The organism is Deferrivibrio sp., assembly GCF_055117995.1.
Genome location: NZ_JBSQOT010000004.1, coordinates 1 through 94,863, shown reverse-complemented (window position 1 = coordinate 94,863; position 94,863 = coordinate 1). Strand labels below are relative to the sequence as shown.

Sequence of the window (94,863 nt, the reverse complement as noted above, 5' to 3'; positions counted from 1 at the left end):
CCATCAAGGTATTTTTTCATCTTTTCCTGAGCAGGTCTCATGAGTGAGCAATGAAATGGGGCACTAACAGGAAGCTTAACAGCCCTTTTTGCGCCAGTTTCTTTTACATTTTCTATAAAACTGTCAACTGCTTCAGTATGCCCTGCCACTACAATCTGTCCGTTACAGTTGTAATTTGCAGGTTCGACCACTTTTCCATTTGTTGATAATTTGTTGCACAGCTCTTCAATTTTTGTGGTTTCCCCGCCCAAAACAGCAGCCATAGCTCCTGTACCAACGGGAACAGCCTCCTGCATAAATTTTCCTCTATTATGAACAGCTTTTACAGCATCCACAAAAGACAACCCTTCAGCTGCAACAAGGGCAGTATACTCACCAAGAGAATGCCCAGCGAAAGCATCAGGCTTTATTTTTTCTTTAATCACTTCCCATATTGCAATACTTCCTGCAAGAAGCGCAGGCTGGGTGTTAAAAGTAAGCTTCAGTTCTTCTTCCGGTCCTTCAAACATTATTTTTTTTAAATCAAACCCGAGGGCAGTTACAGCTTCATCAATAATATTCCTGGAAGTTTCATATTTCTCGTAAAAATCTTTTGCCATTCCCACATACTGAGACCCCTGTCCGGGGAAAATAACAGCCAATCCCATAATACACCTACATTGTAAAGAATATTGATGCCCAGGTTAGTCCACCGCCAAACGCAGCAGACACAACATTGTCACCCTTTTTTATCTTTCCTGATTTTACAGATATATCAAGAGCAGTAGGAATTGTTGCTGCTGAAGTGTTACCAAATTTATCAAGGGTAATAATTACCTTGTCATGTTCAAGTTTCAGCCTTTTGGCCGCAGCATCAATGATCCTTACATTTGCCTGGTGCGGAATAAAATAATCCACATCTTCAAGAGCAAGACCACTTTTTTCTACCGCCTCAACAGCAATTTCAGCCATTGACCTGACCGCTATTTTGAATACCTCATTGCCTTTCATAAAGAAAAGATTTTCTTTGATATTAAAATTGTCTCTGTCATAAAGAGCATTGCTGCCACCAGCCCTACAGGTTAGTATCTCCGCATATTCACCATCAGCCTGCATACAAATGGAGCGGATGCCAGGTTCACTGCTTGCAGACAAAACAGCAGCACCAGCTCCATCACCAAGCAAAATACAGGTATTTCTGTCAGTCCAATCAATGATAGAACTAAGCCTTTCTGCACCAACAACAAGTATATTCTTACCAAGACCATTTTTTATCAAAGAGTCCGCTACTCCAAGAGCATATATAAATCCCGAGCAGGCAGCATTTATGTCAAAAGCATATGGAGTTTTAAGATTTAGCTTGGCAGCAAGCAGACAGGCAGATGATGGAATCAGATAATCAGGTGTACATGTTGCAAGTATTACACCATCTATATCTTTTGACTCCAGTCCAGCACTATTTATAGCTTCAAGTGAAGCCTTAAAAGCCATATCACTTGTGGTTTCGTTTTCTGAAATACGCCTTTCCTTAATACCTGTCCTGGAAGTTATCCATTCATCGGAAGTATCAACAATCTTTTCCAGGTCGGCATTAGTTAGCACCTTATCAGGGAAATAAGAGCCAGTACCAGTTATTTTTGAATACATTCCATCACCTTCTATTAATCTTCGCTCTTACTGATTTTAATCAGTTTTTCCTTGATATTGTTCCAGAAACTTTCACCTTTGTCAACTTTCATTGCTGAATAGCCATCTCTAATATTTTTTTCAATAACAGCAGTAAGTTTTTGCTCGGCAAGTTCATGAGCAACCCTAATTCCATTCTTAACAGCGTTTGAATTTGAGCTACCATGACCTATAATAACCACACCGTTTACCCCAAGAAGGGGTGCACCACCGTATTCTGTATAATCGGCACGTTTTTTTATTCTATCAAAAGCTCCTTTTGCCAGGAGCGCACCTATTTTGGAAACAAAATTCCTTGTCAACTCCTCTTTTAAAAGTTTTGAAATGTATCCTGCAGCAGATTCGCTTGCCTTTAAAGCAATGTTGCCAGCAAAACCATCGCACACAATTACATCACAAACACCTTTAAAAATCTCCTTACCTTCAACATTTCCTCTAAAATTTATACCTTCAGAATTTTGTAAAAGTTTGAAAACTGATTTTGTAAGCTCATTCCCTTTTACGTCTTCTTCACCGATACTAAGCAATTTTACAGTCGGGTCATCAATATTAAGTACTATTTTTGCATAAGCAGAACCCATAATTGCAAACTGGAGAAAATGTATCGGTTTGCAATCCACATTTGCCCCAACATCGAGCATTACAGTATGCCCTTTCGTTGTAGGAAGGACTGCCCCTATTGCCGGCCTATCGACCCCTTCAATAGTTCGTAAAAAAAGCTTGGAGATAGCCATAATGGCGCCGGTGTTGCCGGCACTGAAAAAACCTGAGGCTTCCCCATTTTTAAGCATCTTTAACGCTATGTGAATGGATGAGTTTCTCTTTCCTCTGACTACCTGCGAAGGGCTGTCTTCCATGGTCACAGCCTCTTCAGTATGAACAACAAATATCTTGTCCCTATCTGATTTTGAGTATTTAGACAACTCTTTATTTATAAGCCTTTCATCACCTACGAGTACAATATTGTACCCGTACTGCCTTATGGATTCAACGGCTCCGCTAATCACTTCAGTGGGGGCAAAATCGCCCCCCATTGCATCAACAACAATTCTCATTCAGATTAAATTTCTTCTGTTTTTAAAACTTGTTTTTTAGAATAGTGTCCACATGATGGGCAAACCCTGTGAGTAAGCTTCAACTCACCACAATTATCACATTTTGCAAACCCCATCACTGTAGCCTTGATATGGCTTCTTCTTGCGCCTCTTTTTGATCTTGAACTTTTTCCCTTTGGATTTGGCATATTTCTCTCCTTTTTATACTACTTGTTTTTATCTTTCTGCATAAAATCAGCCAGAGCTTTCCATCTATCATCTACATCCGGCTTACATTTACAGGTTTCAACATTCAAATTCGCACCACATCCCGAGCATATCCCTCTGCACTCTTCACTGCATACCCTTTTGAAAGGTCTCAAAAGCACTGATTCCTGCATCAGAATATGATCAAGATCCACTGCACTTTCTTCAACAATATAAAAACCTACATCCTCATCTGTCAACTCTACACTCTCTTCAGCCTCGTTATCTCTCTTTACTATTTCAACTGTAACCCTTTCCTCAAAAGCTTCCTCAAACCTTTCAAGACATCTATCGCAGTTATCATTTATTCTTAATTTTAGCTTTGCATCCAGCAAAAAGCCTTCACCAGCCGGATAAATCAAACCTTCAAAAACATCTACAATATATTCGGTATCATCCACACTAAAACTCTTGGATAAGCTAAATTTCTTACCATCTTCGGTAATCTGTTCAAAATATATGCGCATTACACCACCTTAGAAAAAAGTGCGAAGTACTATAATTAATCGAGGTATAATTGTCAATAACGTATTTTTCAAAAATATGCAACTTTTCTGTTGACTAAAAGTTTCAATGCTGTTATATGACTTTTTCCCTAAGATTGTGCTTAAATTGGAGGTCAAGCGATGTTTGCAATAGTTAAAACCGGAGGAAAACAGTTTACTGTTAAACCTGGAGATATTATCACTGTGGAAAAAATTGATGCTGAAAAAGGTGCTGCTGTTAAATTTGAAAACATACTCGCTGTTTCAAAAGACGGTGAATTAACAGTTGGAAGTCCTGTTGTTCAAGGTGCTTTGGTAGAAGCTGAGGTTCTTGAGCAAACAAGAGGAGAAAAGATAATTGTTTTTAAAAGAAAAAGAAGAAAAGATTACAAAAAGAAGCAAGGGCACAGGCAGTATCTTACAAAAGTCAGAATTAAAGATATAAAAGTTGGTTAGGAGGATATAGATGGCTCACAAGAAAGCTGGTGGTAGTACCAGAAACGGCAGAGACAGTCAAAGTAAAAGACTTGGTGTAAAAAAGTTTGAAGGCCAGGTTGTCAGAGCTGGCAACATCCTCGTCAGACAGAGAGGAACGCAGTTTAAACCAGGTAATAATGTTGGCTGCGGTAAGGATTACACCCTTTTTGCACTCACAGATGGATTGGTAAAATTTGAAGATAAGGGCAGAAAAGGTAAATTCATATCAGTTTACTCTGAAGCTGCTAACTAATTTATACAAAAAATAACTAAAGATTAATGGCCCCTCTTTTCAAAAGAGGGGCTTTTTGTTATAATGTTATTATGAAATTCATTGATGAAATCAAAATTAAAGTAAAAGCTGGAGATGGTGGAAATGGGTGTGTAAGTTTCCGCAGGGAAAAATATGTCCCAAGAGGCGGCCCCGATGGCGGACATGGCGGGGACGGCGGAAATATAATCTTTGAGGGGGACAATTCAAAGCACACACTTTTTGACCTCAACTATCTGCACATTTATAAAGCAGAAAGAGGTGAGCATGGTCGGGGTAAAGACCAAAATGGCAAAAATGGTCAGGATTTAATAATTAAAGTACCGCTTGGGACTGTAATAAAAAATGCCGACAATGATGAGATACTTGCTGATATTATCGCTCATGGCCAAAAAGAGATAGTTGCAAGGGGTGGAAAAGGTGGAAGGGGGAATATGGCTTTTGTAACTCCAACCAAGAGAGCCCCAAGATATGCTGAAGACGGGCAAAAAGGGGAAGAATTCAATTTGCTCCTTGAGCTTAAACTTATAGCTGACGTAGGGATTATAGGCTTTCCAAATGCCGGTAAATCGACATTTATCTCGGTAGTTTCTGCCGCAAAACCAAAAGTGGCTGATTACCCTTTTACTACATTGCATCCAAATCTCGGAGTGGTTAAAGGCAAAAAAATACATTCATTTGTTATCGCAGATATGCCGGGACTTATTGAAGGTGCGCACGAAGGTGTAGGGCTTGGCATAAGGTTTTTAAAACATATGGAAAGAACAAAACTGCTTGTCCATTTTATCGATTGCTCTGAAGATAGTTCGATGATTGAAAGGTACAATATTATTAGAAATGAAATAAAAAAATACTCGATGGAGCTTTTTGAAAAAAAAGAAATAATCGTATCCACCAAAATTGACGCCGCCAACGAAAAGGAACTTAACCTTTTTAGAAAATTTATCGAAAATAATAAGTTAAGCGGCAATTATGTTGAAATTTCCTCCATTACAAGAAAAAACACTGAAAAATTAATTGAACTTATTGAGGAAAAACTATTAGCATACAATAATGAAAAAGCTATCTGATTTTTTTGAAAAAAACCTTTCTAAAAGTCTTCGTTCCATCATTCAAATAAATGCTGTCTGGAAAAAAGTCGTTGGTGACCAGATATCCAGAGTAACTCTCCCTGTCAGGATAAATAAAAATGTTTTGAATGTTCTGGTTTTTGATCCGATATGGCAACACGAATTAAGCTTTTTAAAAGAAGATATCCTCCAGAAATTGCCAACACATTTTAAAATCAGTGATATTAAATTTTTTGTCAATTATAAAAAATTTGAATCTGAAGAGGTTGCTTTCAGACAGATAACCGAAAAAGAGAAAAAAATTATTGAAAGACTCACAAAGAACATAAATGATAAAGAATTGCAGGTAAAAGTCAAATCTGCTATGGAAGGGTATTTCAGGAATTATTCTTACGAAGACAGTTTATTTCTTGAATAATTCTAATTTGCATATATTATGTTTAAAACGGAGGCAAAAATGATACTTGAGATAAAAACTTTTCCGGATGAAGTATTGAGAAAAAAGAGTACACCTGTTGAGACAGTTGACGATAATATAAAAGAACTTTTGGATAATATGGCAGAAACAATGTACAACGCACCGGGGATTGGTCTGGCTGCACCCCAGGTAGGCGTAAACAAAAGGGTGATTGTTATTGATATCACCGGTCCTGAAGAAAAAAGCGGACTTATGAAAATAGTAAACCCCGAAATACTGGAAATGGATGGTGAAGTAGTTGGCGAAGAAGGGTGCCTGAGTGTTCCGGAAGAATATGCGGAAGTGAAAAGGGCAGAAAAAATTAAAGTAAAGTTTCTTGATGAAAATTCAGTTGAGCATATCATTGAAGCAGACGGCCTTCTTGCAAGAGCTTTCCAACATGAAATTGATCATCTTGACGGAGTACTTTTTATCGATAAAATAAGCCCTTTAAAGAGGGAATTTATAAAAAAGAGAGTAAGAAAAAAACTAAAATTTCAGAAACAAAACAGCTAATCCAAGAGAGGGTAAAATGAAAATCAAATTTACAGAAAAAACCACTTTTGAAAAATCCAATTATGTATTTATCAGCATTATTGAAAACACAGATATACTGAAAAGATATTTTAACAAAAAAGAATTTGAAACAATCGTAAAACTTTTGGGTGAAACAAAAGAAGATATTGAAGAGCCAAAATTACAAGAAATATCATTTGTAAAAAACAATAATGCGGTTAAAATCATTATAGGATTTATCCCCAGATTATTTGGCGTTCAGGATCTTCTGAAATTGGGGTTTTTATATGGTGAATACATCAAAGCCAGGAAAATAAATAAACCTGTCATTGTAATACCGGAAGATACTTTTGGTAAAAGAAATTATGCTGAATACACAAAACTTGTTTTAAACGGTGTGATTAACGGAATCTATGTTTTTGATAAGTTTAAAACCACCAAAGATTTTGACTGTAGAAACCTTGAAATAGCACTATACTCAAGGTTCAAAACAGACACTGCAAAATTCGACAATGTATTTATAGAAATAGAAAAATTTGCTGATGCAAGCTTTTTGGTAAAAGACCTGGTAAATCTTCCGGCAAATGAGCTTACCCCTGAAAGGTTTTGCAATATTGCAAAAAAGGAGCTTGAATCTAAAAAGTGTAAAATTGTTGCCATTTCAGGTGAAGATTTGAAAAAAGAAGGGCTTAATCTAATTTATACAGTTGGTTCAGGAAGTGAGAACAAACCAGCACTATTGAAAATTTATTACAAAGGGGATCCCAACTCTGATAAACATATTGCTGTAGTTGGTAAAGGGGTAACCTTTGACTCAGGTGGTACCAACTTAAAACCCACAGGCCACATAGAAACTATGAAGACAGATATGGCAGGGGGAGCTACCGCACTTGGAATTGCAAAGCTTATTGCTTCACTTAATGAAAAAATAAATGTCAATTTTTATATACCTCTGGTAGAAAACACTATTGGACAAACTGCTTACAGACCATCTGACATAATAAAGTCAAAATCAGGAAAAACTGTGGAAATATTAAATACCGACGCTGAAGGGAGATTGATTCTTGCTGATGCCATTGCAACTGCCGTCGAGGAAAAGTCAGACAAAATTATCGATCTTGCAACACTCACCGGTGCATGTGTGGTTGCACTTGGCAGTTTTTGTGCCGCATTTTTCTCAAACAGCGATGAACTTGCCGAAGCAGTCTTCGATTCCTCAGAATACACCGGGGAGGATGTGTGGATGCTACCTCTATACAAAGAATACAAAAAGAGGATAAAAAGCAAAGTTGCCGATATTCAAAATATTGCTACAAAAAAAGGGGAAGCAGGCACAATTATAGGTGCTTTGTTTTTGAACGAATTTGTATCAAATACACCATGGATACATTTTGATATCGCAGGGACTGCATATATTGAAGAAAAACACCCATTTTACGGGGAAGGTGCTTCAGGTTTTGGGCTGAGGCTACTTCACGACTTAATAAGAAATATAAAATAGCAATCTGGCTGGTCATTTTTTATATCACGGCCAGCCAAATACTTTATATTATGTTTAAAATTAAACTCACAACTCAATTATTGATTTTTTCAATAATATAATATATCCTTCATTTAAAAGGGGGCATTTATGGATTTTAAACAGATTGAAGCCTTTGTGTATGTAGCAAAATATAAATCTTTTTCCAAAGCGGCTGAAAAACTGCTTTTGAGTCAGCCTACCATATCAACTCATATTAATACCCTTGAAGAAGAATTGAATGTAAAGCTATTTGACAGACTTTCCAAAGAAGTTGTTCTTACCGAAGTTGGGCAGGTACTTTTTCCATATGCAGTTGATATGATAGATTTAAGAGAAAGGTCTCATGAGGCTGTAAAAGAATTTTTAAATGAAGTAAGCGGAAGTCTCAGAATAGGTTCAAGTACTATTATCTCAGAAATAGTTATCCCTAAGCTATTAAGTGAGTTTAAAAAAGAGTTTCCAAAAACATACTTTAACTTTGATGTTGGAAACTCACAAACAATGGTTCAAAGGGTTGCAGATGGTGTCCTTGACCTTGCCCTTGTAACAAGAAAAATTCCTAAAAAAGACCTGGATTACAGATTATTTATTAAAGATAAAATTGTTCTTGGTGTTTATCAGGGGCATCCCTTTTATACCCGCGACAGTATTTTTCTGGATGAAATAATGAATGAGCCGTTTATTGTAAGGGATATCGGCTCTGGTACACGGGCTGCAGTTGAGCTTGCTTTGAAGCAAAAAGGGTATGATTTTGAAAGCCTAAACTCTGTAGCAACCTTCAGGACTACTCATGCAGTGATACAGGGGATCAAAAGTAAACTCGGAATAGGTTTTATAAGTGAAATGGCTATACAAAAAGAGGTGTGCTCAGGCGAAATAAAAGGGGTAACCATCACCGACCTCATGGTGGAAAAAGACATTTTCCTGGTATATAGTAAGAAAAAGTCCAACAAAAAGCTTCTAAAACAGTTTATAGACTTTGCATTTAAAGAACGAATTTAATGGGAATTAAAGGTAACTTGACAATAGAAGAAGTAATTGAAGCTGGGATCGAAAATTTTAGTATTATTGATGTAAGATCCCCTTCGGAATACATTCAAGACCATATACCATCTGCTGTTAACATACCATTACTGGATGACCGGGAAAGAAAAGAAATTGGAATTATTTATAAACATGAAGGACCCGAAAAGGCAAAACTTAGAGGGGTTGATATTGTTTCCCCAAAACTGCCCCAATTTATCAGGCAAATACAACAAGTGTACGAAAAAAGAAAACCTGTAATAATATATTGCTGGAGGGGCGGATTAAGAAGTGAAGCTTCCGTAAGCTTTGCAAGACTTGCGGGAATTACCGCATCGAAATTGAACGGCGGATACAAGTCATATCGAAAATATGTAATAAACTACCTTGAACATATTGATAAAAATATAAAATTTATAACATTATTCGGACCTACCTGCTCAGGCAAAACCGAGCTTCTTGAACTGCTAAGACAAAAAGGTCTTCCGGTATTAAACCTGGAAAAATATGCAAGGCACAAAGGCTCTGTATTTGGACACATAGGTGAGGCAGAATATCCTCAGATTACTCAAAAAAAGTTTGAAAGTGAGCTTTTTTTTGATATTTATAAAGGGAAAAGCAATATTTATTTTACTGAAGGGGAAAGTAGTAAGATAGGTAAAATAACAGTACCAAAAACCATTTTTCAAAAAATAAAAAGTTCAATTAAAATATTGATTGATGCAGACATTGATTTCAGAATTGATTTTGCAATAAAATCCTACAAACCGGAGCTTTATGAAAATGAAATCCTAAGCTGTCTTGAAAATATAAAACATTATGTCAGCAAAGACTTTTTTGAGAATTTGAGATATCTTTTACATAAAAAGAATTTCCGGGAATTTACCAGGCAAATAATGCTTTATTATTATGACCCTTTATATAAAAAGGGGTTGGGCGATGGATTTGATTATAATATCACTTTAAAAAGTTTAGAGGATACTGTGGATGAACTTATCAAAATTTATAAAAGCATTTCTACTCCTGTTTCTTCTGCTTAACATTTTTGCTTGTGGGACAAAATTACAAAAAGTGCCCCCCAAAAGCTCATATTCTGAAGCAGTATATGGAAAGCCATATATCATTAGGGGTATAAAATATTATCCGCTTAAAAGTGTTAAAGAATTTGAGCAGTATGGTCTTGCGTCATGGTATGGCAAGGAAGAGCATGGAAAATTAACAGCTACAGGAGAAAAATTTGATATGTTTGACCTCACAGCGGCACACAAAACCTTGCCACTTGGTTCAATGGTATTGGTAAAAAATCTTGAAAATGGAAAAGAAGTTGTAGTCAGGATAAATGACAGAGGACCTTTTGTAAAAGGGAGAATTATCGATTTATCATACAAGGGGGCTGAAGAATTAGGCTTTGCAGGTAAAGGGCTTGCAAAAGTGAAAATTGAACTGCTCAGTGAAAACCCTGAGACTTACGTTTACCACGGAAAGTCTATAAATCTTGACAATGGCAATTTTTACATTCAGATAGGCTCTTTCAAAAATTATGAATACGCTATTAGGGCTAAAAACAATTTTGATAGTGCAATCATAAAAAAAGTATTTGTAAAAAATGACTATTTTTACAGAGTTTGGGTTGGAAAGTTCGAAAGCAGAAAGAAAGCTGAGGACACTTTAAGAAAAATTTCTTACAAGTATCCTCAAGCATTTATCGTTGCCGACTAAAGACTTTTAAACCAGTCGCAAATCTTTTCGGTTGCAATAAGTACTTTTTCACAATTTCTTTCGAGAAATTCGATGTCAAGCTCCTTATCCTTTGCCATAACTTCTGCAGAAGCTATCGCCCTGGCTCCATCAAAATCCACGTAGGCAAGTCGTGCAGTAAATTCATCAGTAGGTCTACCAAAAGCTGAACCAGGCAGAATAGCCACTCCGGTCTCTTCAAGTATTGTTGTACACATTTTGGCGCTTGTATCAATAGATTTTGACAGTAATTTATCTCTAAAATTTTTAAAACTTGGAAACATATAAAAAGCACCTTCCGGCCTATCAACAGATATACCGGTCTCAACAAACTTTTCATACATATAGTTACCAAGTGCCTTTAAAATCCTTCTTGAGTTCCACAAATATCTTTCAATTTCAATACCTCCCTGAAACGCTCTAACCGCTGCGTATTGAATAGGCGCTGATGTTGAAGTAAATGTTTCGCTTGCCACCACGGCCATTGCATCAAGAAGCCATCTTAAATTTTTTGGAAATGCAAACGTACCAAGACGCCACCCACCGGCGCCACACCATTTACTGAGTCCCGTGCTTATAATTGTGCCTTCAGGGTAAAACTTTGCGATGGAGTAATGATTGCCATCATGATGCGTCTCGCCATAGATCTCATCTGAGAGGATAATAAGGTTATACTTTTTGGCGACATCCGCAATTGACTTAAGTTCATCCTTTGTATAAGTAAGCCCGGTGGGATTATTGGGATAATTTAAAATCAGAAGCCTTGGTCTTGTGGGGTCATCCTTGCAAAATCTATCTAATTCTTCAGCTGTAAGGAGCCATTTATTGTCTTCTGAAGTCTTAATCCAGTATACATGCCTGCCGATAATCTCAGCCTGAGGGGCATACGAAACCCAGCTCGGTGTTGGTATCAAGAGGTCGCCGTAATATACAAGCTGAATAATAAACATAAGTTCTTTTGAACCAGGCCCAACAATTATGTCCTCGCCAGAAAAATTCAAATTGTGACTTTTGTTTAGATAAGATGCTATCGCATCCCTTAGCGGTTGAAAACCTCTCACGGGTAGGTAGTCTTTCTGATGAGCATTGTTTCTAAGTTCATTTACAACTACCTGAGGAACGGGAAATGGTGATTGACCCAGACCAAATTTATAAATCTGCTTCCCTTCTGCCAAGAGTCTATTACTCTTTTCATTGATATCAAGAGTTGCCGATACTGGCAAACCTCTTACATTTAAATTAAGATTGATGTTTGATAGCCCCATTGTAATCTCCTTTCAAATTGTCGATTGTCGACATTTACTCATTTTGAGAAAAAAGTCAATGATAAATAGTGTGCAGTTATTTAATTTTGTTTAGATCAGTCAACTGAAAGCAAGCATTTATTTTTGATTAAAGAGATAAAGATATTCTCCATAACCTTCTTTTTCCATATCTTCAACCGGTATAAATCTTAATGCTGCAGAATTTATACAATACCTTAAGCCAGTTGGCTCTGGACCATCAGTAAATACATGCCCCAAATGGGAATCGGCTTTTTTACTTCTAACTTCATTTCTTACCATAAAAAAGCTTATATCTTCTTTTGTATAGACTGCATCATCAGTAATAGGCTTAGTAAAGCTTGGCCAACCTGTGCCTGAGTCAAACTTATCGGTCGAACTAAAAAGGGGTTCACCTGAAACTACGTCAACATAAATACCGGCTTTTTTATTGTTCCAATATTCATTATTAAACGGAGGCTCAGTGCTATTTTCCTGGGTTACTTTATATTGCAATGGAGTCAATCTCTTTTTAAGCTCTTCCTTTTTCTCTTTGTCATTTTTCCACACTTTATTTAAATATGTCATCCTGCCTGAATTAAGCTTATACATTTTGTAGTTGAATTTATCTTTTTTATAATAATCCTGGTGATAATCTTCAGCTTTATAAAACTTTTTTGCTTCAAGTATCTGGGTTGCTATCGGTTTGTCAAATCTACCGGAATTTGCAATTCTGTTCTTTGATTCTTCTGCAAGTCTTTTTTGAGTATCGTTATGATAAAATATTGCAGTATGATATTGACTACCTCTGTCTACAAATTGACCGCCGTCATCCGTAGGATCTACATTTTGCCAAAATACATTCAATAAGTCTTCATAACTAACTTTTAGAGGGTCATACGTAACTTCGACTGCCTCAAAATGACCGGTGTATCCACTTGACACATCTCTATATGTAGGATTTTCAACATGCCCACCCGTATAACCTGAAACTGCCTCGATTACTCCATCAATTTTTTCAAATGCCTCTTCAATACACCAAAAACAACCACCTGCAAAAGTAGCCTTTTCATAAACTTTAGCCATAGCCAACCCCGAAAATATAAAAATTGTTATTGTCAAAAATATTATCTTTTTCATACTGCCAAGATATGGTTTATTTAGAAAACTTCAAGGTTAAATCATATTTTTGTAATAATTGTAAAGTTTGAAATGTTTTTTACAAAAATACCTTTTAATTATCAGGCACAATTTTTGCGTATTATTTTAAAAAAAGGGGGAAAATATGAAGCTTTTGTTATTTTTTGTGGCATTTACCATTTCTTTGACCAGTTTTGCAGAAACAGTAAAAATTTATATTGCCGGAAGTATGAAAAACTCGTTTAAGTTAATATTGGACGAATATAAAAAAAACAACAAAAATATCGAGATTCAAGCGATATACGGCAGTTCCGGCAAAGGTTTTTTTCAGCTGTTAAATGGCGCAAAATATGATATTTTTATATCTGCTGATGAAAAATACCCTGAAGAAGTTTATAAAAACAGACTTTCCAAAAGGTCAGGTGAGATTTACGCTGAAGGTGCATTAGCACTACTTTTTAAAAGTGAACATAACAAATCAATAGATTATCTCCTGAAAGCAAAAACCATTGCAATAGCAAACCCAAAGCTTGCCCCATACGGTATTGCAGCAATGGAATATATGAAAAATACCGGTTTGTATGATAATATTAAAGATAAAATTGTTACCGGCCAGGATCTGATTCAGGTAGTACAGTATATAAAAACAGAAAACGCTGATGTGGCGTTTGTGGCATACCCTCTTGTGGCAAACGAACCGGAATTTAAAAATAAATTACTTAAATTGGACAAAAATCATTATTCGCCAATAAAACAGGCAATGATTTTAACAATTTACGGCGAAGAAAACCTCGAAGCAAAAAAAATATATGACTTTATAAAATCCGGCAAAGTAAAAAAAATTCTTGTTTCTCAGGGTTTTGATGTAAATGGGGGTTAAACAATGGAAAGTGAATTTATTAGCACACTAACTGTTACTTTTAAGCTTGCGTTTTATACCACATCAATACTTCTTGTTATAGGATTAATAATAGTTTACATCTTATCAAATGATTGCCAGGAAAACAAAACATTTAAAAAATTAAAGCCATTGATAGAAACACTGGTTACTCTACCAATAGTTTTGCCACCTTCGGTGATAGGATTTTATCTGCTGATTATTTTCAGCCCAAGAAGTAAATTAGGCAAACTCTTAAATGAAACTTTCGACTTCAGTCTCGCTTTTACTTTTGAAGGGATTGTACTTGCTTCGGTATTTTTCTCTTTGCCTTTTATGATCAATCCAATATACAATGCTATCAATCTGTTGCCTGCTTCTCTCAAAGAAGCTTCCTATTCACTTGGCAAAAGCAGACTTACAACATTTTTGAAGGTTCAGATACCATGTATCAAAAACAATATTATCTCTGCATCTGCAATAACATTTGCACATACGATAGGTGAGTTTGGTATCGTACTGATGGTTGGCGGAAATATCCCCAATGAGACAAAGGTGGCAAGTATCGCAATTTACGATGAATTTGAATCTCTTAATTTTACTATGGCCCACAAATATTCTATCACCCTATTTTTATTATCATTTGCATTATTATTAACAATATATTTTATAAACAGAAGAATTAGCAGGATTTGAAAATGATAAAAATATCTGTAACAAAGCATTATACACAAAAATTGAGAAATTTTATACTTGATGTTGATCTGGAGCTCGACAAACACGATTTTACCGCTATTTATGGCCCAAGCGGTTCAGGAAAAACAACACTACTTAGAATAATTGCGGGGCTAACAACACCCGACAAAGGGTTTATCTCAGTAAAAGGTGATGTATGGTTTGATAGCAAGCGTAATATTAATATTCCCATACAAAAGAGAAACATTGGGTTTGTTTTTCAGGACTATGCACTTTTTCCAAATATGACAGTCAAAGAAAATATCAAATATGCTATTGGAAAAAATTACGATGAAAAATTGATAGATTACTTTCTGGATATGGTAAATTTGAAAAACCTTAAAAACTCATACCCGGATAATTTAAGTGGAGGCCAAAAACAAAGAGTGGCAATTGTAAGAGCTATTGTTAGAAAACCTAAAATTTTATTACTGGATGAACCATTTAGCGCACTTGATAAAAATATAGGCGAAAAAATTCAGGATGAATTGTTGCAAATACATAAGCTACTTAAACTAAAAACATTTATTGTATCCCACGATGTCAGACAAATTTTTAAACTTTGTAACAAATGTATTATTATTGACGAAGGGAAGATTAAAAGTCATGGCAAACCATCTGAAACTTTTAATCTTGAACCTTCTAAGTTGATTGCTACAGACGACAATAAAAAAATTTTTTTAGAAAATACTATCATTTCTCATGATAATCTGGAGCAGATAGACGAAAATACATTTATTGCCAGGATAGTCATAAAAAAATGAACCTGTTACAACTTTTTCGCATCAAAAGTTTTCGGGAAAACAACAGTTTCATTTTGAGGCTCAATATAAACTGTCATCCCATTTTCAAGATATAATTTACCGCCAAACAAACCTTCTTTTTCAATCTTTACAACATTCGCCTCTATATCTTTTTTGGGAACATATACACTATACTGACCTTCTTTAAAATTAACTATAACCTTCATATTTAATACCCCCAATATTATTAACGGGGGGATTGCCCCCCGGTTTACCTTACTATGTCAAAATTGGAAGAATCTTTTGTTTTATTGTCTATATCTTCAAGTATACCATTAACTATCCAGTTTAAAAGGTTTATCCCTCCTTGATAACCAATCACCGGATATCTATGTAAGTGGTGTCTATCAAAAATCGGAAAACCTATTCTTATAAGAGGCGTATCCGTATCTCTGGCTACAAGTTTAGTAAATGTATTGCCAATAAGATAATCTACCGGTTCAACAAACATTAATGATCTCAGATGCCACATGTCCTTTTCTGGATAAACTTTACATGAATCCTCTTTTGAAAATTCTTCGAGAAGTTTATTCATCTCTTTTGTAAATTTCTTATTTGCATTGGTAACCAAAATATGAACAGGCTCACCACCAAGCTCAAGGATAAATCTTGTAAGACCATATGCAATATCAGGATCGCCTGTGACTGCAAACCTTTTACCATAAACGTGATAGTAAGAATCGGTTATAGCGTCCACAAACTTACCTCTTTCAGACTTTAATTCTTCCGGAATTTCCTTACCTGTAAGCTCGGAAATAGCCACCAAAAGGTCATCAAAACCTTTAAGTCCTATTGGATTTATTATTCTTGCAACCTGTCCCCATTGATTTTTTACGTGCTGAATAGTCTTTGACATTGAATAGGTTTGCAAAAATATTGCTCCTTTTGCACCAGGGGCTTTTTTCAGCTCTTCTATTTTTGTACCCCCACGAAACATTTTATAATTCCCATCTGCAGGAGAATTTAGCATCTCAGAAGGGTCAGAGATAATAGTATATTCCACACCAAATAGGGAAAATATTCTTTTAATCTCCGTAAAATCTCCTACGTAAGTGTCAAAACCTAAGAATACGTTTATCTTTTCATGCTTTGCCGAAAGTTCATCTCCAAAATATTTGATAAACTCGTAAAGCATATTATCATATCCAGTAATATGGGAACCTACAAACGAAGGTGTATGTGCAGTTACAACATCAACGTCTTTAGGGATATCACCCTGTGACTTTGCATTATTTACAAATGATGATATGTCATCCCCTATTACTTCAGCCATACAGGATGTGCACATACCTATTATTTCAGGCTTATAAAGTTTGTAACTATTTTTGAGCCCCTCATATATATTTTTATGACCTCCGAAAACTGCTGCATCTTCAGTCATTGAATCTGATACCGCTGGAAACGGTTCTTTGAAATGTCTTGAAAAGTGCGAGCGGAAATATGCCGCACACCCCTGAGAACCATGCAAATATGGAAGGGTATTTTCAAAACCTATAGCAGCATAGAATGCTCCAAGGGGCTGGCAGGCTTTAAGGGGGTTTATGACGACAGCTTCCCTACTGAAATTTTTCTCCATATACTCTTTCGTTTTTGTGTATTCTAAAACACTTTTTACTTTTTTATCATCATGTCCATCTTCATAATTTTTTTTATTATTGAAGAGAGTCTTATAACTTTCTTCATTAAACATTGTTATATTGCAAATACCTTCACAACCTTTCATTTTAAGCTCCTTTCTCCCATGGAGGAGTAATTTTTTTCCAGATATAGCCGTTAATGGCCATATCTACATCTTTTGCAAAGATCTCATATCCATCAATACCATGATATGGACCGGAATAATCCCATGAATGCATCTGTCTGAATGGTACTCCTGATTTTTGTACCTGATATTTTTCTTTAATCCCCGAACCAAAAAGGTCTGGCTTAAGTTTTTTGATTGTCTTTTCAAGCTCATATTCCGTCATATCATCCACAATAATTGTTGTATCATTTAGGTACTCAAGTGTTCTCTGGTAATCATCATTGTGTGCAAACTCGTAACCTGTCATAATAACCTCAGCACCAAGATCCTGAAAGGCCGGGATAATATGTCTTGGTCTTAATCCACCTACATACAGAACAACCTTTTTCCCTTTAATTTTTGGAAAATATTTATCCGTTATCTTTTGCAGCTTAGGCCCATATACCTCATTGATCAAATACTCTGTTCGCTCTTTTATTTTTTCATCAAAATGCTCTGCAATCTTACGCATACTTTGAAAGATTTGAGTGGGCCCAAAAAAATTAAACTCAAGCCAGGGCACCTGAAATTTCTCCTCAAGATACCTTGCTACATAGTTCATAGACCTGTAACAATGAAGCAATACCAGTTTTGCTTTTTTGATATTTGCAAGCTCACTTAAAGTACTGTCGCCTGTAGATTGGGAAATTACTTTCAGTCCCATATCTTCGAGTATTTTTCTGGAACTCCACGCATCGCCACCTATATTGTAGTCTCCCATAAGCGCTACGTTATATTTACTATCTTCAACATCAGCCCCCTTAACATCCTTTTCATAAACCCAATCTCTCAATGCATCATTTGCAATATGATGGCCAAGGGACTGACTTACACCTCTAAAACCTTCACATCTCACCGGTATTATAGTTTTTTTTATCTCTTCACTCTTTTTTCTTGCAACTGCCTCAATATCATCACCTATTAGTCCTATTGGACATTCAGACTGGATTGAGATACCCTTACTTAAAGGGAACATCTCTTCCAGCTCATCAATAATTTTTGATAGTTTTTTATCACCACCAAAAACAATGTCCTTTTCCTGAAAATCTGACGTTATTTGCATCATACCGAAAGAGTTTATACCTGTAATACCATTATAATAGTTCCTTCTTGTACCCCAGGAATACTGACCACATCCTACAGGTCCGTGGCTGATGTGAACCATATCCTTCACCGGACCCCATACAACCCCTTTAGAACCGGCATAAGCGCACCCTCTGATTGTCATTACACCAGGTAAACTCTTCTTGTTGGATTTAACAGAGCAAGAGGTGTCCCCTGGCTCAATAATTGCAATATGTTTTGCCCTTTCTTTTTTGCTCTTTTCGGGATACTCTTTAAGAGTATCCTCTATGAAATCTTTATAAACAGTTGTTTTCTCTGGCATATACTACTCCTTTTTTAAGCAGTTTTACTTTTACCGATATTCTCATCATCCTCTTTCAAAATACCATATTCCATGAGAAGATCTTCCAGCTCCTGCATAGTAACCGGTGTAGGAATTACAAATAGCTGATTATTGATGATTTTGTTTGCAAGTGCCCTATATTCATCCGCCTGCTTGCAACTTGGATCATATTCAACCACTGTCATCCTTCTAAGTTCGGCATGTTGCACCACATTATCCCTTGGTACAAAATGAATCATCTGACTGGAAAGTCTTTTTGCAAGCTCGGAGACAAGCTCTCTTTCTCTGTCGGTTTTCCTCTCATTGCATATTATCCCGCCAAGCCTCACACCACCGCTGTTTGCGTACTTTAAAATACCTCTTGATATATTGTTGGCAGCATACATTGCCATCATTTCACCGGATGCTACAATATAAATTTCCTGAGCTTTGCCTTCCCGTATTGGCATTGCAAACCCTCCGCAAACAACATCACCAAGTACATCGTATGATACAAAATCAAGCTCCTCCTCATAGGCACCTTCTTCCTCAAGAAAGTTAATAGCCGTAATAACTCCTCTACCTGCACAACCTACCCCTGGCTCAGGACCACCTGCCTCTACACATTTTATTCCAAGAAAACCTTCTTTCAAAACATCATCAAGTTCGAGGTCCTCAACAGAACCAGCTTCAGCAGCAAGCTCCATAATTGTCGCCTGAGCTTTTGTGTGCAATATTAGCCTTGTGGAATCAGCTTTTGGATCACACCCAACAATCATAACTTTTTTACCCATTTCAGCCATAGCTGCTATAGTGTTTTGAGATGTTGTCGATTTGCCTATTCCACCTTTTCCGTAAAATGCTATTTGTCTTAATTTCGCCATATTAACCTCCATAAATGTTTTATGAAGGTAATTAATCAATAAATATGCCAGATAATCGGAACCATTATATATCAATTAGTTAGAAAATCGGGTTTGTTTTTTGTTTATTTGCATACCATTAAAATGTTACATTTGTAACAATCATTACATGTTCACTGTTTCTTCTCAACGAATAAAGATTAAATGAAAGTTAACTTAAATATAGCATACTCTGGTGTTGTAAAAACCTCCGATTGCGATAATCTCCGACTCACCAAAAAATTTTATCAATGGAAAAAGCTCCGGGATAAAAATTATTTTTGTATAATGGACTTCTGTTTCAATAATGTAATCACCAAATGTACATGCAATCTCTCTATCGGTGGTAAATGATGTGACATTGTTAAGCATCATAATCTTTCTGTCTTTTTCTTCAGACTTTATAAAAAATTCTTCGAGACTATTAACACCTTTATAAACTTTTATCAGCTTTTTTGAATTCTTAAAAAAGGTTTTTATTGCATATTGATTATATGTATAAAGCAGGTCAAACTGGTGTTCTATGAGATTCTTACTGGAGCTTGAACCCATTCTTTCCATCAAATAATTATAATATGCTTCATCATTGGCAGAATTAATTTTTTGTTTATGAAAGTTGGGAATAATTCCAAACCTTGACTCAACCCAGCCTTTAATAACCGCACCTTCCTTACTGTTTGAGTCAAATAACCAACCCCTTAAAACTTTCAAGTAACTATTTACATATTTTCCATTTACTTTCTCTTTCAGATGAAATAATTCATTCATATAGTTTAGAAATATTTCAGAGGCTTCTACAGGGTCACCGCAACCGGTAATTCTTTCAAAAAGGTCCGGATGATATTCGATTACCCCATCTATTAATAAACTTAAATCATCCCCTGCATTGTTATAACCCTCATCAATTAATAGATAAGGAGGTAAATTTGCCTTATTTATCTTATGGCAATAAATTTGCTTAATCATAATTTAATTTAACATAACAGAGGCTAAAATTCAAATGGAAAGCAGTTTTATGAAAAGATCGATTGCAGCATTTCTTGGTTTTGCCATTGGAGATGCATTTGGCGCTACAACAGAATTTATGACGAAAAAAGAGATAGAATTTAAATATGGAAAGCTAAAATCCATTGTGGGTGGTGGCTGGCTCCATTTGAAGCCCGGGAAAATAACAGATGATACGGAAATGAGCATTGCTCTTGCCAGTAGTATTGTTGACAATAAAGGTTTTTCCCAAAAAATTGTAGCTGACTATTTTCTAAAGTGGATGCAATCAAAACCTGTAGATATAGGCAATACAATAAGATTTTCACTAATAAATTATATGAAAACATCAAAATATGAAGCTGATTACGACGAAAACAGTGCTGGCAATGGTGCACTGATGAGGTGTATTCCGATATGTATATACGCAAAAGGAGATGTTGGTGCTCTTAAAGAAATTGCATTAAAACAGGCCCATATAACCCATAATAATAAATTAAGTGATCTGGCAATTATAAACTATTGTGAGACATTAAATATTTTACTATCAGGAGGAAGTAAAATTGAAGCACTCGAAAAAGTTTCAAAATTTATAAATGAGCACAAAATTTTCTCCTTTTCAAGATATAAAGGTGAAAATTCAGGTTATATTGTAGACACTTACAAAGCCATAATGCATTTCTACTTTGAAGGGGTTTCGTTTAAGGATACAATGATAGAGACAGTTAATAATGGTGGTGACTCCGATACAATCAGTGCGCTTGTTGGAGCTTTGTGCGGTGCAACTTATGAACTGACTTCCATTCCTAAAAAATGGATCAATAAGCTCGATAAAAATGTATATAAAGAAATCACGAAATTAGCTGTTAGTTTATGCAATCTCAGGGTAAATATCTTTTAATTTGAATAAAATTTCATCCCCGTAACCATCTATCTCATCTATACTGTTAAATCCAAATCTATGCAAATTTCTGAGATGAAATATATTTATTATCCTTTTGCCCGAATATATGACAATTTTACCAAAACCTTCCTTAGAAATATCTGCACAGACATTAATCTCAACCCCGGTATTTTTTTCTATAAAATAAGCAACAGATTCATAAAAAAGTCTTATTTTAAATATTCCCTCTTCGCTTATATCACCGAAACTTTCCTCCAAACTTACGCTTTTTTTACGAAAATATCTCATTAAAATTTCCCCGTCACTTAACCTTTTGTAAGTACCAAAAGTGTCCATTGCTTTAATTTTGTTCAATATTGACTCACTTAACTTCATTTTCTTCTCTCAGAATTTTTTTTATCCACAATGGTGGGTTTTCAAAACTTTTTTGTAACATACCTATGGCTTCCTCAATTGGAAGACCATCTCTGACATTTACCGGAAAAATCTTATTTTTTATCACCTTTGCTGCTGCAGGGCCACCAATATGTGTGAAATAAATTATTTTGCAGTCTTTTATTTTCTCGATTTTCTCATCAATTGTGTCAAGATGTTCATTATTCGGATCTGCTTTTTCAACCTTTCTTTCCTCTAAAAAATCTGAACTATGAAGATTAACATCATAGACAAATATTTTTTCTGCCCTGCCAAAGTGCTCATTGATTTTTATTCCGTCGATGCTACAAAACCCTATTTTCATGGTATTTTACCCCCTTAACATTTTTATATTGATAGCTTTTTTCCTCTTCCTGGTGCAAAAAAATATTTGCAATTTCTGTTAATAATCTCAAACTCCCCTTATAGCCCGAAAAGACTTTTAACGGATAACCTATTTCATCTTTTACAGGAAATCCTGTTCTGACAAGAGGTACACAATATTTATCGCTTAATAATGTCCCATTTGAATTAGTCATCAAGAGATCTGTATTTCTCATATATTGTTCCAGCTCAAACAAATCACCGTATTTTACAACATCTATTTCTTTTAAGTCATCCCTCATATATGTGGTAACTAAAATTGAGATTTCTATCCCGAGTTCCTCATATAAAAAACCGTAAAACCCTTTTGCCAGATCCGGCTCGACAGCAAGTGCTATTTTTTTGTTATTAAAATAAAAATGTGAATCAAGCATTGTATCTATAAGCTGTCCTCTGACTTTTATAATGCTCTTTGAAGGCGTTTTGTTTGAAAATTCACTTAAAAAATCAATAAAATCATCTGTCTGTTTTAAGCCGATCAGGAAAGGAAAAAGTTTTACTTTTATCCCCTTATCTTTCAAAATATTCAATCCCTTCTCTGTGGATTTACCTATCCCGATAGCTAAAACAGGTTTTTTAAGCCTTGTCTTATATTCAAAACCGCCGGGTGTGATTTTGTAATAGTGATTAAATGACCCCCCAAGTGATTCTGAAATGTCCGGGAAAAAAATGGGGTTTAAACCAAAAGATTCCACAATATATCTTATTTCGTCTATATCTCCGCACGTCATAGAAAAATTGGTTAAAATCAACAAATCCTTATTGTCAGAACTTTTGTAAAAATCTATTCCATCTATAAATGCACAAATTGCATCTGAAAAACCTGTCTCGGCATCCCCTTCAAAGTCTGAAACACCTATAGGAATTATCTCGGTTTTTATAGATGGGTGTTTTCTGTAAAACTGTTTTACCATATATTTTAAATCATCCCCTCTGACCTGAGGTATCCCTGTAGTAATAAGCCCAATTACTTCTGGCCTGTTTTTCTCAATTACATTTGAAAGCCCCTTTACAAGTTCGTTATAGTCCCCTAATACCAGTGCAATGTTATATATTGCCGTAGTTTGCATGGGTATTATCTCTCTAAAATGTTGTGTCATAATATTTTTTATAAATGCAGTGCACCCTTGAGAACCGTGATGTACAGGTATAGTGTTTTTCAAACCAAGACTTGCAAGAGTTGCACCAAGCACAGCACTTTTTTTCAAAGGGTTTATTTGATAGCTTTTCATATTGACCTCAAAAATGATGGATTATTTTTAACCGTCTTAAATACTTTTGAATTCATTGTATGATATATATCACCGGCAAGTGTAATCATCCCTTCATACCCCGCATATGCCTTAATTCTCTCCTGGTTAACATCCAGATAAGGGATCTGCCCTTTCATTGCCACATACATATTTCTACTACCCGCTATAAACAGATCTGCTTTATTTTTTTTCAAGTATATCAAGCAATAACTGTCCATCTCCTTTTTCCATTAGTATTTTTTGCTTCCCTTCAAAATGCCTCTTTAATTTTTCTATATCCTCAGTCGAAGATTTTCTTATCCCGCTACCAATAACTTCAAATCCGAGCTCTTCAAGCTGCATAACCATAGACCAGCTTTTTACCCCACCGGAATAGATAAATACCCTCTTATTTTTAAAAAATTCTCTGAAAAATTTTAGCTTTTGTTTTACTTCTTCCTCTTTCTTTTCTACAAAGCGTTCAATCTTCTCCTTAAGAGAGCTTATATTCAGAATCTCTCCAATTTTTTTAAGGGCATTGGAAGTCTCTTTGACACCATAAAATGAGCCTTCAAAATACTCTGTGCCGTATTTTAATTTCAGTGATTTTGCAAGACTTACAAGTGCCCTGCTACATACAACCATATTACACCTGCTTCTGTGGGCATAAGCGACTTCCTCATATGTAGCATCCCCTGTAATCTTGCTCAAAACTCTTATCCCGAGTTCTTCACAATATGGCAATATCCTCCATAGTTCACCGGCAATATTATAATCCGCAATTATACAGATATCTGTGTCTGTTGTATCCTTAGGCTCCTTTGTACCTATTACATACTTGAACAAGGCTTCTCCGGCTTTTTTGTTACCGTAATTTTTGTTTCCGATAAATCCTGGTGAATCAACCGGGATAACAGGGATTTTAACTATATTTTGTGCTTTTTTAGCGGCATCTATTAAATCAAATCCTGTCATATCAGCAACACATGTAGAATACACAAATATGGCCTTAGGCTTGAAAATATCGGTACATTCCTTTATCGTTTTTATCAGCTTCTCTTCACTCCCCATAATTATATCTATTTCATTCATATCGGTTGTTATTCCGTACCTGTATAAAGCACCAATTGTTGACCTTGTTCCTCTATTATTATAACTGCAACCAATGCAGGTTGATGGGGAATGTGCAATATGAAGGGCATCGGAAATCTGTAAAAGTGTAATTTGAGCTCCATCAAAGGCACAACCACCGAGCGCACCACCAGGCTCCGGTCTGGCACATTTATTAATTTTATCACTCTTTGTTCCTTTTATCTGGCATGTATTATCTACCAATATTGTTCTTTCAGACATCTTTTTTCTCCTTAACCCTGTAAATCAAAAACAATGCCACTAAAATAACCGTAAAATTTGTAATAGATATGACAAAATTTCCGGATTTGAATACAAATCTTACAAAGATTCTTGTTAAACACACTGGCATTAATTTTGTTTAGACAATTATCAGGTTACAAAACTTAAAACAATTTAAATTTGCAAGGAGGTAAATATGCCTGAATACATTACTTACAAAACTAAGGGTGGTCTTGATTTTATTCCGGAATTTGTCATGTTTCTTGACTCAAAAAAGTGTATGGGTTGTGGTAGGTGCTATAAAGTATGCCCCCAAAATGTCATGAATCTGAAAGTGATGGAAGAAGATGATGAAGATATCGACTTTACATATATGGAGCTTATCAATGATCATTTATGTATTGGTTGCAAGGCATGCCAGAAGGCATGTCCAAAAGGATGTTTTGTTCATAAACCTTTGGAGGTAAAAAATGATCAAATTTAAACCGTGTCAAAAAGTAAAGGTCTTAAACGACATACGCAATGACGGCACATGTTCTGGATGCAGAAGGGGGAATATAATTTTGAAAGCTGGTTCAGTAGGGTTTGTAAGAGAGCTGGGAGAATTTTTGAATTTGCAGGTAATATATGTTCATTTTCTGGAAGATGATAAAATAGTTGGCTTGAGAGAGGACGAGCTGGAAATTTTAGAAGATTTTGATGAGGATACCGGAAGATGGATACCTGTATAAATACTGAAAAAGATACCTAAATTTTTTGAATATTTATATTATACTTTTTAATCCTGTAATTTAGCTGACGAACAGTAACCCCAAGCAACCTGGCCGCTTTTGCCTGAACCCAGCCGCATTTTTTCAAGGCTTCAATTATTTTTTCCCTTTCAGAATAAGTTTCAGGACTAATATCTACCTTCATATCAACATTTTTATTGTTATTATCGGACTGTTGAACATCATTTGATTCAAAAGTTCCCATCTTTGGCATTGTGATTTTACAGAGGTTACATGAAAAATCATCAAATGAGATTACACCGGAAGGGGAATTAAAATAAGCCCTTTCAATACAGTTTTCAAGTTCCCTAACATTTCCGGGGAAATCACAATTCATTAATTTTGCAAATATTTGTTTATCTATCTTCTTGTTAAGCCCATATTCATTGTTCATTTTTTTCAAAATATGTTCAACAAGATACGGTATATCTTCCTTTCTATCCCTTAAAGGTGGCAAAAATATATTAAAAACATTCAAACGATAAAACAAATCAAGTCTGAAATTCCCTTTATGAACTTCTTCAAGTAAATTTTTGTTGGTTGCAGCAATTATTCTCACATCGGTTTTTATGGTGGAAGTCCCCCCCACCCTTTCAAATTCCTTTTCCTGCAAAATTCTGAGAAGCTTGCTCTGCAAGCTAAGAGGCATATCCCCTATTTCGTCAAGAAAAAGTGTTCCACCATGAGCAAGTTCAAATTTACCTTTTTTCTGGGATACAGCGCCGGTAAAAGCACCTTTTTCATAACCAAAAATTTCACTTTCTATTAATTCAGCAGGGATTGCGGCACAATTTATAGCAACAAAAGGACCATTTTTTCTTTCACTATTATAATGAATGGTCTTTGCTACAACCTCCTTCCCGGTACCACTCTCTCCGATTATCAGTACAGGAGCTTTTGATTTAAGTAACATATGTATTTTTTCAAATACATTTTTCATTACTTTACTTTTACCCACTATCTCTTTGAACCCATATTTTGTTATAATCTGTGCAGATAGCCTTAAGTTTTTCTCCTCGAGTGATTTTATATTTTCCTCTATTTGTATTTTCTGTTTTATAAAATTGCCGAGCATGGTGCAAATCATATTTAAAAGATCAAACTCAGTTTTTACATTGACCACATCGTATGCATCTTTATCTATTGCAAGCACCCCATATTTAACATTTTCACTATCTTTGATAGTCATGGCATAGAAGGAAGTTTTCTCATAAGTGTGTTCACGTTCAATCTTACCAAGAAAATTGGGCTCTTCATTTATATCTGGAATCATCATGGAAACACCCATTGAAAAAACCCTGCCAACTATCCCCTCTTTTGGTTTGTAAAACAATTTGCTGTACTGCACACTGTCAATCCCTACCGCAGCTTTGGGAAAAAGATAGTCTGATTGTTTATCATATATCAGAATCATCCCCCTTTTTACATTCAAATGGTCGGATAAAATATTCAGGATATTTTCATATGGATTGGAGCCATAAAATGACATTGATAAAATTTTGCCAATCTGGAAAACAGTTTCAAGGGCAAGTTTATAAAATTTCAAAACATCAGAATAGGCCATAATCTATCTTTCCCTAAGTCAGGATTTTACCGGAATATTCTTCAAGTATTTTTCGATTTGATATAAATTTCGATGCAAAATACTTAAAGTCCCTGAAGATGATTACATCTTTACCTAAAAGAACACAGTAAGCCTCCCTATTTTTTTCAACCATAGCTTTTATTGCTTCTTCTGTTTTCATCATAACCGAAAAAACTATTTTACCATTTTTAGCTGTAATTCCTGTCATATATGTTCCGTAATCTATATCAACAATTTCTACCTTAAAAATACTATAATTCTTCAACATAGCTCACCTCTATATTTTATAGTCTTCATTTAATTTGCCTACTGCATCAGCCCTGCACTGTTTGCAATGCTTCATAACCCTCGAAACACTCCCAAGCTCAAGAGCAGCCCGAAATCTTGCAAATTCAATCTCTTTTGCTTCAGGCTCTCTTACTTTTGCCTTTGCAAAATAAGTTGAATTATCAGCAGGGTTTATAAGAGGGATAATGTTATGTATAAATCCACCTTCTCTTTTTATCATCCTGCTTATATCAGCGATATTAGCATCATTTATGCCAGGTATCAAAACTGTGTTTACCTTGACAATTAACCCCAGGCAAACTGCCAACCTTAAACCTTCTAACTGTTTGTCAAACAATATTTTACCTGCCTCTATACCTTTATATGTTTTTCCGTTGAATTTGATATACCTGTAGATCTTACTGCCTATTTTTTCATCAATGGTATTTATTGTAATGGTTATATGTTCAACACCCAGCTTAACAATATCTTTTATGTAGTAGGGGAGCATTAATCCATTTGTACTGATGCAAAGTCTAATATTATTTGAATAACTTCTTATAAGCTCAAATGTTTTCATGGTATTTTCGATATTGGCAAGAGGATCCCCTGGCCCTGCTATCCCCACAACGGTAAGATCATTTATTTTACTTTTTACATATTTAAAATGTTCAAATGCCTCCTCAGGACTCAAAACTTTACTGGTAACACCCGGTCTTGATTCATTTACACAATCAAATTTTCTATTGCAGTAGTTGCACTGGATATTGCACTTCGGAGCAACAGCCAGATGCATCCTCGAATACCTGGTATGTGCTTTTTCACAAAAGCAGGGGTGATCTTTTATTCTTTCTTTTATGCTATCTTTTAGTTCCGGTTTTAATTTAGTGCAGTTCATATTCGCCTCCTTGAATGAACAATTGCAACACTTATGCCACCGGTTTAAAAGGATTTTTTGTAATATTTATTACAAGATGGATAGAAATAGTCACTTTTATGACAAATCTTGCTTCAAACATTCAGGCATAAAATATGCTTATAATTTTTAAAATATATAACGAGGTGTTGTTATGAGAAAAGTATTTTTCGATGATACCACTTTAAGAGACGGTGAACAAACTCCCGGTGTAATATTTAGGATTAAGGATAAATTAAAAATTGTCAGTGTACTTGAAAAGCTTAATGTAGATGAGATCGAAGCCGGATTTCCCGCTTCCGGAAGTTATGCCATGAAATCTTTTGAAGCAATTATGAATCTAAACCCCCAGGCAAGAATTATAGCGTTTAACAGGTGTAAAATTGAAGATATTGAAAAATCTCTCTCTGCCGGAGCAAAGGCCGTAGAGATATCACTGCCTGTTTCTGATATTCACATACAGAAAAAATTAAATAAAGATAGAAACTGGATTATTGAAAATTTAAAAAGGGTTATCACATACTGTAAGGAAAAAGACCTTTACGTTTCAGTTGGGGGAGAGGATAGCTCAAGGGCTGAACCCTCGTTTTTAATTAGATATTTTAAAACTGCACAAGAGTACGGAGCTGACAGGGTAAGGTTTTGTGATACTGTAGGAATTTTAAATCCGTTCAACACTTTTTTAATGGTTTCCAAAATCAAAAAACATTTAAAAATACCTGTTGAGTTTCACGGTCATAATGATCTTGGAATGGTAACAGCTAACACCTTTGCAGCTGTAGAAGCAGGTGCAGACTATGTAAACACTACTATTTTAGGACTTGGTGAAAGAGCAGGAAATTGTCCCCTTGAAGAACTTGCGATGATTTTGTTCTTAACGAAAAAATATCATATAGACCTCATTCTGGAGCACATAATAGAAGTTTGCAATATCGTATCAGAGATATCAGGATTCAAAATTGAAAAAAACAAACCTATCGTTGGTGAAAACACTTTTTGCCATGAATCAGGGATGCACGTAGATGGGATCTTAAAAAACCCTCAGCTCTATGAGCCTTTTGACCCTGAAATATTAAAAAGAGAAAGAAAAATTACCTTCGGGCCTACAAGCGGAAGAGCTAACCTCATTTACCTTTTAGGAAAAAGCGGAGTGAACTTTTCCAAGAAAGACTTGCCTTTTTCCGTTGTTGAAAAACTAAAATATGATATTGTTTAAAAAATTTTAACATTACAGAATATATCTGCTCAGATCCTGGTTTTCTACAATCCCTTTCAACTTATCCCTGACATACTGCCTGTTTACCACCACAATTTTTTCATCAGTGTCAGGAGCTTCAAATGAAATCTCTTCTAAGACCCTTTCAATAATAGTATGGAGTCTTCTTGCTCCAATATTTTCATTTGTTTTATTTACTTCAGCAGCAATTGAAGCCATCTCCTCGATACCATCGTCGGTAAACTGCACCTGTATTTCATCGGCTTTTAATAGCTCTGTATATTGCTTTGTAAGGGAATTTTCAGGCTCCATTAAAATCCTTATAAAGTCTTCCTTGCTCAAACTATCCAGCTCTACTCTTATAGGAAATCTCCCCTGCAGCTCGGGTATTAAGTCAGACGGTTTCGATACATGAAACGCACCTGCAGCAATAAAAAGAATATGGTCAGTCTTCACCATTCCATATTTTGTCATAACGGTGGAGCCTTCTATAATAGGCAGTAAATCTCTCTGTACCCCTTCACGGGAAACATCGGGACCGCGACTGCCTGACTCCCTTGAGCAGATTTTATCAATCTCATCAAGGAAAATTATACCGGAATGTTCAGCCCTTTTAAGAGCCTCACTTTTCACCTCATCCATATCTATTAGTCTGTTTGCTTCCTGTTGCTCGAGGATTGACTTAGCCTCTTTTACTTTCATCTTTCTTCTTTTCTTCTTTTTCGGAACAAGATTTTTGAACATCTCCTGCAAACTTGAGCCAAAATCTTCCATACCAACATTTGTCAGCACCTCAATTTGAGGGCCCAATTCATCCACATCAATTTCAACTTCCCTATCGTCAAGAGTCCCTATTTCAAGCATTTTTCTGAACTTTTCCCTTGTTTCAGACTCATTTTTATCCTCGGCAAAACCTGTCGGTCTTGGAAGCAAGATATCAAGCAACCTTTCCTGGGCAAGTTTCTCAGCCTTTTGCTGAACCCTTTGCCTCATCTCCTGTTTTACCATATTGACAGAGATTTCAACCAGGTCCCTTATCATCGACTCCACATCTCTGCCCACATACCCCACTTCGGTAAATTTGCTCGCTTCAACCTTTAAAAATGGGGATTTTGTAAGTTTTGCCAACCTTCTTGCTATCTCTGTTTTCCCCACACCTGTAGGCCCAATCATAATTATATTTTTAGGAGAAATCTCTTCTTGTAAACTTTTAGGTAATTTCATCCTACGATATCTGTTTCTCAAAGCAACTGCTACGGCCTTTTTGGCATTTTTTTGACCTACAATGTATTTATCCAAAATATTTACAATCTGTTTGGGAGTTAAATTTTCCATTGAAAGTTCCATTACTCTATCACCTCTATTGTAAGTTGAGTATTTGTGTAAATACAAATATTCCCGGCAATTGTTAATGCTTTTTCCACAATGCTCTTTGAGTCTAAATCAGTATTTTCGACCAAAGCAAGTGCAGCAGCGTGAGCATATGGCCCCCCTGAGCCGATAGCAGCTATTCCATTAACAGGTTCTAACACATCCCCGTTACCTGTTAAAAGATACAAATTATCCTTATCAGCTACTATCATCATCGCCTCTAAATTTCTTAAGTATTTGTCAGTCCTCCAATCTTTTGCCAACTCAACAGCAGCACGCAAAAGCTGACCTGAATATTGCTCCAATTTCTTTTCAAATCTCTCCATAAGCGTAAATGCGTCAGCAGTTGACCCGGCAAATCCACATATGATACTACCATTCATCAGTTTTCTAATCTTCTTGGCATTTGGTTTAAGCACTGTATGCCCGAAAGTCACCTGTCCGTCAGCCCCAATTGCCACTTTACCATCACGTTTTACCGCAAGTACGGTAGTCCCTTTAAACATTTAAACACCTCTTCTTTTTAAACAGAAGACAAATATAGCTATAAATATATTTTTTTCAAGTTGTTTGCCAATTTGGCATCACACAATTTTATTAAGCTTTAAAAAGAAGTAAAAATATTTTACAAATTGGCTCTTATACTAAGACTGAGTAAATCATCTACAAAAGCATATCATAGAATCATTAGTTTATCAAAAAACAGGAATATCTTTAAATAAAATTTACCTTCTTAGTCTTCATAGCCCTCATCATAATCTGAATATTGAGAAAATGGATTACCCTTCCTACTTACGACTATTTGTTTATTCTCAACAGTACTTACCTTTTTTATACCTTTAAAATCTATTAAAAAATGCCACATGTCACCATAATCAAATATCATTAACATCCTTTTATTTGGCTCATTAAAGACTTTTTTTATCTTTGCCTTTAAACCTTTACTATTGTTTGGGAAAAAATCAAAATCTCTTTCTTCGTAAATTTCGTTAGAATTTGTATAGCTTTTCCAATTATCATAAAATCCTATAAGATGATCTCGCGTAAATCCAAATGCTTCCAATATAATATCAGCTAGCTCAGATAAGGAATAATTTTCTGGTATTGAAATTTCTATAGTGGGCATTCCTCTAATTTTTGGGTAGTCAAAGTACCTATTTTGAACAACTCTAAATAAATAAACATTTTCCATAACTAATCACTCCTATTTAATAATTATATGATATACGCTTTTTATATATCTTTTTTTTATTTACAATATTTTTTTAAAGCAAAAGTATATTTTATACTCTTACCCTGCCCTGCGCAGGGCTTATTTCTTTTAAAAAGGACAGGCATTTATTTTATCGCTAATTACAGCCTGTTTTAAACAATAAGTCTGCTTGTAAAAAGGCAGACCGATATTTAAGATACAATAACTTTGTTTTTACCTGTTTCTTTTGCTTTATATAAATTTTCGTCAGCTTTTATTATTAATGACTCAATATTGCATTTTGAAAAATCCTTAATACTTGCACCACCTATACTACAGGTAACACTAAATCCTACAAATTTTACTAAATCTTTTTCTATAAATTTCCTTAACCTGTCTAAAACAACAAATATTTCATCATCCCCTGTACCAGGTAAAATTAAAAGAAATTCTTCACCACCAAACCTGCCAAATATATCATAAGACCTTTTATGTGTGTTTATGATATCCGCAAATTTTTTCAAGACAATATCTCCGGTAGGGTGACCATATGTATCATTGATTTTTTTAAAGTTATCGATATCAAAAATTCCAATAGATAGTGGTGATTTTAATCTTTTTGACTTTAAAATCTCTGTCTCAAGAGATTGCAATAAATACCTTCTGTTGTAAATATTTGTAAGCTCATCCTTAATGGAAAGCTCAGTTATTTTTGAGTGTGTTATACAGTTATCCACGACAATTGCAACTTGAGTCAGCAGGTTATTTACTAAATCAAGATCCTCTTTGCTATGCAGTTTAATCGAACCTACAACCATTACCCCTAACAGACTATCTTTAATAGCAATAGGAAATGCTGCAATTTCTTTTGGCTTTATATTTAAAATCCCTGTATCCAAAAGGAAGTTATCCGGGGTGATATCAGTAATACAAAAATATGTTTTTGTTTTTGCTACCTCTCCCACAATTCCATCCCCCATTTTTACATCCTTTAATGAGGACTTATCGGCATTTTTTACAAAATAAGGTTCCAGTATGTCCTTGTCACGATTATAAAGGTAGACAACCGCAAGTTGTGAAGATGTATATTCTAATATTTTGTTTGTTGCTGTACTTAAAACTTCATCAACACTTAATGTAGAAGTAATAATTTGGTTTAGTTGGTTAAACCTGTTAAGAGTTGTGGTGTATTGATTAAGACTGATTGCCATGTCATTAATACTATTTGCAATATCTTCGAAGTCATCAAAAGTTTTGTAATTGAGTTTTACATCGAAATTTTTATTCCTGATTTCTTGAAGCGCTTTTTTAATTCCCCAGATAGGTCTTTTAGTATCATTATAAACCACTGCGCCTATAAAAATAATTATTATACTGCTGAAAAATATAACAATTTTTATTATTTTATTGAATTCAAAAATTAGAATGTTCAGTTTATTCATATTTGATGCAATACTTAATCCTCCAATCACTTTTTCAGATAAAGACTTCAAGGGAATTGAAGCTATAGCAATAGGTTCATTATCAATATTATAAATACCTTTTACTATTTTACCCGTATTAAGCTCATTTATAAATTCTACAGGAAGGTTTAGATTTAAAAAGAAAATATTTTTGGGAGTTGAATTCGTTGCAACAATTTTATTGCTAAAGCTTAAAGCACTAAAAAGTGCTGTGTTGTATGTAAAAGTATTGTAGAGTTTATCCATTAAGTTTCTATTGTTATTTAAAACAGTCAAATTACCAATTAGATATTTTTTACCTTCAATAGTAAATGGTAAAATGGCAAGAAAAACCACAAGCTCATTATCTGATATATTTCCAAGCCTTATAAGCTCTTCTTCACTAAATATAGATTTGTCAAATGGGATAATTTCATAACTTTTCGAAAAAGAGTTAGATAAAGTTTGAGTCTCCAGGTCGTTAAACATTCTTTCAAAGTTAAAATTTTTATTATTTGATGTAATTGTTTCTTTTGATAGATAATTGTAGATAAAAGATATATTAACCCCTTCCACCTCACTTGAAACCATAGAAAGCCTAGCAGAAAGTATCGGGTCATCTTTTTTTACCAATTCCAGAAAAGTAGGATTTTTTACTAAAAACTCAAAAATATGCCCAGGATAAAGTAATTCACTTTCAAATATTCTGTGTATAGAATTTATCTGGTTACCAACCTCATTTACGTACTCTTTAGTAAAATAGTCTTTAAATGAAACGTTTAAAAAATAATACATACCCGCTACCGGTATCATAAGTACAAAAAAGAAAGAAATGACAGTTTTTTGACCTATTGTTAACTTGATTCCTCTCCATAACCAGTTTAGCTCATGATAGAATTTTCTATTTTCCATATTTTCTACCTCTTTATTTCTTCACAGCAGTATAGTGAACTACCCCCACTTATAGAAGTGGTGGCTTCGTGGTCAATACTCCCAACGGAGCAAGTTATCCCACGCTCAAAGGGCTGTTCCATCCCCAAATATACCATTTACATGGCTAATTTTAGCAAATTCTTACTTGCATTTATATCTCTATCATGAACTGCACCACACTTTGGACATTTCCATTCTCTCAATGCTAAATTCTTTACATCAGAATTTTTATATCCACATTCACTACATATTTGACTTGATGCATAATTTTGTGGTGCTATTATTATTTCTCTGTCATACCATTTTGATTTGTATTCTAACATCCTTCTAAATTCTGCCCATGATACTTCTGTTATTGCTTTTGCTAATCTGTGGTTTTGATGCATATTCTTTACTTTCAAATCCTCCAAAACTATCACTTGGTTTTCGTGAATAATTTTAGAGGATAGTTTGTGTAAAAAATCTTTCCTTTGATTTGCTATTTTTTCGTGTAGTTTAGCAAGCTTTTGTCTTGTTCTTTCATAGTTTTTACTTTGCTTTTGCTTTCTTGATAATGATTTTTGTATAATTTTAATTCTTTTTTCTGTTTTTCTTAACCATTTTGGATTTTCTACCTTTGTTCCATCAGATAAAATAGCAAATTCTTTAATGCCTAAATCTATGCCTACTTTTCTATCTATTTTAGGTAATTCTTTAATTTCTTCTTCTACAAGTATAGAAACATAATATTTACCTGTTGGCGTTTTTGATATGGTTACGGATTTGATTTTTCCTTCAAATTGTCTGTGTTGTTTTATTTTTATTTTTGTCTTTAACTTTGGAATTTTTAGATAACCACCTTCAAGTGTTACCGTTCCATTTTGATTATTTGTAGTGTAAGACTGGTAACCTTTCTTTTTCTTGAACTTTGGAAAACCTATTTTCTTATCTCTAAAAAAGTTTTTATATGCTTTCTCTAAATTAAGCTGTGCATTAGCAAGGGCAAGGCTATCTACTTCCTTTAGAAAAGGATACTCTTTCTTATACTTTGCAGGTGTAGTTTTAAGCATTTCTCCTGTCTGTTTGTAATATTCTATTTTATCTGCAAGCATTTTATTGTAAATAAATCTTACACAGCCAAATACTTTAGAAAAATATTCTTCTTGTTCTTTTGTTGGATATATCCTGTATTTATATGCTTTTAGCAAAGTTACACCTCCTTTCCTTGTGTTTCTATATATTTTCTAATTACTTCAATTGGTGCACCACCAGTTGTAAGCAAACAATAACTTCTTGACCAAAAATATTCTTTCCAGAGTTGTTTTTTTATTTCTGGATATTCTTTTTTTATTATTCTTGATGAAGCACTTTTATATGCGTTTATAAATTTAGATAATTCACTATTTGGATGTGCTTTGAATAATATATGAACATGGTCTTTATCATGATTCCACTCTTGTAATGTAATATTATAATTACCTTGTATCTTTTCAAATATTTCTTTTAGTCTATTCGATATATTATCATCAATAACTTTTCTTCTATATTTAGTTACCAAAACAAGATGATAATACAACAAGAATACTGAATGATTATTATTGTCTAATTTCATTGATATTGCTCAACTCCTTCCTTTAATACTGATTATATCACAAAGGAAAGAATTGTCAAGCAACATTCATCGCCCACTTATAGAAGTGGGCGACTTCTGTCGTTTACTTAGTTAAACTATCATATTTGATATCGAAAAATTCACCTTCAATGCATCTTCTTATGAACTCACGGCTTTCCTCTCTTTGAGACGGTGCCAGCAATTTGACGACATCAACCCCTATTAAATCCTCAAAATACTCTGTAATGTTTTTAACATAATCATTTGCGTATTCAACTTTTTCTCTAAAGATAACAATACCTACATTTGTAACCTTTTCGACAGCATTAAAAATGCTTTTATAATCTCGATATTCAAATATTTTGTTACCAAGTGAATTTAATCGCTCCAAAAAACCAAACTCATACCCAATATCCACTACCTTATCAGAACCAAGCCTTTTTAATATACTAAGTCCAGAATCATTTAGATGCATTGTGTGTAATACATTTTTAGTTTTTTCCAAAAATTCTGGATCAGACTCTTTTGCCATAAAAGAGTGAAAAATACCCATTCCAAATTCATAAATAATTTGAAGCTGTGACTTTTCCTCTTCAGAAAATTTAATATAACTGTCCTTCCTAGTAATTCCAATGTCTATTTCACCGGAAATAACAGCACTTTTGATATCCTCTAAATTTTTATAAATCATAAAATCTATCTGGTTAATATTAAATCCTATTTGCTCCAGCTCAATAAGTGTCGAATAAATAACTCGAAGAGGTACTATTCCGACCCTATAAAAGTTTTTATCTCTAACCAGGTCTTTTTTTGAGAAATAACATACAGTATCCCACTGCTCATTAAGCCTTCCGATGGGCTTATACCCTTTTGAAAAAAGTAATTGGGCTGTCTCAGGGTTTTGAAAAGCTAAATCATATTCTTCATTTAAGAGCGCTTCTTGCTCTTCACGAAGAGATTTATAAGAAACAACAGAAAACTCTTCATTTAACTTTTCAGAAAGGTATTTTGCAAAATCATGCCATACTGTTATATCTTCTGTTGTATGATGAAAACATATATTTATCAATCTCATACTTGAAATATTCTAAATTATTATTTTATTCAAGTCAATTTTTTTAATTTATCATTCACTATTTTTTTGAAATTTTCAAAATATTATGATACCATAAAGTATGGATTTTTTTAGAACTAATATAATTGAAAGTTTCAACTTCCTGAGTGGTTCTTTTCTTATTTCATCTTTCGATCTTGCATACAATCTTTCCAAAATCGTAGATTTTGTGAATAAAAATCTGACCCAGCACCATCATAGGGTTGCTTATATTGCCACGGCCATTGCTGCTGAATATGGTCTTAATCTGAGCAGAATCAAGAATACAACATTAGCTGCCCTTCTTCATGACATAGGGTTAATGGTAACAAGTGAAGTCAAAAACTTATCAACATTTGATATTGGAGATGATAGCAAATTATCCCACTCAAAAATCGGCTCATATTTATTAAAAGAGGTATCATTTTTTCAAGAACTATCAGATATAATAGAGAAACACCACTTTAAATATAAAGACTATCCTGACATAAAAGATGAGCCCTTAATAATTTTTCTTGCTGACAGGATTGATATCTTGCTTGACAGGAATAAAGCTTCTTATTACCAGAAGGATAAAATCTGTGACATTATTTCTTCGGAATCCGGCAAAATGTTTAAGCCCGAACATGTGGAAGCATTTCTCAAATTCAAAGACAAAGAGTATTTCTGGCTTGAACTTGATATGCCCGACAAAGACAAAATTTTAAGAAAATATATACAATACGACATCTATGATCTTAATATAGAAAACATCATGGAATTTACAAAATTTATCGGGCAATTGATAGACTTCAGGTGTTCATTTACCGCAACCCATTCTGTTAGGGTAGCAAACACCGCAGCCACTCTTTCAAAATATTGCGGATTTGATGAACAAAAACAAAAAGAAGTGGAAGTTGCAGGCTATCTTCACGATATTGGAAAGCTTGGAATCGACCCTTACATAATAAACAAAAATGGTCCATTAACTATTGATGAAATGGCGGAAATGCGTAAACATACTTATTATACTTACTATATACTCACTTCACTGGAAATCTTTGATGATCTTAAATATATGGCAGCCTTTCATCATGAATACCTTGACGGCACGGGATATCCATTCCATTTAAAAGCAAACAGGCTTACCACAGGATGCAGATTGATGACTATTGCTGATATTTTTACAGCCCTTACCGAAGATAGACCATACAGAAAAGGGATGAAAATAGATAAAACCTTATCTATTCTTGAAACTTTTGCAAAAAATGGAAAAATAGATTGTAATATTTTAGATATCCTTAAAGAAAACATAGACGAGATACAATATATCAGCAAATCTCTTCACAATGAGGTTATTGCTAAGTACAATAATTTTAAAAATGTATTGATTTGAAAATACCTTTTGGCTTACTAATCTTCTTTTGTGGCAACATTTAGACTATCAGCTATGCATACATCCGGCAGATTGTTTTTATTGAGCATTTCATAATAAAATGAGCCACACCCTGAATCAAACAGTTTATCTTCACCTTTTACCACTTTGACCATACGTATACCTTCTGGGACTTTAAACTGAATATTGGTCACACCCGGCAGCAATTTACGTTCTATTTCTGCCATAATTGGTGCTGCTATTTTACCTCCGGAAGCATCATCCCCTAACGATTTAAAGTTATCGTACCCAACCCATAACACAGCAACATACGGTGGGAAAATTGCCGCAAACCAGACATCTTTACTGTCATTTGTTGTACCTGTTTTGCCAGCAGTACCTTTAATAAGGCCTTTCCCTCTTGCAGTGCCACTGCTTACAACTTTCTTCATAAGGTAAAGGGTCTGATATACACTTTTTTCGTCGGCTACCCTTTTGCATTCGTTATTTGGCTGAACAACAGAGCCATCATCTGCAACTACACTATCGATAAATTTCATCTCGCATTTTTTTCCATAATTTGCGAGAGTAGAGTACGCATAAGCAACATCAAAAGGTGTCTGAGGTATTGACCCAAGTGGCATGGCATAAAAGGGTTTGATATCTTTAAATCCTATTCTGTTTGCCATGTATGCTACATTGTTCAATCCGGCTTTTTCTGCCAGTTTTATTGTAAGGTTATTAAGTGAGTAAATCAGTCCGTTTCTTATATTGGTTTTTCCCATATAAAAATCTTTGTAATTTTTTGGTCTGTAAATAAAATTCCCCTCTTTAAATTCGTATGGCTTATCTTCAAGTACAAAAGAAGGTCTTATACCTCTCTGAAATGCAGTTAAATAGGTAACCGGCTTAAAAATTGAGCCAACCTCTCTTTTTACCTTAAGTGCTCTGTTTCTACCATAATCATCGTTGATTGTCCCTATTGTCAAAACTGTCTTTTTGTTTTGATAATCAATAAGCACTAAAGATGCCTCTACCCCTTTAAAACCTTTGAGAGAGTCTCTTAACAACCTAGTAAAATCGGCATATTTTTTCTCATCAAGATTTGTAAATATTTCATAGCTTTTTTCCTTAAAATTTAAGTCCAAATCATCTAATTCTCCGAAAACACCATCAAGGTAGTCAGGATATTTCACAAGTGTCTGAGGGTGATTAATAAAAATTTTCCTGCCACTTCTGCTTATAAGAGAAGAATCATCAAAAATTTTACCGTAAGAGTCTTCTGGGTCATTTATATTTTCAAGGGCTGCAAGAGCCAAAAAAACCTTTTCTTTGAAATGCAGCTCAGAAAACTTTTTGGAAAATAGATACAATGAATATCCATTTACCCCTTTTATCCCGTTTGAAAAAACAAAATTGTTAAATATAGCTTCATAAAGCTCAGACGGCTTGTACTTTTCATTAAGTCTTTTATAAAATTCATTTTTCAGCGCATCTTTAAAAAAGTATTCAAAATATATTCCTTTAAGCTGCCCATAAAAATCTCCCCACAACTTGCTTTTAATCGGGTCTTCCCCCTTCATTTCAACATATCTCTCATAAAATACATCAAACTCTTTAAAATCTTCCTCCACACTGATAGTGTCGCCATATGACATATATTTTTCAAAAATTATATTATTGTCTTTAGAATATATTTTTAGTGTAATTGTCTTTGAATCATTAAGTGTTTTGATATCAGGAATCTTTATTAAAGAAAAAAGATATTGCCTGTATTTACCAAAAGCGTAATCAAGGCCAAATATATAAAGCAAAAAAATAGTCAGTAAAAAAATTATAAAAAACAATAGCTTTTTAATACTCATTTTAAGTCACACTATTTTAACAATACTATTTGCACATCGCAAACATTGGTATTTGTAGGACCAGTTTTTACAAGGGCCTTTACCTGCTCAAAAAAACGATAAGAATCATTGTTTTGTAGAAAATCATCAGGATTAAGCCCAACTTCATAAGCCCTTTTTAATATTTCATAGCTTGCCATAGCTCCCGCTGCATCAGTCGGTCCATCATTGCCATCTGTGCCGGCCGACAAAAAATAAATACCTTCATCATTTTTTGTAAGCTCACTTAAAAAGGCAAGAGCCATCTCCTGATTTCTTCCACCTTTTCCGCTCCCCTTTATTGTAACCGTTGTCTCACCGCCAGATATCAGGCAGTCATATCCTTTGTGATACTTTTTAAATCCCCTTGCAAAAGACAATAACACTTTTGCCACCTCTCTTGCCTCTCCAAAAAGTTCGTCTGTAAGAATGAGCGGACTAAGCCCAAGTTGCTTAGCCTTCTTTTTTGCACCAAGAAGTGCGTGGTAGTTTGACCCGATTATAACATTCTTAAATCTGCTGCTCTTTATATCTTTTTCTTTCAAAGTCTCTTCTGCACCCCCCAGAGCGCCTTTTTTAAAATATTCTTTTACTTTACCCTCAATGTTATATTTCACGCAAATTTTTAGGGCATCATGAAAAGTCGTGCTGTCAAAATATGTAAGTCCGCTTGCAATTGTGTCAAGTCTGTCACCGATTACATCAGAAAGTATTAAATTAAGACTGAATGAATCTTTCAACAATTTTAGATAGCCGCCACCTTTCATCCTTGAAAGATGCTTTCTCACACAATTGATTTCCCCGATATCAGCCCCTCTTTCAAGAAGTTTTCCTGTAATATCCTGCTTATCTGCCAGTGTGAAACCTTCACGGGGAGCAGAGACAAGGGCAGAGCCCCCACCGGAAACAAGTGTCAGGACAAATGTTTTATCGTTTACATTTTTTAAGAGATTTATGATTTTTTCTGCACCTCTGATACTGTTTTCATCCGGGACCGGATGACCTGCCTGTAAAACTTCAAATTTTGTCAATTTCTCGGTATGACCATATTTTGTAACCACAAGCCCTTCAAAATCGTAACCTTTAAATACATTTTCCACGCCAAGCGCCATTTTGGCACTTGCCTTCCCGATACCGATAACAATAATTTTATCAAAATTATTCAAATCCAGCTCAAAACTTTCATTTTCATCAAAAAGTTTTAAGATACCGTTTTTAATGTTTAATTTTCGCAAAATAAGATTATATGGGTCAACAGCATCAACAGCACTTTTAAAAATATCTATCAAAAATTCATGAGTCATTTTTATCTTGGCTGATTTGTAGGCCTTACAAGCACTTCATTCAACGAAACATTCTTTGGTGCATCAAGGGCATAATCTATCAGATTTGCGATGTCTTCAGGTTTTAACATATCTACCGACTCTTTATATTTTATAAATGCTTCAGGCAGATTTTCACCCCATTCAGTATCCACAAGACCAGGTTCAATTGTAATGACCCTTACCCCTTTTGAACAAAGCTCATCCCTGATACTTTCAGAAAATCCCACCACAGCCCATTTTGTGGCGCAATACGTGGAAAGCCCTGCAAACCCCTTTCTACCGGCAACGGAGGCAATATTGACAATAGTTCCCTTGTTTTCCACCATATCTTTTGCAAATTTATTTGTAAGATAAATCAGTCCAAACACATTCAGGTCAATAATCTCTTTTATCGACTGCGCAGTCTCAGTACCAACCGGCGCATAGATTCCTCGCCCTGCATTATTCACCAGGATATCAATACTGCCAACATTTTCCTTTGTAAAATTGTAAAGTCTGTCTATTTCATCAGATTTTGATACATCGCAGTTAATTGCAAAAAAACTGTCAGATATTTTTTTCAATTCATCAAGATTTTTACTGTTTTCGATACTTCTTGACGCAAGGATAACAGTATCCCCTTTTTTTAGTAAAATTTTGGCAAGCTCAAATCCTATCCCCCTGCTTGCCCCGGTGATCAAGATTTTTCTATTCATATCTACCCCCTTAATTTTAAACAGAACAACCCCTGCACATAAAATTTAACTTGCTATAACAATATGATAACACACTTACATAAAATGTCCAGAGATTCTGCCCTCTAAATATTCCGCACAAATTAGCCGTTGTCTATTCTCTGACAAATTTAAAAGAAGGCTATTTATCAACTCAAATGAAAATGCGGCTGATTTTTGAAGATATCTATTGCATTTTCAAGGGGGATAGGTTTTGAAAAGAAATAACCCTGCAGAAAGTCACAGCCTATTGATTTTAATATTTCAGCCTGCTCTTTAGTCTCAACACCCTCTGCTATAGTTTGAAGGCCGAGATTTTTACCGAGAGATACGATAGTTTTTACAATACCCATTACTTTTTCATCCTCAAGCATTTTTCTCACAAACGATATATCTATCTTGAGTATGTCAAAAGATACCTGCTCAATCATTCCAAGGCTTGAATATCCTGTACCAAAGTCATCTATCTCCACCATAAAATTAAGTTTCTTTAGCCTATCGATGATATCTATTACTTTTCCACTATCCTTTAAAAATACCCTTTCAGTAATTTCAAGATTTATAAACTGTCTGAGATTAAGAGGGACTATATCTGCACATTCGAGTATTTTTCCTGAAGATACCGAATTGGCGCTAATATTTACAGATATTTTCAGGTATTTATTTAAATGTAAGTGGACTGTTTGCAAATATTCCACAATTTTTTTAAAAAGCAACAATTCAAATTTTTCCAAAAGCTTAGTTTTCTCTATTATATTTATAAAAAAATCAGGATATATCAGTCCCCTTTCAGGGTGATTGATTCTCACAAGAGCTTCAAAAGATTCAATTTTTAGGGTAGCTGAAGAAACAATAGGCTGAAGGTGAAATACAAAAAACTCTTTTTCAAGACTTTCTTCGATTAACCCCACTTTATCAAAATATTCCATAACATTTTTGTTTATTTTTTCATTATATACTCTAACACAGTTTGCCCCTTCCGTTTTTGAGAGATTTAAGGCTGCCTCTGCCCTTGCAAGCAAATCGGTAGCGCCTATTCCACCATCCCATACTGAAACCCCAATATTTATATCAATCAAAAGCTTATCTTTATCCACAAAAACCGGCCTTTTAAAAAAATTTAAAAATTTATCGATAACTTTGAGCAAATTTTCATCACTATCAAGTCGCAAGAATATTCCAAAACTATCACTTCCGACCCTTGCCACCAAATCTTTTCTATAAAAGTTACCTACAAGCTCCTTAGATACCTTTTTCAAAATTTCATTGCACTTTTCAAAGCCGTATCGTTCATTTAGCATCGCAAATCCATATATATCAAAAACAACTACAATTGCTGTTTCTTTTGACTTGTAAAAATCCTCAAGCTGTTTGTTGACATTTTCAATAAATCCTTCCCTGTTTAAAACTCCAGTTAGCAAATCGGTATATTTAAATTTGAATACCTCCTCTTCAAGATAAGCTTCTTTTGTAATATCTTTGGCAATGGATACAAATTTTATTATTTTCCCATTTTGAGCAACAGGAACAATTGTATTATCCACCTGAAAATAACTGCCATCTTTTCTTTTATTGGTTACAGCCCCTTTATAAATCTCTCCGTTGGTAATCTTTTTCCATAAATTTTCATAAAAGCTTTTATCATAAAGCCCTGATTTGAATATCCTCGGAGTTTTCCCTATTATCTCCTTTCTGGAAAATCCGCTAATTGTTACCACTGCATCGTTGACATATTCGATTATACCGTTTTTATCCGTAATCATTACCCAATCATACGTATTTTCAACAGTACTCAACAAAATATTCTTAAAACCGATCTCATTTAGATTGTTTACCTGACCGGCAATTGATTCTTGCAGTGCAATTAATGTGTCCATAAGTGTTTCATTAAAGAAATACTGTTTATTTTAATAAAGATTTAAAACAAAATATTCATTTTTATATTTTATGGGGATTGCACATGAAGAATGGTAGTTTCTTTTCAGCATCTCCTCTTGCCACGGCAAAATATTCGGATTGCTTTTTGTGTCTTGATTTATCACTATTTTATTCTCTTTCACCGATGAAAATGTGGGTCCAATATCATATTTATCAGAGCTTAAAACTGACATAAAATAGTCCAGATAACCTTCCTCATAGCCTGCCTTTGCAATTATTTTAGGCCTTTTTCTCTTATAAATTTTCCCAACCCATGCAAAACTGATATTTTTATCCTTTACAATCTCACTGCACAAAAAATTAAAAAATTCTTCAAGACTAACAATTCGTTTTCTTATTAGCGAGTTTAAATTATACAAAATACTGTATAAGTCTTTACTTGAAACCTCTTCGGAAACATCCACAATAAACATACAGCCGACATTTTGACCTAAATATGAAATTGTGGTATCATAGGCATTTACATACTTAAAATAGCCGCTCTTTGTATAAATCGGCAAATGGTGAAACTCCTGATTTATGTTAAAGCCTTTGCTTCGTTTGTCTGAAATATTCTTTATAACCTCTTTAAAAGACTCATTAAAAAAAGATGAAAAATCCATATTTTTGAGTTCATCTTCACTGTATTCCGTTAAACAGGTAAAACCTTTATCAGCAAACAGAATATTATCAAAGTTATAGATTACAAAACTGATTATCCGGCTATGAATCAAATGCTCAAAAACCTCTTTCAAATAAATAGTATTTTCAATATATACTTCGCAAAGATAGAGTTTTTCAGGTGTCCTGTTTATAACATGTATATTTACCAGAAACTCAATACCGGAAAAATCTTTTTCAAAAACACACACCTGCCTTGTTATAGAATCCGTATCTTTGTCAACTAATGCTTTAAAATTTAAAATGATAAGTTTTTCAGATTCGGATTTTAATTTTTGAAATAATGCACCTTCTGTGTTGCTAATCTCTTTTGTGGTAACAATAGAAAAATTGCCACCTGAAAAATCAATAGTCTTATAAAAAATACAGTACAACGAATTTTCCATACGTCCCTTTATATATGCATATTTTACAATATTATTACAGCTTTTTTAAAACTATTCAACTTAAATAACATAATAAAAAAGGCAAAGCAGCCTTTAAAAAAACTACTTTGTCTCAATATTTTTAACATCACCTGACTCCAACTGAAGCAATAGGAATCAAAACACCAATACTTCAAAAGATTTCAAAATTACAGTTATTTATACTTCTCCATTAATTGGTCTAAATAAGTCACAACCTTTTCAGTATCAGAAAGCATATCCTCAATCATTTTTCTTGCATCATCTACTCTACCCTGCTTAATCAAATTTGTAATCTCCATTCCAATCTTATGCACATCAACATGTGGATGCTCTATGGCATTAAACTCTGAATCGACTTTAAAATATTGACCGTCAGGGGAGTAATAAAACTTACCAAAGTTACAGTTTTTATGGTCTACTACATTAAAATTGCATCTACCGTTAATCAGACAGTCAAATATTCTGTTCATAAATTTAATATGATCAAATTTTGCTTTAACAAAGATGCTCCCTTTTTTAGAAAATTTAAATTTGTAAAAGTTTTCAATTGCTACAGACAATTCATTAATAAAAGTATCTATATCCTTCTGAAGCACTGCCACTTCGGATTTAGATATCTCACCCATTTCAGATACACTTACTACACTTTGAGCAATCTCTTCAGTAGCTGAAGACTGCTCCTCTACAGCTGAAGAAATACCTAATATCAAAGAATTTAGCTCGTCAATAGCATCCAAAATCTCGCCAAAATTGTCCTTCGTATTTTGGGAAAGTAAAGTCTGCTTATCCACCGCTTCAACTACATTTTCCGCATTATTGTAAGACTCTTTTACATTAACCTGAATCTGCTTAATCATTGTTTCAATCTCTTTGGTAGACTGTTGAGTTTTTTCGGCTAATTTTCTCACCTCATCAGCCACCACGGCAAACCCTCTGCCGTGCTCACCTGCACGTGCCGCTTCTATTGCAGCATTAAGAGCCAAAAGATTTGTCTGGTCTGCTATATCATTGATTACGTTAATAATATTGCCAATCTTCTTAGCATCGTCCGTTAACTGAGCAATGGAATTTTTAAGATTTGTAATAGTGACTTTTGTGGATTCGGCGTAACTTGCAACCTGATCAATAATTTCTCCACCTTTTTGTGCCACTTCAACAGTTTGCTGTGCCTTGCTAGCCGAATCCTGAGCGCTTCTTGCAATCTCCATAATTGTAGAGCTCATCTCTTCACTGGCTGTAGCTACCTGGTTTGCCATATCCCCCGTTTTTTCAGCCACATCACTTACTTTTACAAGAGAGTGATACAGACTGTTACTCTTTTCAATTGAGTTTGAAATTTTATACATTGTATCCAAAAAGTCATTTTCAAGATTTTCTATAAATTTATTAAAATAATTTGACAGATCTGCTATTTCATCTTTGGATTTAACCTCTATTCTTTGAGATAAATCCCCTTCACCTTCTGAAATATTTTTCAACATATTTGTAATTTTACTTAGCGGTTTCAAGGCAAATGTTAAAAGAAAAACAAGCCCTGCCACAATTAATATACCTATGATTACTATAACCATCATCTTCTTATAAAGTGCCGACTTATGCATATCTATTTCTTTACTAAAGTCATGGGAAAGTAATATCTGACCAATTTCTTCCCCGGAATAATCTTTGATAGGAAATCTGAAAAAGTGAATGTTCCCTATTTTTTTGGTGCTGCTATCCACTTTTGAAATCAAATTTTTCATCCCTTCAGACATTTCATAATAAACAAACTCACCTCTTTTGACCTCTCCCTCTTTTAGAGAGGTTTTCCCTGCTCTTGCAAAAACAGACTCTTTTATCCCTACAGCAAAATTAACATCATACATCTCTTTTATACCATTCATTATATAAAGATAAGAGCCTCCAAGCTCAACGCTTCCTATATGCTCCCCATTTAAAAATACAGGGTAAACAACTCTTAGGCCAAGCCCTGCTACTCCAACTTCCACCCCTACAACCTTTTTCTTTGTTTTGTTACATTCCACAACTGTCTTTCTGAAGCCACTTAAATCGTCGCCAAATTTTTCCGGGTTGTGCAAACGCAAAAAAGTTTGTGCCGGTGGCAGATGATATTGAAACTGTTTTACACCATAATTTTCCTTTAAATCTTTAAATAAACCTTTTTTTACCTCATAAAGTCCTATCCTGTCCCTAGTCTTAAAAAGTGTATTGGCAAGGGAGTCCTCCGAAATAATTTTTGTAGTGATTTCAAGTGTATGAAACTCATCTTCCAGTGTTTTTTCAATTGCAGATTTTATATTCTGATACTTCTCCTTGTGAATCGACTCAATAGAAGATACAAGGTTGAGATAATCAAAGTAAGCCGAAGCAAGGACTATTAAAATAATTCCAAGTATGGCACCAATAATAACCTTTAATTTAATCGACATAATTCACCTCATAATAAACTTCTTATTTTAAATCTTAGCATAAAAAAAATTCTTTTCAAAACTAAAATATAAACTATAATCGACCTCATGGAAAAAGAGTTTAACAAGCTTGTAAAAATTATTGAAAAATTAAGAGCTCCTGACGGCTGCCCCTGGGACAGGGAGCAGACTCTATATTCCTTACGTGACCAGCTTATTGAGGAAACCTTTGAGCTTGTGGAAGCAATAGATAATAAAGATATTGAAAACATCAAGGAAGAGCTTGGAGATTTACTGCTTCATGTAATTATGCATTCGGTTATTGCGGCAGAAGATAATCTTTTTACACTAACAGACGTAATGAAAACAATTTTTGAAAAACTCATAAGAAGGCACCCGCACGTTTTTGGAGGTGAAAAAACAGATTCGGTAGATGACGTCCTTGTTAATTGGGAAAAGATTAAAAGTAAGGAAAAAAAGGACAGAAAATACATACTGGACGGAATCCCCAAAGGCTTGCCTTCTATACAAAAGGCCTACAAGCTTCAAGAAAAGGCCAAAAAAGTTGGCTTTGATTGGGAAAACAGTGAGGATTGTCTTAAAAAGGTAGAGGAAGAGTTTGAAGAGTTTAAAGATGCAATAAAACACAAAAGTCCTGATGAAATTGAAGAAGAGATGGGTGACTTACTATTTTCTATCTTAAACCTTTCAAGGTTTCTAAATATCAATGCTGACAGTGCCTTGCAAAAAACCAACGAAAAATTCAAAAGCCGATTTCGGTTTATCGAAGATGAACTTGCAAAAAACGGTATCTCATTTGAGGAAGCATCCATTGAATTATTGGAAAGATACTGGCAAAAAGCAAAAAATACATTCAAATAAATTTTATTGGAGGTCAAAATGTTTAAAAATATTACACCTGAAGAGATAACTGAAAATGCCTTTGAAGTAATTGGAAAAAAATGGATGCTAATTACCCCGTCAAACAAGGATGGCATAGTAAATCCCATGACTGCCAGTTGGGGCGGTTTTGGAGTAATGTGGCATAAAAATGTTACTTACATCGTCATAAGACCTACAAGATACACATACGAATTAATTGAAAAAACAAACAAATACACGCTAACTTTTTTCGAAGACAAGTATAGAAAAATTTTAAATTTATGTGGCTCAAAATCCGGACGTGATATTAATAAAATAAAAGAAACAGGACTGACACCGATTTTTGAAGATGAGTTTATTTATTATAAAGAGTGCAGTCTTTCTATTTTCTGTAAAAAACTATATTTTACCGATTTCAATCCTGACAATTTTTTAGACAATGAAATTGAAAAGCTATACCCTAAAAAAGATTATCACAAACTATATATCGGCGAAATAATAAGGGTTAAGTCTGAATAATTATTTGCAATCTCTTCCCCCGGCAGTTATAATTTAAAGAAATCATAAGGGGGATTTTTATGAAAAAAATTTTTATATTTACACTCATCTTGCTTGTTGTCTGTATTTCTGCTTTTGCCCAAAACAGGTCTTCTTCATTAAATGACGTAAAAACGTCCAGAGTAATATTTGATGTTAACATAGGTGATGCAAAACTACTTCTTACAAGGCTCACTCTTATAAAAGAAACGCTTGATGGTCTTTCAAAATACAATGATTATAAAGCTGTCGTGGCATTTCGAGGAAAGGCTTCCAACTTTGTTACAAAAAACAATGAGCATATAAAAAAGGATGATATCGGTATCAAAGAAAAAATTTATAGTATTCTTAATATTCTAAAAAATGACTACAATGCAACACTTGAGCAATGCACTATTGCCCTTAAATTTGCAGGTATTGAGCCTGATGAAGTGTATGATATTATAAATGTGATAGAAAACGGCTACATTTCCATAATTGGTTATCAAAATCAAGGCTATGCTTTTGTACCTATGGACTGAGGGTATCCGCGCCTTATTTAGTTAGGAAAAACACATATCTTGCTTAAAAAAGTTTGGCCAGGCTTTAACTATTTTTTAACCTTAAAGGTGTTAAGTTTTACTTAATGCAATTTTCATTTATTTATTAATAAAATATAAAGACGTCTAACTATAATTTAATTAACTTACCGTTGACACATCATCTATTTTGATATACTATATATACGCATCAAAAAATTTAGGAGGAAATATATGAAGAAGTTTTTAACTCTTATGGCAGTGTTTGCAGCTTTTCTTTTTGTTGTGGCACCTGCTCAAGCTAAAAAATTTGTAACTATTGGGACAGGTGGTGTAACCGGTGTTTACTACCCAACCGGTGGAGCCATTGCTAAGATGGTTAACCAGAAATCCAAAGAATACGGACTCAAAGCTACTGTTGAATCAACAGGTGGTTCAGTATTCAACATTAATGCTGTTATGAGTGGCGACCTTGAATTTGGTATCGCCCAGTCTGACAGACAATACCAGGCATATCACGGTATAGCTGAGTGGGAAGGCAAACCACAAAAAGATTTAAGAGCTGTATTTTCTATCCACCCGGAAGCTATCACACTTATAGCTTCTGCAGATGCAGGTATTAAGTCAATAAAAGATATCAAAGGTAAAAAGATAAACCTTGGTAACCCTGGTTCAGGTCAGCTTCAAAACTCCAAAGATGTACTTGAAGCTGTTGGTCTTACAGAAAACGATGTACAGGCTTTTTATGTAAAAGCTGTTGAAGCACCAGGCCTTATCCAGGACGGAAGACTTGATGGCTTCTTTTATACAGTTGGTCACCCAAATGGTAACATTAAGGAAGCTACATCAGGAAGAATCAAAGTTAATATAGTTCCTATCGAAGGTGAAGGTATTGCAAAGCTTATAAAAGAAAAGCCATATTATGCTGTTGGTAAAATAGATATGAATAACTATCCTAACGCTGCAAATGCTGACGCTGGCACTGTAAACTCAATTGGCGTTAAAGCAACACTTGTGACAAGTGCTAATGTATCTGATGATATTGTATATGCGCTTACAAAAGAAGTTTTTGAAAATTTTGACGAATTTAAGAAACTTCACCCAGCGTATTCAGTATTAACAAAAGAAGACATGTTACAAGGTCTTTCAGCTCCTATTCACCCTGGCGCTTTGAAATACTACAAAGAGGCAGGACTTGTTAAATATATCAACCCTGAGTTGGTTAAGTAATTTATTAACAAACAGTTAGAATATCAAAGCTCTCTTAATGTCAAATTAAGAGAGCTTTGTTTTTTATAAAAAAGTTACGGGGATTAATATGGCAAGTAAGTTTGAAAAATCAGCTGAAGACTTTTTGAAGGAAGAAAGTGGCGAACTCAGAGAAGTAAGACCATTTGAAAAATATATAATCAATTTTGTGGCATTGTCGTGGACAATATTTCAAATGCTATTACCCTCTGTGCTGGCATTAAATAGTACATATATCAGATCAATTCACCTTGCCTTTGCACTTGCTCTTGCTTATCTAAGTTTACCAATGTTCAAATATCCTAAAACAAGCTTTGGCAAGGCTATTTCACCAATGAATAAAATTGCCATACATGACTATATCTTTGCTATTGCAGGAATTGTATGTGCAACTTACTTGATTTGGGACTGGGAAGGTCTTTCAATACGTGCCGGCATACCTATTCAAAGAGATATCGTAATAGGTCTATTAATAATAGCTCTGACACTTGAAGCCACAAGAAGGTCAATTGGTACACCTCTTGCGATAATTGCTACTGTATTTTCACTTTACGGTTTTTTTGCAGAAAACATGCCTGACCTGATTGCATTCAAAAGTGTATCTTTAACCAAATATATAAACCAGATTGCCCTTTCTACTGAGGGTATTTTTGGTATTCCAATAGGCGTATCAGCAAATATTGTATTTTTGTTTGTACTTATGGGTGCTATGCTTGACAAAGCTGGTGCTGGAAGATATTTTATCGACCTTGCCGTGTCTCTTCTTGGAGGTTTTAGAGGCGGACCTGCAAAAGCTGCTGTTATAGCAAGCGGTCTTAGCGGAATGGTATCAGGCTCAAGTATTGCAAATGTTGTTACTACCGGAACATTTACTATCCCTCTTATGAAAAGTGTTGGTTACCCTCCTGAAAAGGCAGCCGCGGTTGAGGTCGCTGCAAGCACTAATGGACAGTTAATGCCTCCTATTATGGGTGCAGCAGCATTTATTATTGCAGAATATGTAAACGTACCGTACATTCAGGTAGTAAAAGCTGCAATTATTCCGGCTTTTACATCATATCTTGCACTACTGTATATTACGCACCTTGAGGCATGTAAACTCGGGATAGAAGGAATACCAAAATCAAAGCTTCCAAATTTTACTAAAACACTCCTTTCAGGTGTACATTATCTTATACCAATAGTTTGGCTTTTGACTGAACTTGTGGTATTGAGACACACACCTCAAATGGCTGCATACAGGACAGTTTTATTACTTATTTTGGTGATATTTTATCAAGAAATAAAAAATGCCCTTAAGAACAAATCAAGCTTTTCTGAAGGAATAAAAAACTCTATAAAACTTACGTTTGATGGATTTGTAACTGGTGCAAAAAGTATGGTAGGCGTTGCCCTTGCTACTGCAGCTGCAGGAGTGGTGGTGGGTATGGTGTCACTTGGAATAGGCGGTATGATAAATGAAATCGTTGACACAATAGCCAATGGTAACATCTATATACTACTGTTCATTACTGCTTGTGCCAGCTTGCTCCTTGGTATGGGTTTGCCTACAACTGCCAACTATATAGTTATGGCTTCCCTCACTGCGCCACTGATAGTTAAGCTTGGCACAGCTTATGGGTTTATAGTCCCACTTATGGCTGCACATATGTTTGTATTTTTCTTTGGAATATTGGCTGATGATACTCCACCAGTAGGTCTGGCTGCATATGCTGCATCTGCTATTGCTGACTCACCTCCAATTAAAACAGGTGTTCAAGGGTTTATGTATGATATAAGAACAGCAATAATACCTTTTATGTTTATTTTTAACCATGACCTTATTTTAGACGGCGTTACTTCATGGACATTTGGGATATTCATATTTATAATAGCTACTTGTGGTGCAATGTTTTTTGCAAGCGCTGTTCAGGGCTGGTTTGTTACTAAAAACAATATCTTCGATACCATACTGTTATTAGCTGCAGGTATCTTTTTCTACCGCCCTGCAATTATATCCAACTTTTTCCACATAAATACCGATGAAGCTCACAAATATTATTTTGTTATAGTACCTGCTATTCTTGTGGCTATTGTTTATATTATGCAAAAGATGAGAACAAAAAAGCAAATGGCGACAGCTTAAAAAAGGGGCAATAAAGCCCCTTTTTTATTTTCCTATATATTGATTAAGATTCATAAAAAGACTTACCGTAAAGTTTATAACGGTATCCATCATCCATGGGAAAAATATAATAAGTCCTGCTACTACTGCCAAAATTTTAGGAATAAAGGTCAAAGTCATCTCCTGAATCTGAGTAACAGCCTGAAAAATACTTATTACAAGACCTGCCACAAGGCCAAACAGTAACATCGGAGCAGCAACCAAAAGGGAAATTTCAAGAGCTTTTGTTGTGATGCTTATTACAAAATCAGGAGACATAACCCCTCCTTACATAAAACTTTTTACAATCGAACCAATTATCAAAGACCACCCATCCACAAGAACAAACAGTAAAATTTTAAAAGGCAAAGATATCATAACCGGTGGCAACATCATCATACCCATCGACAAAAGGACACTTGCCACGACAAAATCTATTATCAAAAACGGTAAAAACAATAAAAATCCCATTTCAAAGGCAGTTTGCAATTCACTTACAACAAAAGCAGGTATCAAAACCAGATCGGGTATATCATCCGCTGTTTTTGGTCTTTCATAGTTTGATATCTCAAGAAACATCAGTACATCTTTTTTCCTTGTATTTGATAGCAAAAATTTTCTTAGCGGTTTTTTTGCTTCTTCAAGGGCAGTTGTAAAGTTAATTTTGTTATCCAGATAAGGTGTAAGTGCTTTACTGTTTATTTCACTAAAAACAGGTGACATAATAAAAAATGTTAAAAACAGCGCAAGTCCGACCAGGACTTGGTTAGGGGGCATCTGCTGTGTGCCCATTGCATTTCTTAAAAAGGAAAATACAATAATTATCCTGGTAAATGAAGTAAGCAATATTAATATCGCCGGAGCAAGGGATAATATTGTAATCAGAAATATTATCTGCAATGTAACAGAAACATCCTGAGGGGATGCCGCCTGTCTTACTCCTATATCAAATACAGGCAAAGGGATACTATCGGCAGCAAAAATTATCATCGGAAATAAAAAGATAAGAAAAAAAATTATTTTCTTTTTAATTTTTCCACCTTTTCTTTTATTATTTCCTTAGTCATATCAATTTCCGTTTTATCAATCTCTTTTCCAAAAAATTTCAGATAACTGGAGAAGTCCTTTTTTCTTGTAAATCCTTCTCTGATTTTATCGCATAAAATTTCATCCTGAATTTTGTCAACAAGAGTTATTTGCTCAGACGTAATCCCTATTATATAAATTGTATCAAGCAATTCATAAAAACCTAACGTTTTACCGGGCATAATATCAACTTTACCAAGCAATCTGCCTGTCCCTGGTATTTCGGTGGAAATATTTCTTTTCATTACAATTTTCAATAACCAGTACAAAATCAATATCATTATCAAAATAACCACTATCCCTACAAACATTCTAAGATAAATATTATTTTTCTCAACAGGAGCATTTTTAAATGAAAATTTGATGGCCGTATTCCCATTCTCATATGATATAGAAGGCTTTGATGCCTTATTTTCAAAGAAAAATTTTACAGCAGTAACTTTCCCATTATATGCAGATTCGATTTTACTGATGGGATACCCCCAGATGTCTTCATTGATTGCAAATTTGCCATCAAGCACGAGAGTGTATATGTTATTTTCAATACTATCTGAAACAAAAAGATTTTTTTCAGAAGGAATCAAAAGCATTATTTGATCATTTTCTATCTCAAGATTGTACTGAGCTGCAAACAAATTTACCGAAATAAACAGCAAAACCAAAATTTTCCTAATCATACAAACCGTCTTTACTTAACTCATATAGTATTGCCTTATCAAGGATATCAGTTATTCTTATAGCAAACCTCTCATCTATTACCATAACTTCACCCACGGCAACAGGCTTCTTGTTTACCAGAAAGTCAACTGATTCACCGGAAGTTTTTGACAGCTTTATAATTGTACCGTTTTCCCAGCTTAGCATCTCACCGATATTGACAAGTTTTCGTCCAAGCTCAACATCGACATTTAAAAGTACATTTCCAAATCGGTTTATAACCTTTTCAATATCTTCCATAAATTTCCTTATTGAGAAACAAACTCAGTAAAATATATACTCTTAACTGCACCGGTAGTCAAAGTTAAATTAATCCTTCTTATAATTTCCTGTTTTAACGCAAGTTTTCCCTGGGCAGTGCTTACTTCGGCGTATGTTTTTGAGGACAAAACTGTGAGAATAATATCTCTTATTTGTGGTTTTCTCTTTTCTATCTCATCTACTAATTTATCAGAGTCAAGCTCAGCCTGCATGGTTACTTTCAAATACCTTGTACCACCAGGGTCAGCCAGATTAACAATAAAACTTTCAAATGAATATAGTGGTCCGATAGAAGATACGTCCGCTTGCTTTTTAACTGTTGTATTTGCAGTATTTTGTTCGGCTGTTTCGGCAGTTTTTTTTGCAAACAGCAAAAAGTACGCGGCAGCTCCACCACCAACAAGAATCAATACTATCAATATTATCAGTATAAGCTTAAACTTGGATTTCTTTTTGGGCGCTTCTTGTTCACTAACTTCTTTTTCTTCAGCCATCAATAACCTCCACTATCATTTTCATCAAAAATATTCTTATTTGCCTCAGCAAGTTCCGGGCTTACAAAATTTATTTCAACCCTTCTGTTTTTAGCCCTGTTTTCCGGTGTAATATTCGGAACAACAGGGTGGTACTGTGCATAACCTGTTACAGATAAAATATCCGGTTTTACCCCGACTGAAATCATGTATTTCGCAACACTTATCGCCCTTGCAGTGGATAACTCCCAGTTTGAAGGAAATTGAGCAGTCGAAATAGGTATATCATCTGTATGCCCTTCCACCATAATATTATACGGAGAATCTTTTATTACCCCTGAAAGTTTATCAAGTACTGGTTTTGCTGCATCAAGCAGCGTGGCACTTCCCGGTTCAAACAACACCGAATCCATAATCCTCACAGAAATACCTTTTTCAGTCTTTACCACGGAAACAGTTGAAGACAAATTAGCCTGCTCTATATAATTCCTTATCCCGCTTAACATTTTACTTTCACTTTGTTTTGTTTTCGTAACAAAGTCAAGTCTTGACAAAATCTCTTCTTTACCCATTTCAGACTTTTGACCACTCTCAAGTACACCAAGAGCTCCCTGCAACGAACCAAGAGCCTCTTTTATTTTTCTCTGATCAAGAGAAGCCATTGAAAGCAAAAGAACAAAAAATGTCAAAAGTAGCGTGGTCATATCTGAAAATGTTACCATCCACTCAGGTGCTCCAGCTTTACATTCGGGACACTTCTTTTCAGCCATAATTCCCCTTTCACTCAAACTGAGATTTTCTCAGCTTAGGCGGCAAATATGCATTTAATTTTTGTTCCACTATTCTTGGATTATCTCCCGCCTGAATAGCCATAATTCCAGCAATCATTATTTCTCTAAGCATTGTCTCTTCTGATGATCTCGTTTTAAGCTTCTCAGCCAGAGGAGCAGCAAAAAGGTTTGCAATTATTGCACCATAAAATGTAGTAAGAAGAGCAACTGCCATCGCAGGACCAATTGAACTTGGATCATTCATAGTCTGGAGCATTGCAACAAGACCAATCAAAGTACCAATCATCCCCATTGCCGGAGCAAATGTGGACATACTCGTCAAAATCGCAGCACCTTCTTTATGTCTTTCCTGCATATACATCAAATCTGTTTCAAGTATCGTTCTTATAACTTCAGGCTCTGTTCCATCTACCGCAAGCCTTATCCCCTTTTTCAAAAACTCATCATTTATTTCATCCTCAGCAGACTCAAGGGCTAAAATACCATCCCTTCTTGCTCTCTGGGAAAAATCCACAAGCTTTGATATCAAATCTGCTGGGCTATCCAACTTAAAAAGAAGAGTCTTCATAACGATAGTCATAACATTCAGTACCTTATTGAGAGGCCAGCTCATCAAAACTATGCCAGCTGTACCCCCTATTACAATAAGCACTGATGGGATATCAATATACACCCCAACGCCCGGGCCCAACAACAATGCAGCGAAAACAAGAATATATGCAAGAATAATCCCAACAAGCGTAGCAATATCCATACAAACTCCAGCATTATTTTTACATTATAAACACCAGCAGGCAGACAAAGCTTACCTGCTAACATATTATAATCTATCTTATCGACATTTTAAACAACTTTCTTTAAGTTATTTTACCTTTTCAAGTTCATCAACTCCTGCAACATTTCATCACTTGTTGTTATTACCCTTGAATTTACCTGATACCCCCTTTGAGTCGTAATCATTGTAACAAATTCTTGAGCCAAATCAACATTGGAGTTTTCAAGGGCACCGGCTTCAATTATACCCCTACCACCAAGGCCAGCTTCTCCTATTACTGCTGTACCGGAATTAACCGTCTCTGCAAAAAGTGAATCCCCCATTTTTAAAAGACCTTCATTGTTATTAAACCTCGCTATCCCCACAAGACCTATTTCTATAACCTGACCGTTATCGTATGTGCCTAAGATTTCTCCGTTTCTGTTTATGCTTATCCCCTCAAGTGTACCCTGCTTGTATCCGTCCTGGTCAAGCTGTGTAATTGTAGTAGGTCTTGAGGTAAGGGTAAGACCATCAAAATTATCTGTAGTACCTAATTTAATACTTATATCTGATATTGTATCTGCCCCTGTATTATGCACCAGGTCAAATGCAGCATTAGTAATAACACTTTCATTCCCGCTCAGGTCAATGGATAGATATTTGTCAAATGAACCGTCCTCATTAAACTGAATATATATACTATCAAGCACATCCTGCCCGTTTTTAAGGACAACACTCTCATCACTTGATGCAGGCTGTACAGATAATTTCCATATATTCTTACTCTCATCATATAAATTAAACTCGTAATTTACTACGTGTTCATTCCCTTGTGAGTCATATACCGTCTGGCTTGTTATTAGCTGGCCGCCTTCAGCATCTTGGACATTACTAAATTGCATATAATTGTTAAAAAGAGTATTATCTCCATTTCTTATTATCAAATTGTCAATACTGTTGGGAATCCCCTTTTCCCCTTTTACAATAATCGCACCATTTTCAAGCGAGACAAAATCAAGATTGGCACTTTCATCCCTAAACCCCAAAACTTCATTTTCTATAACAGCCATAAGATCCTGCAATGTATCCGTAGCAACAACTGTTTGAGACAACGTACTTTCCCCACCCACCACAGCACTTACCTCAACAGGCACAGTAGTAATATTCAAACTTTCACCATTTGCTGTGTATAGATTTGTTAAAGAGTCGGACTCTTTTGCATATCTGAATATTGTCTCCGAATTTGTACTTGAACCAGCTGATAACGCATCAAATGTATCAAATGTCCTGCTGAAAATATCGCTTGAAAATGACTTTTCAATTGTAAATCCATTAATATCACTTGAACCACCTGAATTATCATATAAAATCTGGCCAATTGTACTATCAAGGCTTGATGTAAATCCACTTGAAATATTGTTTTGAATAAAATTATTAATAGAATCAATCATTTCATTAATATCATTAATATCTTCACCATAAACCAATTCATTTTCTGCAATTAGTTTTGTAGTGGTTTTCTTTATATCAGAAGCGTTATAAGTACCGTCTATCTCTGCCAGATAATTTATAAATCGTGAGTTGCCGGCAAAGCTTATACTTGTGCTTGTTGCTCCATTTTGTATTTGCAATTGCCCATCTGCTGGTAAACTTAAAGTCAAAGTAGTTCCAAGCGTTGATAAAGCACTATTTATATTTACAATAACATCGTTAAGTGTATCACTGGCAGATACATTTACAGTAGCTGATGTATTACCTACAAAAATTTGTATACTGGAATTTTCCATTCCAAGATTCTGGTCATTTTCATTGTATAAATTAGCTACCTGTGTATTGAGATTGGCGTCTGCCTTTATTCTGATGCTTTCTCCACTTAACATATCAAGCTTTTGTCCACCATATCCAAACACGCTATTTAGATTGGTATCTGCATCATCAAGTGAAGCAAGAATTGTTTGAAATTTTAAAATTGTAGGACTGGCTTCTGTACTTAAATTCCCGGCTATCTGAACTTCTGTTGTGGCCCTTGGCTCAATTACCTTGTAACTTTCATCTATCCTGATATCTGACGCAGGACCATTTGATGAAAGGGTATTTGTGGTCAAATCTCTCATCCACCCCTGAACAATTAGCCCTGTAGGGGTCACAAGATATCCACTTTTATCAAATGTAAAGTTTCCTGCTCTTGTATAATATGCCTGCTCTGTTGCGGAAGATTTTACCACAAAAAAACCATCCCCTTGAATGGCAAGGTCGGTATTTACCCCGGTAGTCTGCAGTGTTCCTTGATTAAAGTTAACATCAATTGCCCCGAGTTTTGTTCCAAGACCTATCTGTTTTGCATTTATACCGCCGATACCATCGCCAGGAGCCTTTGCAACGGAGAGAGTTTGACTCATCAAATCTTCAAACACAACACGACTCCCCTTAAACCCTACTGTATTAACATTTGCTATATTGTTACCCACAACATCCATACTTTTTTGATGTTGCTGAAGACCGCTAACACCAGAATAAAGTGATCTTAACATATATTCCTCCTAATTACTTATTTTCATAAACTGAAAAAATAGTGTCAGATGCCACTTCATTGTTATCAACACTAAATTTTAAATTACCATCAATCATTGAAACACCATTTGCCGTTCCACTTGTATAACTTCTGTATGGTATTTGATTACCTTCAGAATCATATGCATTTACAACAAAATTATATACTCCATTTGGTAACTTGTTCCCTTCAGCATTAAGTCCATCCCAGATTAATTCATTAAACCCATATTGATACTCCGAAGGAACAATTTCTGCGACAGGTGTCCCTGAAGAATTTATTATCTGGATACTCACACTTGCCGGTACATCATCAAGTTCGTAGCCAATCAATGCTCCTTCATCCTTTAAGTTAAGCGTGTTGGTGAAATATTTCACTTCCTTACCTATAAAATTGGATGCAGAATAAAGGCTATTATTCTGGTTTGAATTAGTCTGATTTTCTGTCAGTTGCTTTATACTTTCGGCTATATTTATCAATTGCTCAAGGGAAGAAAACTGTGTAGTCTGACTTATAAATTCATTGTTATCAAGAGGGTTAAGAGGATCCTGATTTTTTAATTGCGTAACCATAAGATTTAAAAAATCCTCTTTGCCAAGCTCTTTTTTGGGCTCATTTTTAACTGTCCCTGTTAAATTATACTGTGTTGAAACTTCGGAAGAAGTTAACATATTTACCCCCTTTTATGCATAAATCCCGGTAGATTTTGTATTTGAAATATCACTACCTTCTTCATCTCTCATCTTTTCCCCTTGTGTAAAATGACCTGAATTGCCATTTTTTGCTTCTCTAAACTCTTCCCTGTTCTGATAATCCCCCATAAACATAAAATCCATGTTATCTATAATTATCCCTTTATCATTAAGCTGTTGTTTTATTGAATCAATATTTGCCACCATAAAATGCTTTACAATTTCCTGTTCCACAAAAATCTTTGCAGAAATCTTCCCCGCATTTTCAGTGAGATGAATATTCATCTTCCCTAAAAAATCTGGTTCAAGTTTTACTGTCATTTTTTTTGTTTCACCGTTTTTGATAAGCTCAATTATCTCAATGATTTCATTAACCTTATTGGTTGAGTTCATATTTATGACGGGGCTCACAGAAGAGCTCGAACTTTTAGCGGCATTTGAAACAGCTATACCTGATTCACTCTCCTTAACATTAAAACTGTTTGTCTCTTCAAATAAACCTAACCCCTTGATTTTCTTAAAATCACTAAATTCTACATTTTCTTGTTTTTCTGCAAGTTCTAATTCAGGGACATTATTCTCTTTTTCATTTTTCATCAAGATCTTATCCAGGATTTTTTCAATTTTGCTTTCAAGATTTTCTACTTCAGCCATTTCAGCATTCATCTTTGTACTTAAATCAATCTTATCAAAGAGCTTTTTAAAGTCTTCATTCTTGGCAAGATTTATTAGCTTATCTTCTGTGACTGCTCCACTTTTGCCAATATTTTTAAGTATTTCTTTCAATTCTGCATTTTCAATCCCGGTAATTTCTGATAACTTTTCCATAGTGTTGGAATCAGAAATAAGCTCTTTTGCTACGTCTTCAATATTGCTATTTTGAGACAGATTTTCCTTTGCATTCATTATATTTGCTATTAAAATTTTTAAAGCAACCATCAAATTGTCATCTTCTTCTTTTTCGTTCTGGGATTTAATTTGCTTATTTAATATAAGATTAAAACTTTTACTGTCCGTTTTGGTCGGTAAGAGCTTGCTTTCTGTATTTCTCCCTTCCAATGATTTAGCAGGAGCAAAATTCTGAACAATGCTTGCATTCATAGCACACCTCCACAGTGTACATAGAAAAACTTGTGCCAAAACAATTTTAATAAATTTTTCTGCTTTATCAATAAATTATAAACTTAGATATTTAAAAAGGAATAAATTTCCCTCGCTGCATTGGCCGAAGGGTTTAGATTAAGGAAATAATTACTTACCTTTTCAAGTTCAGCATTAAAGCTTGATTTGTTTTCAAGGATGGAATTTGTATATTTTATTATATTTTTATAGTTCATATCATTCTGTATTAACTCGGGTATTATCTTTTTCCCTGCTATTATATTCGGAAGGCCTATAAAATCAGTCCTTATAACTATCTTCCCTATAATCTCAGTTATTTTTCCAACCTTATACAGCAATACCATGGGAGTCTTTAATATTGCTGCCTCAAGTGTAGCAGTCCCTGAGCAAATCCACAAGACATCGGAATATTTCATTACATCATAATTCATATTTTCAACAACTTTAATATTCGTATTTTTTGTATAATTATCTATTAGTTCCTGTTCAATGTTGGAAGCTCTTGCAAGAACAAAATTATACTTATCTTCAATCAGCCTGTAAGCTTTTATTATCTCAGGCATAAGATTGTTTATCTCTTTTCTCCTGCTGCCTGGCAATATGCCAACTGTTATTTGTTTATCAAGCGTCAAACTTCTTTTAAAATCATCTTTTGATGTACAGGTTATTTTCAGGTTATCTATAATCGGGTTACCTACATATTTTGCATTAATTCCTTCTTTTCTGAAAATATCTTCTTCAAATGGTAATATACATAAAACAAGATCAACATATTTTTTAATCTTTTCAATTCTGGAATAATGCCAAGCCCAAACCTGTGGGGCTATATAATAGATTACTTTAAGTCCGAGTTTTTTTACTATTTTTGCAAATCTCAGGTTAAAGCCCGGATAATCTATTAAAATCACAACATCTGGTTTTATCTGAATAATTTTTTCTTTCAGTGTTTTAAACATTGAAATTATAAGTCCTGATTTTTTTAATATCTCATCCAGTCCTATAATTGTCATCTGATTGATATTAAAATATTGCTCCTGGCCAAGCTCTTTCAGACGAGTTCCACCTGTGCCATACAATGAAAAATCCGCCATTTTTTTCAAATGGCGGATCATATTGCTTCCATGTATATCTGCAGACTCTTCGCCCGCTATGAGAAAAATTTTCATTACAAATTATTGCACAACCCTTGGTGTTAAAAATACTAGTAGCTCTTTTTTGGTATAAATATTATTTTTTGATTTAAACAGCCAGCCCAGAATAGGAATATCACCGAGTCCTGGTACTTGCTGTGTTATTACCCTTTCCTCATCTTCGTATATTCCGCCAATAACAGTAGTATCACCGCTTGCTAACAAGACTTGAGTCTTTGCCTTTTTCTCCTCTGTAGTGGCTGTATTTCCGGTAACTGAGCCAAGCGAACTCTTTTCAACTTCTATTTCCATATAAACCATTTTGTTGGCTGTTATATGTGGTTTTACTTTAAGTTTTATACCCACATCTATCTCTTCAGTATTCGTATTATCTCCAGTAGGGACAATTACAGCCTTTCCACCGCTTTTAATTTCGGCCTCTTCATTGTCTAATGTGGTTATCCTCGGGCTTGAAATAGTCTTGGCTTTGTTTTGAGATTCCAGGGCCGAAAGTGCCACGTCAAGTGCAAAACTCCCTGAAATATTGCCCAAGGTAAGTGCAAGAGCACCAGCAGGCGTACCAACAGGTAAGTTTACCAAGTATCCATTACCAAAAGGACTTGTGGCACCAGTATTCCCCTGCACTCCAACTGTTGCTGGGAAATTATATGCTGTTGTACTGTTTGTAACCTTTCCGCCCCACTGAATACCGAGGTTAGAGTTATTAGAATCAAAAACTTCTACAATTCTTGCTTCAATAGTCACCTGTGGAGTTGGTCTGTCAACCTCAGCCAACAGATTTTTTGCTTTTTCAATTGAATCTGCTGTATCAGTAATTACAAAACTGTTTGTCCTGCTTTCAATCTGGAGTTTTCCTCTACCTGAAAGCACCGATTCTATCACACCTTTATAGTCGCTGGCAGATGAGTAGTTAACCGGAATTATTTCTGTAATTAGTGGTTCAAGCTCCTGCTTTTGCTGAGCTGCCTTTATCTCCTGAATCTTTTTGGCCTCAATTTCTGCCTTTCTCTGCTTGCTTATAACCCATACTACATTATCTTCATCCATTTCTATCAGGTTGTTTTCATTATAAATGATATCCAGAGCTTTTTTATAATGAACATCCTTAACAAACAAACTGACATTCCCTTTCACTTCGTTTCCAAACACTATATTTTTATTTCTTCCAAAATAAATAAGTCTTATTGCTTCCCTTACATCCATATCTTTTATACTAAGGCTTACCAAATCTTTTTTATCGTATTTCTCAGTCTTGTTTTCAGTAACGGCATCTGCTTTTACTTCCTGTGCTTTTAAGACATCTTCGGCCTTTGAAAAATCATTGAAACTGCCACTGACCATTACCCCTTCAGGCGTTTTTTCTACTTTTGCGTAAATCTCGCCATTTGGTACTATTATTATGGACAATTTGTCGTCAATCTTTCCCACGCTGACTTTTCTAAATGGCAAGTTGGAAAATGCCATGGTATTCTTAACACTCTTTAAAGCTTTAAACCCTTTTGAAAATTCCAGAACAAGATTGCCATTTACAACTTTCTTTGTATAAACTGGATTACCTGTAAGTTTTATAATCAAACTCTGATACTTTTTGACTGCGATAGATTCAATACTTGTAATATACTTGTCATCTTTAGGTACATTTGTTATCTCACTTGACAATACAAGGTATTTGCCATTCTGACCGGCAAAAATAGGATTTGACCTCTGGACATCAACAAGAAATCTCACTTTCTGTGGTGGATAATAACTGCCTATCCTGACCTTTCTTACAATCCCTTTACCATTAATTATTTTATCTGCAATTTTATTGTTTACATCAAACAAGTCTATATACAAAAGTTTGTCATTAAGATAACCATAATCATACTTTACAACGCCATCAAGTTCAATTTTTACAAGAAAACTGTTATCATCTGACAAGTTTTCAAAGCTCAGAACATTTCTACCCAGCTCAACATTTTCAAATTCTGCACCCTTAAACTCCAAGCCAGCATCTCCAAGGGCTTTTACTTCTGGCTTTATTACATCAAGCACAATATCAAGACTGCCGCTATTTTCACTTACATTATAATTAACATCACTGCTAAGAAAAACCTCAATTGTTGCACCCTGGTCACCAACAAATGAAGCGATTTTTGAAATAACATCATCATTGTATGTATACTTAACTACATCTTCACCAAGCAGTGCATCCGGGCTCATTACGGTAAGCTTGAAAGGAGATTTGGAATAATAAACCTTGTAATTGACTGAAGAATCACCGGTTAGTGTAATATTATATTTATTTTCGGAGGATTTTTCTACTTTAATAGATTTTACCGACTTTTTAACAATCAGATTGTCAGCACTTTCCTTTTTGGCCGCGCATGAGAGCAATAAAAAGACTGAAACGGCAAATATTACTAATTTATAAATTCTCATAAGTTATCCTCCTTATTTACAATCTTAATTTCTTTTATAACTGTTCTTATATTACCAAAAATATCTGTTTCGACCTGCCTTATTTTCATCTCATTTGGAGTTATACCAATAATAACTCCACTATTTTTCCCAATTTTATCCCCTTCTTTTACATAAAAAACCTGGTCACCAACCTGCACCACCCCAACGTTTCCAACCTCTCCGCTGAGTGAGCCCGTAAGTCTTATCTGTTCTAACTCCACATTTTCAAGAGGATTGTCTCCTACAGAAGCACCCCCAGCAAGATTTTCCTTGTAAACATCAATAACTGATACAAAAGGATTTTTCTTATTTTTATATTCAAGCGGTTTATACTGAGTTTCAAAAAGAGTCTTCAACTGCTCACCCTGAGCCACTATTGCATCAGTATTTACTTCTACAGGCTTAATCTTCTTACCGGATTGTCTTTTTTTGAAATCAACATCCGGAATTATATAGTCGCAACCAATTATCAACAAAACAACCAAAAAAACTATTACGCTCTTAACCCTTATCACTTTCCACCCCCCGGCACATTAAATCTGTATGAATTGAGAGAGGCTTTGACATTAAGAATCAAAGTGCCATCCTTATCCTTTTGAGGAGAAAGGGAAAATGAGTTAATGTCAATTATTTTATCCAGATAGTTGAGACGGTATAAATAGTTTATAAGCTCAACATAGGTAGTTTGAAAATTCATACTAAAGTTAACTCTTGAGTGAAATTCATCAACCCTGCTCTCGCCACCGGGTTGAAAAAGTGTAACCTTTACCCCACTTTTTTCAGCAAGACCGACTACCTCATCATACAACACATTAAAATTTTTCTCATTAGGTAAAATCTTCAATACCATCTGGAATTGCTCTTCAAGCAGCTCAACTTCCTTTTTGAACTGATCATAACTAAGCTCTATTGGTTTAAGTTGAGAAATTTTTATCGCAAGGCTGTCATATTCCCTTGCAAGCTTATCTATTTCTTCTATTTTTGGTGTATAGTAAAAATAATAGTAAGCCCCACCTATTAAAACTATTATTAGCACTTCTACAATCAGCCTGAATTTAAAAGGTATTTTAAATATTCTGTCAAGCATATCAACCACCTATCTTTATTTTTGCGGTGATATTAAAGTCATTGATGTCAATATTTTCAACAGTAGTCTTCTTCACCACCTTAAGGTCAATATTGTCAAACATCTTGGTGGCAAAAAGATTCAGAATAAATTCATTCACAGACGCAGTTCTAAGGGAAGCCCCGCTTAAAGTCACATCTTTTCCGTTAAAATCAAACCTGGATATCCAAACATCCTCGGGCATTGCATATTCCAGGTTTGTCAAAATCTCATAATATCCTTTTTGCCCTTGTTTTAGCCTTTTGACAACATCAATTTTCTTTTGCAGCTCTTCTTTTCTCTTTTTGAAACCATCAACCTCTTTCTTGATTTTACTTAATCTCTTAAACTCCTTGTTTAACCTATCCACTTCAGTCTTTGCGATCAATATCTGGCTGTTTAGTGTTGAATTAATGATAAAGCAGGAAACGAACACAAACCCAACCACCAAAACAAAAAGGATTAACTCATACACCCCTTTGTTTAATTTTCTTTTCTTTTTTGTGGAAAGTAAATTAATCCTAATCATCTATCATCCACCTTCCTCAGGGCAAGCCCTAAAGCACAGTTAAATTTATATAAATTATTGTTTAAAAACTCCATGTCCACTGATTTGTCAATTTCAATATTTGCAAATGGATTAAATTGGTTTACAGATATATCAAGTCTTTGTTCAAAAACTTCTTTAAGTCCATATATTACTGAACCTCCACCGCAAATATAGCATCTGTTGGTTTTAATCTGACCGCTGGTCAAAAACATATTTATGGAATTTTTTACTTCCGTTGCAAGCTGAATATTAAAATCATTTATAATACTTCGTAACTCTTCATCATACTCGACAGCCTCAATATCAAACAATTTTGCCACCGCATCTTCCCTTGTAATACCAAGTCGTTGCTGTATCATTTCAACACAGTTTTTCCCTGAATAGTTGACTTCCCTTGAAAACTCATAAACACCGTTTTTAACAAAAACTATCTGCGTTGAAGAATTGCCTATATCAACAATAGCAATTACATCTTCTTCTATTCCGTAATTTACTTCGAATGCATTTATCAGGGTAAATACCGAAAGATCAACCGCCATGGGTTTTAGACCTGCCGACTCAATAACAGATGATAAATCCATTATCAAATCTTTTCTGGCCACCGCTATGACCACATCAACATGCTCACCCTGCTTGATATTCCCAATAACCTCATAGTCAATATTGTAGTCTTCAAGATCTTTTCTACCGATATACTGCTCGGCTTCCCATCTGAATGTCTCGGAAAAATTCTTTTCATCTTCAATAGCCAAGGTTACTTTTTTTGCAATTACGTTGGTACCTTTCAATGCAGAAGCCACCTTCTTATGACTGAAATTCCCTTTTTGAAATGCCTCTCTAATACACCTTGTAACCTCTGCATAGTCAACGATACTCCCCTCAGAGATTACATCCTCCGGCAAAACAACCTCAGATATGCTTTTCAAAAGATACCCACTCTTTTTACCTTTCAATTCAATCATCTTGACTGAATAGCTTCCAATATCAATACCAATCAAATTCTCCTTCTTCCCAAACATAGTTCCCACCTATTTTTATTTCATTAAAAAAACACGTTTTTTCACCGGTATGACATGCAGGACCTGTCTGCTCAACCTGATAAAGCAGACAATCTCCGTCACAGTCCAGATAAATTTTCACTATTTTTTGCAAATTCCCGGATGTCTCCCCTTTTTTCCATATAGAATTTCTGCTTCTTGAGTAATAATGGGCGTAACCTGTATTTAATGTTAGTTCAAAGGCTTCTTTGTCAGTATATGCCTGCATTAAAATATCCTTCAATAAAATATCCTGTACAATTACAGGCACCAATCCATTCATTTTTTCCCAATCTATTTTGGTAGTCATAGTTTATTTTACCACTATTTTTATATATAGCAACACTTTTTCAATTATTTATTAGTTTTTTCTCTTTCAATACATCAAAAATCTCCCCTTTCTCTTTTTCACTAATAGTCAATCCTCGAAGCTGCATTGCATACAAAACCCTGTTCCACTCATCTATGCTACGTTTTTTCAGATATACAATTTCACTTTTGTGGCAATTTCCACATTTAGCTTCTATGATTGTGTAATCCTTCTTGCCGCAACCAGCAATTAAACTAACAGATACGAGGCAGAAGATTGCCATCAGGCATTTCAACAACTCTAAGCCCCCCATATTCATTTCTCAAAATTACCTTATTTTTTTCGGTGACCTCTCCCACTATTTTTGCATTCTTCGAAATTTTCACAGTTTTTAACTTCTTTAAAATGCTATCGGATTGCTCACTTTCACAAATAATTACAGCCACCCCTTCATTTGCCACATTAAACATGTCAAGCCCCAAAAACTCCAGTAAGTACTTTACATTTTGTTCGACAGGTATCTCACTTTCTTCAATTAAAAAACCAAAACCTGATTTTTCCGATATTTCGTTTAGCACCGCTGCCACACCCCCTCTCGTGGCATCCCTCGCAAACTTTATACCATTATACCCTATTTTTCTGAAAATTTCATACAAATTGCCACAATCACTCTTTATGTCAGCATCAAGGTTAAATTCTCCTCTTTCTGATAAAACTGCCAGACCATGCCTTCCAATATCAGAGGTAAAAATCACTTTATCACCAGGTACAATCGAAGTATAATCGTTAATATCTTTTTGCAGCAACCCTATCCCTGCGGTATTAATAATGATTCGTATATTTTCACTGCGCTCTATAACTTTTGTATCACCGCATACTACACTAACCCCCACCTCTTCTGAAGCTTCCTTTATAGAAGAAATTATTCTGGCAACATTCTTCAGTCCGTAGCCTTCCGATATTACAAAAGATAATGACAAATAAAGTGGTTTTGCACCGCTTACAGCAAGATCATTGCACGTACCATAAACAGCCAACTTGCCTATGTCGCCTCCGGGAAAAAATTCCGGCATTACCACAAATGAGTCTGTGGTAAAAGCCAGTTTGTTGGAGTTGATATCAAGGACTGAGGCATCTCTTAATTGATTGAGATAGGTATTCCCCAATTTTTTTAAAATAAACTCTTTTATAAAATCATTTGTTTGTTTTCCACCCCCGCCAAGGGTCATTGTGGTAAATTTCATTTAAGCACCTTCATTGAAAAATCTCATATTTGTAATACGCTGCACAGGCACCTTCTCCAGATACCATGCAAGGACCTACGGGGTTATCAGGTTTACACTTGCCACCAAACATTTTACACTCGTTAGGCAAAATCTTCCCTTTCAAAACATCTCCGCATCTGCACCCTGCTATCTCATCTACATACCGAGGTTTTAGGTTAAATTTCTTGACAGCATCAAGATGTTCGTACTCTTTTTTTAATTTAAGTCCACTTTTTTCAATAACCCCAATCCCTCTCCAATATGAATCTGCAGGCTCAAAATATTCTTCAATCAAACTCCTTGCTATTTTATTCTCTTCGGCTCTTACTACTCTGCTATAACTGTTTGCTATATAGAATTTACCTCTATTTACCTGGTTAATAATTTCGAGAATCGAGTAAAGTATATCCACAGGCTCAAATCCAGCAATAGATGCAGCCTTCTTATTATCGACAATCGGCAAGTAAAGTTTTTCTCCTGTAATCGCTGTCACATGCCCCGGGCAAAGAAACCCATCAATATTTAGCTCTTTATCCTTCAGCAAAACTTTAATTATTTCCGGCATAGTTTTATTGAACACAAGAAAATATATATCTTTTATATCATTACATACAATTTTGTGGGCAAGTCCCGCTGATGCAGGAGTGGTAGTTTCAAAACCAATAGAAACAAACACAACAGGCTTATTGACGCTTTCTTTTATTTTTATAACATCAAGAGGGGATAAAATTACCCTTATATCTTTACCGCTTGATTTTAGCTCAATCAGATTTTCACCTGCTGAGCCCGGAACCTTCATTAAATCTCCATACACCGCCAAAACAACATCCTCTTTTTGAAGTAGTTCAAAAATCAGGTCTATCTCCCCCTGAGAAGTCACACACACGGGACAACCTGGCCCAGAAATTAGTTTTATATTATCAGGTAAAAGACTTCTAATTCCAAATCTTGAAATTGACATAGTGTGCGTACCGCATACTTCCATTATCCTGTACTGTCGGTTGCTCCGGGCTTCACTTTGTATTTTTGACAATAGGCTCTTTACTGTATTTTTATCCCTGAATTTCGTTACCATCTGCATCACAGTACTCCAGTATGGCATTTAGTGTTTCCTTGGCCTGCTGTTCATCCATTTTTGAAATGGCAAATCCCACATGAACCATAACATAATCGCCCACATTTACCTCTTCCGGTAAAATCATCAAAGATACATCTCTCTTTGTACCCGCTATATCAACTATTCCGGCAGTCTTATCCTCTGAAATTTCAATTAATTTTCCAGGCAAACCCAAACACATAACAAAATCCTCCAATTACCACTGAACATTTCTTTTATATACATAGACTTTTTTATCATAAATCGCATATGCAATTCCTGCCACAAAGCCTCCTATATGAGCCCACCACGCCACACCGCCGGCCGTAGAATACATTAGCTGGGATGAACCATTTAAGAATTGCATCAAAAACCACAGACCCAAGAATATAACAGCGGGTATTTCCATTATTGTAACAAAAATTATTATAAATACCAGTGTCTTAACCCTTGAGTAAGGAAACTTTATAAAATAGTACCCCATTACTCCTGATACAGCTCCGGAAGCACCAATTGTTGGAATATTTGAGTTTGGGTACAATAACACTTGAGTAATTGCTGCTACAACTCCAAATACAATATACATAACCAAATACTTGTAGTGACCCATTAAATCTTCCACATTATCACCAAATATATATAAAAAGTACATATTGCCTATAAGGTGCATCCACCCTCCGTGTATAAACATTGATGTAAAAAATGGTAGTATTTTATCACCAAAAGATACTACGTCTGCTGGCAAAAACAGTTTAACTGGCACCAGTCCATATTCTATAAAAAAAAGGCTTAGTTGATATCTGTTAAGTGAAACTTCATAGAAAAACACCAGACAGTTAAATACAATTATGATTGTATTTAATATTGGAAAAGAATTTGATTTGATTGAGTCCTTCAAAGGAAACATACTTTACCTCATAAACTTTTTAGGTAATAGTATATATTTATTTTTATAATTACAACAAAAAAAGCCCGGCCATCTGGCCAGGCTTTATCTTTTACTTATGGCATGTGGTACAGCTTGTACCTTTTGGTACTTTATTTTCCTTATGACAAGGAAAACAAAGCTGTTTATGGAAATCGTTGTTGGTTCCCTTTAGATTTACAACTTCAAATTTAAGTGTACCTTCTTCAGGATTGCTATGACACTCATTACAGGAAAGTCTTTCTGCATGTTCCTTGTGATTAAAAACAACAGGTTTTTTAGTAGTTTCAATACCATGCTGTTCAGCTAAATTAATTTCTTCAGGAGCTATTTCCATAAGCTCAGCTGGGTTACCTTTAAACTCCGCTACTTCAGCCTTTTCTTCCGTTTTCGCTTCTTCATGACCAGAAGCTTCTTTTTCACCTGTAGAAGACTTCATACCTACTTCTGTCTTCACAGGCTCAACGTAGCTTTCCGTTGCGTTTAACAATTCATGTGCCTTTTCAAATATCATGTCAAAATATTCTGGATTATGAACCCCTTTTGAGCCATCCATTTCAAGAATCCTGACAAGTCTGTTAGCTTCGTTAAAAAGCTTTCTCTTACCTTCAGGCATTTCAAGTCTTTCAACAAAAAGCTTGTCCCTTACCTTCTGAACTTCACTCAACTTTTCGAGATATGCCTTTTGAGTATCAAAAAGGATTGAGGCATAAGATTCATCATGGCAGCTTACACATTTATCAGAGTTAGGTCTGCTAAATGGATCATTATGACAATCAGAACAACTCAAATCCGCCATATACCATTTAGTCTCTTCAATACCTTTTACATACACACCCTGCTGAATACTTTTTTGCATTGTGTGACATTTTTCGCACTCATTATTTTCCGGAGCAGATATATTACTATTTTTACTTCTCTCATTGTAGTGGCAAGTAAAACATGTTTCCATCTTTGGCAAATTGTGAAACTCTCCACCATGAGCTACACCAAGGTGACAGTCTACACAGTTTAGCCCAACCTCTTCAATATGCTTTTTGTGATTTGGGTCTACCCCTACGCTTACTTTTTCAGTCAATATATCAGGCTTGCCGAAAGATTCTCTAAATCTTGGATTTACAACATTATCAATCTTTCTAAAGTCTACACCAACAGACATAACATAATTTTTTCTATTAAAAGCATTGACCTGGTCAGAATGGCAATGCAGACATGTCTCATTCGGAACAAGTTTGGCGGCATACTCTTTATCGGTTGCCCCTTTTGTAAGTATTTCAATCTTATGTTCGTATGATTTAAAAAATTCACCATACAAATCTTTAAGACCACCTATTTTTGCCTTCATATACCCCACAAAACCCGGCTTACCATGGCAGTCGATACATTCTATTTCTGCAGTGGAGTGTATATTTTTCGCCCATGTGTGGTACTCACCCAGCGGACCAACTTTCTCCTCAGGGTGACATGAGCCACAAAATTTAGACTCCGATGTTATATGCAATACTTCTATATTGGCAAATGTAAAACCTACTACCAAAACAATAATAGCAAGAACAAAAACCACAGGATCTTTTTTTATAAAATCTCCCAATTTAGCAAATAATTTACCTAACATAGCCCACCTCAAGGAAAAGGGGCTAAAAGCCCCTGATTATTATACAACAAAAAGAAGTATCAAAGCAACAACAAGAGCATAAATAGCAAGTGACTCGATCATCGCAAGACCAATGATCATTGGAGTCATAATCTTACCAGAAGCTCCTGGATTCCTTGAAATACCTTCAACTGCGCTTGCAACAGCCTTACCCTGGGCAAGACCTGTACCAAAAGCAGCAATCCCCATTCCAAGTCCAGCAGCAAGGTAAACTGCCCATTTTGAACCCTCAGCAGAAGCGCCACCTTCAGCAGCAAAAGCGCTGATTGCAGAAACTACCAAAACAGCAGCTACGCTAAAAATTAAACGAAACACTTTAGACATTTAAGCCTCCTTATATAAAATCTTAGTGTGCTTCTTCAAGAGCACCACTAATATAAATCATTGATAGCATCATAAAAACATATGCCTGCAATGTACTTGTAAATATAGCCATAAAATACATCGGCAATGGTACAAGAAAAGGAACCAGCACAAAAAGAATCATAATGACAAGATCTTCACCAAAAATGTTCCCAAAAAGCCTCATTGAAAGTGAGAGCGGCCTTGAGAGATGGCCTATAAGCTCAATAATAATCATTAAAGGAGCAAGCCAGGCGATAGGTCCCATAAAATGCTTGATATAATGGGCGCCATGTTTTTTTATCCCTATGAAATGGTAAGTAAAAAACACTATCAATGCAGGTGCTGCAGTCGTATTGAGATTGGCAGTAGGAGCAGCAAATCCAGGTATAATACCAAAGACATTTGAAAACCACACGTACAAACCGATAGCAAATATTAGAGGTATATAAGGCTTGCCTTCTTCCCCCATAACATCAATACCCATCTTGTAAATTCCACCAACAAGCAACTCAAAAACATTTTGTTTTGTTGAAGGCACTTCACTCCTTAAGCCTGAAACCATTTTACCAATAATAACTATCAGCAAAACGATAACAAACATCATCAAAACATGAAGATATTTTGCAACCACTTCATGAGGGAGAAAAGAAAAAATATTAAGCGGATGTTCCATTAACTATTCCTCCTAACAGCAATAATCGCTCCTATCGGCAAGCATACGGCAACAACACTCAAACCGACTAACAGGCCGACAAGATCTATTTTGTAAAACTTAAACCACAAAATCATAATGGCTGCAGTAAGAAGCAATCTAAACTGGCTATTAAAAACAAAAGCCTTTACATAACCACTTTCAAAACTGCCTTTTATTTTGTTCGTTAGGCCGTAATAATTAAGCATAGCAACAGTCCATCCAAACAAAAAGTTTTCTGCAGCAATACTACCTTTAAAAATCTTGAATACTGTATACAAAATCACCAAAAAAATCAACGATATAATTAAAAGAATTTTATTCACTATTGTCGTCTTCTTTAATGCTTTTCTTGACGAAGTAAAACATATTTCTAAAACCTGCAACTATCCCTAATACCATGAAGATGAGGGTGAGATAAGGTTTTGTTTCAAAATACTTATCCAGATAGTAGCCTATCAGGGTACCTATCCCTATTGCAGATATAAAAGAAAAGCCGATGGTGCTTGCATTCAGCATCGACCTCATCTTTTTGTTGAATTTCATATTTTACCTACAATACTGCTTTCAATGATTCAAAATGGGCTTTTATAGTAATGTCCAGTTCATTATCTGTATGAGCAGCTGAAACAAACATCGCTTCAAACTGACTTGGGGCAAGATTAATCCCTCTTTTCAGCATCTCATGGAAAAATTTTGCATACAATTTCGTGTCCGATTTAACGGCAGTAGAAAAGCTATTTACCTTCTCATTTGTGAAAAACAAACAACCCATAGATTCAATTTTGTTGAAGCAAAAATTAATACCCAATTTTTCGAGGTTTTTGGCAAACCCTTTCCACAGATATTCTGACTTCTCTCTTAAAGCTGAATAAAATCCATCTGCACAAAGCTTATCCAATGTCTTAAACCCGGCTGCCATTGCCAGAGGATTACCACTCAGCGTCCCTGCCTGATAAACTGGACCAACGGGTGAAACGTATTCCATTATCTCTCTTTTTCCCCCATATGCGCCAACAGGAAGCCCTCCGCCCAATATTTTACCAAGTGTAGTCAAATCGGGCATTACATTAAAATATTTTTGAGCTCCACCCTCAGACAACCTGAAACCTGTAATTACTTCATCAAAAATCAGAATAGCTTCGTTTTCATCACATACCTTTCTCAAATCCTCAAGGAAGTTATCTTCAGGAAGGACTACCCCCATATTTCCAGCTACAGGCTCCACTATCACACACGCTATCTCATTTTTATTTTCCTTGAATAGATTTTTAACCGAATCTATATCATTGTATTGCGCTATAAGAGTGTATTTTGCAAAATCTGATGGAACACCCGGACTGCTTGGCTGATTGAATGTCAAAGCTCCACTTCCGGCCTTCACAAGCAGCGAGTCTGAATGCCCATGGTAACAGCCTTCAAATTTTATAATTTTATCCCTTTTCGTAAATCCTCTTGCAAGCCTGATTGCACTCATTACTGCCTCTGTCCCTGAGCTTACCATCCTGACCATATCTATTGACGGGAAAAGCTCAACAACCTTCTTTGCAAGTCTTAGTTCAAGCTCAGTTGGCGCACCAAAACTGCTGCCAAGTTTTGCCTGCTCACAGATACTATTTACAACATCATCATCAGTATGTCCCAAAATCATTGGTCCCCAGGAGCAAACATAGTCAATATATTCCTTTCCATTAACATCATAAATTTTAGCCCCTTTTGATTTTTGAACAAAAACAGGCTCACCACCAACTGAACCAAAAGCCCTCACAGGGCTATTTACTCCACCTGGTATATACTTCTTGGATTCTTCAAATAAATTCATACTGCCCCCTTTTTCATCATTTCGTACTCATCATAATATAACAAAAGCTCTTCTTCAAGCTTTTCTATCTCATTGTGGATAAGATTAATTTTTTCCCAATCTGTAGTTGTTTCATTTAATTCCCTATGAAGAATATCAATTCTATTCTCAAGTTCCTTTATCCTTCTTTCAATCTCGTTTAATTTGTAGGTGTTTACTCTGACTTTTCTTTCAGATACCGGTTTTTCCCTGATATTATCCTTTGTTTTTTCAGTTTTCATGATAAATTTCTCAATCATCTCACTTGCAGATATTATATCCATATAATATTTTTCATCAAACAAACAAATTGATTTATTTGTAAGTCCTTCAAGGAAAAATCTGTCATGACTTACCACCAAAAGAGCGCCGCTGTATTCAATCAGAGCATTTTTCAGCGCATATACCGTATCGGTATCAAGATGATTCGTAGGCTCATCAAGTATCAAAAGATTCGGCTTTTCGAGTATTAGCTTTATAATAGAAAGCTTCGTCTTCTCACCTCCACTAAGCACCCCAACCTTCTTATCACCGTCGTCTTCCTCAAACCCAAACCTTGCCATTATAGAGTAAACTTCATTTGCCGACGAAATATTTTCATTATAAAAAATCTCGTCATAAAGTGTATTTTCAAAGTTAAGGTTATTAAGTTTTTGATCAAAATAACCGATTTTTATGTTTTCACCAATTTTTATTTCACCTCTTATAGGGCTCAATTCGTTCAATACCCCTTTTACAAGTGTTGATTTTCCGGCACCGTTCTTACCGATTATCCCTACTTTGTCCCCTCTATAAATGTCAAAATTTAACCCTTTTAAAATTGGATATTCATACCCCAAATCAACATCTTGAAACGAAATTACAACTTTTGGCTGTCTTTGAGAAGTTTCAATCCTGAAATTTATATTCCTGTCAAGAGCGATATCTTTCACATTATTCTTTAAATTTTCTATCATTATCTGCCTTGATTTCACAAGACCGGACTTTATTCCAGCTCTATACTTCCTTACAAACTCTTCGTATTTTGATATTCTCTCCGCATTAAGTTCATTTGTTTTCAATATCTCTTCTATTTCCTTTTCAAATTGCTCTTTGTAGCGCAGATAGTTAAGCGAATATTTCTTGCAAGTCCGATTAAAAAGGCTGACAACAGATGTGGCAACATTTTCAAGTAATTTTATGTCATGGCTTATAAAAAATACCGTTTTGTCCGTAGACTTCAAAAAATTCTCAAGCCATGAAATCATTATAATGTCAAGATGGTTGGTGGGTTCATCAAGTAGAAGTATATCTGCATTGGATGAAAGGACCCTGGCAAGCTTTAACCTTTCCAGCTCTCCACCGGATAATTCAGAAACATTTTTGCTCCAAACATCTTCTTCAAAACCAAGGGCTTTAAGCACGGATTTTATTGTAGCTTTATATGTGTATCCACCATTCTCTTCGTATCTCTTCATCAAAATTTCAAGTTCGTTTACAGAAGGATTTTTTTCCATTTTCTCTTCAATCAGCTTCAACTCTTTATGCTCGTCAAGCATAAACTCAAATATCGTCCCTTGAAATATTATTTCCTGCTGTTTATAGGAAATCTTTGAGGCTCTACTGACGGCCACTTCGCCGCCATCCTTCTCTTCAATACCTGCAATTATATTAAATAAGGTAGTTTTGCCTGCTCCATTTCTGCCAACAAGAGCACATTTTTCGGATTTCAACAAACTAAATGTTACATTTTCAAAAATTAACTCTGAGCCAAAAAACTTGCTCAGGTTTGATACCGAAAGAACCGTCATCTTAGCCAAAAAGTTCCTTGAAATATTTCAGTGAAACTTCAAACTCTTTAACAGTTTTATTTTCAATCGTTAAGATTCTATCTTTAAAATAGCCTCTCAATTCGTAAATATCAAAACTACCATCTGAAAGGACATTGTGCTCATCATATTTCCCGTAGTTATTGTGAAGGTGAAAACTAAATATTTTACTATCCCACTTTTTCATCCAGGAGTGAATATACTCTTCAGAAAACATATTAAAATGCCCACAATCAAAACAAAGTCCCACATCGTCTCTATTAATTTTATCTACAAGTTTTTTACCTACATTTGAATCAAATTCGAATACATTTTCCAGACTAATTTTAAAGTCTTTCTTATTTTCTACCACATCCATAAAACTTTCAAAAAACCTCTCAACAAATAAATCCTCCTTAAATGCATATTTGTAAGGATTGTAATTATGGTGAATAACCAGATTATCAGGTTTTAACTCGTTACAGATATCTATTACTTCCTTTAAAATTTTTTTTGAGATATCTCTTACAAATGGATTAAGTGAACCTAATTCGACATCAAAAAATACCGAATGAACAGTAAATCTTACCCCTGACTTTGCAAGAAATTGTAAACTCTTGTAATCGTTAAAATTCATAACATATTCAATACCAAGCAAACTATTTTGGGCATATTCAACAACTTCCTTATAGGTGGATGATTCGGCTTTCAGATAAATATTATTCATTAAGTAACTCCCTGAAGTACTTATCTTTTGAATAATGTTCCAATGCTGTTAAATATATGTAACATTCCTTAAAACTTTGCCCTGCTGAAAAAACTCCGTGCCCTTTAACAATAACCACAGGATTCTCATTCAGGGCTTCAGACACATTTTTTGCAAGAATACTTGTACCACTTTTACCTGTTACTATTGGCACCTTTTTTAGAAAAGGCAATACTTCCGAGTAGTCAAATGATACATAATATTCAAATTTATCCATAAGTGTTGAAAAGAGGCTATGTGTATGTATTACATGATCGTAATGAGTTTTCTGATAAATTCCTCTGTGCACCACCAATTCTGATGAGGCGATTTTATCACTGCTGCTTTTATCAATAACATTAACTTCTACAATGTCATCATCAGCCAACTCATCAAGCATTGCCCCTGTCTTTGTTATAAATATTTTATTGTCATTCCTATACGATATATTTCCAAAAAAAGAGGTACAAAGCCCTGCTTTTACAACCTTTTTACCCCAAAAAACAATATTGTTCATTTCAACTCCAGTACAAAATCTGAAATATCTGTATCAAATTTTCTGTTTGTTGTATAGATAATTGTTTTCTTTTTATTTTTGAAGTTTATAAACATCTCTTTGATATTTTTTTTTGTTTCTTTGTCAATGCTTGTAAACGGTTCGTCAAATATACACAGGTCATTACACATCAAAATACTATATATAAACATAACCCTTTTTTGCCCATCGCTAAGCTTGAATGGGTTAATATCTCTTACTTCATCCAAATTCAGTGTTTTAATTATATTTTCAGTAATTTCAGATGATTTAACAATTGAAAATATTTCATTATAAACAGAATCTGTATAAACAAGATTTTCGGGAAACTGCAATACAAACCCGGTTTTCATCCCTTTTTCGATTACAATCTCACCTTTTTGAGGCTTAATCAGTCCTGCCAGCATTGCAATTAATGTAGATTTTCCTGTGCCATTTAGTCCGTAGATACAGCTTATTGTCTCTCTATTAAAATGATAATTAAAATCATCAAATATTTTTCTTTCATAGCCAAAGCTGATATTTTTAAATAATACAGCCATCTTCAAGCCTTATTATTTCATCTGCATAATCATCAAGAATATCTTCATGGGTGGTAACAATAAAGGATGCTATTCCCATTTGCTTTATTATAGTGTTTTTTACATTTTCCATTTCATTATCGTCAAGCATATTAAATGGCTCGTCTGCCAAAATAAGGTTATATCCAGAATTGATGCTCAGCAGTATTGATATTTTTTTTAGTTCGCCGCCAGATAGTTCATCTATAGCTTTATCAGGCATTTTACCTTCAAATTCAGATATTTTGCCAGCAAGCAACATTTCGTCAGCAATACGGCCTGTGATAAAATTGAAGAAGGGGAAAGAATGTATATAGATTTTTTTAAAATTAATTTCATTATTCAGCAAATATTTCCCCGATGTAGGAAAAAATATGTCAGCCAATATCTTCAAAAGTGTTGTCTTTCCAGACCCTATTTTCCCTTTTATCAAAAGTAAATTGTTGAAAGATGCTCTGTACTCTCTTATGTTTATTATTTTCTTTTTATTTATTTCGAAGCTTAGGTTATCTAATGATAAAAAAAAAGGGGGTAACCCCCTTTTTTCTTTACTCATTTGTTTTATTTTCTTTTTCGTTGGATTTGGACTCTACAAATTCAATTATAGCAAGCTGGGCGTTGTCCCCTCTCCTTACAGATGTTTTCAAAATCCTTGTATACCCGCCATTTCTTTCTTTAAAAAGCGGTGCTACCTCTTCAAAAAGTCTGTTTATGGCATCCTTGTTAGGTAACCTTCTAAGGGCAAGTCTTCTTGAAGCAAGGGTATTTTTCTTTCCCAATGTTATAAGAGGTTCGATAAACCCCCTGAGCGCCTTGGCTCTATCAACGGTTGTCTCTATTCTACCTTTTTCTATAAGAGAGTATGCCATATTTCTAAGCATGGCAATTCTTGCATAAGTTGGCCTGCCTAACTTTTTACCACTATTTCTATGACGCATCGTTCTCTTCTCCCTCTGTATCTTTATTGTAGCCAATAGCCTCTAAATCCATACCAAGGCTAAGTCCCATATCATTAAGCACCTTTTTAATCTCTTCCAGTGACTTCCTTCCAAAATTCTTGGTCTTAAGCATTTCTGAGTCAGTCTTTGAGCAAAGCTCAGACAAGGTTTTAATGTTTGCATTTTTAAGACAATTATATGCTCTAACGGAAAGCTCAAGCTCTTCAATACTTTTACCAAGCAACTCAAGTACTTCTGAATTATCTCTTTCTACCTTTTCTTGCTTCTCTTCATACACCGGCTCATCAAAGTTTATAAACAACTCCATCTGGTCTTTGATGATTTTTGCAGCAAAGGCTATTGCATCTTCCGGCTTGACTGACCCGTCTGTTTCCACCTCAATAATCAGCTTATCGTAATCCGTGCTCTGCCCCACACGTGCGTTATCAACCTGATAATTTACACGTTTGATAGGGCTAAAAATAGCATCAATCGGAATGATATCTACCTCATCAAACTTGTCTTTCATTTCTTCGGCAGGGACATATCCAATCCCTCTTTCCACGATAAGTTCCATGTATAATTTTGTATTAGGATCGGTAATTGTAGCAATATGCTGATCAGGATTTAATACTTCCACATTTGGATTCCCCTTTATATCAGCAGCAGTAATAACACCTTCACCTTTCTTTTCAATAAATACCCTGGTCTGCTCATGAGTGTGAAGATTTAGTTCAAGAGATTTGATATTAAGTATAATATCAACGACATCTTCAAACACGCCGGGTATTGTTGCATACTCGTGAGTAACACCTTCGATGCGTACTCCGACCACTGCCGTACCTTCAATAGTACTTAAAAGAGTCCTTCTCAGGGAATTGCCAATTGTTATACCAAAACCTCTTTCAAGCGGCTCAGCCACAAACTTACCATAACTTCTTGTAAGCTCTCCAACTGGCTCAATCTTTTTTGGCTTAATAAGGTTTTGAAATTGCATTAATATCATCAAATAATCCTCCAGGGGCCTATTACTTAGAATAGAGCTCTACTATAAGATGTTCATGAATCTCATAATTTACATCATTTCTCTCAGGTAACCTGCTTACAGTAGCCTTCATATTATCTTTATCAACGCTTAACCACTCAGGAACACCTCTTCCTTCAGAAGTGTCCAGGCACTCCTTAATTCTGGCCACATCAGTGCTGCCCTCTATAACTTTCACTTCATCTCCTGGTCTTACAATGAATGAAGGTATATTAACCCTTCTACCATTTACCTGGAAATGATTGTGTCTTACAAACTGTCTGGCCTCTTTTCTGCTGCCGGCAAATCCACTTCTATAAACTACATTGTCAAGTCTTCTTTCAAGAAGTTGCAGCAGGTTTTCACCTGTAATCCCCTGCATTCTTGTAGCCTTTTCAAAATATCTTCTAAATTGAGTTTCAAGTACTCCATAAAGCCTTTTAACCTTCTGCTTTTCCCTAAGCTGAAGACCGTAGTCACTTAATTTCTTTCTTGCCTGTCCGTGCTGTCCGGGCGGATAACCTTTCTTTTCAAATGCACATTTATCTTTAAAACAACGATCACCTTTTAAATATAATTTCATCCCTTCTCTTCTGCAAAGTTTGCAGGCTGGTCCTGTATATCTAGCCAATGTAAACCTCCATTACACTCTTCTTTTCTTTCTTGGTCTACAACCATTATGTGGCACAGGAGTCAAATCTCTTATAAGTGTAATTTTAATCCCTGCAGCCTGAATAGCCCTAACGGCACTTTCTCTACCTGCGCCAGGTCCTTTAATATTTACTTCAACTTCTCTCATACCGGCATCAAGTGCTCTTTTGGCAGCACTCTCTGCAGCAAGCTGTGCTGCATAAGGAGTGGATTTTCTGGAGTTTTTAAATCCTTCACCGCCACCTGCTGCCCAACATACTGTATTTCCATTTATATCAGTAAAAGTAACTATAGTATTGTTAAATGTAGATTGAATATGTGCTATACCTTTAGGCACATTTCTTTTTTCTTTTCTTTTCCTTGGTTTAGCCATTTTTCCTCCAGATAAAACTACTTCTTCTTAATTCCGCGCTTTCCGGCAAGGCCTCTTCTCGTCCTTGCATTGCTGCGTGTCTTCTGACCTCTACATGGCAGACTATTTTTATGCCTCTGCCCCCTGTAGCAGTTTATTTCCATAAGCCTTTTAATGTTAAGGGAAATATCTTTTCTTAAATCACCCTCAACCTTCAAGTTTTCGTCAATAAACTTCCTTATCTCAGAAATTTCCTGCTGAGTCAGATCACCAATTCTCTTATTTTCATCTACACCCGTAACATCGATAATCCTTTTAGCGGTACTGCGTCCGATGCCAAAAATATAGGTAAGCCCAATTTCAATTTTTTTGTTATTAGGTACGTCTACACCTGCAATACGAGCCACAAATTTCCTCCTTAACCCTGTCTTTGCTTATGTCTCGGGTTCTCGCAGATAACCCTGACGATTCCATTTCTTTTTATAACCTTGCACTTGCTGCAAATAGGTTTAACACTCGCTCTTACTTTCATACTAACACCTCTTTTACTTATGTCTGTAAGTAATTCTTCCTTTTGTCAAATCATAAGGGGAAATCTCAACAGTCACTCTGTCTCCCGGTAATATTCTTATAAAATGCATCCTCATCTTCCCTGACAGATGTGCCAGAATCACATGCCCGTTATCCAGAGCAACTTTAAACATTGCATTAGGTAAAGCCTCAACCACTTTACCTTCAATCTCGATTACATCATCCCTTTTCCCCATTTACCTTACCTTATAATGTTAAAATTTCAGGGCCATTGGTTGTTATTGCAACAGTATTCTCATAATGTGCTGCCAGACCACCATCTTCTGTTACCACAGTCCAGCCATCTTCGAGGGTTTTTACTGTGTATTTTTTTTCAACAACCATAGGCTCTATTGCCAAAACCATTCCAGGCCTAAGCCTGATGCCGCGGTTAGGTTTACCATAGTTAGGTATGGTAGGATCTTCATGAAGTTCCCTTCCAATACCATGACCATAATAATCCCTTATAACTTCAAATCCGTTATCTTCAACATAAGATTGAATTGCATGTGAGATATCAGAAAGCCTGCAAGAACTTTTTGCAAATTCCATACCCTTAAAAAAACTTTCCTTTGTCACGTCTACAAGTCTTCTTGCGACATCACTGCAATTACCCACCATAAATGTCCTTGCCGCATCTCCGTGAAAACCATCTATATAAGCACCCACGTCAATACTAACAATATCCCCTTCCTTTAAAACATAATCTGAGGGGATTCCATGTACTACCACATCATTTACAGAGGCACATATAGTTGCCGGGTATCCCCTGTAATTCTTAAATGACGGTATAGCAGAACGTGAAACTATAATATTTTCTGCCAAATTGTCAATACTTTTTGTTGTAATTCCAGGTCTTATCTCTTTTTCGACTTTTTCAAGTACTTCTTTAACAATGCTACAAGCCTTCTTCATTCTTTCAAGTTCAGCCCTGGTTTTAATTTCAACCATTCAGGATAAAATCTCCTTAATATTATTATATATATCATCAGGCGTTCCTGTTCCATCAACAACAAAAAGTTTGCCTGACTTTTCATAATAGTCCTTGAGCTTTGATGTTTGCTCATGATAAACATTCAATCTTTTCTTGATAGTTTCCTCTTTATCATCATCCCTCTGGACTAATTTGCCGCCACACTCATCACAAACATCACCTTTTTTTGAAGGTGCATATTCAATGTGAAACCCTTTTTTACAATTTTCACAGGTTCTTCTTCCTGTCAGCCTTTTCAAAATATCCTCATCTGGCACTTCAAGGCTAACAATATGTGTAATCTCTGTTTTAAGGCTTTCTTTAACCATACTGTCAAGGGCAACAGCCTGAGGAATTGTTCTTGGAAAACCATCCAATATAAACCCATTCTTACAGTCATCAGCCATAAGCCTGTCTTTTACAATGCCGATTATAACGTCATCCGGAACAAGCTTGCCTTCATCCATATATTTCTTGGCCATAAGTCCAAATTCAGTACCCTCATTTACTGCAGCCCGCAAAATATCGCCGGTTGATATCTGTACAACACCGAAGTCTTTAATAATATTTGCTGACTGGGTCCCTTTACCTGCTCCGGGAGGTCCAAGAAAAATCATATTAATCATACGTAGCCCCTTCCTTTGATTCTTCCTTTCTTTAAAAATCCATCATAATTATGTGTAATAAGATGCGACTCAACCTTGTTCATAATATCCATTCCAACACCAATTACAATAAGCAGACTTGTTCCGCCAAAATAGAATGGAACATTAAAATTTTGAATAATAAGCTGAGGCAAAATCGCTACTGCTGACAGATATATAGCTCCAACAAAAGTAAGTCTTGAAAGGGTATAATCTATGAACTCAGCTGTTGCATTCCCGGGACGTTTGCCGGGGATAACACCGCCACTTTTCTGTATATTGTCTGCTATATCTTTTGGATTAAATATGATTGATGTGTAAAAATAAGTAAAAAATACAATCAATACTACATATAAAACATAGTATAGTATTGAATTTGGTGAAAAATAATAACCTATCTTCCCAAGAATACTGTTTTGGGAAAAAGATGCCAATGTACTTGGAAAAGACATAATGGAAGCTGCAAAAATTATTGGTATCACATTTGCAGTATTCAATTTCAAGGGAAGATATGAATTACCAACACTCTGCCTTCCTCCAAGTCCACCTTTTCTCACGTATTGTATAGGCAACCTTCTTGATGCAATCTCCATATAAACAATTCCTGCAATTACACCAACAGCAATGGCTATAACTACAACAACTGTAATTATCTGAAGTTCTCCAGTTTTTAATACTCTTATTGTGTTAATAACTGCAGTAGGCAAACTGGCTACTATCCCTGCAAAAATTATTAACGAAATCCCATTACTGATCCCCTTTTCAGTAATTTTTTCACCGAGCCACATTAGAAATATAGTTCCTGCGGTGAGCGTAATAGTCGTAACAAATCTAAAGCCCCATCCAGGATACATTACAATGGGTGAGCCTGTTGGTGCAGTCATTGCTTCAAGCCCTATAGATATACCAAGTGCCTGAACAGCACAAATAAGAACAGTCCCGTATCTTGTATATTTGGTAATCTTATTTCTCCCTTCCGTACCCTGCTTCTTAAGCTCAGCAAGATGAGGAACAACAACGCTTAACAATTCCATTATAATTGAAGCGGAAATATATGGCATTATACCAAGTCCAAAAACTGTCAACCTACTAAGTGCACCACCGGTAAACATATCAAAAAAACCAAGCATATTGCCAGATTGCCTTGCAAAAAACTGAGACAATGCTTCAGAATCAATACCAGGAGTAGGTACATGAGTACCTATCCTGTAAACAATAAGCATAAAAGCTGTAAAAAGTATTCTTTTTCTCAGCTCCGGTAATGAAAATATATCCTCTATTTTTTTAAACATCAGAATCTCCAGGTATTATTTAATCTCCCCGCCTAATTCTTTAATTTTCTCAGCAGCAGAGGCTGAAACCTTATCCACAACAAAAGTAAGTTTTTTTGTGAACTCGCCCTCAGCAAGCACTTTGACGCCACCTTTATTCCCTTTTATAAGATTTTTTTCTATCAAAGTTTCTATACTTACAGTTTCACCATTATTAAATTTTTGCTCAATACTACCGAGATTTACTATTTCATAAACAGCAGCAAACCTCTTGTTGTTAAAACCTCTTTTAGGCAATCTTCTTGCAAGCGGCATCTGACCGCCTTCAAATCCTGCCTTAACGCCGCCACCAGATCTTGCCTTCTGACCTTTGTGACCTTTGCCAGCTGTAGTACCAAGACCACTACCGCTGCCTCTTCCAACTCTTTTCCTGTTCTTCTTAGAGCCAGGAGCGGGTTTTAAATCATGTATCTTCATAGTTCTTACCCCTTATTAGATAATTACTTCTTGAATAGTCTTACCTCTTGCAGAGGCGATTTCACTTACTGTTCTTATCTTTTCAAATCCATCCATAACAGCATAAAGCACATTGTATGGATTCCTGCTTCTTACAGATTTTGCCAAAATGTTTTGTACGCCAGCAAGTTCAAAAAGAGACCTCGCAACACCCCCTGCGATAATTCCTGTACCAGGAGCAGCAGGCTTCATAACAATTTCAGCTGCACCAAACCTACCAATAACCTTATGTGGAATAGTCCCTTTAGACACCGGTACTTCAACCATATTCTTCTTAGCCATTTCAAGTGCTTTTCTGATTGCATCAGGTACTTCCCTGGCTTTTCCATGTCCTATTCCGACTTTTCCATTATAATCCCCAACAACAACAATAGCAGTAAACCTGAAAATTCTACCACCCTTTACAACCTTTGTAACTCTACCTATATGGACAACTTTATCAACCAATTGATTTTCTACAGTACTCAACTTAGGCCTCCATATTAAAATTCTAATCCAGCTTCTCTGGCTGAATCAGCAAACGCTTTTATTTTTCCGTGATAAATATAGCCGCCCCTGTCGAAAACAACAGAAGTCAAGCCCTTCTCTTTTGCCCTTTTAGCTATCAGCTCACCTACTTTTTTAGCAGTCTCAATATTGCATTTTGACTCACAAACAGATTTAAGCTCCTTTTCCAATGAGCTGGCTGCTACAATTGTATGACCGGTAGCATCATCTATCAGCTGAGCATAAAAATACCTATTACTTTTAAATACATTTAGCCTTGGTCTTTCAGAATTACCAGAAATTTTCTTTCTTATTCTAAAATGTCTCTTTTTTCTGGCAGCATTTTTATCTATTTTAGCCACGTCACACCTCTCTTACTTTTTACCTGTTTTGCCGGCTTTTCTTATTATTCTTTCCCCTTCATAACGAACACCTTTGCCTTTATAAGGCTCAGGCTTCCTTATCTTCCTTATATCAGCAGCAACCTGACCAACTAATTGCTTGTCAATACCTTTGACAACAATTTTTTGCTGACCTTCAACTGCAAACTCTATACCTTCAGGAGGGGAAACTAACACAGGGTGTGAAAAACCAAGTGAGAGATCAAGGTCTTTACCTTTTAATGCAGCCCTGTAACCAACACCAACTATCTCAAGTCTCTTTTCATAGCCCTTCACTACGCCTTCTACCATATTGGCGATAAGAGTTCTGTAGAGGCCAAAAAGTGATCTTGCAAGTTTGGTTTCATCTTTTTTATTTACAACAACTTGTTTATCTTCAACACTGACAGCTACTTTATCGTGAAGTTTTTGTTTAAGCTCCCCTTTAGGTCCCTTAACAACTATATATCCTTCTTTTATATTAACTTCTACCCCGGCGGGTATATCAACCGGTTTTTTACCTATTCTTGACATCTTAAATCTCCAATTACCATACTTGACAAATATATTCGCCGCCGACCTTATCTCTCAGGCATTGCTTAACAGTCATTAATCCCTTGGAAGTAGATACTATTCCTGTTCCAAGTCCTCCCAACACAGTGTCAAGATTTTTAGATTTTGTATAAACTCTTCTACCTGGCTTGCTTATCTTTTTAAGACCTCTTATAACTGACTCTCCAGTCTCAGTGTACTTTAAATAAACAACAATATTCTTCTTGGACCCATCTTCAACAACTCTGTAATTCTTAATATAGCCTTCATCTCTAAGAATCGCCGCTATCCCTTCTTTGATTTTTGAGTATGGGATTAGCACTTCTTGAAAATTAACCTGCACAGCATTCCTGATTCTGCTGAGCATATCTGCAATAGGATCAGTCATTACCATTTTTTCTCTCCTTATATGTTTAGGTAATCGATATCCAACTTTTACCAGCTGGATTTCTTAAGCCCGGGTATTACCCCCTCATGGGCTAACTTTCTAAAACACAACCTGCACATATTAAACCTTCTCATAAATGATCTTGGTCTTCCGCAGATTGGACACCTGTTGTATTCTCTGACCTTAAATTTTTTCTTTTTAAGAGCATGATTATTCTTTGCAGTTGTAGCCACTTAGTCCTCCTAATTATTAGCAAAAGGCATTCCCAGTGCTTTTAAAAGCTCTCTTGCCTCTTCATCGGTTTTTGCAGTAGTGGTAATAATCACATCAAACCCTCTGATCTTATCAATTTTGTCATAATCTATCTCAGGGAAAACTATCTGCTCCTTGATACCAAGGGCATAATTCCCTCTACCGTCAAAAGAGTTTGGGTTTACACCGGCAAAGTCTCTTACCCTTGCTAATGCAATGTTAAACAGTCTGTTTAAAAACTCATAGCACCTTTCTTTTCTAAGTGTAACCTTACATCCAATAGGCATCCCTTCTCTTAACTTAAAACCGGCAATAGATTTTTTTGCCTTAGTTACTACCGGCTTCTGGCCAGCTATAAGTTCCATATCTCTTAGTGCAAATTCAAGTACTTTTGAATTGCTAACTGCTTCTCCAACCCCCATATTGAGGACAACCTTTTCAATTTTTGGAACTTCCATAATGTTCTTGTACTTGAATTTATCCATTAAGTAAGGAACAACTTCTTTTAAATACTTTTCCTTTAATACTGACATATCTGTTCCTCTCTATTAATCTTTATCAATTATTTCGCCGCATGATCTGCAAAATCTCTTCTTTTCACCGGACTCAAGAACTTTATAGCCAAGTCTTACGCCCTTATCACATTTTTTGCAAAGATACATTACATTGGAAACATGGATAGGCATCTCTTTCTCAATTATACCCCCTTCAGGGTTAAGCTGATTAGGTTTTACATGCCTTTTGACAATGTTAAGACCCTCGGCATATATTTTACTTTTAGCTCTGTCAATTTTGAGTACCTTCGATGTTTTGCCTTTCTCTTTTCCAGCAATAACAACTATCGGATCATCTTTTTTAAGTTTGTATTTAAGCATCCATACCTCCTAAAGAACTTCAGGTGCCATGGAAACTATTTTAAGAAACCCTTTGGCTCTAAGGTCTCTCGCCACCGGTCCAAATACCCTGGTTCCAACTGGTTCAAGGTTTTTATTCAGGATAACAGCAGCATTATCATCAAACTTAATATAAGTTCCATCAGCACGACGCTTCTCTTTTTTTGTTCTAACTATAACAGCCTTAACAACGGCTCCTTTCTTAATATTACTATCAGGTATGGCAGATTTTACGCTGGCAACTATCACATCACCTATTGAGCCATACTTCTTCTTCGAGCCGCCAAGAACTTTTATACACATAATCTCTTTTGCACCGGAGTTATCGGCAACTTTCAATCTCGTCTGTATCTGAATCATAGCTATTCTCCCTAAAATTAATTTCCAGCATCGCCAACTGGACGCTCAATTAATTTAACAACTCTCCAGCGCTTATGCTTGCTGAGAGGCCTTGTTTCCATAATTTCCACTATATCTCCAGGCCTCATCTCATTAGCTTCATCATGAGCCATAAATTTCTTAGTGCGCTTTATAAACTTGTGGTATTTTTTGTGTAGTTTTAGCGTTTCAACTTTAACAACAACTGTTTTATCCATCTTATTGCTAACTACAACACCGCGCCTTACTTTGCGATAGTTTCTTTCCATCTTATCCCTCTGCTTGTTTTTCATTGATAATTGTAAGGATTCTGGCAATGTCCTTCTTCGTCTTTGATATTTGCGAAGTATCTTCCAGGTCACCTGTTGAAAGCTTAAATTTTAGTCTGAACAAATTTTCCTTAAGTTCAGCATGTTTCGTTTTCAGCTCTTCAACAGACATATTCTTAAGTTCTGCTGCTTTCATATTCATTGCTCCTTAACAGCTGTATCTGATTTTGATATAAACTTACATTTAATAGGCAACTTGTGGATAGCAAGTCTAAACGCTTCTCTTGCCAATTCCTCACTTACGCCCTTTACTTCGTATAACACAGTGCCAATTTTAACTGGAGCAACATAGTACTCCACAGCACCTTTACCTTTACCTTGACGAGTTTCCGCAGGCTTTGCAGTAATTGGCTTATGAGGAAATATCCTGATATAAACCTTACCACCTCTTTTCAGATATCTGTTAATAGCAATCCTTGCTGCCTCAATCTGCCTGCTTGTTATCTTGCCATGTTCAAGAGCAACAATGCCAAAGTCACCAAACTCAATCGTATTTCCTTTGGTTGCCTTCCCTTTGATTCTGCCCTTAAACTGCTTTCTATATTTCATTCTGGATGGCATTAACATATTACTCTACCTCTAAATTTTTATTCTTGTCTTCGATTATTTCGCCCTTGAATACCCAAACTTTGATACCTGTTAAACCATATGTAGTAAGAGCTTCGGCAAATCCATAATCGATATCTGCCCTAAGAGTTTGAAGAGGCACTCTACCTTTGATATACCATTCGGTCCTGGCCATATCTGCTCCAGCCAATCTTCCTGAGCATGCAATCTTAATACCCTGAGCGCCTGACTTTATAGCCTGCAAAACTGCTTTTTTCATTGCCCTTCTAAATGCAACCCTTCTTTCAAGCTGCAAAGCTATATTTTCGGCTATAAGCTGGGCATCTATTTCAGGTTTTTTAACCTCTTTTATTCCCAGATGCACATCAGCTTTAGTAAATTTTCTAAGGTCTTCCTTAAGTTTTTCAATCTCAGCGCCTTTTTTCCCAATAACAATCCCGGGTCTGCTTGTGTTAAGAGTAATTTTTATTTTTGACCCCATTCTCTCAATATTGATTTCTGAGATACCAGCCAGCTTAAGTCTGTCTTTCAGAAACTTTCTTATTTTGAGGTCTTCCATCAAATTAGCAGCATACTCTTTTTTATTTGCAAACCAAACTGATTTCCAATATTTATTTATTCCTAACCTTATCCCGTTAGGATGTACCTTCTGACCCACTACTTCACCTCCACTATTCAGCTAAAACCACAGTAATATGGCTGGTCCTTCTTTTAATAGGGGTAGCTCTGCCATATGCACGAGGAGTATATCTTTTAAGAAAAGGTCCGTTATCAATTTTTATTTCAGACACTTTTAATTTACTAATATCCCTGTAATTATAGTTCTCTTCCGCATTTGCTATCGCTGATTTGATTACTGAAGCAATCATTTTAGAAGCTTTCTTAGGTGAAAATTTCAAAATATTCATAGCTTCCTCAACATTTTTGCCTCTCACCAAATCAGCAACAGGTCTTGCCTTGCGGGGAGATACTCTCATATATTTTCCTATTGCTGTCGAAACCATGCTCTACCTCTATCTACCTTTTACTTTCTTATCGTCTTTTTTATGCCCTTTAAAAGTCCTTGTAAGAGCAAATTCACCAAGTTTATGCCCAACCATGTTTTCAGTTACATAAACAGGGATAAACTTATGACCATTGTGTACAGCAAAAGTAAGCCCTACCATCTGTGGTGTTATCGTACTTCTGCGTGACCAGGTCTTTATTACTTTCTTGTCACCTGTTTCCACAGCCTTTTCTACTTTTTTCAACAGATGATCATCTATGAAAGGTCCTTTTTTAAGCGATCTAGGCACTTTTTACCCCCTTACTTGCGCTTTGTAACAATATATTTGTTAGAAGGCTTATTTTTCTTTCTGGTTTTGTATCCTTTGGTTGGCATACCCCAAGGAGTAACAGGGTGTCTACCACCACTGGTTCTACCTTCACCACCACCATGTGGGTGATCAATTGGGTTCATTGCCACACCTCTTACAGTAGGTCTGATACCTAACCAGCGTGCCCGACCTGCCTTACCAATGCTCATATTTTCATGCTCAGGGTTGCTTACCTGGCCAATTGATGCCTTACACTCTGCCAAAACAAGCCTGATTTCGCCTGAAGGCAATCTCAAATGGCAGTACTTGCCCTCTTTTGAAAGAAGCTGGGAATAAGTACCAGCTGATCTTGCAAGCTGCCCACCTTTGCCAGGTCTCATCTCAACATTATGAATTATTGTACCAACAGGGATATCTTTGAGTTTCAAAGCATTTCCTGGCTTTATATCGGCATCTGACCCTGAAAGAACAGTGTCCCCTACCTTCAAACCGATTGGTGCAATAATATACCTGTACTCACCATCAGCATATGATACAAGTGCTATTCTGGCACTCCTGTTTGGATCATATTCAATAGTTTTTACCTTTGCAGGGATGTTTTCTTTATCCCTCTTAAAATCTATAATTCTGTAAAGCTTTTTATGGCCGCCACCCTGGTGCCTTACAGTAATTCTGCCATAATTGTTTCTACCGCTCTTCTTCTTTAGACTGGTAGTTAAAGGTTTAAATGGTTTATCAGTGGTAACATCTTTATAGTCGTCACCAGTTCTAAACCTAACACCAGCAGAAGTTGGTTTATAGCTCTTTATTCCCATATTTTTCCTCTCTAAACAAACTCAAGTTTCTGGTCTTTTTCAAGAACGACTATAGCTTTTTTCCAGTCGTTACGCTTGCCAACTATTAAACCAAATCTCTTTGTTTTACCTTTAAAGTTCATAGTTCTAACTTCTTTAACCTTAACATCAAAAAGCTTCTCAACAGCAGTCTTTATAAGATGCTTATTTGCCCTTTTATCAACAGCAAAAGCAACCTGATTAAGCTTTTCTTTAAGATCCACAGCTTTTTCAGTTATAAGTGGTTTCTTAATTACGTCATAAATAGTAATCATTTGGACAATACCTCCGTTAATTTTGGTAAACAGCTCTGGAGGATAAATATTTTATCTGCATTTATAAGATCGTAGACATTTAAGCCATCCAAATGCAATATCTTAACATTTTCAATATTTCTGAATGCCCTGATTGTTGTATCTTCCAATTCGTCAAATACAAGGAGCACTCTTCTGTCTGCTCCAAAACTTTTCAGCACCAAAGCGGCATCTTTTGTTTTTCCAGATTCAATATTTAAGTTCTCAAGAAACTCAATACTCCCATCTTCAAGCTTTGCCCTAAAAGCTGATTTTAGAGCATTTCTCATCTTTTTCTTTGGCATACTTATAGAGTAGTCTCTTGGTTGAGGTCCGAAAATAGTCGCACCACCTCTCCATAGGGGTGATCTTATCGAACCAGCACGAGCTCTACCTGTCCCTTTCTGCTTCCAGGGTTTTCTGCCACCACCTGTAATTTTAGCTCTGTTTTTTGTCGCATGAGTGCCTGCCCTTTTATCAGCAAGTTGCTTTACAACTACCTCATGCATAAGCCAAGGCTTTACAGGGTAAGAGATTATCGCATCATTTAATTCAATCTCTCCAACCTTTTCATTCTTTAGGTTTTTCAATTCTACAAGAGCCATGACTACCTCTATCCTTAATTATTAGATTTTGTACTTTTCTTTATATAGACAATACCGTTTTTATGTCCGGGTACAGCCCCTTTAATAAGCAGTACATTTTTATCTGCCAAAACTTTGGCAATCTTTAAACCTTGTGTAGTTACAGTTTTATTCCCCATTCTCCCAGGCATCTTTTTACCTTTCAATGTTTCGCCCGGAAACTCGCACATCCCTATAGAACCAGGTGCTCTGTGGAAATCTGAACCATGGCTTGCAGGACCACCGCCAAATCCATGTCTTTTAATTACGCCCTGGAAACCTTTACCTATGCTGATACCTTGAACATCAACCAACTCACCTTCTTCAAAAATATCAGCTTTAATTTCCTGGCCAACTTCAAAGTCATTAACATTATCCGTCCTGAACTCTTTTAAAAATTTATAAAAGTCCAGGTTGTTCTTTTTGAAATGGCCAGCCATAGGCTTGTTTACCTTCTTTGCCTTAAGGATTTTACCAAATCCAAGTTGCAGCGCATTGTAGCCATCGGTTTCTTTTGTTTTTTTCTGGACTACTACACAAGGGCCTGCTTCAATTACTGTAACCGGGACCACAGCTCCGTCTGACATAAAGACTTGTGTCATTCCAATCTTTCTTCCAATTATCCCTTTAAACATCTTCAAGCCCTACCTTATAATTTTATTTCAACATCAACACCTGCAGACAATTCAAGCTTCATCAATGCATCAATTGTCTGAGGATTATGTTCAAATATGTCCACCAATCTTTTGTGGGTCCTTATCTCAAATTGCTCCCTACCGTCTTTGTCAACATGGGGAGATTTGATAATAGTATACTTCTCTATCCTCGTAGGAAGAGGGACAGGACCGATAACTTTAGCACCGGTCCTCTTAGCTGTATTCACTATATCTCTTACAGCCTTATCCAATATTTTATAATCATAGCCTTTGAGCTTAATACGTATTTTTTGGCTGCTCATCATACCCCTCTGTTACTCAATTATTTCAGTGACAACGCCAGCACCAACTGTCCTACCACCTTCACGAATAGCAAAACGTAATCCCTGATCCATCGCAATCGGCTGTATCAAG

Annotated in this window: 119 protein-coding genes; 22 read left to right on the top strand and 97 right to left on the bottom strand. The window is 35.4% G+C overall.

The genetic code is table 11. The annotated features are described in order from the left end of the window. The 5 genes from ACTCAF_RS02535 to ACTCAF_RS02515 all read right to left on the bottom strand — a co-directional run. Positions 1-647 (bottom strand): ACP S-malonyltransferase (locus ACTCAF_RS02535; protein WP_463061734.1); only part of this gene is annotated, 647 nt, incomplete at its 3' end. A 7-nt stretch (positions 648-654) separates the two neighbouring features. Then, a complete protein-coding gene (locus ACTCAF_RS02530; protein WP_463061733.1) occupies positions 655-1,626 on the bottom strand; it encodes a beta-ketoacyl-ACP synthase III in 972 nt (323 codons plus the stop codon). 14 nt (positions 1,627-1,640) lie between these two features. Continuing rightward, a complete protein-coding gene (gene plsX / locus ACTCAF_RS02525; RefSeq protein WP_463061732.1) occupies positions 1,641-2,720 on the bottom strand; it encodes a phosphate acyltransferase PlsX in 1,080 nt (359 codons plus the stop codon). A gap of 5 nt (positions 2,721-2,725) precedes the next feature. Next, complete coding sequence (gene rpmF / locus ACTCAF_RS02520; RefSeq protein ID WP_242820453.1) at positions 2,726-2,908, bottom strand: 50S ribosomal protein L32; 183 nt, start codon at positions 2,906-2,908, stop codon at positions 2,726-2,728. A gap of 18 nt (positions 2,909-2,926) precedes the next feature. Continuing rightward, entirely contained in the window at positions 2,927-3,433 is a 507-nt protein-coding gene (locus ACTCAF_RS02515; protein ID WP_463061731.1) for a YceD family protein, read from the bottom strand. A gap of 159 nt (positions 3,434-3,592) precedes the next feature. On the opposite strand from ACTCAF_RS02515, the gene rplU reads away from it, so the two are divergent. The 9 genes from rplU to ACTCAF_RS02470 all read left to right on the top strand — a co-directional run bounded on the left by rplU (position 3,593) and on the right by ACTCAF_RS02470 (position 10,506). Beyond that, positions 3,593-3,907 carry a 50S ribosomal protein L21 gene (rplU, locus tag ACTCAF_RS02510; protein WP_463061730.1) on the top strand — a complete coding sequence of 105 codons (315 nt, stop codon included), beginning with the start codon at positions 3,593-3,595 and terminating at the stop codon, positions 3,905-3,907. Positions 3,908-3,917: 10 nt separating this feature from the next. Continuing rightward, entirely contained in the window at positions 3,918-4,181 is a 264-nt protein-coding gene (rpmA, locus tag ACTCAF_RS02505; RefSeq protein ID WP_463061729.1) for a 50S ribosomal protein L27, read from the top strand. A gap of 71 nt (positions 4,182-4,252) precedes the next feature. Further along, positions 4,253-5,269, top strand: coding sequence for a GTPase ObgE (gene obgE, locus ACTCAF_RS02500; RefSeq protein ID WP_463061728.1), 1,017 nt, complete (start codon positions 4,253-4,255; stop codon positions 5,267-5,269). Further along, complete coding sequence (locus ACTCAF_RS02495; protein WP_463061727.1) at positions 5,253-5,687, top strand: DciA family protein; 435 nt, start codon at positions 5,253-5,255, stop codon at positions 5,685-5,687. The genes obgE and ACTCAF_RS02495 overlap by 17 nt, the downstream gene beginning before the upstream one ends. A 39-nt stretch (positions 5,688-5,726) precedes the next feature. Beyond that, a complete protein-coding gene (gene def, locus ACTCAF_RS02490; protein WP_463061726.1) occupies positions 5,727-6,242 on the top strand; it encodes a peptide deformylase in 516 nt (171 codons plus the stop codon). A 16-nt stretch (positions 6,243-6,258) separates the two neighbouring features. Beyond that, positions 6,259-7,743, top strand: coding sequence for a leucyl aminopeptidase family protein (locus tag ACTCAF_RS02485; RefSeq protein WP_463061725.1), 1,485 nt, complete (start codon positions 6,259-6,261; stop codon positions 7,741-7,743). Positions 7,744-7,872: 129 nt separating this feature from the next. Next, a complete protein-coding gene (locus ACTCAF_RS02480) occupies positions 7,873-8,766 on the top strand; it encodes a selenium metabolism-associated LysR family transcriptional regulator (RefSeq protein ID WP_463061724.1) in 894 nt (297 codons plus the stop codon). After that, complete coding sequence (gene mnmH / locus ACTCAF_RS02475; protein ID WP_463061723.1) at positions 8,766-9,827, top strand: tRNA 2-selenouridine(34) synthase MnmH; 1,062 nt, start codon at positions 8,766-8,768, stop codon at positions 9,825-9,827. Before ACTCAF_RS02480 ends, mnmH begins: the two co-directional genes overlap by 1 nt. Further along, the gene (locus ACTCAF_RS02470; protein ID WP_463061722.1) at positions 9,775-10,506 is read left to right on the top strand and encodes a septal ring lytic transglycosylase RlpA family protein; all 732 of its coding nucleotides are present in this window, start codon (positions 9,775-9,777) and stop codon (positions 10,504-10,506) included. The genes mnmH and ACTCAF_RS02470 overlap by 53 nt, the downstream gene beginning before the upstream one ends. Here the strand turns inward: ACTCAF_RS02470 and ACTCAF_RS02465 are convergent. Continuing rightward, positions 10,503-11,789, bottom strand: a complete 1,287-nt coding sequence (locus ACTCAF_RS02465) for a pyridoxal phosphate-dependent aminotransferase (protein WP_463061721.1) — start codon at positions 11,787-11,789, stop codon at positions 10,503-10,505. The genes ACTCAF_RS02470 and ACTCAF_RS02465 overlap by 4 nt on opposite strands. Positions 11,790-11,906: 117 nt before the next feature. Further along, on the bottom strand, positions 11,907-12,872 hold the full coding sequence (gene msrB, locus ACTCAF_RS02460) for a peptide-methionine (R)-S-oxide reductase MsrB (RefSeq protein WP_463061720.1): 966 nt from the start codon (positions 12,870-12,872) through the stop codon (positions 11,907-11,909). Positions 12,873-13,071: 199 nt separating this feature from the next. Between msrB and modA the strand changes: the two genes are divergently transcribed. The 3 genes from modA to ACTCAF_RS02445 are packed head-to-tail and all read left to right on the top strand — an operon-like array spanning position 13,072 to position 15,302. After that, a complete protein-coding gene (modA, locus tag ACTCAF_RS02455) occupies positions 13,072-13,806 on the top strand; it encodes a molybdate ABC transporter substrate-binding protein (protein WP_463061719.1) in 735 nt (244 codons plus the stop codon). Between the two features lie 3 nt (positions 13,807-13,809). Further along, positions 13,810-14,499, top strand: coding sequence for a molybdate ABC transporter permease subunit (gene modB, locus ACTCAF_RS02450; RefSeq protein ID WP_463061718.1), 690 nt, complete (start codon positions 13,810-13,812; stop codon positions 14,497-14,499). A 2-nt stretch (positions 14,500-14,501) separates the two neighbouring features. Beyond that, positions 14,502-15,302: an ABC transporter ATP-binding protein gene (locus ACTCAF_RS02445; protein WP_463061717.1), complete on the top strand. Its 801-nt coding sequence runs from the start codon at positions 14,502-14,504 to the stop codon at positions 15,300-15,302. A 5-nt stretch (positions 15,303-15,307) separates the two neighbouring features. On the opposite strand, the gene nifT is transcribed toward ACTCAF_RS02445, so the two are convergent. The 5 genes from nifT to ACTCAF_RS02420 form a co-directional block, all read right to left on the bottom strand. Further along, entirely contained in the window at positions 15,308-15,508 is a 201-nt protein-coding gene (gene nifT, locus ACTCAF_RS02440) for a putative nitrogen fixation protein NifT (RefSeq protein WP_463061716.1), read from the bottom strand. A gap of 44 nt (positions 15,509-15,552) precedes the next feature. Then, entirely contained in the window at positions 15,553-17,064 is a 1,512-nt protein-coding gene (nifK, locus tag ACTCAF_RS02435; protein WP_463061715.1) for a nitrogenase molybdenum-iron protein subunit beta, read from the bottom strand. A gap of 1 nt (position 17,065) precedes the next feature. After that, positions 17,066-18,511 (bottom strand): nitrogenase molybdenum-iron protein alpha chain, encoded by a 1,446-nt coding sequence (nifD, locus tag ACTCAF_RS02430; protein WP_463061714.1) that lies wholly within the window; start codon positions 18,509-18,511, stop codon positions 17,066-17,068. Positions 18,512-18,525: 14 nt separating this feature from the next. Continuing rightward, on the bottom strand, positions 18,526-19,395 hold the full coding sequence (nifH, locus tag ACTCAF_RS02425) for a nitrogenase iron protein (protein ID WP_463061713.1): 870 nt from the start codon (positions 19,393-19,395) through the stop codon (positions 18,526-18,528). Positions 19,396-19,590: 195 nt separating this feature from the next. Then, positions 19,591-20,379 carry an NAD(+)--dinitrogen-reductase ADP-D-ribosyltransferase gene (locus ACTCAF_RS02420; protein WP_463061712.1) on the bottom strand — a complete coding sequence of 263 codons (789 nt, stop codon included), beginning with the start codon at positions 20,377-20,379 and terminating at the stop codon, positions 19,591-19,593. Between the two features lie 49 nt (positions 20,380-20,428). Between ACTCAF_RS02420 and draG the strand changes: the two genes are divergently transcribed. Next, complete coding sequence (draG, locus tag ACTCAF_RS02415) at positions 20,429-21,298, top strand: ADP-ribosyl-[dinitrogen reductase] hydrolase (RefSeq protein ID WP_463061711.1); 870 nt, start codon at positions 20,429-20,431, stop codon at positions 21,296-21,298. Here the strand turns inward: draG and ACTCAF_RS02410 are convergent. Genes ACTCAF_RS02410 through ACTCAF_RS02390 form a run of 5 tightly spaced genes read right to left on the bottom strand, consistent with a single transcriptional unit; the run spans position 21,269 to position 24,684 of the window. Then, positions 21,269-21,676, bottom strand: a complete 408-nt coding sequence (locus tag ACTCAF_RS02410) for a DUF269 domain-containing protein (RefSeq protein ID WP_463061710.1) — start codon at positions 21,674-21,676, stop codon at positions 21,269-21,271. The genes draG and ACTCAF_RS02410 overlap by 30 nt on opposite strands. After that, positions 21,663-22,040, bottom strand: coding sequence for a NifB/NifX family molybdenum-iron cluster-binding protein (locus tag ACTCAF_RS02405; protein WP_463061709.1), 378 nt, complete (start codon positions 22,038-22,040; stop codon positions 21,663-21,665). The genes ACTCAF_RS02410 and ACTCAF_RS02405 overlap by 14 nt, the downstream gene beginning before the upstream one ends. Next, positions 22,021-23,331, bottom strand: coding sequence for a nitrogenase iron-molybdenum cofactor biosynthesis protein NifN (nifN, locus tag ACTCAF_RS02400; RefSeq protein WP_463061708.1), 1,311 nt, complete (start codon positions 23,329-23,331; stop codon positions 22,021-22,023). The genes ACTCAF_RS02405 and nifN overlap by 20 nt, the downstream gene beginning before the upstream one ends. Further along, positions 23,328-23,546 carry a nitrogenase component 1 gene (locus ACTCAF_RS02395; RefSeq protein ID WP_463061707.1) on the bottom strand — a complete coding sequence of 73 codons (219 nt, stop codon included), beginning with the start codon at positions 23,544-23,546 and terminating at the stop codon, positions 23,328-23,330. The genes nifN and ACTCAF_RS02395 overlap by 4 nt, the downstream gene beginning before the upstream one ends. Beyond that, entirely contained in the window at positions 23,533-24,684 is a 1,152-nt protein-coding gene (locus ACTCAF_RS02390; protein WP_463061706.1) for a nitrogenase component 1, read from the bottom strand. The genes ACTCAF_RS02395 and ACTCAF_RS02390 overlap by 14 nt, the downstream gene beginning before the upstream one ends. Before the next feature lie 196 nt (positions 24,685-24,880). On the opposite strand from ACTCAF_RS02390, the gene fdxB reads away from it, so the two are divergent. Both fdxB and ACTCAF_RS02380 read left to right on the top strand, forming a co-directional pair. Next, positions 24,881-25,168: a ferredoxin III, nif-specific gene (fdxB, locus tag ACTCAF_RS02385; protein ID WP_463061705.1), complete on the top strand. Its 288-nt coding sequence runs from the start codon at positions 24,881-24,883 to the stop codon at positions 25,166-25,168. Next, positions 25,155-25,415 (top strand): nitrogen fixation protein NifZ, encoded by a 261-nt coding sequence (locus tag ACTCAF_RS02380; RefSeq protein WP_463061704.1) that lies wholly within the window; start codon positions 25,155-25,157, stop codon positions 25,413-25,415. Before fdxB ends, ACTCAF_RS02380 begins: the two co-directional genes overlap by 14 nt. Positions 25,416-25,431: 16 nt before the next feature. On the opposite strand, the gene nifA is transcribed toward ACTCAF_RS02380, so the two are convergent. The 3 genes from nifA to nifB are packed head-to-tail and all read right to left on the bottom strand — an operon-like array spanning position 25,432 to position 28,204. Beyond that, complete coding sequence (gene nifA, locus ACTCAF_RS02375) at positions 25,432-27,018, bottom strand: nif-specific transcriptional activator NifA (RefSeq protein WP_463061703.1); 1,587 nt, start codon at positions 27,016-27,018, stop codon at positions 25,432-25,434. A gap of 13 nt (positions 27,019-27,031) precedes the next feature. Then, complete coding sequence (locus ACTCAF_RS02370; RefSeq protein ID WP_463061702.1) at positions 27,032-27,307, bottom strand: hypothetical protein; 276 nt, start codon at positions 27,305-27,307, stop codon at positions 27,032-27,034. A gap of 9 nt (positions 27,308-27,316) precedes the next feature. Then, the gene (gene nifB / locus ACTCAF_RS02365) at positions 27,317-28,204 is read right to left on the bottom strand and encodes a nitrogenase cofactor biosynthesis protein NifB (protein WP_463061701.1); all 888 of its coding nucleotides are present in this window, start codon (positions 28,202-28,204) and stop codon (positions 27,317-27,319) included. A 172-nt stretch (positions 28,205-28,376) separates the two neighbouring features. Here nifB and ACTCAF_RS02360 point away from each other — a divergent pair, with 172 nt between their 5' ends. Then, positions 28,377-29,438: a homocitrate synthase/isopropylmalate synthase family protein gene (locus ACTCAF_RS02360; RefSeq protein WP_463061700.1), complete on the top strand. Its 1,062-nt coding sequence runs from the start codon at positions 28,377-28,379 to the stop codon at positions 29,436-29,438. Positions 29,439-29,450: 12 nt separating this feature from the next. On the opposite strand, the gene hslU is transcribed toward ACTCAF_RS02360, so the two are convergent. The 7 genes from hslU to ACTCAF_RS02325 all read right to left on the bottom strand — a co-directional run bounded on the left by hslU (position 29,451) and on the right by ACTCAF_RS02325 (position 37,042). Further along, complete coding sequence (hslU, locus tag ACTCAF_RS02355; RefSeq protein ID WP_463061699.1) at positions 29,451-30,773, bottom strand: ATP-dependent protease ATPase subunit HslU; 1,323 nt, start codon at positions 30,771-30,773, stop codon at positions 29,451-29,453. Positions 30,774-30,784: 11 nt separating this feature from the next. Continuing rightward, complete coding sequence (gene hslV, locus ACTCAF_RS02350; RefSeq protein WP_463061698.1) at positions 30,785-31,315, bottom strand: ATP-dependent protease subunit HslV; 531 nt, start codon at positions 31,313-31,315, stop codon at positions 30,785-30,787. 227 nt (positions 31,316-31,542) lie between these two features. Next, the gene (locus tag ACTCAF_RS02345) at positions 31,543-32,001 is read right to left on the bottom strand and encodes a plasmid pRiA4b ORF-3 family protein (protein WP_242820438.1); all 459 of its coding nucleotides are present in this window, start codon (positions 31,999-32,001) and stop codon (positions 31,543-31,545) included. A gap of 212 nt (positions 32,002-32,213) precedes the next feature. Then, positions 32,214-34,355, bottom strand: coding sequence for a diguanylate cyclase (locus ACTCAF_RS02340; protein ID WP_463061697.1), 2,142 nt, complete (start codon positions 34,353-34,355; stop codon positions 32,214-32,216). Between the two features lie 137 nt (positions 34,356-34,492). Continuing rightward, the gene (gene tnpB / locus ACTCAF_RS02335) at positions 34,493-35,563 is read right to left on the bottom strand and encodes an IS200/IS605 family element RNA-guided endonuclease TnpB (protein WP_463061696.1); all 1,071 of its coding nucleotides are present in this window, start codon (positions 35,561-35,563) and stop codon (positions 34,493-34,495) included. Positions 35,564-35,565: 2 nt separating this feature from the next. Beyond that, entirely contained in the window at positions 35,566-35,967 is a 402-nt protein-coding gene (tnpA, locus tag ACTCAF_RS02330; protein WP_463061695.1) for an IS200/IS605 family transposase, read from the bottom strand. Between the two features lie 103 nt (positions 35,968-36,070). Next, on the bottom strand, positions 36,071-37,042 hold the full coding sequence (locus tag ACTCAF_RS02325) for a PhnD/SsuA/transferrin family substrate-binding protein (protein WP_463061694.1): 972 nt from the start codon (positions 37,040-37,042) through the stop codon (positions 36,071-36,073). 100 nt (positions 37,043-37,142) lie between these two features. Here ACTCAF_RS02325 and ACTCAF_RS02320 point away from each other — a divergent pair, with 100 nt between their 5' ends. Further along, the gene (locus ACTCAF_RS02320; protein WP_463061693.1) at positions 37,143-38,435 is read left to right on the top strand and encodes an HD domain-containing phosphohydrolase; all 1,293 of its coding nucleotides are present in this window, start codon (positions 37,143-37,145) and stop codon (positions 38,433-38,435) included. Between the two features lie 17 nt (positions 38,436-38,452). Here the strand turns inward: ACTCAF_RS02320 and ACTCAF_RS02315 are convergent, their stop codons facing one another. From ACTCAF_RS02315 to ACTCAF_RS02290, 6 genes are all read right to left on the bottom strand, one after another. Further along, on the bottom strand, positions 38,453-40,279 hold the full coding sequence (locus ACTCAF_RS02315; RefSeq protein ID WP_463061692.1) for a transglycosylase domain-containing protein: 1,827 nt from the start codon (positions 40,277-40,279) through the stop codon (positions 38,453-38,455). Between the two features lie 11 nt (positions 40,280-40,290). Then, positions 40,291-41,601, bottom strand: coding sequence for a glycerate kinase type-2 family protein (locus ACTCAF_RS02310; protein WP_463061691.1), 1,311 nt, complete (start codon positions 41,599-41,601; stop codon positions 40,291-40,293). A gap of 2 nt (positions 41,602-41,603) precedes the next feature. Next, complete coding sequence (locus tag ACTCAF_RS02305) at positions 41,604-42,317, bottom strand: SDR family oxidoreductase (RefSeq protein WP_463061690.1); 714 nt, start codon at positions 42,315-42,317, stop codon at positions 41,604-41,606. Positions 42,318-42,484: 167 nt separating this feature from the next. Beyond that, complete coding sequence (locus ACTCAF_RS02300; protein WP_463061689.1) at positions 42,485-44,212, bottom strand: sensor domain-containing protein; 1,728 nt, start codon at positions 44,210-44,212, stop codon at positions 42,485-42,487. Between the two features lie 30 nt (positions 44,213-44,242). After that, complete coding sequence (locus ACTCAF_RS02295) at positions 44,243-45,319, bottom strand: GAF domain-containing protein (protein WP_463061688.1); 1,077 nt, start codon at positions 45,317-45,319, stop codon at positions 44,243-44,245. A 194-nt stretch (positions 45,320-45,513) separates the two neighbouring features. Then, entirely contained in the window at positions 45,514-47,769 is a 2,256-nt protein-coding gene (locus ACTCAF_RS02290; RefSeq protein ID WP_463061687.1) for a methyl-accepting chemotaxis protein, read from the bottom strand. An 87-nt stretch (positions 47,770-47,856) separates the two neighbouring features. On the opposite strand from ACTCAF_RS02290, the gene mazG reads away from it, so the two are divergent. The 5 genes from mazG to ACTCAF_RS02265 all read left to right on the top strand — a co-directional run bounded on the left by mazG (position 47,857) and on the right by ACTCAF_RS02265 (position 53,058). Next, on the top strand, positions 47,857-48,630 hold the full coding sequence (gene mazG / locus ACTCAF_RS02285) for a nucleoside triphosphate pyrophosphohydrolase (protein WP_463061686.1): 774 nt from the start codon (positions 47,857-47,859) through the stop codon (positions 48,628-48,630). Between the two features lie 18 nt (positions 48,631-48,648). Continuing rightward, the gene (locus ACTCAF_RS02280; protein WP_463061685.1) at positions 48,649-49,149 is read left to right on the top strand and encodes a flavin reductase family protein; all 501 of its coding nucleotides are present in this window, start codon (positions 48,649-48,651) and stop codon (positions 49,147-49,149) included. Positions 49,150-49,208: 59 nt separating this feature from the next. Beyond that, the gene (locus ACTCAF_RS02275; protein WP_242820429.1) at positions 49,209-49,688 is read left to right on the top strand and encodes a DsrE family protein; all 480 of its coding nucleotides are present in this window, start codon (positions 49,209-49,211) and stop codon (positions 49,686-49,688) included. 231 nt (positions 49,689-49,919) lie between these two features. Beyond that, entirely contained in the window at positions 49,920-50,915 is a 996-nt protein-coding gene (locus ACTCAF_RS02270; protein ID WP_463061684.1) for a TAXI family TRAP transporter solute-binding subunit, read from the top strand. Between the two features lie 88 nt (positions 50,916-51,003). Then, positions 51,004-53,058 carry a TRAP transporter permease gene (locus tag ACTCAF_RS02265; RefSeq protein WP_463061683.1) on the top strand — a complete coding sequence of 685 codons (2,055 nt, stop codon included), beginning with the start codon at positions 51,004-51,006 and terminating at the stop codon, positions 53,056-53,058. A gap of 24 nt (positions 53,059-53,082) precedes the next feature. Here the strand turns inward: ACTCAF_RS02265 and fliQ are convergent, their stop codons facing one another. From fliQ to ACTCAF_RS01945, 64 genes are all read right to left on the bottom strand, one after another. Then, entirely contained in the window at positions 53,083-53,355 is a 273-nt protein-coding gene (fliQ, locus tag ACTCAF_RS02260; RefSeq protein WP_463061682.1) for a flagellar biosynthesis protein FliQ, read from the bottom strand. Positions 53,356-53,364: 9 nt separating this feature from the next. Beyond that, positions 53,365-54,066 carry a flagellar type III secretion system pore protein FliP gene (gene fliP, locus ACTCAF_RS02255; protein WP_463061681.1) on the bottom strand — a complete coding sequence of 234 codons (702 nt, stop codon included), beginning with the start codon at positions 54,064-54,066 and terminating at the stop codon, positions 53,365-53,367. 26 nt (positions 54,067-54,092) lie between these two features. Further along, the gene (locus ACTCAF_RS02250) at positions 54,093-54,839 is read right to left on the bottom strand and encodes a hypothetical protein (protein WP_463061680.1); all 747 of its coding nucleotides are present in this window, start codon (positions 54,837-54,839) and stop codon (positions 54,093-54,095) included. Then, positions 54,832-55,119: a FliM/FliN family flagellar motor switch protein gene (locus ACTCAF_RS02245; RefSeq protein ID WP_463061679.1), complete on the bottom strand. Its 288-nt coding sequence runs from the start codon at positions 55,117-55,119 to the stop codon at positions 54,832-54,834. The genes ACTCAF_RS02250 and ACTCAF_RS02245 overlap by 8 nt, the downstream gene beginning before the upstream one ends. An 8-nt stretch (positions 55,120-55,127) precedes the next feature. Continuing rightward, on the bottom strand, positions 55,128-55,634 hold the full coding sequence (locus ACTCAF_RS02240) for a flagellar basal body-associated FliL family protein (RefSeq protein ID WP_463061678.1): 507 nt from the start codon (positions 55,632-55,634) through the stop codon (positions 55,128-55,130). After that, positions 55,634-56,383 carry an OmpA family protein gene (locus tag ACTCAF_RS02235; protein ID WP_463061677.1) on the bottom strand — a complete coding sequence of 250 codons (750 nt, stop codon included), beginning with the start codon at positions 56,381-56,383 and terminating at the stop codon, positions 55,634-55,636. The genes ACTCAF_RS02240 and ACTCAF_RS02235 overlap by 1 nt, the downstream gene beginning before the upstream one ends. 10 nt (positions 56,384-56,393) lie before the next feature. Beyond that, positions 56,394-57,158 (bottom strand): motility protein A, encoded by a 765-nt coding sequence (locus tag ACTCAF_RS02230; RefSeq protein ID WP_463061676.1) that lies wholly within the window; start codon positions 57,156-57,158, stop codon positions 56,394-56,396. A 113-nt stretch (positions 57,159-57,271) separates the two neighbouring features. Next, positions 57,272-59,692, bottom strand: a complete 2,421-nt coding sequence (locus tag ACTCAF_RS02225; protein WP_463061675.1) for a flagellar hook-basal body complex protein — start codon at positions 59,690-59,692, stop codon at positions 57,272-57,274. 13 nt (positions 59,693-59,705) lie between these two features. Continuing rightward, positions 59,706-60,383, bottom strand: coding sequence for a flagellar hook assembly protein FlgD (locus ACTCAF_RS02220; RefSeq protein WP_463061674.1), 678 nt, complete (start codon positions 60,381-60,383; stop codon positions 59,706-59,708). Positions 60,384-60,395: 12 nt separating this feature from the next. Then, positions 60,396-61,505, bottom strand: coding sequence for a flagellar hook-length control protein FliK (locus ACTCAF_RS02215; protein ID WP_463061673.1), 1,110 nt, complete (start codon positions 61,503-61,505; stop codon positions 60,396-60,398). Positions 61,506-61,588: 83 nt separating this feature from the next. Next, complete coding sequence (lpxB, locus tag ACTCAF_RS02210; RefSeq protein WP_463061672.1) at positions 61,589-62,692, bottom strand: lipid-A-disaccharide synthase; 1,104 nt, start codon at positions 62,690-62,692, stop codon at positions 61,589-61,591. 6 nt (positions 62,693-62,698) lie between these two features. Then, on the bottom strand, positions 62,699-65,098 hold the full coding sequence (locus ACTCAF_RS02205; RefSeq protein ID WP_463061671.1) for a type IV pilus secretin PilQ: 2,400 nt from the start codon (positions 65,096-65,098) through the stop codon (positions 62,699-62,701). Further along, entirely contained in the window at positions 65,095-65,634 is a 540-nt protein-coding gene (locus tag ACTCAF_RS02200) for a pilus assembly protein PilP (RefSeq protein WP_463061670.1), read from the bottom strand. Before ACTCAF_RS02200 ends, ACTCAF_RS02205 begins: the two co-directional genes overlap by 4 nt. Beyond that, the gene (locus ACTCAF_RS02195; RefSeq protein WP_463061669.1) at positions 65,631-66,206 is read right to left on the bottom strand and encodes a type IV pilus inner membrane component PilO; all 576 of its coding nucleotides are present in this window, start codon (positions 66,204-66,206) and stop codon (positions 65,631-65,633) included. The genes ACTCAF_RS02200 and ACTCAF_RS02195 overlap by 4 nt, the downstream gene beginning before the upstream one ends. 1 nt (position 66,207) lies before the next feature. Next, a complete protein-coding gene (locus ACTCAF_RS02190) occupies positions 66,208-66,753 on the bottom strand; it encodes a PilN domain-containing protein (protein WP_463061668.1) in 546 nt (181 codons plus the stop codon). Then, on the bottom strand, positions 66,750-67,793 hold the full coding sequence (gene pilM / locus ACTCAF_RS02185) for a type IV pilus assembly protein PilM (protein ID WP_463061667.1): 1,044 nt from the start codon (positions 67,791-67,793) through the stop codon (positions 66,750-66,752). The genes ACTCAF_RS02190 and pilM overlap by 4 nt, the downstream gene beginning before the upstream one ends. After that, positions 67,759-68,121, bottom strand: a complete 363-nt coding sequence (gene hisI, locus ACTCAF_RS02180) for a phosphoribosyl-AMP cyclohydrolase (RefSeq protein WP_463061666.1) — start codon at positions 68,119-68,121, stop codon at positions 67,759-67,761. Before hisI ends, pilM begins: the two co-directional genes overlap by 35 nt. Before the next feature lie 40 nt (positions 68,122-68,161). Further along, positions 68,162-68,404 (bottom strand): hypothetical protein, encoded by a 243-nt coding sequence (locus tag ACTCAF_RS02175; RefSeq protein WP_463061665.1) that lies wholly within the window; start codon positions 68,402-68,404, stop codon positions 68,162-68,164. Continuing rightward, positions 68,376-69,365 carry a hydrogenase expression/formation protein HypE gene (gene hypE, locus ACTCAF_RS02170; RefSeq protein WP_463061664.1) on the bottom strand — a complete coding sequence of 330 codons (990 nt, stop codon included), beginning with the start codon at positions 69,363-69,365 and terminating at the stop codon, positions 68,376-68,378. The genes ACTCAF_RS02175 and hypE overlap by 29 nt, the downstream gene beginning before the upstream one ends. A gap of 10 nt (positions 69,366-69,375) precedes the next feature. Continuing rightward, positions 69,376-70,467, bottom strand: a complete 1,092-nt coding sequence (gene hypD, locus ACTCAF_RS02165; RefSeq protein WP_463061663.1) for a hydrogenase formation protein HypD — start codon at positions 70,465-70,467, stop codon at positions 69,376-69,378. Next, a complete protein-coding gene (locus tag ACTCAF_RS02160; protein WP_463061662.1) occupies positions 70,439-70,684 on the bottom strand; it encodes a HypC/HybG/HupF family hydrogenase formation chaperone in 246 nt (81 codons plus the stop codon). The genes hypD and ACTCAF_RS02160 overlap by 29 nt, the downstream gene beginning before the upstream one ends. A 15-nt stretch (positions 70,685-70,699) precedes the next feature. After that, positions 70,700-71,389, bottom strand: a complete 690-nt coding sequence (locus ACTCAF_RS02155; protein WP_463061661.1) for a rhomboid family intramembrane serine protease — start codon at positions 71,387-71,389, stop codon at positions 70,700-70,702. Positions 71,390-71,480: 91 nt separating this feature from the next. Beyond that, a complete protein-coding gene (locus tag ACTCAF_RS02150) occupies positions 71,481-73,022 on the bottom strand; it encodes a cytochrome c3 family protein (protein ID WP_463061660.1) in 1,542 nt (513 codons plus the stop codon). Between the two features lie 39 nt (positions 73,023-73,061). Then, positions 73,062-73,385 carry an ATP synthase F0 subunit C gene (gene atpE / locus ACTCAF_RS02145; protein ID WP_463061659.1) on the bottom strand — a complete coding sequence of 108 codons (324 nt, stop codon included), beginning with the start codon at positions 73,383-73,385 and terminating at the stop codon, positions 73,062-73,064. 22 nt (positions 73,386-73,407) lie between these two features. Further along, complete coding sequence (atpB, locus tag ACTCAF_RS02140; protein WP_463061658.1) at positions 73,408-74,079, bottom strand: F0F1 ATP synthase subunit A; 672 nt, start codon at positions 74,077-74,079, stop codon at positions 73,408-73,410. Continuing rightward, positions 74,079-74,423 (bottom strand): ATP synthase subunit I, encoded by a 345-nt coding sequence (locus ACTCAF_RS02135; protein WP_463061657.1) that lies wholly within the window; start codon positions 74,421-74,423, stop codon positions 74,079-74,081. The genes atpB and ACTCAF_RS02135 overlap by 1 nt, the downstream gene beginning before the upstream one ends. Then, complete coding sequence (locus ACTCAF_RS02130; RefSeq protein WP_463061656.1) at positions 74,416-74,643, bottom strand: AtpZ/AtpI family protein; 228 nt, start codon at positions 74,641-74,643, stop codon at positions 74,416-74,418. The genes ACTCAF_RS02135 and ACTCAF_RS02130 overlap by 8 nt, the downstream gene beginning before the upstream one ends. Positions 74,644-74,650: 7 nt before the next feature. Then, the gene (gene hemL, locus ACTCAF_RS02125; protein WP_463061655.1) at positions 74,651-75,919 is read right to left on the bottom strand and encodes a glutamate-1-semialdehyde 2,1-aminomutase; all 1,269 of its coding nucleotides are present in this window, start codon (positions 75,917-75,919) and stop codon (positions 74,651-74,653) included. After that, the gene (locus ACTCAF_RS02120; RefSeq protein ID WP_463061737.1) at positions 75,916-77,727 is read right to left on the bottom strand and encodes an ABC-F family ATP-binding cassette domain-containing protein; all 1,812 of its coding nucleotides are present in this window, start codon (positions 77,725-77,727) and stop codon (positions 75,916-75,918) included. The genes hemL and ACTCAF_RS02120 overlap by 4 nt, the downstream gene beginning before the upstream one ends. Before the next feature lies 1 nt (position 77,728). After that, complete coding sequence (locus ACTCAF_RS02115; RefSeq protein WP_463061654.1) at positions 77,729-78,451, bottom strand: sugar phosphate isomerase/epimerase family protein; 723 nt, start codon at positions 78,449-78,451, stop codon at positions 77,729-77,731. Continuing rightward, positions 78,444-78,986 carry a class II aldolase/adducin family protein gene (locus ACTCAF_RS02110; RefSeq protein ID WP_463061653.1) on the bottom strand — a complete coding sequence of 181 codons (543 nt, stop codon included), beginning with the start codon at positions 78,984-78,986 and terminating at the stop codon, positions 78,444-78,446. Before ACTCAF_RS02110 ends, ACTCAF_RS02115 begins: the two co-directional genes overlap by 8 nt. After that, positions 78,983-79,546, bottom strand: a complete 564-nt coding sequence (locus ACTCAF_RS02105; protein WP_463061652.1) for an ATP-binding cassette domain-containing protein — start codon at positions 79,544-79,546, stop codon at positions 78,983-78,985. Before ACTCAF_RS02105 ends, ACTCAF_RS02110 begins: the two co-directional genes overlap by 4 nt. Then, entirely contained in the window at positions 79,530-80,120 is a 591-nt protein-coding gene (locus tag ACTCAF_RS02100; protein WP_463061651.1) for an ATP-binding cassette domain-containing protein, read from the bottom strand. Before ACTCAF_RS02100 ends, ACTCAF_RS02105 begins: the two co-directional genes overlap by 17 nt. Continuing rightward, on the bottom strand, positions 80,113-80,502 hold the full coding sequence (gene rplQ / locus ACTCAF_RS02095) for a 50S ribosomal protein L17 (protein ID WP_463061650.1): 390 nt from the start codon (positions 80,500-80,502) through the stop codon (positions 80,113-80,115). The genes ACTCAF_RS02100 and rplQ overlap by 8 nt, the downstream gene beginning before the upstream one ends. Further along, on the bottom strand, positions 80,492-81,508 hold the full coding sequence (locus tag ACTCAF_RS02090; RefSeq protein ID WP_463061649.1) for a DNA-directed RNA polymerase subunit alpha: 1,017 nt from the start codon (positions 81,506-81,508) through the stop codon (positions 80,492-80,494). The genes rplQ and ACTCAF_RS02090 overlap by 11 nt, the downstream gene beginning before the upstream one ends. Positions 81,509-81,530: 22 nt before the next feature. After that, positions 81,531-82,157 (bottom strand): 30S ribosomal protein S4, encoded by a 627-nt coding sequence (rpsD, locus tag ACTCAF_RS02085; protein ID WP_463061648.1) that lies wholly within the window; start codon positions 82,155-82,157, stop codon positions 81,531-81,533. A gap of 12 nt (positions 82,158-82,169) precedes the next feature. After that, positions 82,170-82,550: a 30S ribosomal protein S11 gene (gene rpsK / locus ACTCAF_RS02080; protein ID WP_463061647.1), complete on the bottom strand. Its 381-nt coding sequence runs from the start codon at positions 82,548-82,550 to the stop codon at positions 82,170-82,172. Positions 82,551-82,567: 17 nt separating this feature from the next. Next, positions 82,568-82,936, bottom strand: a complete 369-nt coding sequence (gene rpsM / locus ACTCAF_RS02075; RefSeq protein WP_463061646.1) for a 30S ribosomal protein S13 — start codon at positions 82,934-82,936, stop codon at positions 82,568-82,570. Positions 82,937-82,947: 11 nt separating this feature from the next. Beyond that, on the bottom strand, positions 82,948-83,061 hold the full coding sequence (rpmJ, locus tag ACTCAF_RS02070) for a 50S ribosomal protein L36 (protein WP_463061645.1): 114 nt from the start codon (positions 83,059-83,061) through the stop codon (positions 82,948-82,950). A gap of 13 nt (positions 83,062-83,074) precedes the next feature. Continuing rightward, a complete protein-coding gene (gene infA, locus ACTCAF_RS02065) occupies positions 83,075-83,296 on the bottom strand; it encodes a translation initiation factor IF-1 (RefSeq protein ID WP_463061644.1) in 222 nt (73 codons plus the stop codon). 10 nt (positions 83,297-83,306) lie between these two features. Continuing rightward, positions 83,307-84,050, bottom strand: coding sequence for a type I methionyl aminopeptidase (gene map, locus ACTCAF_RS02060; RefSeq protein ID WP_463061643.1), 744 nt, complete (start codon positions 84,048-84,050; stop codon positions 83,307-83,309). Then, the gene (locus tag ACTCAF_RS02055) at positions 84,051-84,698 is read right to left on the bottom strand and encodes an adenylate kinase (RefSeq protein ID WP_463061642.1); all 648 of its coding nucleotides are present in this window, start codon (positions 84,696-84,698) and stop codon (positions 84,051-84,053) included. Continuing rightward, on the bottom strand, positions 84,695-86,008 hold the full coding sequence (secY, locus tag ACTCAF_RS02050) for a preprotein translocase subunit SecY (RefSeq protein WP_463061641.1): 1,314 nt from the start codon (positions 86,006-86,008) through the stop codon (positions 84,695-84,697). The genes ACTCAF_RS02055 and secY overlap by 4 nt, the downstream gene beginning before the upstream one ends. Before the next feature lie 15 nt (positions 86,009-86,023). Continuing rightward, entirely contained in the window at positions 86,024-86,464 is a 441-nt protein-coding gene (gene rplO / locus ACTCAF_RS02045; RefSeq protein WP_463061640.1) for a 50S ribosomal protein L15, read from the bottom strand. Between the two features lie 15 nt (positions 86,465-86,479). Beyond that, positions 86,480-86,971 carry a 30S ribosomal protein S5 gene (gene rpsE, locus ACTCAF_RS02040; RefSeq protein ID WP_463061639.1) on the bottom strand — a complete coding sequence of 164 codons (492 nt, stop codon included), beginning with the start codon at positions 86,969-86,971 and terminating at the stop codon, positions 86,480-86,482. Positions 86,972-86,985: 14 nt separating this feature from the next. Beyond that, entirely contained in the window at positions 86,986-87,351 is a 366-nt protein-coding gene (rplR, locus tag ACTCAF_RS02035) for a 50S ribosomal protein L18 (protein WP_463061638.1), read from the bottom strand. A gap of 12 nt (positions 87,352-87,363) precedes the next feature. After that, a complete protein-coding gene (gene rplF, locus ACTCAF_RS02030; protein WP_463061637.1) occupies positions 87,364-87,903 on the bottom strand; it encodes a 50S ribosomal protein L6 in 540 nt (179 codons plus the stop codon). 13 nt (positions 87,904-87,916) lie between these two features. Then, the gene (rpsH, locus tag ACTCAF_RS02025) at positions 87,917-88,315 is read right to left on the bottom strand and encodes a 30S ribosomal protein S8 (RefSeq protein ID WP_463061636.1); all 399 of its coding nucleotides are present in this window, start codon (positions 88,313-88,315) and stop codon (positions 87,917-87,919) included. Positions 88,316-88,356: 41 nt separating this feature from the next. Further along, the gene (locus ACTCAF_RS02020) at positions 88,357-88,542 is read right to left on the bottom strand and encodes a type Z 30S ribosomal protein S14 (RefSeq protein ID WP_463061635.1); all 186 of its coding nucleotides are present in this window, start codon (positions 88,540-88,542) and stop codon (positions 88,357-88,359) included. Between the two features lie 9 nt (positions 88,543-88,551). Next, positions 88,552-89,094, bottom strand: a complete 543-nt coding sequence (gene rplE, locus ACTCAF_RS02015) for a 50S ribosomal protein L5 (protein ID WP_463061634.1) — start codon at positions 89,092-89,094, stop codon at positions 88,552-88,554. A 15-nt stretch (positions 89,095-89,109) separates the two neighbouring features. After that, the gene (gene rplX, locus ACTCAF_RS02010) at positions 89,110-89,436 is read right to left on the bottom strand and encodes a 50S ribosomal protein L24 (RefSeq protein ID WP_463061633.1); all 327 of its coding nucleotides are present in this window, start codon (positions 89,434-89,436) and stop codon (positions 89,110-89,112) included. Between the two features lie 9 nt (positions 89,437-89,445). Next, on the bottom strand, positions 89,446-89,814 hold the full coding sequence (gene rplN, locus ACTCAF_RS02005; RefSeq protein WP_463061632.1) for a 50S ribosomal protein L14: 369 nt from the start codon (positions 89,812-89,814) through the stop codon (positions 89,446-89,448). Between the two features lie 17 nt (positions 89,815-89,831). After that, positions 89,832-90,125, bottom strand: coding sequence for a 30S ribosomal protein S17 (rpsQ, locus tag ACTCAF_RS02000; RefSeq protein ID WP_463061631.1), 294 nt, complete (start codon positions 90,123-90,125; stop codon positions 89,832-89,834). Beyond that, a complete protein-coding gene (gene rpmC / locus ACTCAF_RS01995) occupies positions 90,103-90,297 on the bottom strand; it encodes a 50S ribosomal protein L29 (RefSeq protein ID WP_463061630.1) in 195 nt (64 codons plus the stop codon). Before rpmC ends, rpsQ begins: the two co-directional genes overlap by 23 nt. Positions 90,298-90,299: 2 nt before the next feature. Further along, on the bottom strand, positions 90,300-90,728 hold the full coding sequence (gene rplP, locus ACTCAF_RS01990) for a 50S ribosomal protein L16 (protein ID WP_463061629.1): 429 nt from the start codon (positions 90,726-90,728) through the stop codon (positions 90,300-90,302). 1 nt (position 90,729) lies between these two features. Further along, a complete protein-coding gene (gene rpsC, locus ACTCAF_RS01985) occupies positions 90,730-91,386 on the bottom strand; it encodes a 30S ribosomal protein S3 (RefSeq protein WP_463061628.1) in 657 nt (218 codons plus the stop codon). Positions 91,387-91,399: 13 nt separating this feature from the next. Continuing rightward, complete coding sequence (gene rplV / locus ACTCAF_RS01980) at positions 91,400-91,732, bottom strand: 50S ribosomal protein L22 (protein ID WP_463061627.1); 333 nt, start codon at positions 91,730-91,732, stop codon at positions 91,400-91,402. A gap of 9 nt (positions 91,733-91,741) precedes the next feature. Continuing rightward, a complete protein-coding gene (gene rpsS / locus ACTCAF_RS01975) occupies positions 91,742-92,023 on the bottom strand; it encodes a 30S ribosomal protein S19 (protein ID WP_463061626.1) in 282 nt (93 codons plus the stop codon). Positions 92,024-92,034: 11 nt separating this feature from the next. Beyond that, a complete protein-coding gene (gene rplB, locus ACTCAF_RS01970; protein WP_463061625.1) occupies positions 92,035-92,859 on the bottom strand; it encodes a 50S ribosomal protein L2 in 825 nt (274 codons plus the stop codon). Between the two features lie 11 nt (positions 92,860-92,870). Further along, the gene (gene rplW / locus ACTCAF_RS01965; protein WP_463061736.1) at positions 92,871-93,149 is read right to left on the bottom strand and encodes a 50S ribosomal protein L23; all 279 of its coding nucleotides are present in this window, start codon (positions 93,147-93,149) and stop codon (positions 92,871-92,873) included. Then, positions 93,149-93,775, bottom strand: a complete 627-nt coding sequence (gene rplD, locus ACTCAF_RS01960; protein ID WP_463061624.1) for a 50S ribosomal protein L4 — start codon at positions 93,773-93,775, stop codon at positions 93,149-93,151. The genes rplW and rplD overlap by 1 nt, the downstream gene beginning before the upstream one ends. Before the next feature lie 14 nt (positions 93,776-93,789). After that, positions 93,790-94,428, bottom strand: coding sequence for a 50S ribosomal protein L3 (rplC, locus tag ACTCAF_RS01955; protein WP_463061623.1), 639 nt, complete (start codon positions 94,426-94,428; stop codon positions 93,790-93,792). 14 nt (positions 94,429-94,442) lie between these two features. Continuing rightward, on the bottom strand, positions 94,443-94,751 hold the full coding sequence (rpsJ, locus tag ACTCAF_RS01950; protein ID WP_463061622.1) for a 30S ribosomal protein S10: 309 nt from the start codon (positions 94,749-94,751) through the stop codon (positions 94,443-94,445). A 12-nt stretch (positions 94,752-94,763) separates the two neighbouring features. Then, positions 94,764-94,863 (bottom strand): EF-Tu C-terminal domain-related protein (locus tag ACTCAF_RS01945; RefSeq protein ID WP_463061735.1); only part of this gene is annotated, 100 nt, incomplete at its 5' end.

Coding starts and splice junctions, on each gene's coding strand:
- ACTCAF_RS02530 (WP_463061733.1), bottom strand. CDS start 1,626: ATGTATTCAAAAATAACTGGTACTGGCTCTTATTTCCCTGATAAGGTG.
- plsX (WP_463061732.1), bottom strand. CDS start 2,720: ATGAGAATTGTTGTTGATGCAATGGGGGGCGATTTTGCCCCCACTGAA.
- rpmF (WP_242820453.1), bottom strand. CDS start 2,908: ATGCCAAATCCAAAGGGAAAAAGTTCAAGATCAAAAAGAGGCGCAAGA.
- ACTCAF_RS02515 (WP_463061731.1), bottom strand. CDS start 3,433: ATGCGCATATATTTTGAACAGATTACCGAAGATGGTAAGAAATTTAGC.
- rplU (WP_463061730.1), top strand. CDS start 3,593: ATGTTTGCAATAGTTAAAACCGGAGGAAAACAGTTTACTGTTAAACCT.
- rpmA (WP_463061729.1), top strand. CDS start 3,918: ATGGCTCACAAGAAAGCTGGTGGTAGTACCAGAAACGGCAGAGACAGT.
- obgE (WP_463061728.1), top strand. CDS start 4,253: ATGAAATTCATTGATGAAATCAAAATTAAAGTAAAAGCTGGAGATGGT.
- ACTCAF_RS02495 (WP_463061727.1), top strand. CDS start 5,253: ATGAAAAAGCTATCTGATTTTTTTGAAAAAAACCTTTCTAAAAGTCTT.
- def (WP_463061726.1), top strand. CDS start 5,727: ATGATACTTGAGATAAAAACTTTTCCGGATGAAGTATTGAGAAAAAAG.
- ACTCAF_RS02485 (WP_463061725.1), top strand. CDS start 6,259: ATGAAAATCAAATTTACAGAAAAAACCACTTTTGAAAAATCCAATTAT.
- ACTCAF_RS02480 (WP_463061724.1), top strand. CDS start 7,873: ATGGATTTTAAACAGATTGAAGCCTTTGTGTATGTAGCAAAATATAAA.
- mnmH (WP_463061723.1), top strand. CDS start 8,766: ATGGGAATTAAAGGTAACTTGACAATAGAAGAAGTAATTGAAGCTGGG.
- ACTCAF_RS02470 (WP_463061722.1), top strand. CDS start 9,775: ATGAACTTATCAAAATTTATAAAAGCATTTCTACTCCTGTTTCTTCTG.
- ACTCAF_RS02465 (WP_463061721.1), bottom strand. CDS start 11,789: ATGGGGCTATCAAACATCAATCTTAATTTAAATGTAAGAGGTTTGCCA.
- msrB (WP_463061720.1), bottom strand. CDS start 12,872: ATGGCTAAAGTTTATGAAAAGGCTACTTTTGCAGGTGGTTGTTTTTGG.
- modA (WP_463061719.1), top strand. CDS start 13,072: ATGAAGCTTTTGTTATTTTTTGTGGCATTTACCATTTCTTTGACCAGT.
- modB (WP_463061718.1), top strand. CDS start 13,810: ATGGAAAGTGAATTTATTAGCACACTAACTGTTACTTTTAAGCTTGCG.
- ACTCAF_RS02445 (WP_463061717.1), top strand. CDS start 14,502: ATGATAAAAATATCTGTAACAAAGCATTATACACAAAAATTGAGAAAT.
- nifT (WP_463061716.1), bottom strand. CDS start 15,508: ATGAAGGTTATAGTTAATTTTAAAGAAGGTCAGTATAGTGTATATGTT.
- nifK (WP_463061715.1), bottom strand. CDS start 17,064: ATGAAAGGTTGTGAAGGTATTTGCAATATAACAATGTTTAATGAAGAA.
- nifD (WP_463061714.1), bottom strand. CDS start 18,511: ATGCCAGAGAAAACAACTGTTTATAAAGATTTCATAGAGGATACTCTT.
- nifH (WP_463061713.1), bottom strand. CDS start 19,395: ATGGCGAAATTAAGACAAATAGCATTTTACGGAAAAGGTGGAATAGGC.
- ACTCAF_RS02420 (WP_463061712.1), bottom strand. CDS start 20,379: ATGATTAAGCAAATTTATTGCCATAAGATAAATAAGGCAAATTTACCT.
- draG (WP_463061711.1), top strand. CDS start 20,429: ATGAAAAGATCGATTGCAGCATTTCTTGGTTTTGCCATTGGAGATGCA.
- ACTCAF_RS02410 (WP_463061710.1), bottom strand. CDS start 21,676: ATGAAGTTAAGTGAGTCAATATTGAACAAAATTAAAGCAATGGACACT.
- ACTCAF_RS02405 (WP_463061709.1), bottom strand. CDS start 22,040: ATGAAAATAGGGTTTTGTAGCATCGACGGAATAAAAATCAATGAGCAC.
- nifN (WP_463061708.1), bottom strand. CDS start 23,331: ATGAAAAGCTATCAAATAAACCCTTTGAAAAAAAGTGCTGTGCTTGGT.
- ACTCAF_RS02390 (WP_463061706.1), bottom strand. CDS start 24,684: ATGTCTGAAAGAACAATATTGGTAGATAATACATGCCAGATAAAAGGA.
- fdxB (WP_463061705.1), top strand. CDS start 24,881: ATGCCTGAATACATTACTTACAAAACTAAGGGTGGTCTTGATTTTATT.
- ACTCAF_RS02380 (WP_463061704.1), top strand. CDS start 25,155: ATGATCAAATTTAAACCGTGTCAAAAAGTAAAGGTCTTAAACGACATA.
- nifA (WP_463061703.1), bottom strand. CDS start 27,018: ATGGCCTATTCTGATGTTTTGAAATTTTATAAACTTGCCCTTGAAACT.
- ACTCAF_RS02370 (WP_463061702.1), bottom strand. CDS start 27,307: ATGTTGAAGAATTATAGTATTTTTAAGGTAGAAATTGTTGATATAGAT.
- nifB (WP_463061701.1), bottom strand. CDS start 28,204: ATGAACTGCACTAAATTAAAACCGGAACTAAAAGATAGCATAAAAGAA.
- ACTCAF_RS02360 (WP_463061700.1), top strand. CDS start 28,377: ATGAGAAAAGTATTTTTCGATGATACCACTTTAAGAGACGGTGAACAA.
- hslU (WP_463061699.1), bottom strand. CDS start 30,773: ATGGAAAATTTAACTCCCAAACAGATTGTAAATATTTTGGATAAATAC.
- hslV (WP_463061698.1), bottom strand. CDS start 31,315: ATGTTTAAAGGGACTACCGTACTTGCGGTAAAACGTGATGGTAAAGTG.
- ACTCAF_RS02345 (WP_242820438.1), bottom strand. CDS start 32,001: ATGGAAAATGTTTATTTATTTAGAGTTGTTCAAAATAGGTACTTTGAC.
- ACTCAF_RS02340 (WP_463061697.1), bottom strand. CDS start 34,355: ATGGAAAATAGAAAATTCTATCATGAGCTAAACTGGTTATGGAGAGGA.
- tnpA (WP_463061695.1), bottom strand. CDS start 35,967: ATGAAATTAGACAATAATAATCATTCAGTATTCTTGTTGTATTATCAT.
- ACTCAF_RS02325 (WP_463061694.1), bottom strand. CDS start 37,042: ATGAGATTGATAAATATATGTTTTCATCATACAACAGAAGATATAACA.
- ACTCAF_RS02320 (WP_463061693.1), top strand. CDS start 37,143: ATGGATTTTTTTAGAACTAATATAATTGAAAGTTTCAACTTCCTGAGT.
- ACTCAF_RS02315 (WP_463061692.1), bottom strand. CDS start 40,279: ATGAGTATTAAAAAGCTATTGTTTTTTATAATTTTTTTACTGACTATT.
- ACTCAF_RS02310 (WP_463061691.1), bottom strand. CDS start 41,601: ATGACTCATGAATTTTTGATAGATATTTTTAAAAGTGCTGTTGATGCT.
- ACTCAF_RS02305 (WP_463061690.1), bottom strand. CDS start 42,317: ATGAATAGAAAAATCTTGATCACCGGGGCAAGCAGGGGGATAGGATTT.
- ACTCAF_RS02300 (WP_463061689.1), bottom strand. CDS start 44,212: ATGGACACATTAATTGCACTGCAAGAATCAATTGCCGGTCAGGTAAAC.
- ACTCAF_RS02295 (WP_463061688.1), bottom strand. CDS start 45,319: ATGGAAAATTCGTTGTACTGTATTTTTTATAAGACTATTGATTTTTCA.
- ACTCAF_RS02290 (WP_463061687.1), bottom strand. CDS start 47,769: ATGTCGATTAAATTAAAGGTTATTATTGGTGCCATACTTGGAATTATT.
- mazG (WP_463061686.1), top strand. CDS start 47,857: ATGGAAAAAGAGTTTAACAAGCTTGTAAAAATTATTGAAAAATTAAGA.
- ACTCAF_RS02280 (WP_463061685.1), top strand. CDS start 48,649: ATGTTTAAAAATATTACACCTGAAGAGATAACTGAAAATGCCTTTGAA.
- ACTCAF_RS02275 (WP_242820429.1), top strand. CDS start 49,209: ATGAAAAAAATTTTTATATTTACACTCATCTTGCTTGTTGTCTGTATT.
- ACTCAF_RS02270 (WP_463061684.1), top strand. CDS start 49,920: ATGAAGAAGTTTTTAACTCTTATGGCAGTGTTTGCAGCTTTTCTTTTT.
- ACTCAF_RS02265 (WP_463061683.1), top strand. CDS start 51,004: ATGGCAAGTAAGTTTGAAAAATCAGCTGAAGACTTTTTGAAGGAAGAA.
- fliQ (WP_463061682.1), bottom strand. CDS start 53,355: ATGTCTCCTGATTTTGTAATAAGCATCACAACAAAAGCTCTTGAAATT.
- fliP (WP_463061681.1), bottom strand. CDS start 54,066: ATGATAATTTTTGCTGCCGATAGTATCCCTTTGCCTGTATTTGATATA.
- ACTCAF_RS02250 (WP_463061680.1), bottom strand. CDS start 54,839: ATGATTAGGAAAATTTTGGTTTTGCTGTTTATTTCGGTAAATTTGTTT.
- ACTCAF_RS02245 (WP_463061679.1), bottom strand. CDS start 55,119: ATGGAAGATATTGAAAAGGTTATAAACCGATTTGGAAATGTACTTTTA.
- ACTCAF_RS02240 (WP_463061678.1), bottom strand. CDS start 55,634: ATGGCTGAAGAAAAAGAAGTTAGTGAACAAGAAGCGCCCAAAAAGAAA.
- ACTCAF_RS02235 (WP_463061677.1), bottom strand. CDS start 56,383: ATGGCTGAAAAGAAGTGTCCCGAATGTAAAGCTGGAGCACCTGAGTGG.
- ACTCAF_RS02230 (WP_463061676.1), bottom strand. CDS start 57,158: ATGGATATTGCTACGCTTGTTGGGATTATTCTTGCATATATTCTTGTT.
- ACTCAF_RS02225 (WP_463061675.1), bottom strand. CDS start 59,692: ATGTTAAGATCACTTTATTCTGGTGTTAGCGGTCTTCAGCAACATCAA.
- ACTCAF_RS02220 (WP_463061674.1), bottom strand. CDS start 60,383: ATGTTAACTTCTTCCGAAGTTTCAACACAGTATAATTTAACAGGGACA.
- ACTCAF_RS02215 (WP_463061673.1), bottom strand. CDS start 61,505: ATGAATGCAAGCATTGTTCAGAATTTTGCTCCTGCTAAATCATTGGAA.
- lpxB (WP_463061672.1), bottom strand. CDS start 62,692: ATGAAAATTTTTCTCATAGCGGGCGAAGAGTCTGCAGATATACATGGA.
- ACTCAF_RS02205 (WP_463061671.1), bottom strand. CDS start 65,098: ATGAGAATTTATAAATTAGTAATATTTGCCGTTTCAGTCTTTTTATTG.
- ACTCAF_RS02195 (WP_463061669.1), bottom strand. CDS start 66,206: ATGCTTGACAGAATATTTAAAATACCTTTTAAATTCAGGCTGATTGTA.
- ACTCAF_RS02190 (WP_463061668.1), bottom strand. CDS start 66,753: ATGATTAGGATTAATTTACTTTCCACAAAAAAGAAAAGAAAATTAAAC.
- pilM (WP_463061667.1), bottom strand. CDS start 67,793: ATGTTTGGGAAGAAGGAGAATTTGATTGGTATTGATATTGGAAGCTAT.
- hisI (WP_463061666.1), bottom strand. CDS start 68,121: ATGACTACCAAAATAGATTGGGAAAAAATGAATGGATTGGTGCCTGTA.
- ACTCAF_RS02175 (WP_463061665.1), bottom strand. CDS start 68,404: ATGGCAATCTTCTGCCTCGTATCTGTTAGTTTAATTGCTGGTTGCGGC.
- hypE (WP_463061664.1), bottom strand. CDS start 69,365: ATGAAATTTACCACAATGACCCTTGGCGGGGGTGGAAAACAAACAAAT.
- hypD (WP_463061663.1), bottom strand. CDS start 70,467: ATGCAGATGGTAACGAAATTCAGGGATAAAAATACAGTAAAGAGCCTA.
- ACTCAF_RS02160 (WP_463061662.1), bottom strand. CDS start 70,684: ATGTGTTTGGGTTTGCCTGGAAAATTAATTGAAATTTCAGAGGATAAG.
- ACTCAF_RS02155 (WP_463061661.1), bottom strand. CDS start 71,389: ATGTTTCCTTTGAAGGACTCAATCAAATCAAATTCTTTTCCAATATTA.
- ACTCAF_RS02150 (WP_463061660.1), bottom strand. CDS start 73,022: ATGTTAGGTAAATTATTTGCTAAATTGGGAGATTTTATAAAAAAAGAT.
- atpE (WP_463061659.1), bottom strand. CDS start 73,385: ATGTCTAAAGTGTTTCGTTTAATTTTTAGCGTAGCTGCTGTTTTGGTA.
- atpB (WP_463061658.1), bottom strand. CDS start 74,079: ATGGAACATCCGCTTAATATTTTTTCTTTTCTCCCTCATGAAGTGGTT.
- ACTCAF_RS02130 (WP_463061656.1), bottom strand. CDS start 74,643: ATGAAATTCAACAAAAAGATGAGGTCGATGCTGAATGCAAGCACCATC.
- hemL (WP_463061655.1), bottom strand. CDS start 75,919: ATGAATTTATTTGAAGAATCCAAGAAGTATATACCAGGTGGAGTAAAT.
- ACTCAF_RS02120 (WP_463061737.1), bottom strand. CDS start 77,727: ATGACGGTTCTTTCGGTATCAAACCTGAGCAAGTTTTTTGGCTCAGAG.
- ACTCAF_RS02115 (WP_463061654.1), bottom strand. CDS start 78,451: ATGAATAATATTTATCTGAAAGCCGAATCATCCACCTATAAGGAAGTT.
- ACTCAF_RS02110 (WP_463061653.1), bottom strand. CDS start 78,986: ATGAACAATATTGTTTTTTGGGGTAAAAAGGTTGTAAAAGCAGGGCTT.
- ACTCAF_RS02105 (WP_463061652.1), bottom strand. CDS start 79,546: ATGGCTGTATTATTTAAAAATATCAGCTTTGGCTATGAAAGAAAAATA.
- ACTCAF_RS02100 (WP_463061651.1), bottom strand. CDS start 80,120: ATGAGTAAAGAAAAAAGGGGGTTACCCCCTTTTTTTTTATCATTAGAT.
- rplQ (WP_463061650.1), bottom strand. CDS start 80,502: ATGCGTCATAGAAATAGTGGTAAAAAGTTAGGCAGGCCAACTTATGCA.
- ACTCAF_RS02090 (WP_463061649.1), bottom strand. CDS start 81,508: ATGATATTAATGCAATTTCAAAACCTTATTAAGCCAAAAAAGATTGAG.
- rpsK (WP_463061647.1), bottom strand. CDS start 82,550: ATGGCTAAACCAAGGAAAAGAAAAGAAAAAAGAAATGTGCCTAAAGGT.
- rpmJ (WP_463061645.1), bottom strand. CDS start 83,061: ATGAAAGTAAGAGCGAGTGTTAAACCTATTTGCAGCAAGTGCAAGGTT.
- infA (WP_463061644.1), bottom strand. CDS start 83,296: ATGGGGAAAAGGGATGATGTAATCGAGATTGAAGGTAAAGTGGTTGAG.
- map (WP_463061643.1), bottom strand. CDS start 84,050: ATGGTTGAAATTAAAACCAGGGCTGAACTTGAAAGAATGAAGAAGGCT.
- ACTCAF_RS02055 (WP_463061642.1), bottom strand. CDS start 84,698: ATGATTAATATGATTTTTCTTGGACCTCCCGGAGCAGGTAAAGGGACC.
- secY (WP_463061641.1), bottom strand. CDS start 86,008: ATGTTTAAAAAAATAGAGGATATATTTTCATTACCGGAGCTGAGAAAA.
- rplO (WP_463061640.1), bottom strand. CDS start 86,464: ATGAAGATACATGATTTAAAACCCGCTCCTGGCTCTAAGAAGAACAGG.
- rplF (WP_463061637.1), bottom strand. CDS start 87,903: ATGTCAAGAATAGGTAAAAAACCGGTTGATATACCCGCCGGGGTAGAA.
- rpsH (WP_463061636.1), bottom strand. CDS start 88,315: ATGGTAATGACTGATCCTATTGCAGATATGCTCAGCAGAATCAGGAAT.
- rplE (WP_463061634.1), bottom strand. CDS start 89,094: ATGTCAGTATTAAAGGAAAAGTATTTAAAAGAAGTTGTTCCTTACTTA.
- rplX (WP_463061633.1), bottom strand. CDS start 89,436: ATGCTTAAATACAAACTTAAAAAAGATGATCCGATAGTTGTTATTGCT.
- rplN (WP_463061632.1), bottom strand. CDS start 89,814: ATGATTCAGATACAGACGAGATTGAAAGTTGCCGATAACTCCGGTGCA.
- rpsQ (WP_463061631.1), bottom strand. CDS start 90,125: ATGAAAAACAAGCAGAGGGATAAGATGGAAAGAAACTATCGCAAAGTA.
- rpmC (WP_463061630.1), bottom strand. CDS start 90,297: ATGAAAGCAGCAGAACTTAAGAATATGTCTGTTGAAGAGCTGAAAACG.
- rplP (WP_463061629.1), bottom strand. CDS start 90,728: ATGTTAATGCCATCCAGAATGAAATATAGAAAGCAGTTTAAGGGCAGA.
- rplV (WP_463061627.1), bottom strand. CDS start 91,732: ATGGTTTCGACAGCAATAGGAAAATATATGAGAGTATCTCCCCGCAAG.
- rplB (WP_463061625.1), bottom strand. CDS start 92,859: ATGGGAATAAAGAGCTATAAACCAACTTCTGCTGGTGTTAGGTTTAGA.
- rplD (WP_463061624.1), bottom strand. CDS start 93,775: ATGGCTCTTGTAGAATTGAAAAACCTAAAGAATGAAAAGGTTGGAGAG.
- rplC (WP_463061623.1), bottom strand. CDS start 94,428: ATGTTTAAAGGGATAATTGGAAGAAAGATTGGAATGACACAAGTCTTT.
- rpsJ (WP_463061622.1), bottom strand. CDS start 94,751: ATGAGCAGCCAAAAAATACGTATTAAGCTCAAAGGCTATGATTATAAA.